The organism is Streptomyces sp. NPDC004629, from assembly GCF_042873595.1.
GTDB lineage: Bacteria > Actinomycetota > Actinomycetes > Streptomycetales > Streptomycetaceae > Streptomyces.
Window position 1 is genome coordinate 1 of record NZ_JBIALO010000016.1, and the last position, 110,233, is coordinate 110,233.

117 protein-coding genes, 3 pseudogenes and 1 riboswitch (1 of these 121 cut by a window edge) are annotated in these 110,233 nt (G+C 72.8%); of the genes and pseudogenes, 55 read left to right on the top strand and 65 right to left on the bottom strand.

Annotation, left to right across the window (positions count from 1 at the left end; genetic code table 11):
* Positions 1-321, top strand: a pseudogene (locus ACFYTE_RS24035) (IS982 family transposase); the annotation flags it as partial.
* A 40-nt stretch (positions 322-361) separates the two neighbouring features.
* Here ACFYTE_RS24035 and ACFYTE_RS24040 read toward each other — a convergent pair.
* On the bottom strand, positions 362-829 hold the full coding sequence (locus ACFYTE_RS24040; RefSeq protein ID WP_388713908.1) for a pyridoxamine 5'-phosphate oxidase family protein: 468 nt from the start codon (positions 827-829) through the stop codon (positions 362-364).
* 74 nt (positions 830-903) lie between these two features.
* Here ACFYTE_RS24040 and ACFYTE_RS24045 point away from each other — a divergent pair, with 74 nt between their 5' ends.
* Positions 904-1,548, top strand: coding sequence for a cysteine hydrolase (locus ACFYTE_RS24045; RefSeq protein ID WP_388713911.1), 645 nt, complete (start codon positions 904-906; stop codon positions 1,546-1,548).
* Positions 1,549-1,551: 3 nt separating this feature from the next.
* Here the strand turns inward: ACFYTE_RS24045 and ACFYTE_RS24050 are convergent, their stop codons facing one another.
* The 12 genes from ACFYTE_RS24050 to ACFYTE_RS24105 form a co-directional block, all read right to left on the bottom strand.
* Positions 1,552-2,064 carry a Rieske (2Fe-2S) protein gene (locus ACFYTE_RS24050; protein WP_388713914.1) on the bottom strand — a complete coding sequence of 171 codons (513 nt, stop codon included), beginning with the start codon at positions 2,062-2,064 and terminating at the stop codon, positions 1,552-1,554.
* Between the two features lie 296 nt (positions 2,065-2,360).
* Positions 2,361-2,822 (bottom strand): hypothetical protein, encoded by a 462-nt coding sequence (locus ACFYTE_RS24055; protein WP_388713917.1) that lies wholly within the window; start codon positions 2,820-2,822, stop codon positions 2,361-2,363.
* A gap of 64 nt (positions 2,823-2,886) precedes the next feature.
* Positions 2,887-3,321: a gas vesicle protein K gene (locus tag ACFYTE_RS24060; RefSeq protein ID WP_388713919.1), complete on the bottom strand. Its 435-nt coding sequence runs from the start codon at positions 3,319-3,321 to the stop codon at positions 2,887-2,889.
* Positions 3,318-3,563 carry a gas vesicle protein gene (locus tag ACFYTE_RS24065; protein ID WP_388713922.1) on the bottom strand — a complete coding sequence of 82 codons (246 nt, stop codon included), beginning with the start codon at positions 3,561-3,563 and terminating at the stop codon, positions 3,318-3,320. The genes ACFYTE_RS24060 and ACFYTE_RS24065 overlap by 4 nt, the downstream gene beginning before the upstream one ends.
* A complete protein-coding gene (locus ACFYTE_RS24070; protein ID WP_388713924.1) occupies positions 3,560-4,405 on the bottom strand; it encodes a GvpL/GvpF family gas vesicle protein in 846 nt (281 codons plus the stop codon). The genes ACFYTE_RS24065 and ACFYTE_RS24070 overlap by 4 nt, the downstream gene beginning before the upstream one ends.
* Positions 4,402-4,884 (bottom strand): gas vesicle protein, encoded by a 483-nt coding sequence (locus ACFYTE_RS24075; RefSeq protein WP_388713927.1) that lies wholly within the window; start codon positions 4,882-4,884, stop codon positions 4,402-4,404. The genes ACFYTE_RS24070 and ACFYTE_RS24075 overlap by 4 nt, the downstream gene beginning before the upstream one ends.
* Position 4,885: 1 nt before the next feature.
* Positions 4,886-5,032, bottom strand: a complete 147-nt coding sequence (locus ACFYTE_RS24080) for a hypothetical protein (protein WP_388713930.1) — start codon at positions 5,030-5,032, stop codon at positions 4,886-4,888.
* Positions 5,025-5,618, bottom strand: a complete 594-nt coding sequence (locus tag ACFYTE_RS24085; protein ID WP_388713933.1) for a hypothetical protein — start codon at positions 5,616-5,618, stop codon at positions 5,025-5,027. The genes ACFYTE_RS24080 and ACFYTE_RS24085 overlap by 8 nt, the downstream gene beginning before the upstream one ends.
* Positions 5,619-5,684: 66 nt before the next feature.
* The gene (locus tag ACFYTE_RS24090) at positions 5,685-5,942 is read right to left on the bottom strand and encodes a gas vesicle protein GvpG (RefSeq protein WP_388713936.1); all 258 of its coding nucleotides are present in this window, start codon (positions 5,940-5,942) and stop codon (positions 5,685-5,687) included.
* Positions 5,942-6,655 (bottom strand): GvpL/GvpF family gas vesicle protein, encoded by a 714-nt coding sequence (locus ACFYTE_RS24095; RefSeq protein WP_388713939.1) that lies wholly within the window; start codon positions 6,653-6,655, stop codon positions 5,942-5,944. The genes ACFYTE_RS24090 and ACFYTE_RS24095 overlap by 1 nt, the downstream gene beginning before the upstream one ends.
* Before the next feature lie 3 nt (positions 6,656-6,658).
* Complete coding sequence (locus ACFYTE_RS24100; protein WP_388713942.1) at positions 6,659-7,090, bottom strand: gas vesicle structural protein GvpA; 432 nt, start codon at positions 7,088-7,090, stop codon at positions 6,659-6,661.
* Between the two features lie 65 nt (positions 7,091-7,155).
* Positions 7,156-7,461 carry a gas vesicle protein gene (locus ACFYTE_RS24105; RefSeq protein WP_388713945.1) on the bottom strand — a complete coding sequence of 102 codons (306 nt, stop codon included), beginning with the start codon at positions 7,459-7,461 and terminating at the stop codon, positions 7,156-7,158.
* Between the two features lie 419 nt (positions 7,462-7,880).
* Here ACFYTE_RS24105 and ACFYTE_RS24110 point away from each other — a divergent pair, with 419 nt between their 5' ends.
* The 7 genes from ACFYTE_RS24110 to ACFYTE_RS24140 all read left to right on the top strand — a co-directional run bounded on the left by ACFYTE_RS24110 (position 7,881) and on the right by ACFYTE_RS24140 (position 14,017).
* On the top strand, positions 7,881-8,645 hold the full coding sequence (locus tag ACFYTE_RS24110; protein WP_388713948.1) for a HipA family kinase: 765 nt from the start codon (positions 7,881-7,883) through the stop codon (positions 8,643-8,645).
* Positions 8,642-9,058, top strand: a complete 417-nt coding sequence (locus tag ACFYTE_RS24115; RefSeq protein WP_388713950.1) for a DUF3037 domain-containing protein — start codon at positions 8,642-8,644, stop codon at positions 9,056-9,058. The genes ACFYTE_RS24110 and ACFYTE_RS24115 overlap by 4 nt, the downstream gene beginning before the upstream one ends.
* A 160-nt stretch (positions 9,059-9,218) precedes the next feature.
* Complete coding sequence (gene fabG, locus ACFYTE_RS24120; protein WP_388713953.1) at positions 9,219-9,980, top strand: 3-oxoacyl-ACP reductase FabG; 762 nt, start codon at positions 9,219-9,221, stop codon at positions 9,978-9,980.
* Between the two features lie 21 nt (positions 9,981-10,001).
* Positions 10,002-10,763 carry an SDR family oxidoreductase gene (locus ACFYTE_RS24125; protein ID WP_388713956.1) on the top strand — a complete coding sequence of 254 codons (762 nt, stop codon included), beginning with the start codon at positions 10,002-10,004 and terminating at the stop codon, positions 10,761-10,763.
* Between the two features lie 255 nt (positions 10,764-11,018).
* Positions 11,019-12,596 carry an ABC transporter substrate-binding protein gene (locus ACFYTE_RS24130; RefSeq protein ID WP_388713959.1) on the top strand — a complete coding sequence of 526 codons (1,578 nt, stop codon included), beginning with the start codon at positions 11,019-11,021 and terminating at the stop codon, positions 12,594-12,596.
* 81 nt (positions 12,597-12,677) lie between these two features.
* On the top strand, positions 12,678-13,361 hold the full coding sequence (locus tag ACFYTE_RS24135; RefSeq protein ID WP_388713962.1) for a uracil-DNA glycosylase: 684 nt from the start codon (positions 12,678-12,680) through the stop codon (positions 13,359-13,361).
* Between the two features lie 140 nt (positions 13,362-13,501).
* Complete coding sequence (locus ACFYTE_RS24140) at positions 13,502-14,017, top strand: hypothetical protein (RefSeq protein WP_388713965.1); 516 nt, start codon at positions 13,502-13,504, stop codon at positions 14,015-14,017.
* A 189-nt stretch (positions 14,018-14,206) separates the two neighbouring features.
* On the opposite strand, the gene ACFYTE_RS24145 is transcribed toward ACFYTE_RS24140, so the two are convergent.
* The 3 genes from ACFYTE_RS24145 to ACFYTE_RS24155 all read right to left on the bottom strand — a co-directional run bounded on the left by ACFYTE_RS24145 (position 14,207) and on the right by ACFYTE_RS24155 (position 15,925).
* Positions 14,207-14,665: a hypothetical protein gene (locus ACFYTE_RS24145; protein ID WP_388713967.1), complete on the bottom strand. Its 459-nt coding sequence runs from the start codon at positions 14,663-14,665 to the stop codon at positions 14,207-14,209.
* Between the two features lie 113 nt (positions 14,666-14,778).
* Positions 14,779-15,291: a DinB family protein gene (locus ACFYTE_RS24150; RefSeq protein ID WP_388713970.1), complete on the bottom strand. Its 513-nt coding sequence runs from the start codon at positions 15,289-15,291 to the stop codon at positions 14,779-14,781.
* The gene (locus ACFYTE_RS24155) at positions 15,281-15,925 is read right to left on the bottom strand and encodes a TetR/AcrR family transcriptional regulator (protein ID WP_388713973.1); all 645 of its coding nucleotides are present in this window, start codon (positions 15,923-15,925) and stop codon (positions 15,281-15,283) included. The genes ACFYTE_RS24150 and ACFYTE_RS24155 overlap by 11 nt, the downstream gene beginning before the upstream one ends.
* 132 nt (positions 15,926-16,057) lie before the next feature.
* Here ACFYTE_RS24155 and ACFYTE_RS24160 point away from each other — a divergent pair, with 132 nt between their 5' ends.
* Both ACFYTE_RS24160 and ACFYTE_RS24165 read left to right on the top strand, forming a co-directional pair.
* Positions 16,058-17,233, top strand: coding sequence for an FAD-dependent monooxygenase (locus tag ACFYTE_RS24160; RefSeq protein ID WP_388713977.1), 1,176 nt, complete (start codon positions 16,058-16,060; stop codon positions 17,231-17,233).
* Between the two features lie 10 nt (positions 17,234-17,243).
* Entirely contained in the window at positions 17,244-18,155 is a 912-nt protein-coding gene (locus ACFYTE_RS24165) for a Gfo/Idh/MocA family protein (RefSeq protein ID WP_388713979.1), read from the top strand.
* Here ACFYTE_RS24165 and lnt read toward each other — a convergent pair.
* The gene (lnt, locus tag ACFYTE_RS24170) at positions 18,073-19,653 is read right to left on the bottom strand and encodes an apolipoprotein N-acyltransferase (RefSeq protein WP_388713982.1); all 1,581 of its coding nucleotides are present in this window, start codon (positions 19,651-19,653) and stop codon (positions 18,073-18,075) included. The two genes, ACFYTE_RS24165 and lnt, sit on opposite strands and share 83 nt — an antisense overlap.
* A 73-nt stretch (positions 19,654-19,726) precedes the next feature.
* Positions 19,727-20,212, bottom strand: coding sequence for a nuclear transport factor 2 family protein (locus ACFYTE_RS24175; protein ID WP_388713984.1), 486 nt, complete (start codon positions 20,210-20,212; stop codon positions 19,727-19,729).
* Positions 20,213-20,372: 160 nt separating this feature from the next.
* Between ACFYTE_RS24175 and ACFYTE_RS24180 the strand changes: the two genes are divergently transcribed.
* Positions 20,373-21,362 (top strand): LLM class flavin-dependent oxidoreductase, encoded by a 990-nt coding sequence (locus ACFYTE_RS24180; RefSeq protein WP_388713986.1) that lies wholly within the window; start codon positions 20,373-20,375, stop codon positions 21,360-21,362.
* Positions 21,363-21,509: 147 nt separating this feature from the next.
* Here the strand turns inward: ACFYTE_RS24180 and ACFYTE_RS24185 are convergent, their stop codons facing one another.
* Positions 21,510-22,064 carry a hypothetical protein gene (locus ACFYTE_RS24185; RefSeq protein WP_388713989.1) on the bottom strand — a complete coding sequence of 185 codons (555 nt, stop codon included), beginning with the start codon at positions 22,062-22,064 and terminating at the stop codon, positions 21,510-21,512.
* 893 nt (positions 22,065-22,957) lie between these two features.
* Here ACFYTE_RS24185 and ACFYTE_RS24190 point away from each other — a divergent pair.
* Positions 22,958-23,698 carry an SDR family oxidoreductase gene (locus tag ACFYTE_RS24190; RefSeq protein WP_388713992.1) on the top strand — a complete coding sequence of 247 codons (741 nt, stop codon included), beginning with the start codon at positions 22,958-22,960 and terminating at the stop codon, positions 23,696-23,698.
* Between the two features lie 91 nt (positions 23,699-23,789).
* Here ACFYTE_RS24190 and ACFYTE_RS24195 read toward each other — a convergent pair whose 3' ends face one another.
* From ACFYTE_RS24195 to ACFYTE_RS24205, 3 genes are all read right to left on the bottom strand, one after another.
* Positions 23,790-23,969 (bottom strand): hypothetical protein, encoded by a 180-nt coding sequence (locus ACFYTE_RS24195; protein WP_388713995.1) that lies wholly within the window; start codon positions 23,967-23,969, stop codon positions 23,790-23,792.
* Positions 23,970-24,066: 97 nt separating this feature from the next.
* A complete protein-coding gene (locus ACFYTE_RS24200) occupies positions 24,067-24,942 on the bottom strand; it encodes an undecaprenyl-diphosphate phosphatase (protein WP_388713997.1) in 876 nt (291 codons plus the stop codon).
* A gap of 502 nt (positions 24,943-25,444) precedes the next feature.
* Positions 25,445-25,909, bottom strand: a complete 465-nt coding sequence (locus tag ACFYTE_RS24205; RefSeq protein ID WP_388714000.1) for a winged helix-turn-helix transcriptional regulator — start codon at positions 25,907-25,909, stop codon at positions 25,445-25,447.
* 116 nt (positions 25,910-26,025) lie between these two features.
* On the opposite strand from ACFYTE_RS24205, the gene ACFYTE_RS24210 reads away from it, so the two are divergent.
* A complete protein-coding gene (locus tag ACFYTE_RS24210; protein WP_388714002.1) occupies positions 26,026-27,195 on the top strand; it encodes a thiolase family protein in 1,170 nt (389 codons plus the stop codon).
* A 4-nt stretch (positions 27,196-27,199) separates the two neighbouring features.
* Here ACFYTE_RS24210 and ACFYTE_RS24215 read toward each other — a convergent pair whose 3' ends face one another.
* Positions 27,200-27,991 carry a TVP38/TMEM64 family protein gene (locus ACFYTE_RS24215; protein WP_388714005.1) on the bottom strand — a complete coding sequence of 264 codons (792 nt, stop codon included), beginning with the start codon at positions 27,989-27,991 and terminating at the stop codon, positions 27,200-27,202.
* Positions 27,992-28,376: 385 nt separating this feature from the next.
* Here ACFYTE_RS24215 and tuf point away from each other — a divergent pair, with 385 nt between their 5' ends.
* Positions 28,377-29,555, top strand: a complete 1,179-nt coding sequence (gene tuf / locus ACFYTE_RS24220; protein ID WP_388714008.1) for an elongation factor Tu — start codon at positions 28,377-28,379, stop codon at positions 29,553-29,555.
* Between the two features lie 551 nt (positions 29,556-30,106).
* Entirely contained in the window at positions 30,107-30,952 is an 846-nt protein-coding gene (locus tag ACFYTE_RS24225; RefSeq protein ID WP_388714011.1) for a spermidine synthase, read from the top strand.
* A gap of 126 nt (positions 30,953-31,078) precedes the next feature.
* Here the strand turns inward: ACFYTE_RS24225 and ACFYTE_RS24230 are convergent, their stop codons facing one another.
* Positions 31,079-32,083, bottom strand: coding sequence for a hypothetical protein (locus tag ACFYTE_RS24230; protein WP_388714014.1), 1,005 nt, complete (start codon positions 32,081-32,083; stop codon positions 31,079-31,081).
* A 102-nt stretch (positions 32,084-32,185) separates the two neighbouring features.
* Positions 32,186-33,229, bottom strand: a complete 1,044-nt coding sequence (locus ACFYTE_RS24235; protein ID WP_388714017.1) for a YbhN family protein — start codon at positions 33,227-33,229, stop codon at positions 32,186-32,188.
* 240 nt (positions 33,230-33,469) lie between these two features.
* On the opposite strand from ACFYTE_RS24235, the gene ACFYTE_RS24240 reads away from it, so the two are divergent.
* Positions 33,470-34,114 carry a DedA family protein gene (locus tag ACFYTE_RS24240; RefSeq protein WP_388714020.1) on the top strand — a complete coding sequence of 215 codons (645 nt, stop codon included), beginning with the start codon at positions 33,470-33,472 and terminating at the stop codon, positions 34,112-34,114.
* A 6-nt stretch (positions 34,115-34,120) separates the two neighbouring features.
* On the opposite strand, the gene ACFYTE_RS24245 is transcribed toward ACFYTE_RS24240, so the two are convergent.
* Positions 34,121-34,648: a gamma carbonic anhydrase family protein gene (locus tag ACFYTE_RS24245; RefSeq protein WP_388714023.1), complete on the bottom strand. Its 528-nt coding sequence runs from the start codon at positions 34,646-34,648 to the stop codon at positions 34,121-34,123.
* 107 nt (positions 34,649-34,755) lie between these two features.
* Here ACFYTE_RS24245 and ACFYTE_RS24250 point away from each other — a divergent pair, with 107 nt between their 5' ends.
* The 3 genes from ACFYTE_RS24250 (at position 34,756) to ACFYTE_RS24260 (ending at position 36,841) form a co-directional block, all read left to right on the top strand.
* On the top strand, positions 34,756-35,553 hold the full coding sequence (locus tag ACFYTE_RS24250) for an acyltransferase (protein ID WP_388714027.1): 798 nt from the start codon (positions 34,756-34,758) through the stop codon (positions 35,551-35,553).
* A gap of 126 nt (positions 35,554-35,679) precedes the next feature.
* Complete coding sequence (locus ACFYTE_RS24255) at positions 35,680-36,252, top strand: XRE family transcriptional regulator (RefSeq protein WP_388714029.1); 573 nt, start codon at positions 35,680-35,682, stop codon at positions 36,250-36,252.
* A gap of 31 nt (positions 36,253-36,283) precedes the next feature.
* Positions 36,284-36,841 (top strand): YbaK/EbsC family protein, encoded by a 558-nt coding sequence (locus ACFYTE_RS24260; protein WP_388714030.1) that lies wholly within the window; start codon positions 36,284-36,286, stop codon positions 36,839-36,841.
* A 2-nt stretch (positions 36,842-36,843) separates the two neighbouring features.
* Here the strand turns inward: ACFYTE_RS24260 and ACFYTE_RS24265 are convergent, their stop codons facing one another.
* Positions 36,844-38,043 (bottom strand): cation diffusion facilitator family transporter, encoded by a 1,200-nt coding sequence (locus ACFYTE_RS24265; protein ID WP_388714033.1) that lies wholly within the window; start codon positions 38,041-38,043, stop codon positions 36,844-36,846.
* A 61-nt stretch (positions 38,044-38,104) separates the two neighbouring features.
* Between ACFYTE_RS24265 and ACFYTE_RS24270 the strand changes: the two genes are divergently transcribed.
* Positions 38,105-38,470 carry an ArsR/SmtB family transcription factor gene (locus tag ACFYTE_RS24270; protein WP_388714036.1) on the top strand — a complete coding sequence of 122 codons (366 nt, stop codon included), beginning with the start codon at positions 38,105-38,107 and terminating at the stop codon, positions 38,468-38,470.
* Positions 38,471-38,534: 64 nt separating this feature from the next.
* On the opposite strand, the gene ACFYTE_RS24275 is transcribed toward ACFYTE_RS24270, so the two are convergent.
* Positions 38,535-39,749 (bottom strand): 4-hydroxybenzoate 3-monooxygenase, encoded by a 1,215-nt coding sequence (locus ACFYTE_RS24275; RefSeq protein ID WP_388714039.1) that lies wholly within the window; start codon positions 39,747-39,749, stop codon positions 38,535-38,537.
* A 34-nt stretch (positions 39,750-39,783) separates the two neighbouring features.
* Positions 39,784-40,203 (bottom strand): CoA-binding protein, encoded by a 420-nt coding sequence (locus ACFYTE_RS24280; RefSeq protein WP_388714442.1) that lies wholly within the window; start codon positions 40,201-40,203, stop codon positions 39,784-39,786.
* Between the two features lie 191 nt (positions 40,204-40,394).
* Between ACFYTE_RS24280 and ACFYTE_RS24285 the strand changes: the two genes are divergently transcribed.
* The 6 genes from ACFYTE_RS24285 (at position 40,395) to ACFYTE_RS24310 (ending at position 47,490) form a co-directional block, all read left to right on the top strand.
* On the top strand, positions 40,395-41,156 hold the full coding sequence (locus ACFYTE_RS24285; RefSeq protein ID WP_388714042.1) for a hypothetical protein: 762 nt from the start codon (positions 40,395-40,397) through the stop codon (positions 41,154-41,156).
* Complete coding sequence (locus ACFYTE_RS24290) at positions 41,153-41,704, top strand: SixA phosphatase family protein (protein WP_388714044.1); 552 nt, start codon at positions 41,153-41,155, stop codon at positions 41,702-41,704. Before ACFYTE_RS24285 ends, ACFYTE_RS24290 begins: the two co-directional genes overlap by 4 nt.
* A 157-nt stretch (positions 41,705-41,861) precedes the next feature.
* Positions 41,862-42,488, top strand: a complete 627-nt coding sequence (locus tag ACFYTE_RS24295; RefSeq protein WP_388714047.1) for a YigZ family protein — start codon at positions 41,862-41,864, stop codon at positions 42,486-42,488.
* Positions 42,489-42,596: 108 nt separating this feature from the next.
* Positions 42,597-43,760, top strand: coding sequence for an exonuclease SbcCD subunit D (locus tag ACFYTE_RS24300; protein ID WP_388714049.1), 1,164 nt, complete (start codon positions 42,597-42,599; stop codon positions 43,758-43,760).
* Positions 43,757-46,744: an AAA family ATPase gene (locus ACFYTE_RS24305; RefSeq protein WP_388714052.1), complete on the top strand. Its 2,988-nt coding sequence runs from the start codon at positions 43,757-43,759 to the stop codon at positions 46,742-46,744. The genes ACFYTE_RS24300 and ACFYTE_RS24305 overlap by 4 nt, the downstream gene beginning before the upstream one ends.
* Before the next feature lie 230 nt (positions 46,745-46,974).
* Positions 46,975-47,490 carry an immunity 21 family protein gene (locus ACFYTE_RS24310; RefSeq protein ID WP_388714055.1) on the top strand — a complete coding sequence of 172 codons (516 nt, stop codon included), beginning with the start codon at positions 46,975-46,977 and terminating at the stop codon, positions 47,488-47,490.
* A gap of 315 nt (positions 47,491-47,805) precedes the next feature.
* On the opposite strand, the gene ACFYTE_RS24315 is transcribed toward ACFYTE_RS24310, so the two are convergent.
* The 9 genes and pseudogenes from ACFYTE_RS24315 to ACFYTE_RS24355 form a co-directional block, all read right to left on the bottom strand.
* Complete coding sequence (locus ACFYTE_RS24315; protein ID WP_388714058.1) at positions 47,806-49,497, bottom strand: DUF885 domain-containing protein; 1,692 nt, start codon at positions 49,495-49,497, stop codon at positions 47,806-47,808.
* A gap of 139 nt (positions 49,498-49,636) precedes the next feature.
* A complete protein-coding gene (locus ACFYTE_RS24320) occupies positions 49,637-51,085 on the bottom strand; it encodes a GNAT family N-acetyltransferase (protein ID WP_388714061.1) in 1,449 nt (482 codons plus the stop codon).
* A 237-nt stretch (positions 51,086-51,322) separates the two neighbouring features.
* The gene (locus ACFYTE_RS24325) at positions 51,323-52,909 is read right to left on the bottom strand and encodes an alkaline phosphatase D family protein (protein ID WP_388714064.1); all 1,587 of its coding nucleotides are present in this window, start codon (positions 52,907-52,909) and stop codon (positions 51,323-51,325) included.
* A 287-nt stretch (positions 52,910-53,196) separates the two neighbouring features.
* Positions 53,197-54,093, bottom strand: coding sequence for a recombinase family protein (locus ACFYTE_RS24330; protein WP_388714067.1), 897 nt, complete (start codon positions 54,091-54,093; stop codon positions 53,197-53,199).
* 259 nt (positions 54,094-54,352) lie between these two features.
* On the bottom strand, positions 54,353-55,144 hold the full coding sequence (locus ACFYTE_RS24335) for a hypothetical protein (protein ID WP_388714069.1): 792 nt from the start codon (positions 55,142-55,144) through the stop codon (positions 54,353-54,355).
* A 124-nt stretch (positions 55,145-55,268) separates the two neighbouring features.
* Complete coding sequence (locus ACFYTE_RS24340; RefSeq protein WP_388714072.1) at positions 55,269-55,856, bottom strand: hypothetical protein; 588 nt, start codon at positions 55,854-55,856, stop codon at positions 55,269-55,271.
* A gap of 308 nt (positions 55,857-56,164) precedes the next feature.
* A pseudogene (locus tag ACFYTE_RS24345) lies at positions 56,165-59,184 on the bottom strand (Tn3 family transposase).
* Positions 59,185-59,326: 142 nt separating this feature from the next.
* On the bottom strand, positions 59,327-59,803 hold the full coding sequence (locus tag ACFYTE_RS24350) for a hypothetical protein (protein WP_388714074.1): 477 nt from the start codon (positions 59,801-59,803) through the stop codon (positions 59,327-59,329).
* A gap of 432 nt (positions 59,804-60,235) precedes the next feature.
* Positions 60,236-61,066 (bottom strand): alpha/beta fold hydrolase, encoded by an 831-nt coding sequence (locus tag ACFYTE_RS24355; RefSeq protein WP_388714077.1) that lies wholly within the window; start codon positions 61,064-61,066, stop codon positions 60,236-60,238.
* A 180-nt stretch (positions 61,067-61,246) separates the two neighbouring features.
* Here ACFYTE_RS24355 and ACFYTE_RS24360 point away from each other — a divergent pair, with 180 nt between their 5' ends.
* Together ACFYTE_RS24360 and ACFYTE_RS24365 are read left to right on the top strand one after the other, a co-directional pair.
* Complete coding sequence (locus ACFYTE_RS24360) at positions 61,247-62,131, top strand: RNA polymerase sigma-70 factor (RefSeq protein WP_388714080.1); 885 nt, start codon at positions 61,247-61,249, stop codon at positions 62,129-62,131.
* A gap of 238 nt (positions 62,132-62,369) precedes the next feature.
* Positions 62,370-63,131, top strand: coding sequence for a GntR family transcriptional regulator (locus ACFYTE_RS24365; protein WP_388714082.1), 762 nt, complete (start codon positions 62,370-62,372; stop codon positions 63,129-63,131).
* An 8-nt stretch (positions 63,132-63,139) separates the two neighbouring features.
* On the opposite strand, the gene ACFYTE_RS24370 is transcribed toward ACFYTE_RS24365, so the two are convergent.
* The 3 genes from ACFYTE_RS24370 to ACFYTE_RS24380 all read right to left on the bottom strand — a co-directional run bounded on the left by ACFYTE_RS24370 (position 63,140) and on the right by ACFYTE_RS24380 (position 66,232).
* The gene (locus ACFYTE_RS24370) at positions 63,140-64,297 is read right to left on the bottom strand and encodes an ROK family transcriptional regulator (protein ID WP_388714085.1); all 1,158 of its coding nucleotides are present in this window, start codon (positions 64,295-64,297) and stop codon (positions 63,140-63,142) included.
* Positions 64,298-64,397: 100 nt separating this feature from the next.
* Entirely contained in the window at positions 64,398-65,063 is a 666-nt protein-coding gene (locus tag ACFYTE_RS24375) for a response regulator (RefSeq protein WP_388714087.1), read from the bottom strand.
* A 14-nt stretch (positions 65,064-65,077) separates the two neighbouring features.
* Entirely contained in the window at positions 65,078-66,232 is a 1,155-nt protein-coding gene (locus tag ACFYTE_RS24380) for a sensor histidine kinase (protein WP_388714090.1), read from the bottom strand.
* A gap of 107 nt (positions 66,233-66,339) precedes the next feature.
* On the opposite strand from ACFYTE_RS24380, the gene ACFYTE_RS24385 reads away from it, so the two are divergent.
* Genes ACFYTE_RS24385 through ACFYTE_RS24395 form a run of 3 tightly spaced genes read left to right on the top strand, consistent with a single transcriptional unit; the run spans position 66,340 to position 68,476 of the window.
* Positions 66,340-67,260: an ABC transporter ATP-binding protein gene (locus ACFYTE_RS24385; protein WP_388714093.1), complete on the top strand. Its 921-nt coding sequence runs from the start codon at positions 66,340-66,342 to the stop codon at positions 67,258-67,260.
* A 2-nt stretch (positions 67,261-67,262) separates the two neighbouring features.
* Positions 67,263-67,991, top strand: a complete 729-nt coding sequence (locus ACFYTE_RS24390) for an ABC transporter permease subunit (protein ID WP_388714095.1) — start codon at positions 67,263-67,265, stop codon at positions 67,989-67,991.
* A gap of 41 nt (positions 67,992-68,032) precedes the next feature.
* Positions 68,033-68,476 carry a hypothetical protein gene (locus ACFYTE_RS24395; RefSeq protein ID WP_388714098.1) on the top strand — a complete coding sequence of 148 codons (444 nt, stop codon included), beginning with the start codon at positions 68,033-68,035 and terminating at the stop codon, positions 68,474-68,476.
* A gap of 121 nt (positions 68,477-68,597) precedes the next feature.
* On the opposite strand, the pseudogene mug reads toward ACFYTE_RS24395, so the two are convergent.
* The 7 genes and pseudogenes from mug to ACFYTE_RS24430 all read right to left on the bottom strand — a co-directional run.
* Positions 68,598-69,086: pseudogene (mug, locus tag ACFYTE_RS24400) on the bottom strand (G/U mismatch-specific DNA glycosylase); the annotation flags it as partial.
* A 44-nt stretch (positions 69,087-69,130) separates the two neighbouring features.
* Positions 69,131-70,573: an adenylosuccinate lyase gene (gene purB / locus ACFYTE_RS24405; RefSeq protein ID WP_388714101.1), complete on the bottom strand. Its 1,443-nt coding sequence runs from the start codon at positions 70,571-70,573 to the stop codon at positions 69,131-69,133.
* 100 nt (positions 70,574-70,673) lie between these two features.
* Positions 70,674-71,039, bottom strand: coding sequence for a DUF4326 domain-containing protein (locus ACFYTE_RS24410; RefSeq protein ID WP_388714104.1), 366 nt, complete (start codon positions 71,037-71,039; stop codon positions 70,674-70,676).
* Between the two features lie 10 nt (positions 71,040-71,049).
* Complete coding sequence (locus ACFYTE_RS24415) at positions 71,050-71,859, bottom strand: SGNH/GDSL hydrolase family protein (protein WP_388714107.1); 810 nt, start codon at positions 71,857-71,859, stop codon at positions 71,050-71,052.
* A 64-nt stretch (positions 71,860-71,923) separates the two neighbouring features.
* Complete coding sequence (locus tag ACFYTE_RS24420; RefSeq protein WP_388714109.1) at positions 71,924-72,937, bottom strand: hemolysin family protein; 1,014 nt, start codon at positions 72,935-72,937, stop codon at positions 71,924-71,926.
* On the bottom strand, positions 72,934-74,274 hold the full coding sequence (locus tag ACFYTE_RS24425; RefSeq protein ID WP_388714110.1) for a hemolysin family protein: 1,341 nt from the start codon (positions 74,272-74,274) through the stop codon (positions 72,934-72,936). The genes ACFYTE_RS24420 and ACFYTE_RS24425 overlap by 4 nt, the downstream gene beginning before the upstream one ends.
* Positions 74,275-74,617: 343 nt before the next feature.
* The gene (locus ACFYTE_RS24430) at positions 74,618-75,037 is read right to left on the bottom strand and encodes a GNAT family N-acetyltransferase (protein WP_388714113.1); all 420 of its coding nucleotides are present in this window, start codon (positions 75,035-75,037) and stop codon (positions 74,618-74,620) included.
* A gap of 228 nt (positions 75,038-75,265) precedes the next feature.
* Here ACFYTE_RS24430 and ACFYTE_RS24435 point away from each other — a divergent pair, with 228 nt between their 5' ends.
* From ACFYTE_RS24435 to ACFYTE_RS24445, 3 genes are all read left to right on the top strand, one after another.
* Positions 75,266-76,444 carry an acyltransferase family protein gene (locus ACFYTE_RS24435; protein ID WP_388714116.1) on the top strand — a complete coding sequence of 393 codons (1,179 nt, stop codon included), beginning with the start codon at positions 75,266-75,268 and terminating at the stop codon, positions 76,442-76,444.
* A 306-nt stretch (positions 76,445-76,750) separates the two neighbouring features.
* Positions 76,751-76,993, top strand: coding sequence for a toxin-antitoxin system HicB family antitoxin (locus tag ACFYTE_RS24440; RefSeq protein ID WP_388714119.1), 243 nt, complete (start codon positions 76,751-76,753; stop codon positions 76,991-76,993).
* 4 nt (positions 76,994-76,997) lie between these two features.
* On the top strand, positions 76,998-77,372 hold the full coding sequence (locus ACFYTE_RS24445; protein WP_388714122.1) for a fic family toxin-antitoxin system, toxin component: 375 nt from the start codon (positions 76,998-77,000) through the stop codon (positions 77,370-77,372).
* Between the two features lie 51 nt (positions 77,373-77,423).
* Here the strand turns inward: ACFYTE_RS24445 and bioD are convergent, their stop codons facing one another.
* Genes bioD through bioB form a run of 3 tightly spaced genes read right to left on the bottom strand, consistent with a single transcriptional unit; the run spans position 77,424 to position 80,629 of the window.
* Entirely contained in the window at positions 77,424-78,158 is a 735-nt protein-coding gene (bioD, locus tag ACFYTE_RS24450; RefSeq protein ID WP_388714125.1) for a dethiobiotin synthase, read from the bottom strand.
* A 1-nt stretch (position 78,159) separates the two neighbouring features.
* Positions 78,160-79,440, bottom strand: a complete 1,281-nt coding sequence (locus tag ACFYTE_RS24455) for an adenosylmethionine--8-amino-7-oxononanoate transaminase (RefSeq protein WP_388714128.1) — start codon at positions 79,438-79,440, stop codon at positions 78,160-78,162.
* Positions 79,433-80,629 carry a biotin synthase BioB gene (gene bioB, locus ACFYTE_RS24460; protein ID WP_388714131.1) on the bottom strand — a complete coding sequence of 399 codons (1,197 nt, stop codon included), beginning with the start codon at positions 80,627-80,629 and terminating at the stop codon, positions 79,433-79,435. Before bioB ends, ACFYTE_RS24455 begins: the two co-directional genes overlap by 8 nt.
* Positions 80,630-80,775: 146 nt before the next feature.
* Between bioB and ACFYTE_RS24465 the strand changes: the two genes are divergently transcribed.
* Positions 80,776-81,903: an 8-amino-7-oxononanoate synthase gene (locus ACFYTE_RS24465; RefSeq protein WP_388714134.1), complete on the top strand. Its 1,128-nt coding sequence runs from the start codon at positions 80,776-80,778 to the stop codon at positions 81,901-81,903.
* Positions 81,904-81,978: 75 nt separating this feature from the next.
* Here ACFYTE_RS24465 and ACFYTE_RS24470 read toward each other — a convergent pair whose 3' ends face one another.
* Entirely contained in the window at positions 81,979-82,203 is a 225-nt protein-coding gene (locus ACFYTE_RS24470; protein WP_388714137.1) for a DUF397 domain-containing protein, read from the bottom strand.
* Positions 82,204-82,212: 9 nt separating this feature from the next.
* Entirely contained in the window at positions 82,213-83,073 is an 861-nt protein-coding gene (locus tag ACFYTE_RS24475) for a helix-turn-helix domain-containing protein (RefSeq protein WP_388714139.1), read from the bottom strand.
* Positions 83,074-83,285: 212 nt separating this feature from the next.
* Between ACFYTE_RS24475 and ACFYTE_RS24480 the strand changes: the two genes are divergently transcribed.
* On the top strand, positions 83,286-83,744 hold the full coding sequence (locus ACFYTE_RS24480) for an ATP-binding protein (RefSeq protein WP_388714142.1): 459 nt from the start codon (positions 83,286-83,288) through the stop codon (positions 83,742-83,744).
* A gap of 106 nt (positions 83,745-83,850) precedes the next feature.
* Here ACFYTE_RS24480 and ACFYTE_RS24485 read toward each other — a convergent pair whose 3' ends face one another.
* The 3 genes from ACFYTE_RS24485 to ACFYTE_RS24495 form a co-directional block, all read right to left on the bottom strand.
* Positions 83,851-84,324: a C40 family peptidase gene (locus ACFYTE_RS24485; protein ID WP_388714145.1), complete on the bottom strand. Its 474-nt coding sequence runs from the start codon at positions 84,322-84,324 to the stop codon at positions 83,851-83,853.
* 3 nt (positions 84,325-84,327) lie between these two features.
* Positions 84,328-84,538, bottom strand: a riboswitch (cyclic di-AMP (ydaO/yuaA leader).
* Positions 84,539-84,877: 339 nt separating this feature from the next.
* Entirely contained in the window at positions 84,878-85,186 is a 309-nt protein-coding gene (locus ACFYTE_RS24490) for a hypothetical protein (RefSeq protein ID WP_388714148.1), read from the bottom strand.
* A 7-nt stretch (positions 85,187-85,193) separates the two neighbouring features.
* Positions 85,194-85,826: an ATP-dependent Clp protease proteolytic subunit gene (locus tag ACFYTE_RS24495; protein ID WP_388714151.1), complete on the bottom strand. Its 633-nt coding sequence runs from the start codon at positions 85,824-85,826 to the stop codon at positions 85,194-85,196.
* A 138-nt stretch (positions 85,827-85,964) separates the two neighbouring features.
* Between ACFYTE_RS24495 and ACFYTE_RS24500 the strand changes: the two genes are divergently transcribed.
* Positions 85,965-86,243, top strand: a complete 279-nt coding sequence (locus tag ACFYTE_RS24500; RefSeq protein ID WP_388714154.1) for a type II toxin-antitoxin system Phd/YefM family antitoxin — start codon at positions 85,965-85,967, stop codon at positions 86,241-86,243.
* Positions 86,244-86,343: 100 nt separating this feature from the next.
* Here ACFYTE_RS24500 and ACFYTE_RS24505 read toward each other — a convergent pair whose 3' ends face one another.
* The gene (locus ACFYTE_RS24505; RefSeq protein WP_388714157.1) at positions 86,344-87,348 is read right to left on the bottom strand and encodes an ABC transporter permease; all 1,005 of its coding nucleotides are present in this window, start codon (positions 87,346-87,348) and stop codon (positions 86,344-86,346) included.
* A gap of 113 nt (positions 87,349-87,461) precedes the next feature.
* Between ACFYTE_RS24505 and ACFYTE_RS24510 the strand changes: the two genes are divergently transcribed.
* From ACFYTE_RS24510 to ACFYTE_RS24545, 8 genes are all read left to right on the top strand, one after another.
* Positions 87,462-88,091 (top strand): TetR/AcrR family transcriptional regulator, encoded by a 630-nt coding sequence (locus ACFYTE_RS24510; RefSeq protein ID WP_388714159.1) that lies wholly within the window; start codon positions 87,462-87,464, stop codon positions 88,089-88,091.
* 189 nt (positions 88,092-88,280) lie between these two features.
* On the top strand, positions 88,281-88,583 hold the full coding sequence (locus tag ACFYTE_RS24515; RefSeq protein WP_388714162.1) for an urease subunit gamma: 303 nt from the start codon (positions 88,281-88,283) through the stop codon (positions 88,581-88,583).
* A 13-nt stretch (positions 88,584-88,596) separates the two neighbouring features.
* Positions 88,597-88,908 carry an urease subunit beta gene (locus ACFYTE_RS24520; protein ID WP_388714165.1) on the top strand — a complete coding sequence of 104 codons (312 nt, stop codon included), beginning with the start codon at positions 88,597-88,599 and terminating at the stop codon, positions 88,906-88,908.
* Complete coding sequence (locus ACFYTE_RS24525) at positions 88,901-90,622, top strand: urease subunit alpha (protein ID WP_388714167.1); 1,722 nt, start codon at positions 88,901-88,903, stop codon at positions 90,620-90,622. Before ACFYTE_RS24520 ends, ACFYTE_RS24525 begins: the two co-directional genes overlap by 8 nt.
* Complete coding sequence (locus ACFYTE_RS24530; RefSeq protein WP_388714170.1) at positions 90,622-91,296, top strand: urease accessory protein UreF; 675 nt, start codon at positions 90,622-90,624, stop codon at positions 91,294-91,296. Before ACFYTE_RS24525 ends, ACFYTE_RS24530 begins: the two co-directional genes overlap by 1 nt.
* 229 nt (positions 91,297-91,525) lie before the next feature.
* Positions 91,526-92,203 (top strand): urease accessory protein UreG, encoded by a 678-nt coding sequence (ureG, locus tag ACFYTE_RS24535; RefSeq protein WP_388714173.1) that lies wholly within the window; start codon positions 91,526-91,528, stop codon positions 92,201-92,203.
* Positions 92,191-92,982, top strand: coding sequence for an urease accessory protein UreD (locus ACFYTE_RS24540; protein ID WP_388714176.1), 792 nt, complete (start codon positions 92,191-92,193; stop codon positions 92,980-92,982). Before ureG ends, ACFYTE_RS24540 begins: the two co-directional genes overlap by 13 nt.
* Positions 92,983-93,101: 119 nt before the next feature.
* Complete coding sequence (locus ACFYTE_RS24545) at positions 93,102-94,697, top strand: alpha/beta hydrolase (protein ID WP_388714179.1); 1,596 nt, start codon at positions 93,102-93,104, stop codon at positions 94,695-94,697.
* Positions 94,698-94,740: 43 nt separating this feature from the next.
* On the opposite strand, the gene ACFYTE_RS24550 is transcribed toward ACFYTE_RS24545, so the two are convergent.
* The 5 genes from ACFYTE_RS24550 to ACFYTE_RS24570 form a co-directional block, all read right to left on the bottom strand.
* A complete protein-coding gene (locus ACFYTE_RS24550; RefSeq protein ID WP_388714182.1) occupies positions 94,741-95,769 on the bottom strand; it encodes an NAD-dependent epimerase/dehydratase family protein in 1,029 nt (342 codons plus the stop codon).
* Between the two features lie 141 nt (positions 95,770-95,910).
* The gene (locus ACFYTE_RS24555) at positions 95,911-96,636 is read right to left on the bottom strand and encodes a lysophospholipid acyltransferase family protein (RefSeq protein ID WP_388714185.1); all 726 of its coding nucleotides are present in this window, start codon (positions 96,634-96,636) and stop codon (positions 95,911-95,913) included.
* Between the two features lie 51 nt (positions 96,637-96,687).
* Entirely contained in the window at positions 96,688-97,233 is a 546-nt protein-coding gene (locus ACFYTE_RS24560) for a hypothetical protein (protein ID WP_388714188.1), read from the bottom strand.
* On the bottom strand, positions 97,230-98,120 hold the full coding sequence (locus ACFYTE_RS24565) for a hypothetical protein (protein WP_388714191.1): 891 nt from the start codon (positions 98,118-98,120) through the stop codon (positions 97,230-97,232). Before ACFYTE_RS24565 ends, ACFYTE_RS24560 begins: the two co-directional genes overlap by 4 nt.
* A complete protein-coding gene (locus ACFYTE_RS24570; protein WP_388714193.1) occupies positions 98,117-98,485 on the bottom strand; it encodes a hypothetical protein in 369 nt (122 codons plus the stop codon). Before ACFYTE_RS24570 ends, ACFYTE_RS24565 begins: the two co-directional genes overlap by 4 nt.
* 23 nt (positions 98,486-98,508) lie before the next feature.
* Here ACFYTE_RS24570 and ACFYTE_RS24575 point away from each other — a divergent pair, with 23 nt between their 5' ends.
* The 7 genes from ACFYTE_RS24575 (at position 98,509) to ACFYTE_RS24605 (ending at position 106,480) form a co-directional block, all read left to right on the top strand.
* Complete coding sequence (locus ACFYTE_RS24575) at positions 98,509-101,385, top strand: CHAT domain-containing protein (RefSeq protein WP_388714196.1); 2,877 nt, start codon at positions 98,509-98,511, stop codon at positions 101,383-101,385.
* A 26-nt stretch (positions 101,386-101,411) separates the two neighbouring features.
* The gene (locus tag ACFYTE_RS24580; RefSeq protein ID WP_388714198.1) at positions 101,412-102,578 is read left to right on the top strand and encodes a tetratricopeptide repeat protein; all 1,167 of its coding nucleotides are present in this window, start codon (positions 101,412-101,414) and stop codon (positions 102,576-102,578) included.
* Between the two features lie 264 nt (positions 102,579-102,842).
* Positions 102,843-103,358, top strand: coding sequence for a hypothetical protein (locus ACFYTE_RS24585; protein WP_388714201.1), 516 nt, complete (start codon positions 102,843-102,845; stop codon positions 103,356-103,358).
* Positions 103,359-103,446: 88 nt separating this feature from the next.
* Complete coding sequence (locus ACFYTE_RS24590) at positions 103,447-104,916, top strand: flotillin family protein (protein ID WP_388714204.1); 1,470 nt, start codon at positions 103,447-103,449, stop codon at positions 104,914-104,916.
* Between the two features lie 32 nt (positions 104,917-104,948).
* Positions 104,949-105,278 carry a hypothetical protein gene (locus ACFYTE_RS24595; protein WP_388714207.1) on the top strand — a complete coding sequence of 110 codons (330 nt, stop codon included), beginning with the start codon at positions 104,949-104,951 and terminating at the stop codon, positions 105,276-105,278.
* An 86-nt stretch (positions 105,279-105,364) separates the two neighbouring features.
* Entirely contained in the window at positions 105,365-105,760 is a 396-nt protein-coding gene (locus ACFYTE_RS24600; RefSeq protein ID WP_388714210.1) for a DUF6153 family protein, read from the top strand.
* An 84-nt stretch (positions 105,761-105,844) separates the two neighbouring features.
* On the top strand, positions 105,845-106,480 hold the full coding sequence (locus tag ACFYTE_RS24605; protein ID WP_388714213.1) for a DUF305 domain-containing protein: 636 nt from the start codon (positions 105,845-105,847) through the stop codon (positions 106,478-106,480).
* 52 nt (positions 106,481-106,532) lie between these two features.
* Here ACFYTE_RS24605 and rocD read toward each other — a convergent pair whose 3' ends face one another.
* From rocD to ACFYTE_RS24620, 3 genes are all read right to left on the bottom strand, one after another.
* On the bottom strand, positions 106,533-107,750 hold the full coding sequence (gene rocD / locus ACFYTE_RS24610; RefSeq protein WP_388714215.1) for an ornithine--oxo-acid transaminase: 1,218 nt from the start codon (positions 107,748-107,750) through the stop codon (positions 106,533-106,535).
* A complete protein-coding gene (gene ddaH / locus ACFYTE_RS24615) occupies positions 107,747-108,559 on the bottom strand; it encodes a dimethylargininase (protein ID WP_388714218.1) in 813 nt (270 codons plus the stop codon). The genes rocD and ddaH overlap by 4 nt, the downstream gene beginning before the upstream one ends.
* 154 nt (positions 108,560-108,713) lie before the next feature.
* The gene (locus ACFYTE_RS24620) at positions 108,714-109,199 is read right to left on the bottom strand and encodes an Lrp/AsnC family transcriptional regulator (RefSeq protein WP_388714220.1); all 486 of its coding nucleotides are present in this window, start codon (positions 109,197-109,199) and stop codon (positions 108,714-108,716) included.
* A 77-nt stretch (positions 109,200-109,276) separates the two neighbouring features.
* Here ACFYTE_RS24620 and ACFYTE_RS24625 point away from each other — a divergent pair, with 77 nt between their 5' ends.
* Together ACFYTE_RS24625 and ACFYTE_RS24630 are read left to right on the top strand one after the other, a co-directional pair.
* Positions 109,277-110,029 (top strand): LytR/AlgR family response regulator transcription factor, encoded by a 753-nt coding sequence (locus ACFYTE_RS24625; protein ID WP_388714223.1) that lies wholly within the window; start codon positions 109,277-109,279, stop codon positions 110,027-110,029.
* An 11-nt stretch (positions 110,030-110,040) separates the two neighbouring features.
* Positions 110,041-110,233: the 5' portion of a hypothetical protein gene (locus tag ACFYTE_RS24630; protein ID WP_388714226.1), read on the top strand. The gene runs 161 nt beyond the window's last position; only the first 193 of its 354 coding nucleotides appear in the window; its start codon is at positions 110,041-110,043; the stop codon falls past the right edge of the window.

Below are 110,233 nucleotides of genomic sequence, written 5' to 3' on the forward strand. Positions count from 1 at the left end.
ACGATCATCGGCGACAAGAACTACTACGGCCGCGAGTTCGAGCATGACCTTGCCGAGCGTCACCTGGAACTGCTGCGGCCGGCCCGCAAGGGCGAACCCGAGCGGGCCGGGGCACACCTGTTCAAGCCGCTGCGGCAGGTCATCGAGTCGGTCAACCAGACCTTCAAAGGCCAGCTCGACCTCGAACGACACGGCGCCAAGAGCCCGGCAGGGGTGGCGGCCCGCGTCTTGTGCCGGATCCTCGCACTCACAGCGGTGATCTGGCACAACGACAAAACCGGACAGCCGATCAAGCGGTCACTGACCGCCTACGATCACTGACTGTAACAACACCCCTTGGACTCATTCATCTAGCCGTGGCCTAGGACAGGCCCAGTTTGCGGAAGTCCCAGGAGACGATCTTCTCCGGGGTCAGCCGCGCCCAGGCGTGCCGGCCGTCGTGCGGCATCTCGTCGAGACCGAAGTTCTTGCGGGCGAACAGGGTCTCCGGAGTGTCGAGTTCGGCGCACAGCTCGCCGGTGCGCGGCACCTCGCCGACGAACTCCACGGTCCCGGACAGCTCCACGCCGCGCAGTTGGTCGTACTCCTCGCCCGAGTCCACCACGACGGCCACCCGCGGATCGCGGCGCAGCTCCGACCAGCGTCTGCTGCGCACCACCGAGTACAGCCAGAGCGAAGTGCCGTCCCAGGCGAACCAGAGCGCGCTGACGTGCGGTGCGCCGTCCGCGGAGACGGTGGCGACCCGGCAGGTGCGCTGGCCGGTGAGGAACTCGTCCAGTTCACCGGCCGTCATCATGATCTTCCGGCCCCGGCGTTGAGCGACGGTCATACGGACCCCTTCTTCCCCTCTCGGGCAATGCTCGTTAGTCTCGCCCGCCCCGCACCTCGGCGAAAGGGGGCGTCGTGCCGTCCTGCGAACGGCTCAGTGAACTCCTCGATCCCACGGTCACCGTGCTGCTCACCGTGGAGTGCCAGCGGGGCGTCGTGGGACCCGACGGGGCGCTGCCCGAACTCGCCGGGGCGGCCCGCTCGTCGGGCGCCCTCGGCAATGTCGCCCGGCTCGTCGCCGCCGCGCACGACAGCGACGTCCAGGTGATCCACGCCATCGCCGAGCGCCGCCCGGACGGCCGGGGCGCCGGCCGCAACGCGCGGCTGTTCCGCGCGGCCGAACGGCTGCCCGTGCAGCAGCTGTCCGGCACCACCGCGGTGCGCGTCGCGCCCCCGATCGAGGTGGCCGAGCAGGACATCGTCGTACGACGCCTGCACGGCCTGTCTCCCATCCAGGGCACCGAAGTCGACGCGCTGCTGCGCAATCTGGGCTGCCGCACGCTGATCGTCACCGGCGTCTCGGCCAACGTGGCGATCCCCAACGCGGTCTTCGACGCCGTGAACCGCGGCTACACCGCGGTCGTGCCCGCCGACGCCATCGCGGGGGTGCCCGCCGACTACACCCTCGCGCTGGTCCGCCACACCCTCGCGCTGGTCGCCACGGTCGCGACCACCGACGAGGTACTGGGCTGCCTCAGGCGGCCACGGCGCGGGGCGTGAGCCTCACGCGAGCGTGATCTGGTCACCGGACACCGTGATGCTCTTGGCGGGCAGCGGCCGGGTGGCCGGGCCGCCCTGCACCGTGCCGTCGGCGGCGGAGAACCTGCTGTTGTGGCAGGGGCAGACGATCGCGCCGTCGGACACGCTGCCCACCGAGCACCCCTGGTGGGTGCACGTCGACGAGAACGCCTCGAACCGGCCCGCCGTCGGCTGTGTGACCACCACGCCCTGGTCCTTGAAGATCTTGCCGCCGCCCTCCGGGATGTCGGAGGTCTTCGCGAGCACGGTGCCGCCGGCCGCGGCGTTCTCGCCACCGCCCGAACCGCCGCCGGTGGACGCGCTGTCGCCTTGCGCGTCGGTGCCTTGCGTGTCGGTGCCGCCGGCCGGGTCGGACGAGCCGGAGCCGCTGTCCGATCCGCAGGCGGCCAGAGCGAGGGTGAGCCCCGTCGCTCCGGCCGCCGCGACGACGGTACGGCGGGCCGGACCCGCCGCGGATTCGAGCGATGCGCTGGTCATGAGGGGATTCCCTTCCGCGGAGCTGTCTCCTGATCCGTTCAGGGGTACGGCCCGTAGGGTCCGCCCGTTCAGACGCGGCCGAGATCCCGGCGTCCTCGGGGCCCACGGGCCGTGAGCGCCGCGCCGGGCGGGTGGCCCGGTGTCCGGATCAACGGCTCCGCAACCGAGACGTCAGAACGGGCCCGTCACGCGACTTCGGCCGCCCCGGGACCGGGGCGGCCGACAACAGGGGCGGTGTCGGGTGTCGCCCGGGGCCCGCGCGGTCGTGGGCGGTCCGACGCTCCCGAGAGAACGTGTCACACGCGTCCGTTCGTCAAACGGGTGAGGAGGCCGCCCTTGGCGGCCGGATGTGCGGTGGCCCTGCCCGCCGCGAACGTCGCGCCCAGCACTCCGACGAGTCCCGCACCGACGCCCATCGCGGCCTTCTTGCGGTTCTTCACGACCGTCCAGGCGGTCGTGGCCCCCGAGGCGACACCAAAAGCGGCGGCGGCCGTGGTCCGTCGAGTCGACTCGACGCCCGCGGCGGCGGCCCGTCCCGCGTGCGAGGCCGCCGCGCCCAACGACGTGGTCCCGGACTCGGCGGTCTTCTTCGCCGCGGCCGCGGACTCCTTGGACTGCCGCGCCGAGTCGGCGCCGCTCCTCTTGGCCTGCCCGGCGGTGGTCTGGGCCTTCTTGCGGACGGTGCCGGCGCCGCCTGCGGTGCGCGTACGCGCGGTCTGCGGACCTTTGCTCGAATCCTTGTTCTTTTCTGTAGCCATGATGTGCGTCTTGCCGCTGAACGGCCCGCAAAACCGGCGGGGACGGCGGGCCGGGACCGTGGCGTCAGCCGCCCTGGCCGTGCGGCAGCAGCGACCCGAGCGGACCGAGGTCCAGGTTCAGGTCGTCCATCGTCAGCCCGTAGCGTTCGCAGAGTTCGGCCATGCGGTCCTCCAGGATCATCAGCGTCATGCCGATGCGCTCCTCCTGGAATTCGTCCAGGTCTCCCTGGTCCACCCGGTGCAGGGCCGTGCGTTCCATCAGCTGGCGCAGCAGCTCGACGATGGTGAGGACCAGCTTGATCAGGTCGCGTTCCACCGTCTCCGGGTCCGTGCGCAGCCGCTGGGCGATGTCCCCGCCGCGCGAGCCGGGTTCCGTGCCCCCGCCTGCCTGCTGAGGGGGCGCGGGCACGAGGCCGAAGGCGCGGGCCGCCGACCGCGCGACTGCGGCGAAGTCGTCCGACCGCGCGACTGCGGCGAAGTCGTCGCTCTCCGCCGTCATGGCTCACGCACCCAGGGCGACGGCGCGTCGCCGGTGATCGACCGGATGACCGCGCGCAGATTGATGTGGACGAGATCGACGTCCGCGACGGACAGCACGAGATCCCCGGTCAGGACGGCGCCGCCGGACAGGAGCCGGTCCAGCAGGTCGATCAGGGCTACTTCACGACCCGACAGCGATTCCTCCGCGAAGCCGTCGAGCCGCGCCCCGGCCGCCGGGATGTACCGGGTCAGGTCCGTCATCGGACGTCCGCCTCCTTCGGGCCGACGTCCGCCGTGAACGAGTACGGAGCCCAGGGGCCCGTCACCTCGACCCGCACCCCCGGCACTCCCTGAGCCAGCGAGGAGACGGCGGCGCGGAATGCCGCGCGGTCCGAACGGGCGACAAGATACGCCTCGTTGGCGATGTTCTCGCCCGGCCGTGGGCCCAGGCCGGCCTGCTGCGGGCGGTGCGCCGCACGTGCCCGCGCAAGCCCGGACACCGTCTGCGGCAGGCGTGCCGCCACCTCGCCCGCGGCGCGGTAGGCCGCCCGGTGGCCGCGCCGCTGCGCCTGGCGGCGGCGGAGATACGCACGCCCCGGAGCGTCGGCGGCGGCCCCCGCGTTCGGCGGCTGCGCGGCAGCGCCGGGAGCCGCGGGCCGCTCCGCAGCAACCGGGGTCGCGTACACCTTCACACCGAGTTCCTCATGGCCGTCCAGCCAGTCGAGGAGTCGCCGGAACCGATCGGCGTCGCAGCGCAGAACGCCGGCCACGCGCGCGTCGTCGAGATACACCGTCGCGAGCCGCATCGGCAGCACGGTGGTACGGCTGTGCACGGCGTCCACCACCGCGTTGTGTGCGCGGGCCAGAGCCTCCAGCCGCTCCAGATCGTTCAGGCGGGCTTCAAGGCCCTCGGCGCCGAACTCCTCGGCGGGCACGGAGGCCACCACAGCCGCCAGCCCGTCGTGCCGGACCAGCCGCAGGCCGGTCCCGCCCGCGGGCGCCGGGGGAGCATCGGGCCCGAACGGCGGGTCGGGGGCGCTCGCGCGGCACACCGCGTACAGGTAGGAGACGGTGCCGGCGTCGGCTCCACGGTCCGTCGTCACCGCTCCTCGCTCCCTTCGGGTACATGCGGCTCCCGCGCGCCGTGGGTGGTCCCGGCCTCGGGGAGGGCCGTGGCCGCGCGCAGCTCCGCGACCTCGGCGCGCAGCCGGGCGATCTCCGCGGCCTGACCGTCGGTGCTCCCGGCCGGCGCGGCCCCCTGGGCACGGCCCCCCGCGTGGCCTGCCGGCATCTGACGGTCCGGCGCATCGTCACCGGCGCGGGAGGAGAGCGAAGGATCGTGTTCCCACCAGTCGATGCCCATCTCCTTCGCCTTGTCCACGGAGGCGACGAGCAGCCGCAGTTTGATGGTCAGCAACTCGATGTCGAGCAGGTTGATCTGGATGTCCCCCGCGATGACCACGCCCTTGTCGAGGACGCGTTCCAGGATGTCCGCGAGATTGGCGGAGTTACCCTGCGACGGCGGCCCGTAGGGGGCTGCGGCGGGGGACCGGCCCGTACGGCCGGACAGTGAGTCGGGCATGTCAGTTCACCCCCGTGCCGATCGTCGTGGCGTCCTCGGATTCCTCGCCGTCACGGAGCTCGCCGCGCCAGGCGTCGGTGGCCTCTTTCCGCATCATGGTGAACGTGCGGTACGGCCTGAGCAGCGCGCCGAACGCCGAGTCAGCCATGGTCGCCACCTCCGCGACCGGTCCTGCGGGCGGTGCCGGAGGCCGCCTTGCGTGCGGACGAGGCGGACTTCCGCGCGCCGGACGATGCCTTGCGGGTGCCGCCGGACGCCGTTTTCTTCGCGGCGCCGGAGGCATGAGCACCTGCGCTCGACGGGCTCCTGCGCGGCGACGCCTTGGCCTTCGCGGAGCCCTTCGCCGCACCCTTCGCGGTGCCCTTTGTGGATGCGCCGCGCGCGTCGGCGTCCTCGCGCCGGGAGTCGGGCGCCGCCGCCTCGTCATGGTGGCCGCGGCCCTCAAGTCGCAGGGTGCGCTCGTGCAAGGAGTCGGCGAAGCCCCCGATCCGCTGAGTGAGCGCGGAGGTGGCGGCGGACCTGGCGGCGTCGAGGAATTCCCTGCGGACCTGGTCGTTCAAGCCGTCCAGGAGTGGGGAGTCGCTGAGCGCGGACCCCAATTGCCTGGGATCGAGATTGAGTTTCTTGCCGGCCAGCAACATCCCCAGTCCGATGGCCGTCTTGGCTTTCTTCGTACGTCCGAGAACGTAGCCCCCTACCAGGGCCGCGCCTATCTTGACGTTGTGGGGCATCATCTGGTGCGCACCTCGTTCTCCGGTATGGGAGGGCCGTTCTCCCGTGGATCCGCGGGCTGTGTGATGTCATGGATCGAGGCCGAGCCGCCATCGCTCGTACTGGATGGACTCCAACGCGTCGAGTAGTTCGTCCTCGCGCCGGTCGAATTCCTCGGCGGAGATCTGCCCCGTGACCAATTCCCTCTCCAGTCCCGCCAGTTGTTCGCGTATCGGGTCGGGGTCGTAATACTCCTGCTCGGCTGCCGTCAGCACGTGTCCGAGCACCCAGGTGAAGCCGCGGACCGGGGCCACCGGCAGGGTGAGGAGCTGAGTGATGAGCCCCATCAGACAAAGCTGTACGGCGGGAGCGGGCCGTTCAGCCGGATCGTGTACGCCGCGCCGTGCAGAGCGGCCTCCTCCTGCACGGCCTGCGAAAAGGCGGCGGCCTTGTCACGCCTCACCAGGAACGACACGTTCAGCAAGGTGTCCCGCGACGCCTCGCCCACCACAGTGTCCAGCGCGGCCGGAAAGAGGCGCTCGGTCATCTCCTTCGCTTCCCGTTCCTGGCGGACCTTGACCTCCTCGGCGATGAGTTCACCGAGGCGCATCTTCTCGTTCCGCGCGTCCGGGTTCGCCCGGGTGAACGCGTTCAGCCGGCGGATCTCGTCGGATGCACGGACGATCTCCTTCAGCAGGTCGTCCGCGTCCCGCGAGACCTTCACATTGAATTCAAGACAGCCGTCGAGCTGCGCGAGCCGTTCCTTGTAGCTTTCCCGGTGGTCGTCGAGGGCCGCTGCCACCTGTGCGTCATCCGGTCCCACGAGCCCGAACCGCATGGGCAGCGCGGCGCCGTCGGCCATCAGGCTCTCCAACACGGCCTGGTGCGCGGCCACATCCCTGCGCTTGGCCCGGAGGCCGTCGGGCGCATCGCTGACGACCGCCGTCAGTTCCCCGGCCCGCACCGTACGCACCGCGGCGGGGGGCTCGCCCACCCCGCTCAAGGCGTCGACGCGGAGCGGATGGTCCGACGCGGTGATCGCGTAGACGTAGGTGGGCATGGCCTACTCCTCCCGGCGGCGGGTCGTACGGCGGCTCGATGACGTCGACTTGCCGGCGTGCTCGCCCTCTCCCTCGCCGTCGGACTTGCCCTGGAGGGATTCGGTGATCGCCTCGACCGCTCCGGTCAGCGCTCCCTTGCTCTTGCCCTTCGCGCCGCTCTCCATGGAGTCCCCGACGAGATCGGTCAGGCCGGAGGGCTTGTTGCGGCCCGACTCCAGATCGAGCCTGTTGCACGCCTCGGCGAAGCGCAGATAGGTGTCCACACTGGCGACGACGACGCGAACGTCGATCTTGAGTATTTCGATGCCGACCAGGGAGACCCGGACGAAGGCGTCTATGACGAGACCGCGGTCGAGAATCAGTTCCAGGACGTCGTAGAGATTCCCTGAACCACTACCGCTCGTCGGAACAGTGGACTGCTGAACTATGCTCACGTTGCTTCTCCCTTTCTTTCTCGTGCCTCATCGGTTTCTTTCTCGTGCCTCATCGGTCGACTTCCTCATCGGTCGACCCGGCCCCGTGCGTAGCGTTGCGCGCGGTCATAGCCGGTCAGTTCACCCTGGTCGTCCATGTCGACGCGATACGACGCCATGACACTCGATGTGTCCGGAACGCGTTCGATCTCCACGACTTCCACGGAGGCGGTCCAACCGTCGTCGGTCCTCTTGATTGCGGACACCGAGTCCGGCTCCCTGCCGAGCAGTCCCGCGAGTTGGGCGGCGGCGCGGCGCATCGCTTCGGGAGCACCGATACGGCCGCATTCGCTTCCGCTGTCGCCCACGTCGTTCCTCTCGGGTTTCGTCATCGTCCGTCCGTAGCCTCATGGAAGGGGGAAAGCGGCCCGAGCCGCGGCGCGCTGCGGGGCGTCGTGGCTGTGCGCACTCCGCGGGGTTCGGCAGCGTCCTCGCGCAGAGGCGTCGGGACCTGTCCGACCGTTTCCGGGGCTTGCTTTGTGTGTAGGGATCGCGTGCCCGTCACTACCGGATCCATGCCCGCAGCACGTCAGCACGCGGGCTGGGGAGGCAACTTGAGCCGCCGTGACCGCAACGGAGACGTGGGCGGGTATTTGCACGGCTGCCGGTCGCTCCGCTGAGGAAACCGCCTTGCGCGCTCCGTACCCCCTGGGCGAGCCGTGCGAGCCGACCGACTCCGACCCCGGGGCCGCCTGGCCGGCTCGCCGATCGTGGCCGATTGGAAGGTCAAGTAGGCGTGTAACCTGGGAAAATGCTGTCTGAGGTCACCGCGATCCGCTATATCACGCCGCTGCGTGAGGGGGGTTCGCTGCCGGGGCTCGTCGAGGGCGACGACCTCAATACCTATGTCATGAAGTTCACCGGGGCGGGCCAGGGCCGCAAGACCCTGGTCGCCGAGGTGGTCTGCGGGGAACTGGCGCGCCGGCTCGGCTTCCGGGTGCCCCCGCTGGTGACGATCGCGCTCGACCCGGTGCTGGGGCTCGGCGAGCCCGACCGGGAGGTGCAGGACCTCCTCAGGTCCAGCGGCGGCACCAACCTCGGGATGGACTTCCTGTCCGGCGCGCTCGGCTTCGACCCGCTGGCCTTCGCCGTGGACCCCCGGGAGGCCGGGCGGATCGTCTGGTTCGACGCGCTGGTGAACAACGTCGACCGATCCTGGCGCAACCCCAACCTGCTGATGCACCGCGGCGACCTGTGGCTCATCGACCACGGCGCCACCCTGATCTGGCACCACAACTGGCCGGGCGCCGACTCCTCAGCCGCCCGCCCGTACGACGCCTCGGACCACGCCCTGGCCCGTTTCGCACCGGACGTCGCGGCGGCCGCCGCCGCGCTGGCCCCCCTGGTCACCGGGGACCTGCTCGCCGAGGTGACCGCCGAGATCCCCGACGCCTGGCTCGCCGACGAGCCCGGCTTCGACTCGCCGGACGACCTCCGGCGCGCCTACGCACGGCCGCTCCTCGCCCGGGCCGCCGTCATCCACCAGCGCATCACCGGCATCGAGGGGGCCAAGTGACCGAGCGGCACATCATCAGGCCGGGCCAGGGCGGCGGCCGTGACGTCTTCGAGTACGCCGTGCTGCGTGTCGTGCCCCGCATCGAGCGCGGTGAGTGCATCAACGCGGGCGTGGTCGTGTACTGCCGGGCCAGGGCGTATGTGGGTGCCCGCATCCAGTTGGACGAGGCCAGGCTGCTGGCGCTCGACCCGGCCGCGGACACGGACGGCGTACGGGCGGCGCTCCGCGCGATCGAAGGGGTGTGCGCCGGCGGCGAGGCCGCCGGGCAGGCGGCCGGGGACGACGCGGGACGGCGCTTCCGCTGGCTGATCGCGCCCCGCTCGACGGTGGTGCAGCCCGGTCCCGTGCACACCGGGCTCACCACGGATCCGGCGGCCGAGGCGGAGCGATTGCTGGACCTCCTGGTGAGGTAATGGATCACATGCGCCGGGTGTGCCGTTGACACCGGGTGCCCGGGCTTCTAGCGTCACGTCCACCGAGGGTACTAAGCGGTCGCTCATCGGTCGGGCGTACGGTGGGAGCCGCAGACCGGCTCTGCCGACCAGGATTTCTCAAGGGCGAGGAGAACCAGCAATGTCCACCACTGAGCAGCGGGTCGCCGTGGTCACCGGAGGCGCCCGCGGTATCGGCGCCGCCACCGCCGTACGACTGGCCGCCGAGGGCCGCGCGGTCGCGGTGATCGACCTTGACGAGGCCGCCTGCAAGGACACCGTGGAGAAGATCACCGCCGGCGGCGGCAGGGCCGTCGCGGTCGGCGCCGACGTCTCGGACGAGGCGCAGGTCGAGGCCGCCGTCGCGCGCGTCGCCGAGGAACTGGGCGCCCCCACGATCCTGGTCAACAACGCCGGCGTGCTCCGGGACAACCTGCTGTTCAAGATGACGACGGCCGACTGGGACACCGTGATGAACGTGCACCTGCGCGGCTCGTTCCTGATGACCAGGGCCCTGCAGAAGCACATGGTGGACGCGGGCTGGGGCCGGATCGTCAACCTCTCCTCGTCCTCGGCGCTGGGCAACCGCGGCCAGGTCAACTACTCCGCCGCCAAGGCCGGCCTGCAGGGCTTCACGAAGACCCTCGCCATCGAACTCGGCAGGTTCGGCATCACCGCCAACGCCGTCGCCCCCGGCTTCATCGCCACCGAGATGACCAAGGCCACCGCCGAGCGCGTCAAGATGGGCTTCGAGGAGTTCAAGGCGGCCGCCGCCACCCAGATCCCGGTGCAGCGCGTCGGCGAGCCCGAGGACATCGCCAACGCCATCGCCTTCTTCACCGGCGAGGCGGCCGGTTTTGTCTCCGGCCAGGTGCTGTACGTGGCCGGCGGACCGCTCGACTAGGCACCGATGGGGAACACGGACATGACTGAACTCCCGGAGCCGACCGGCAAGGTCGCCCTCGTCACGGGCGCCAGCCGAGGCATCGGCTACGGCGTCGCCGCGGCGCTGGTCGCGCGCGGCGACCGCGTCTGCATCACCGGCCGGGGCGAGGACGCCCTCAAGGAGGCCGTCGACAAGCTCGGTGCCGACCGGGCCGTCGCCGTCGCGGGCAAGGCCCATGACCTGGCGCACCAGGCCGAGGCCGTGGAACGCGCCATGGACGCCTTCGGCCGCGTCGACTTCCTGGTCAACAACGCCGGCACCAACCCGGTGTTCGGGCCGATGGCCGACCTCGATCTCGACGTCGCGCGCAAGGTGTTCGAGACGAACGTGATCTCCGCGCTCGGTTTCGCCCAGAAGACCTGGCACGCCTGGCAGAAGGACAACGGCGGCGCGATCGTCAACATCGCCTCGGTGGCGGGCCTCGCGCCCTCCCCGTTCATCGGCGCCTACGGCGTCAGCAAGGCAGCGATGATCAACCTGACCCAGCAGCTGGCGCACGAGTTCGCGCCCCGGGTGCGGGTCAACGCCATCGCCCCGGCCGTCGTCAAGACCAGGTTCGCCAAGGCCCTGTACGAGGGCCGCGAGGCGGAGGCCGCCGCTGCCTACCCGCTCGGGCGGCTCGGCGTGCCCTCCGACATAGGGGGAGCGGCGGCGTTCCTCACCTGCGAGCAGTCCGACTGGATCACCGGGCAGACCCTCGTCGTGGACGGCGGCATCTTCCTCAACGCGGGCGTCGGCTGACCGCCGCGCGATGACGGGCCGCGCCGGCACCCGGGCGCGAAGGGACCGTCGCGCGGGTAACGATCGGGCGCACGAGAGCGTCGTTTCCTTGACGGGGACGGCGCTCTCGTCCGTGCGCGGCGGGTCCACGGCGCGATGACAACGTCGTCATGAACGACCTGACAGAGCCCTGTCCGAAGCGGGTTCGCCCGGCGCGGCGCTGCGGTATGGTCTGCCGACCCGACCCCTTGGTATGGCAGATCGAGGAGCGTGCGCGTGTTCGACCGGAACCGATGCCTGCGTCAGTTGGCGGCGATCGCGTCCATATCTCTGGTGACCGGGTGCGCAGTCTTCTCCGACGGCGATCCGAACAGCGAGGAACCGATCGTCGTCGGGACCACCAGCGCGCCGAGCACGCTGGATCCCGCCGCGGCCTGGGACGGCTCGTGGGAGCTGTTCCGCAACATCTACCAGACCCTCGTCGCCTACCCCAACGGCTCCACCACGCCCCAGCCGGACGCCGCCAAGAGCTGTGCGTTCACCGACCGTTCGAACCGTACCTACCACTGCGCACTGCGCCCGGACCTGCGGTTCGCCGACGGCGACCCGCTGACCGCCGGGGCCGTCAAGCACTCCGTCGACCGGATCCGGGCCATCGATGCGCCGAGCGGCCCCGCCGGGCTCCTCGGCAGCCTCGACCGGGTCGAGACCCGCGGTGACCACGACGTCTTCTTCCATCTGAACCAGGCCGACGCGACCTTCCCGTTCGTGCTCGCCACCCCGGCCATGTCGATCGTCGACCCGCGCGAGTACCCGGCCCGGTCGCTGCGCGAGGACGGCACGGTCCACGGGTCCGGGCCGTACGAGCTGCGATCGTACGAGGAGGGCAAGCAGGCCGAACTGGTCCGCAACGACCGCTACCAGGGCTTCGCCGACCGGCAGAACGAGGCGGTGACGATCCGCTACTTCCAGGACTCCGCCACCATGGTCGAGGCGCTGCGCGCCAAGGACATCGATCTGACCTACCGCGGCCTCGCGGCCGGCGACATCATCGCCCTCCAGGGCCACGAGTCGAAGGACCTGCAACTGGTCGACGGCGCCGGCACGGACATCAGCTACCTGGTCTTCAACCCGAAGGACCCCTGGGCCGACAGACTCGCCGTGCGCAAGGCCGTGGCCCAGGTCGTGGACCGCGCCGCCATCGCGCACAAGGTCTACAAGGACACCGTGGACCCCCTGTACTCCATGGTCCCCAAGGGCCTGACCGGCCACACCACCGGCTTCTTCGACGACTTCGGCGAACCGGACGCCGCGCGGGCGCGCAGGATCCTCACCGAGGCGGGCATCACCGGCCGCGTCCCGCTGACCCTCTGGTACACCACCGACCGGTACGGCTCCGAGACCGCCAAGGAGTTCCAGGAGCTGAAGACCCAGCTGGAGGACTCCGGCCTGTTCACGATCACCTTGAAGAGCCGCCCATGGAAGACCTATGTGGTGGGCTACCAGAAGGGCGAGTACCCGGTGTTCGGCCGCGGCTGGTTCCCCGACTTCCCCGACGCGGACAACTTCATCGCCCCGTTCGTCGGCGAGCAGAACGCCCTCGGCACCCCCTACCGGGCGCCCCGGATCACCAAGGAGCTGCTGCCCGCGTCCCGGCGTGAGAGCGACCGCGCGAACGTGGTGAAGCAGTTCGAGGAGGCGCAGCAGATACTGGTGGACGACGCCCGGCTGCTGCCGCTGTGGCAGGGACGGCAGTACGTGGCGGCCAGCGACGACATCTCGGGCGGCGAGCGCGCGCTCGACCCGTCGACGATCATGATGATGTGGGAGCTGCACCGCAAGACCAACTGGTGACGGCGGTCGCGGCACCGGTTGTCAGTGGTCGCCTGTAGGTTCTGAGACCTGCAAGTGACCGTAGACCGTAAGGACGTTGACGTGACCGACACCGCCATGCTGCCCGAGTCCTGGCGCGGGGTTCTGGGCGACGAACTGCAGCAGACCTACTTCAAGGAGCTGACCGAGTTCGTCGAGGAGGAGCGGGCGAAGGGTCCCGTCTACCCGCCGCGCGAGGAGGTCTTCGCCGCGCTGGAGGCGACGCCGTACGAGAAGGTCAAGGTGCTCGTCCTCGGCCAGGACCCCTATCACGGCGAGGGCCAGGGCCACGGCCTGTGCTTCTCGGTGCGCCCCGGGGTGAAGACCCCGCCCTCCCTGCGGAACATCTACAAGGAGATGAAGGAGGAGCTGGGCACGCCGATCCCGGACAACGGCTATCTGATGCCGTGGGCCGAGCAGGGCGTGCTGCTGCTCAACGCGGTCCTCACGGTGCGCGGGGGCGAGGCGAACTCGCACAAGGGCAAGGGCTGGGAGAAGTTCACCGACGCGGTGATCCGCGCGGTGGCCGAGCGGCCGGACCCGGCCGTCTTCGTCCTGTGGGGCAACTACGCGCAGAAGAAGCTCCCGCTGATCGACGAGACCCGCCATGTGGTGGTCAAGGGCGCGCACCCCTCGCCGCTGTCCGCGAAGAAGTTCTTCGGCTCCCGGCCGTTCACGCAGATCAACGAGGCGATCGCCCGGCAGGGCCACGAGCCGGTCGACTGGACGATCCCGGACCTCGGCTGACCGCGCCGAGGCGCGCCGATGCCCTACGGGGGCGCCTGACCGGGATTGCCGGTGCCCCCGGTTAGCGTCGGGGTGGGACGGGGGCGCGGCGGCCGGCGGGCGGCTTGCGGTGCGTGCGGCCACGAGACGGAGGAGGCGCCGTGGTGGAGCGACAGGAGCAGGCCGCGCCGGACGGCGTACTGACCCGCATCGGGCAGGTCGTCATGCTGCACCACGGCGGGGACCGTGAGGAGGCCCGGCGCCGCCTGCTCGACCTGTGGACGGAGATCGGACAGGACGGGGACCCGCTGCACCGCTGCACGCTGGCGCACTATCTGGCCGACACGCAGGACGATCCCTCGGACGAACTGGCCTGGGACCTGAGGGCGTTGTCGGCGGCGCAGGAGGCGGCGCACGGCGGGCCGGACGGCGCTTCGGGCGCGGTCCGCGGCTTCTACCCGTCGCTGCACCTCAATCTCGCCGCCGACTATGTGAAGCTGGGCCGCACCGAGGCGGCCCGCAGCCATCTGCGCCGGGCCCGCGGCGCGGCCGGGGCCCTCGCCGACGACAGCTACGGCGACGGCGTGCGGGCGGCGATCAGCCGGCTGGCCCTGCACCTGGGCGGCCCACCCCCGGGCGACGAACCCTGGGGCCCGACGCCCAGACCCCGGGCCTGAGCGAGCCCGGCGGGTCCATCTGCGGTTCAACAGCGCCCCTGAAGCGGCGCGGAGACTGCGCAACCGCCCTCGACGGCGGTTCGCGCCCCGAAGGGGCGCGGGGAACTGCGCGACCAGTCACGACGGCGCTACGAACGACCGCGGCGCACCACGGCATGACCAGCGGAGCGCGCCAGGCGGCGGACTCCGTCAACGCCCGTATGTGCGCTCGCAGATGTGGGACTCGGGGCTGTCCGGGTGCCAGCCGCCGTACCGTCGGCCCAGGGCGCACACGTCCGGGGGCGCGGCAGTGGGCCGGGACCGTTCGGGGGCGTCGGCGCGCGGGCGGGGGACCGGTGTGCGGTGCGGGTGGGGGTGCGCGCGGGGCGACGAGGACTGCCGGGGCGACGGCGTGGCCGCCGGAGCGCTCGGCGTGGCCCGCTCCTTCCTCTCGGGACGCCGGGACGGGCCGACCATCTCCAGCGCCTCCCGGGCCGGCGCCTGTACCACCCGGGGCTCGGCGCTGCCGTCCGGCCGGGGCGCCGACTGCTGGGCCCGCGCCGTACCCGGCGGCCCGGCGGTCGGCGGGTGCTGGACGGTGACACAGCCGGAGAGGGCCGAGACGGCCACGGTGACCAGAAGCGCGGCGGCGGTCGTCGTTCGATGCACCCGCGCAACTCTGCTGCTTCAGCCACCCCATCGGGACGACGGGCGAGCGCAGAATGCCCCGCACGGGTGATCTCCCGCCCCGCGCGGGTGAAGCGGCGGCGCGCACGGTGACGTCATTCGCCGGTGGCGCCGTCGATCCGCTCGCGGATCAGGTCCGCGTGGCCGTTGTGCCGGGCGTACTCCTCGATCATGTGGGTGTAGATCCAGCGGAGGCTGAACGGTTCCTCGGACAGCCGGCTCACGCCCCGGGAGAGGTCGTCGAGTCCGAAGCCGGCCGCGTGGCGCCGGGCGGTCTCGATCTCGCCCTGCCAGGTGGCGTACGCCTCCTTCCAGGTGTCCGCCTCGGTGGCGTGGAAGTCGCCGTCCGGGTCCTGCTCGCCGTAGTAGATCGGGCCCGGATCGTCGGCCACCAGCACCTTGCGGAACCAGTGCCGCTCGACCTCGGCCAGATGCCGCACCAGCCCCATGAGGGACAGGTCGGACGGTGCGACCGCGGCGGTTCTCAGCTGTGCGTCGGTCAGGTCCGCGCACTTCAGGGCCAGGGTCTCGCGGTGGTAGTCGAGCCAGCCCTCCAGCATCGTCCGCTCGTCGGCGTTCTGGGCCGGTTCCCGTCGTTCATGCGTCATGGCCGCCATTCTGGTCCGCCCGGCCCGCTGCCGGTACGGATTTTCCGCCGCCCAGCATCCCGTCGAGCAGTTCCCGCACCCCCGCCCGTACCTCGTCCAGGCTCGGCACCCGCCGGCTGAACGATCCGGCCGCACACGAGAACATCAGCCCGTCCGCCCAGGCGACCAGGGACAGCGCGTGCCGCTCCGGTTCGGTCGAGCCGAGCGCGGCGGCCATGGCGGCCAGCTGGTCCCGGAAGACGGCGCCCGTCGTGTCGTAGAAGGCCCGCAGGGCGGGGCGGCGCGTGGCCTCCAGGGCCAGCTCGTAACGGGAGATCAGCAGCTCGCGGTGGCGGGTGACGGACCGGTGCGTCGCCAGGGTCAGGGCGTCCACCAGCGCGTCGCTGCCGCCGCGTGGATCGGGCATCTCGTCCAGGGCGAGCACCCGCGCCTCCCGGACGGCATGCCGCCGCACCACCAGCTCCAGCAGGGCCTGACGGGTGCGGGCGACGTTCGAGGTCGAGCCCTGCGGCAGGCCGGCCGCCTCGTCGACCGCGCGATGCGTCAGGCCGCGCATGCCGCGCTCGGCGAGCAGCGCGATGGCGGTGTCGGCGACGAGGTCCGCACGGGAGGCGGCCGGGGTGTGGACGGACATGGGACGACCCTACCCGCCGCACTACGCCTGTAGTACAGTCGAGGCGTCGCCTTACTACACTTGTAGTGCGACCGGCGGTGAAGACCGGTCACCCGAGTCAGCGGTGGACCGCCGCGCATTCTTGGAGGAGCCATGGCACAGTCGTCCCGCGCCGTCGTCATCGGTGGCGGTATCGGAGGTCTGACCGCCGCGGCGGCCCTGCACCGGCACGGCTGGCAGGTCACCGTCCTGGAACGGGCCGGCTCCCTGGCCCCCGTCGGCGCGGCCATCTCGCTCGCCCCGAACGCGCTGCGCGCCCTGGACGTCATCGGCATCGGCGACCAGATCCGCGACCTGGCCGCCTGGCAGGGGGACGGCGGACTGCGCACCCCGAGCGGTCGCTGGCTCTCCCGTTCCAGCGCCGAGGCCGCCGCCGCCCGGTTCGGCGGCCCCCTCGTCCTGCTGCACCGCTCCACCCTCATCGACAGCATCGCCGCCCTGCTCCCGCCGGACGCCGTCCGCACGGCCGCCGACGCCGTCCTCGCGGACCCCGGCGACACCGGCCGGCCGGCCAGGGTGACCGCCGCGGGCGACGAGTGGGAGGCCGACCTGGTGGTCGGCGCGGACGGCATCCGCTCCGCCGTGCGCACGACGCTCTTCCCCGACCATCCCGGACCGGTGTACGCCGGGTTCACCACCTGGCGGATCGTGATCCCGGTGCCCGGAGCCGAGTTCGCCTCGCACGAGACATGGGGCCGGGGCCGCATCTGGGGCACGCACCCGCTCAAGGACGGCCGGGTGTACGCGTACGCCGCCGCCACGCTCCCGGCCGGCGGGCGCGCCCCCGACGACGAGAAGGCCGAACTCCTGCGCCGGTTCGGCGACTGGCACGACCCGATCCCCGCCGTCATCGCAGCGGCCCGCCCCGAGGACGTCCTGCGGCACGACGTCCACCACATCGCCGAGCCGCTGCCCGCCCACCACCGCGGCCGGGTCGCGCTCCTCGGCGACGCCGCGCACGCGATGCCGCCCACCCTCGGCCAGGGCGGCAACCAGGCCGTCGAGGACGCCGTCGTCCTCGCGCACCACGCCGGCGACCTCGCCGCCTACACCGCGGCCCGGCTGCCGCGCACCACCGCCATCGCCCGGCAGGCCGTCCGGGTGAGCCGCCTCAACCTGACCGCGAACCGAGCCGCCATCGCCGTGCGCAACACCGCTGTCGCCGCGCTCTCCCAGGCCGGACCCGCCCTGCTCCTGCGCGGATTCGACGGCATCGCCGACTGGCGTCCCCCGTATGCTTCCGAGCAGGCACCGCTGGGCAAGGGCTAGGGGAGAGCACGTGAAGGTCGGTTGCATCGGACTCGGCGACATCGCGCAGAAGGCGTATCTGCCGGTGCTCGGCGCGCTGCCGGGGCTCGAACTGCATCTGCAGACCCGGACGCCCGCGACCCTCGACCGGGTGGCCGACGCCCTGCGCGTCCCGGCCGCCCAGCGGCACCCCACCCTGGACTCGCTGCTCGACCGGGGACTCGACGCCGCCTTCGTGCACGCGCCCACCGCGGCCCACCCCGAGATCGTCACCCGCCTCCTGGACGCGGGCGTACCGACCTACGTCGACAAGCCGCTCGCCTACGAACTCGCCGACTCCCGGCGGCTGGTGGCGCTCGCCGAGCAGCGGGACGTCTCCCTCGCCGTCGGCTTCAACCGGCGCCACGCCCCCGGGTATGTGCAGTGCGCCGACCACCCGCGCGAGCTGATCCTGATGCAGAAGAACCGCATCGGGCTGCCGGAGGAGCCGCGCACGATGATCCTCGACGACTTCATCCACGTGGTCGACACCCTGCGCTTCCTGGCCCCCGGCCCCGTCGAGGACGTGACCGTGCGGGCCCGCCTGCAAGACGGACTGCTGCACCACGTCGTGCTGCAACTCGCCGGGGACGGCTTCACCGCGCTCGGCGTGATGAACCGGCTCAGCGGCTCCGCGGAGGAGATCCTCGAAGTCTCCGGGCAGGACACCAAGCGTCAGGTGGTCAATCTCGCCGAGGTGATCGACCACAAGGGCCAGCCGACGGTGCGGCGGCGCGGGGACTGGGTGCCGGTGGCCCGGCAGCGCGGCATCGAGCAGGCGGTGCTCGCCTTCCTGGACGCCGTGCGCGCGGGCAGGGTGCTCAGCGCCCGTGACGCACTGGCGACTCACGAACTGTGCGAGCGTGTGGTGCGTGCGGTGCGGGAGCGCCCCGCCGCAGCCTGACCGCGCGTGCGCCCTCCGCCACGCTCAGGGCGGCCAGCACCAGCAGCGCCCCCTGCACCGGCCAGTCGCCGTAGCGGACGTACGGCGTGATCCCGTGCGCGAGCGGCACCTCGTAGACGCGGGCGGTGCTCGCGTCGGTGCCGAGCCACGGGCCGAGCCGCCGCCCGTCCGGGCCGTACACGGCGGAGATCCCGGTCAGCGTCGAGTGCACCATCGGACGGCCGGTCTCCGCGGCGCGCAGCGCGGCCAGCGAGGCGTGCTGCGCGGGGGCCCAACTGCGCTGGAACGTCGACGTGGAGGACTGGCCCAGCAGCACGTCCGCGCCGTCCTGGGCGAGATGCCGGCTCATGTCGGGGAACGCGGTCTCGAAGCAGATCATCGGGCCGAGACGCAGCCCGTGCCCGACGTCCATCACCACCTGCTCGGTGCCCCGCCTGCGGTCCTCGCCCGCCGCCTTGCCGACCGACGTCGCCCAGCCGAGCAGCGAGCGGGCCGGTATGTACTCGCCGAAGGGGACCAGCCGCATCTTGTCGTAGCGGGCGCCGGTCGGGCCCTTCGGGCCGATCAGGACCGAACTCTTGTAGATGCCCGGCCGGTCCGAGCGCCGCGCGTCCACGTTGACCAGCACGTCCGCGCCCGTCTCGCGGGACAGCGCGGCGATCCGACGGGACAGGTCGGGGCGGTCGGCCAGGTCGAAACCGACGCTGCTCTCGCCCCACACGACCAGGTCCGGGCGCTGACCCACCAGCTGCCGGGTGAGCCGCTCTTCACGGTCGAAGCGCCGGTCGCCGCTGTCGCCGCCGCCGACGACGCCCGGCTGGACGACCGCGATCCGGACCCGGCCGTCCTCGGACGGGCGCGGCGACCACACCCAGGCCGCCGAGGTCGCCGCCGCCGTGGCGACCAGCGAGGCGAGCGCCGGTACCCGGGACTCGCGCACCGACACCGGCACCGCCACCGCGACATTCACGGCCACCACCAGGAAACTGAGCAGCCACACCCCGCCCACCGAGGCGAGCCGCAGCGCCGGCTCCACCTGCCACTGGCTCGACCCGAGCATGCCCCAGGGGCCGCCGAGCCCCTGCCAGGACCGGACCAGCTCCACGGCCAGCCACGCCGAGGGCAGCACCAGCAGCGCGGCGGCGCCCCGGCCCGGCGAGGGCACCCCGCCCAGGAACCGGCGCACCAGCCAGCCCCAGGGCAACCACAACGCGCCCAGCAGCGCCGCGATCAGGAACAGGAAGACATGCAGGCTCGGCAGCAGCCAGTGGTGCACCGCCACCATGAAGCCGATACCGCCCCACCAGCCGTCGAGCGCGGCGCGCCGCCCGGTGGGGGCCGAGCGGGCGAGCAGGATCCACGGGACCAGGGCGATGTACGCGAACCACCACAGGGAGGGCGCCGGGAAGGACAGCACCGGCAGGGCGCCCGCGAGGACGGCGGCGGCTGAGCGGCGCCACGCGGAGGCGAGCCGGCAGTCGAGCGTCCGCGTCCTCATGCCTGGCCTCCCTGCGCAGCGGCTGTCTCCAGTGTGCGCGCCGGGCGGCAGTCGCCGACAGGGGGCCTCGGACTCAGTCGATCAGCGGCGCGGGACGCGGATCGGGCAGGCGACGCCACTTCTCCTCGACGACCACCTCGCGCAGCCGCCAGCCGTCCGGCGTGCGCAGCAGCCCGAAGCCGTAGCGGCCGCCGCACACGAAGTCGGGTGCCGTCGAGCCGCCGTCGCCGCCGGCCAGCCGCATCGGGTTGAGGTAGTCGGCCCGCACCTCGGCGGTGTCCCCGGTGTCCCGTTGCAGGATCCCGAACCGCACCCGGCGGTTGACGATCAGATGCTGGCGCATCACGAACCGGCCGAGGCTCCCGGCCAGCCAGTCGGCGACCCGGGCCGCCTCACCCTCGATCCCGCCGGCGGACCGGTAGTCCGCCCGCCCGTCGTCGGTGAACAGGGCCCGGTACGCGGCCCAGTCCCCGTCGTCCACGGTCGTCGCGTACTCGGTGACGAGCCCGTCCACGGTCAGTCGGTCCATCACGGTAGCGAGGTCCACACGCTGCGTCATCGCCTCAGTGTTGGCCACGGGGCGCGCGGAGCCAAGGGGGTGTGCGACGACATTCGGGCGAAACTTCGGACAACGCACCCCCGCGGCGGGTCCGGCCCTCCGCGCGGCGCGCATCCTGTCCGTCCGGTCGTATCGTCAACTCCCTTTCTATACTGGGCGGATGATCAGCGTTCCGGTTGGCGCACTCGAAGTGGCCATGGTGCAGGCGGGCGTCCGGGCCGTGGACACATTGCGGGACACCGGCGCGTTCGCCCGCCGCCTCGACGACCTCGGTTACCGGCGCCTCTGGTACGCCGAGCATCACCACTCCCCGGCCATCGGGGCGTTCCCGCCGGTCGTCCTGATCGCCCACGCGGCCGCGTCGACGTCGTCCGTCCGTCTCGGATCAGGCGGCGTCCTCGCGCCGAACCACGCCCCGATCATGCTGGCGGAGCAGTTCGGCACACTGGCCGCACTGCACCCGGGACGGATCGACCTGGGCATCGGCCGCGGCCCGGGCACCTTCGACGAGGCGACGGCGCGGGCCCTGCGGCGCGGCGCCGGACCGGCGACGGACGACGAGTACCGCGACGACGTGTCGGCGACCCTGCGTCTCCTGGTGGACGAGATGGCGCTCGGCCCGCTGCCGGAGCCCTGGCTGCTCGGCTCCAGCACGGCCGGCGCCGCGCTCGCCGCGGAACTCGGCCTGCCGATCGCCTTCGCCCACCACATCCGCCCCGACAACACGCTCGCCGCGCTGCACCACTACCGCGAGCACTTCGCCCCGTCCCGCTGGTGCCCGCGCCCCCGCGTCCTCCTCTGCGTGGAAACGGTGTGCGCCGAGACCCCGCAGGAGGCGGCCCGGCTCGCGGGACCCATGGACGTCGTCAAGGCCGGACTCCTCCAAGGGCGGGGCGACATCCCTTTCCCGACGCCCGAAGAGGCGGGCGTCCACGCGTTCACCGCGGACGAGACACGGGCGTTGGCGGCCTTCCGCGCCCACCAGGCGCACGGCTCACCCGAGACGGTCGCACGGCGCCTGAGCGACCTGGTGGCCGCGACCCACGCGGACGAACTCATGCTGGCGACGCCTGTCCATGCGGTGGCCGACCGGCTGAGGTCGTACGAACTCCTCAAGGAGCACATCGCACCGGCGGCTTCCGGCCGCTAGGGGAGAGCCGGGCAGGGGCGCATGGGGTCCGTGCCAGGGCGAGTGGGGCGGTGTGCCGTCGCTCGCGGACCCGGTGCGCGAGGGCGGCCCGTGGGGTCTGCCGCCGCGGACCGGGTCCTGACCGGTGCGCCCGCATCGGAGCGGGCTTCAGCTCTTGAGATATGCGCGGTCTCCCATCACCACGACGGGATGGCGGGCCGGATCGAGGGCGCGCAGCAGGGCCTTCATCCCGGACTCGGGAACGGTCACGCAGGCCGACGTACCGTCACCGTGATCCAGGTGCAGCCATATGCCGCCGCCCTTCTCCACCCCTTCGGGCCGGTTCCAGTCGTACGGCGGTGCGCCCTTGAGCCGGTTGTAGTTGATGGCTATGACGTAGTCGAAGTCGTGGGCGTGGGCTTCGTCATCGCTGATCGTGGGGGCGAAAGCGTTGTCGTCGTGCCAGTACTCAAGGCGGCTGCCCGGATCCGCCAGCGCGCCGCCCGCGTCGGTCAGCGTGAACACACCGACGGGGCTGCGCTCGTCGTCCATGCGATGCTCCGTCGTCCAGCCCAGCCGGCCGTTGTGCCCGCGCCAACTGCCCATGGCGTCCCAGGTCGTGCCCCGCTTCTCGTAGAGCACGACGAGACTGTCGGGCGAATCCCGGCGGTCGCCGTAGACCACCACGAGTTGACGGGTGCCGGCCGGCACCTGCTTCCACATCCGGTCTCCGAGGCCCGGGGGGCGTGCGCCGACCGCCGGGCGCGGGGAGCCGGACGACGCCGGGTTGTTGATACCCGGGGCACCGCCCGGGCTGCTCCGGTCGGCGGTGTCACCGCAGGCCGTGGTAGTCGCCAGCAGAACGCCGCAGGCAAGGGCCGCGGGTATGGCGTGGCGCGCACCGCCGCGTCGTATCGGCCGCAAGAAGGGCCGGGTAACAGTTGATGTCCGCATGATCAGGATCTTGTGGCGGAACGAACGTCCTACGCATCCGCACGCGGGCATCTGGCCTAAGCGCATCGGCCGGCCGGACTGCCGTCCGTTCGGTGGGGTCGCCGCGGCCGGACCGCCGTCCAGAGGCGGCCCTCAGGGTCGGTGGTGAGCCCTGCCGGGGACGCGTTTGCGCTGGGCTTCGAGGACGCCGACGAACTCCACCGGCTCGCGACGCGTCCGGCGGACGCAGGCGGCTGCTCGACCGCCCGACGCCCGTCGGCCCGGCCGCTCACCGCGGTGGCGATCATGCCGCCGAGGGTGAACGGCTGTGGAGAGAGCGCCTTGGGGCCGTCCGCGGCTTCCGGGCCCCGTCGGCGCCCGGCGCGTCGCCGCCCGCCGACGGGGCCGTGCCGGGTCGGGCATAGCACGTCATCAGGAGCAGGGCGACCAGCGCGAGCACGACGACCATGACCAGGAACACGCACGCTCCGGTCACCGGCCCCTGGGCGAGGCCCCCAGCAGTTGCCGCCTGTTGCCCGGTGGGGCGGCAGCCGGGCCACGCCGCGCCGCGTGCCCGCCGCCCGTCGTCGGTGCCTCGCGGTCACCGGCCGGGGCGCGAGGCGCGGTCCCGGCCGGCCGTAGAGTGAGTGATCTTCGAGCGCACGCATCACCAGGAGGTCCTCATGACACGCCCCGTCACGGTCGTCACCGGCGGCAGCCGGGGGATCGGCGCCGCGACCTGTCTGCGGCTCGCCGCGGACGGTCACGACCTGGTCGTCGGCTACGTCCGGGACGCCGCGGCGGCCGAGTCGGTCGCGGACGGGGTGCGCGCGGCGGGGGGCCGCTGCGCGACCGTGCGCGTGGACACGGCCGTGGAGGCCGACGTGGAGCGGCTGTTCGACACGGCGGAGGAGCGGCTCGGACCCGTCACCGGTCTGGTGAACAACGCCGGGGTGAGCGGTCCCCTCGGACGGCTGGCCGACACGGACACCGCCGATCTGCGCCGGGTCGTCGAGGTCAATCTCCTCGGCACGCTGCTGTGCTCGCGTCGGGCCGCCCGTCTCATGGCGGCCCGGGGCGACGGCGTGATCGTGAACGTCTCGTCCGGGGCCGCAACGCTGGGCAGCCCCGGGGAGTACGTCCACTACGCGGCGACCAAGGCCGCCGTCGACACCCTCACCCTCGGGCTGGCGAAGGAACTCGGCCCGGACGGCGTCCGCGTCAACGCGGTCGCCCCCGGCGCGATCGACACGGAGATGCACGCGGCGATGGGCGATCCGGACCGCGCGCACCGTATGGCCGCCACGATCCCGCTGCGCCGGCCCGGCCGGGCGGAGGAGATCGCCGCCGCGATCGCCTGGCTGATGTCCGCGGAGGCCTCGTACACCACCGGCGCGGTGCTGCGGGTGGCGGGCGGCCGGTAGGGACCGACCGACGGGCTCGTCGACTTCCCGGCGGGCGCGGCACACCAGGGCGGGCGGAGCACGCCTGCGGGTCCCCGGGCCGCGCGGAAGCTCAGGCCGCCTCGATGATCTCCCCGCGGATCGCCTCGGCCCACTCGACCACCAGCAACTCGTACTCCGCGCGCTCCTGGGCCGACAGGGATCCGCCCGCACGCAGCCACAGGGCCCGGATCTGTTCGTTCACCTCGGCGGCAGGCCGCAGGGAACCAGGGGGTACGGAATCGGGGGACATGCGGACAAGCCTAGGGGTAAGCACTGACACTGCGCTACCGCGCCGCTACGGAGCCTGTACGGAGTCGGTCACGGGCGCGGCCGGTGGCCGCGGACGGTCAGCCCGCCGACTCGGCCGCGTGCGGGCTGAGCACTCCCGCCGTCACCAGGGCGATGATGACGATGCCGAGCGCGACCCGGTAGTAGACGAACGGCATGAAGCTCTTCGACGAGATGAACTTCATGAACCAGGCGATCACCGCGTAGCCGGAGGCGAAGGCGATCACCGTCGCGAAGAGCGTCGGGCCCCAGGCGACGTGGCCGCTGCTCATCGCGTCCTTCACCTCGAACATCCCGGAGGCGAGGACGGCCGGAATGGCGAGCAGGAAGGAGTAGCGGGCCGCCGCCTCGCGCCGGTAGCCCATGAACAGGCCGCCGCTGATCGTGGCGCCGGAGCGGGAGACTCCCGGGATGAGGGCGCAGGCCTGGCACAGGCCGTAGATCAGGCCGTCCCGGACGCCCAGGTTCTCCAGGGTCTTGCGTTGTTTGGGGGCGCGGTGCCGGCCGCTCTTCTCGTCGCGGGCCGCGAGCCGGTCCGCGAAGCCTATGACGAGGCCGACGACGATCAGCATGGTCGCCGTGATCCGCAGATCACGGAACGGCCCCTCGATCTGGTCCTTGAGCGTCACGCCCAGCACGCCGATCGGGATCGAGCCGATGATCACCAGCCAGCCCATCTGGGCGTCGTGGTCCTGCCGCATCGCCTTGTCGAACAGCGACCGGAACCAGGCCACGATGATCCGGCCGATGTCCTTGCGGAAGTAGATCAGAACCGCGGCCTCGGTGCCGATCTGGGTGATGGCCGTGAAGGCCGCGCCCGGGTCCTTCCAGCCGGAGAAGGCGGCGGTCAGCCGCAGGTGCGCGCTGGAAGAGACCGGAAGGAACTCGGTCAGCCCCTGGACGAGTCCGAGGACGAGGGATTCAAACCAAGACATGGAGGTGAGAGGTCCAAGTGCTGATCGGTAAAGCCGCGGAATATGGCGATCATGTGCCGAGAGGCAGCGTAGCGCCCTGGGGCGACGCGCCCGACACAGGGGTGAGTGGACCAGCGCCCCGAAGGGGCGCGGGGAACTGCGCGCCCAGCCGCGACGCACCCGCAGACGAACGACGGCACACCGCGGTAACCCCACACGGCCCGCAGCGGACCAACGCCCCGAAGGGGCGCGGGGAACGGCGCGCCCAGCCACGACGCACCCGCAGACGAACGACGGCGCACCGCGGTAACCCCGCACGGCCCGCAGTGGACCAGCGCCCCGAAGGTGCGCGGGGAACTGCGCGCCCAGCCACGACGCACCCGCAGACGAACGACGGCACACCGCGGTAACCCCGCACGGCCCGCAGCGGACCAACGCCCCGAAGGTGCGCGGGGAACTGCGCGCCCAGCCACGACGCACCCGCAGACGAACGACGACCCAACTCCGCCCACCCACCGCAACGCTACGCAGGACCCCGCACAGTCCACCCCGGCGTCTGCGGATACGCCGTAAGGCCCTCGTGCCGGACCCCGTCCCCGCAGGCCGCGCAGGTGACGACCGGCACCAGTTCATGGCCGCACGCGTGCTCGATCACCATGGGACGGTCGGTGCCCTCGCGCAGATGGCGGTCGCCCCAGGCCATCAGGGTCAGCAGGACCGGCTCCAGTTCGAGCCCCGCCCGGGTCGGCCGGTACTCGAAGCGCTGCGGGCGCTCGCTGTACGCGTGCTTGGTCAGGATCCCCGCGTCGACGAGCCGCCGCAGCCGGGTGGAGAGGATGTCGCGCGGGGCCCCGATGTTGCGGACCAGTTGGTCGAAGCGGCCGTTGCCGAGGCACGCCTCCCGGAGCACCAGCAGGGAGTACTTCTCGCCGACGAGCGCGAGCGCATCGGCGATGGAGCAGGGGCGCGGGTCTTTCGTGGCGGCCATGGCGCCCAGTCTAGGTGAGGGTTTGATTTTCCAACCGGCTGGGTTATGGTGAGTTCGGATTTCCTACTCACCGGTAGTCGCCCAGCTCACGGCCCGGCGGCCAAGGAGGCCCGACCATGCGTGACGCAGTCATTGTCGAAGCCGTACGCACCCCGATCGGCAAGGGCAAGCCGAACGGCTCCCTCGCGCACGTCCACCCCGTGGAACTCCTCGCCCACACCCTGCGCACCCTCGTGGCGCGCTCCGGCGTCGACCCGGCCCTGATCGACGACGTCATCGGCGGCACCGTCGACCAGGTCGGCGAGCAGGCCATGAACACCACCCGGTACGCCGTGCTGTCGGCCGGTTTCCCGGAGACGGTCCCTGCGACCACGGTGGACCGCCAGTGCGGCTCGTCCCAGCAGGCCGTGCACTTCGCCGCCCAGGGCGTGCTGTCCGGCGCCTACGACCTCGTCGTCGCCTGCGGCGTCGAGTCGATGAGCCGGGTGCCGATGTGGTCGAACGTGCCCGCGGGCAAGGACCCGTTCGGACCGGGAGTCGCCGCACGCTACCCGGAGGGACTCGTTCCGCAGGGCATCAGCGCCGAACTCATCGCCGCCAAATGGTCCCTTACGCGCGCGCGGATGGACGAGTTCGCCGTCTCCTCCCACCAAAGGGCCGCCGCGGCGTGGCGGGCCGGGCTGTTCGACGCCGAGGTCGCGCCGCTGGACGGCGTCGCCCGCGACGAGTGCGTACGACCGGACAGCACGCCAGAAATCCTCGCCGGACTCAGGCCCGCCTACCACGACCCCGGCTTCGCCGAGCGCTTCCCGCAGATCGAGTGGAACGTCACCGCGGGCAACGCCAGCCCCGTCAACGACGGCGCCTCCGCCGTCCTGATCGCCTCCGCCGACACCGCCGCCCGGCTCGGCCTGCGCCCGCTCGCCCGGCTGCACAGCTTCGCCGTCACCGGCTCCGACCCGCTGCTGATGCTCACGGGTGTCATCCCGGCCACGGAGAAGGTGCTGCGCAGGGCCGGGCTCACCCTTCGCGACATCGACCTGTTCGAGGTCAACGAGGCGTTCGCGAGCGTCGTCCTGGCCTGGCAGCAGGAGACCGGCGCCGACCCCGCCAGGGTCAACGTGCACGGTGGCGCGATCGCCCTCGGCCACCCGCTCGGCGCCAGCGGCACCCGGCTGACCACGACCCTCGTACACGCGATGCGCGCCCGCGGCGCCCGCTACGGACTGCAGACCATGTGCGAGGCGGGCGGACTCGCCAACGCCATGGTCCTGGAGGCCGTCTGACGGCTCATCGCGGACGCAGGTGGTGGCGCTTGCGCCAGGCCACCACGGCACCCGCGAGGGCCGGTACGGCGATGCACGCCAACGCGATCAGGAAAGCGGGCGACGTCGGCGCCGAGGCACGCGCGCCGGCCACGACGTACGCGGCGGTGTTCGGGATCGAACCGAGCGCCGTCGCGAGCAGGAACGGCAGCCAGCCCATGCGGGAGACGGCGGCACAGTAGTTCGCCGCCCAGAACGGCACGCCGGGGAACAGCCGCGCCGCCATCATCGAGCGGAAGCCGTGCCGGCTGAGCTGACCGTCGGCGGCCCGCAGCCAGCGCCCGCGCAGCAGCGGACGGAGCGCGTCCTGGCCCAGCACCCGGCCGAGCCCGAACGCGAGGGCGGCGCCCAGCACGGTGCCGACCAGCGCCGTGCCGAGCCCCAGTGAGGAGCCGAACAGGGCGCCTGCCGCCAGGTTCAGCAGGGGTCGCGGCACGAACGGCACCGTGCACAGCCCGTACGCGACGGCGAACACGGCCGCCGCGGCGTACCCGCCGAGCTGTGGCGGCCAGCCGTGGGTGAGCAGTCTTTGTGGCTCGAACAGCAGCATGGCCGCGGCGGCCGCCGCGAGCAGCGTCACCAGCAGCGACAGGCGCGACCAGGGCGACAGCAACGCGCGCGTGCAGCGCGCCGCGAAGCCCGCGCGCGTGAGGTGCGGATCGGCCGCCGTCGTGGGGACGGCGACGGCCAACTCCGTGGCGGCGGCCCGGGGAGAGGCCGTGGCGGTGCCCCCAGAGCGGTTGGTGGCATCGAGCATGCCGGTGACAGTAACCGACGAAGATGTCCGATCGACGTACGGACCGACGTATGCCGGTCACCTCGTGGCCCCCATGCCGCCGCCCGGACGCCCCGGGGAACCGCCGGTGGCGCCCGCGCCGGGGAACCTCGATTGCGTGCGTCGGCGCCGGAAAACCATTCGACGCGGCACGCCGCTTCGGCGATGATCGACGCCATGTTCCGGCTCGCCTTCGTCCTCGCAGCATCCGCAGTCGCGGATGCCCCGAAGGCTGCCGTCCCGATCGTCGTGGCCGTCGACGGCGCCCGAAGCTGACCCTCTCCGGATCGTCCGGCGGACCCCGCAGGGGGAGGGTCGGTGCCTCTCCGGGGTCCCCACACCATTCACGAGGCTTCGAGGTACAGCCATGCCCAAGACGGCGTACGTGCGCACCAAGCCGCATCTGAACATCGGCACGATGGGTCACGTCGACCACGGCAAGACCACCCTGACCGCCGCCATCACCAAGGTCCTGGCCGAGCGCGGCACCGGCGGCGGCACCCGGTACGTGCCGTTCGACCGCATCGACCGGGCCCCGGAGGAGGCGGCGCGCGGCATCACCATCAACATCGCGCACGTCGAGTACGAGACCGACACCCGGCACTACGCGCACGTCGACATGCCGGGCCATGCCGACTACATCAAGAACATGGTCACCGGCGCCGCGCAGCTCGACGGGGCGATCCTCGTCGTCTCCGCGGTCGACGGGATCATGCCGCAGACCGCCGAGCATGTGCTGCTCGCCCGGCAGGTGGGTGTCGACCACATCGTCGTCGCCCTCAACAAGGCCGACGCGGGCGACGAGGAGCTGACCGACCTGGTGGAGCTTGAGGTCCGCGAACTGCTCACCGCGCAGGGCTATCCCGGCGACTCCGTACCCGTCGTACGTGTCTCCGGGCTCAAGGCCCTGGACGGGGACCCGCGCTGGACCGGTGCCGTCGAGGCGCTGCTGGACGCGGTGGACACCTATGTGCCGGTCCCGGAGCGCTACCTCGACGCGCCGTTCCTGCTGCCCGTGGAGAACGTGCTGACCATCACCGGCCGGGGCACCGTGGTCACCGGCGCGGTGGAGCGCGGCACCCTTCATGTCGGCGACCGGGTCGAGGTGCCCGGCGCCGGGCTGGAGACGGTGGTCACCGGCCTGGAGACCTTCGGCAAGCCGATGCAGGAGGCGCAGGCCGGGGACAATGTGGCGCTGCTGCTGCGCGGGGTGCCGCGGGACGCGGTGCGGCGCGGGCACGTCGTGGCGGCGCCCGGCAGCGTCGCGCCGAGCCGTCGCTTCTCCGCGCGGGTGTACGTCCTTTCCGCACGTGAGGGCGGCCGGACGACCCCGGTGTCGACGGGCTACCGGCCGCAGTTCTACATCCGCACCGCGGACGTGGTCGGGGACGTCGACCTCGGCGCGGCGGCGGTCGCGCGTCCCGGGGACACCGTCACCATGACGGTGGAGCTGGGTCGCGCGGTCCCCCTGGAGCCGGGGCTCGGGTTCGCCATCCGCGAGGGCGGCCGGACGGTCGGCGCAGGCACGATGACCTCGGTCGACTGACGGCCCGGCGCCGGGTGCGGTCCGCCGTGGACGGCGCGGGCCCCTCCGTGGTGAAGGTGGCGCGGCCTTGCGTCGGGTGGGCCTTGCGTCGGTGCGGGTCAGGTGGTTGCGGGGCGCGGTGGTCAGGGCTCGCGCGGGCGGTGACGCGGACGGGTGTGGCACGAACTCGTGGGCCCGGCGCCGGGTGCGGTCCGCCGCGGACGGCGCGGGCCCCTCCGTGGTGAAGGCGGCGCGGGCTTGCGTCGGGCGGGTCTCGGGTCGGTGCGCGGGTGCGAGTCACGCGGCCACCGAGTGCGGCGTTACGTGCGGCGCCGCTGGGCGCCAGGCGGCCCCGGCCCGGCCGGCAGCACGCCGTCGCCCCGGCCGGCATGGGCCCGCGCGCGAGCTGTGACCCGCGGGCGTGCCCGGTGCGGGGGGCCAGGCCCAAGGCCCGTGCGGGAGGTGGGGTTTGAGGGTTCGGGCCGGACGCCGGGGGCGGAGGTCTGGACCGGGCGCCGGGCTGGCGGGATGGGGTCGGTTCGGGGCGTGGTCGGTACCGGCACAATGGGGGAGTGAGCGAACCCATACCCGTCGTCCGCGCCACCGACCACGGCACCGCGAAGCTGATGCCGGACGTCGACCGGGCGCGGGCCTGGCTGCTCACGGTCGACGGGGCGCCGCAGTCGTACGTCGACCTGGACGAGCCGACGCATCTGGAGTTCGAATACGCCCGGCGGCTCGGGTACGTGCTGGGCGTCGTGGCGGAGCCGGGCCGGCCGCTGGACCTGGTGCATCTCGGTGGAGGCGCCCTCACCCTGCCCCGCTATGTGGCGGCGACCCGGCCGGGCTCGCGGCAGGACGTCGTGGAGGCCGACCGGGCGCTGCTGGCCCTGGTCACCGAGCGGCTGCCGGTCCCGGACGGCGCCGGCATCGCCCTGCACCCCGCCGACGCCCGAGCCTGGCTGGAATCGGCCGCCGACGACACGGCGGACGTGCTGATCGCCGACGTCTTCGGCGGCTCCCGGGTCCCCGCGCACCTCACCTCGCTCGGCTACGCCCGCGAGGCCGAGCGCGTGCTGCGGACGGGCGGCGTCTATCTGGCCAATCTCGCCGACGCCGCGCCCTTCGCCTTCCTGCGCTCCCAACTCGCCACGTTCGCGGCCGTGTTCGAGGAGCTGGTGCTGATCGCCGAGCCGGGGGTGCTGCGTGGCCGACGGTTCGGCAACGCGGTGCTCGTCGCCGCGCGCCGGCCCCTGGACACGGCGGCACTGGCCCGCCGCACCGCCTCCGACGTCTTCCCGGCCCGGGTCGAACACGGCCCCGGGCTACGGGAGTTCATCGGCGCGGCCCGACCGGTCCCGGACGCGGAGGCCGTGCCGTCGCCCGAGCCGCCCGAGGGGGCGTTCGGCATCGGCTGAGGCGCGGAGCGGTCCGGACACGACGGCCGCGGCCCCGCCCGCTCCGAACCGTCCCGCTCCGAATCGCCCAGGACCGCCCCGCTCCGAACCGCCCCGCCCAGGACCGCCCTGCTCAGAGCCGTCCGCTCAGGACCCCGTCGGCTCGCCGTGCACCCGCACCGTGCTGAGGATCTTCATGATGGTCTCCGTGTCCAGCTCCCCGTCCACGCCCTTGGCGGCGTAGAGGTTGAAGGACACGATGTCGTCCGCCGAGTTCCGGAAGGCGAACGTGATCGCCTTGCCGTCGCTGGCGCACTTGCCGGTGCGGGGGGTGTTGGTCGAACGCGCCCAGGCGTAGGCGCCCTTGACACCCGTCTTGGTGGTGTAGTCCGTGGCCTTCTTGTCGTAGGTGATGCTCTTCTTGTCCGGCTGTGTGTAGCCGCCGTAGACCCACCAGGGCACGCCCCGGATCGCCGCGTCGCCGGGGCTCTTGGCGCCGCTCTCGCCCTTGGTGCCCGCCACGGCCAGCGGAGTGTCGTCGGTCTTGCCGTCCATGTCGTCGTCGGAGGTGCACCACTTCGACTTGTACTCGGCCGGCGCCGACATCATGATCAGCGGCTTGGCGTCGGGGGACTTGCGGTCCTCGAAGCCGATCGAGGTGCCCGGGGAGTCGAGCTGCCAGTCCGGGGGCACGTCGAAGGCCGTTCCCCGCTTGGGGTTGACGACCACCTTCCAGCCGGCCACGAGCGGCTTCTCGGTCTCGTTGGTGCGCGGATTCTCGTCCGTGCCGGACGACTCGCTCGCCGCCGGGTCCGCCGAGGGCGACTGGCCGGACTTCTTGTCCTTGCCGCCGTCCGCCTTGTCGTCCTTGTCACCGCCCAGCACGAGGAATCCGGTCACACCGGCCGCGACGACCACCGCAGTCGCCGCCACGATCGCGACGAGCTTCGTCCGGTTCCCGCCGCCCCCGCCCTGCGGCGGCTGGGGCGCTCCGACGGGTGCGGGCGTGCCCCACTGCGACTGCTGCGGGTACGGGTTGGGCTGTTGGTAGCCGGGCTGCTGGTACGGGTTGGGTTGCTGGTAACCCGGCTGCTGGTACGGGTTGTTCTGCGGATTCTGCTCGCCCCCTGGCGGCTGCTGTCCTGGCCACATGGGCAGTAACCCTAGTGCCGCCCCGGACACGATTCGGTCACCGGACCTCGTCAGGGCCGTACCGAACCGGGACGCCGGCCGCGCGGTGTTCCCGGGCCGCGTTCACAGCACCTTGGCGCGGATCAGCGCCGACAGCACCAGGGCGCCGGGCAGCAGCGGGAGCCAGTCCATGAGCACGCGGAACCCGATGACGGTCGCCGTGGCCACGGCCAGCGGGGCATCGAAGGCCACCAGCGTGAAGACCACCGCGGCGTCCACCGCGACGCCGCCCGGCGCGGGCACCGCCCCCACGGCGGTGCCCGCGGCCAGGTACGCCACGACCACGTGCGTCCACGGCACCGGCAGCCCGAGCGCGGCACCCACCGACGCGAGCACGCACGCCTGCAACAGCGGCATCGCCGCGGCCCCGCCCCACAGCGCGAGGACCCGGCAGGGCCGGGTGTGCAGCACCCGCGCGTCGGCGAGGGCGGTGCGCAGCAGGCCGGTCACCGGGCGGCGCAGCGGGCGTACGACCGTGACGAGCAGGACCGCGACGGCGGCGCAGGTGCCCGCGACGGCGATCACCGCGACCAGGGTGCGGCCGTCCGGCACCAGGTCGCCGAGCCTGCGTCCGGCGGGCGAGGTCAGCAGCAACGTCAGCAGCACCAGTGTCTTGGCGACGGGCTTCACCAGCGAGTACAGGGCGAGCGAGGCCGTGGCCCGGTCCAGCGGAATGCCGCGGCCCCGCAGGAAGCGCAGGGTGACGGCGTGCGCGCCGAGGCCCGCGGGCAGCGCGTGGTTCGCGGCACCGGCGGCGAACTGCGAGGCCAGCAGCAGTCCCGGCGGCAACCGGTCGGGGAGGGCGCCCTGGCGGACGCAGGAGGCCGCCACCCAGCCCAGGCAGGTGAAGCCGAGCCCGGCCAGCAGCCACCCCGGGTCGGCCGCGGCCAGCCGGGCGGCACCCTCGTACAGGAGGGGCCGATTGGTCAGCCCCCAGATCCCGGCCAGCAGGAGGGGGCTCAGACACAGCACCAGCCGGATCGGGCGGGCCGCCATGAACGGCACCGGCCGCCCGGGCGCGTCGGGCGTGGGCGGTTCGGGCGTGAGCGAGGCTGCTTCCGGCCGGAGGGGGGAGGCCCCGGACGGGAGCGTGGGGACTGAGGACACGGGGTACGTCGTCCTTCCGCATCGGGCCGCGCGGCGGCGGCCTGAGGGTGCGAGGCGGGGAAACCGCGGGGAGCCTTCCCGTTCCGTGTGACACGCAAATGTCCGAGAGCCGAAGGGCCGTCGGCGGGACGGTGCCGCGGGCCGGTCCGTGCGCCCGCGCCCCGGTGAACCGGTAGCCTGCACGGGGGCGTGCCGTCGCAGCCGCCCGGTGGAGCAGGACCGACAGGGAAGGAACCGGCGTTGCACGTCCAGGAATGGCTCGACACCGTGCCCGCGGTGGCCGTCTACGCCGTGGTGGCCTTGATCATCGGCCTGGAGAGCCTGGGCATCCCGCTGCCGGGCGAGATCGTCCTGGTGTCGGCGGCGCTGCTCTCCTCGCAGCACTCGGACATCAACCCGGTGGTCCTCGGCACCTGTGCGACCCTCGGCGCCGTCGTCGGCGACTCCATCGGCTACGCCATCGGCCGCAAGGGCGGGCGTCCGCTGCTGGCCTGGCTCGGCAAGAAGTTCCCCAGGCACTTCAGCGAGGGGCACATCGCCACCGCGGAGCGGTCCTTCGAGAAGTGGGGCATGTGGGCGGTGTTCTTCGGCCGCTTCGTCGCCCTGCTGCGCATCTTCGCCGGTCCGCTCGCCGGCGTCCTGCACATGCCGTACTGGAAGTTCCTGATCGCCAACGTCCTCGGCGGCATCTGCTGGGCGGGCGGCACCACCGCGGTCATCTACTACGTCGGCGTGGTCGCCGAGGACTGGTTGAAGAGGTTCTCCTGGCTGGGCCTGGTGGCGGCGGTCCTGATCGGCCTGACCTCGATGCTGGTGCTCCGGCGCAAGGCGAAGAAGACGCAGGAGTCCCGGACCGAGTCGGAGCCGGTGCCCGTCCGCGACTGACCCGGGCTACTCGTGCACCTCGCGGTGCGTCCTGGCCAGCTCCGCGTACAGGGTGCCGTTCAGCGTCAGGCCCCGCCGCTCCTCGTCGGTGAGTTCCCGCTTCACCTTCGCGGGCACACCGGCGACCAGCGAACCCGGCGGTACCGTCATCCCCTGCGGCACCAGCGCCTGGGCCGCGACCAGCGAGCCGGCCCCGATCACCGCCCCGTTCAGCACGGTCGCGCCCATGCCGATCAGGCAGTCGTCCCGCACCGTCGCCCCGTGCACCACGGCGTTGTGGCCGATGGAGACCCGCTCCCCGACACTGACCGGGAAGCCGGGGTCGGCGTGCAGGGTGACGTTGTCCTGGACGTTCGCGCTCGCCCCGACGGTGATCCGCTCTACGTCGCCGCGCAGCACCGCGCCGTACCAGACGCTCGCGCCCGCGTGCAGCGTCACATCGCCGATCACCGAGGCGGTCGGGGCCACGAACGCCCCCTCGTCGATCCGGGGCTCCCTGCCGCCGATGCCCACGATCAGCGCCTTGTGCGTCATCTGCGTCCACCGTTCCGTCCGCCGGGGCGAGCACACCGGCCTGCCGAGGGAAATACACCGGCACCGTACGCCATCCGGTGGGGCGAAGATCACAGCGGTACGGTCTCATGGCCGCGGCGCCCGCTGAGTACCGTGAGCGGGTGCCGAAGCCCAAGAACACGTTCTCGTCCTGGCGGCGCCGCCTCGCCCAGCGAGTCGTCCACGCGGGCTGGGCCTGGGCGCAGCGCGCGGGGTCCGTGACCGCCGAGCACCCGGGCCGGCTGCGCTTCGGCGCGATGGGAACGGGTACCAGGCTCGCCTTTCCGCTCGGCACGGTCTTCGGTGAACCCTGGATCCGTCTCGGCGCCCACTGCATCATCGGCGAGCAGGTCACCCTGACCGCGGGCCTGATGCCGGACCTGGACCTCGGTCCCGAACCGATCCTGTGCATCGGCGACGGGGTCGTCCTCGGCCGCGGCAGCCACGTCATCGCCGACACGACGGTCACCATCGGCAGCGACTGCTACTTCGGACCGTATGTGTACGTCACGTCCACCAACCACTCGTACGACGACCCGCACCAGCCCATCGGGCGGCAGTGGCCGCGGATGGAGCCGGTGCGGATCGGACCCGGATGCTGGATCGGCACCGGAGCGGTGGTCCTGCCGGGCGCACGGATCGGCCGGAACGTGGTCGTGGCGGCCGGCGCGGTGGTCCGCGGCACGGTGCCCGACCACGCGGTGGTCGCCGGCGCGCCCGCACGGGTGGTGCGGCGCTGGACGTCCGACGACGGCTGGCAGCCCCCGCTGCGCACCCCCGCCCCGGTGCCGATCCCGGACGGCATCACACCGGAGCAACTGCTCGCGCTGGCCGACCTCGACGAGGAGGCCGTGACCCGGCTCGCCGAACTGGAGGCCGACGGCTGACCCGCCCTGGGCGAGCACGCGGGCGGGCGCGCAGTACAGTTCGGTGAACACTCGGGTGCACCGCGCCGTAGTTCAGTCAAGTAAACTGTGACATTTGGAATATTGGACCGTAGTAGTGGACGTATCGTGTCGGACCTCGATCTGCTGACCCAGTCCCTCGCGCGCAACGTCAAGCGCTGGCGCACCGAGCGCGGCTTCACCCTGGACGCGCTGGCCGCCCGGGCGGGAGTCAGCCGCGGCATGCTCATCCAGATCGAGCAGGCCCGCACCAATCCCAGCCTCGGCACGGTCGTCAAGATCGGCGACGCTCTCGGCGTCAGCATCACCACCCTGCTCGACTACGCGCAGGGCCCCACGGTCCGGATCGTCCCCGCCGAGCGGGCCGTACGGCTCTGGCACACCGACGCCGGCAGCTACAACCGGCTGCTCGCGGGCGCCGAGGCCCCCGGCCCGCTGGAGATGTGGGACTGGCGGCTGATGCCGGGGGAGAGCAGCCCCTCCGACCCGCATCCCGCCGGCACGGTGGAACTCCTCCACGTCACGGTGGGGGAACTGACGCTCACCGTGGACGGCGTCGAGCACCGCGTCCCGGCCGGCGCGAGCGCCTCCTTCGACGCCGGCACGGCGCACACGTACGGCAACACCGGCGACGTCCCGATGGAGATGGTGATGACCGTCTCCGTCCCGCCCGTACGCTGAGGCCCCGGAGACCGCCTGTTAGCGTGCGGACATGCGCGCACCCATCGGAGACTTCGACACCGCCGCCCCCGCTCCGGACCGCCTCGACGAACTGATCGCCCCGGTCGCCGACGCCGTGCGCCACTGGCGCGGCAGCGTCCCCGCCGACCGGATCGTCCACGTCGACACCGAGCCCGAGTGGGCGGACACCGCCGTCTTCGTCGAGCACTACGGCCGCGAGCTGCTGGAGCGGTCCGCGAACTGTGTGGTCGTCGCGGGCAAGCGGGCCGGTGAGACGACCCTCGCGGCATGCGTCGTGCTGTCCACCACCCGGGTCGACGTCAACGGGGTGGTCCGCCGCCAACTGGGCGCGCGCAAGGCCTCGTTCGCCTCGATGGACACGGCCACCGGGGAGACCGGCATGGAGTACGGCGGCATCACCCCGCTCGGACTGCCCGCCGGCTGGCCGGTGCTGGTGGACTCCGCCGTCGTCGACCTGCCCTACGTCCTGGTCGGCAGCGGACGCCGACGCGGCAAACTGCTGGTACCGGGCAAGGCGTTCGCCGAACTGCCGGGCGCGGTGGTCCTGGAGGGCCTGGGCGTCGCCTGACCTCAGGCGGTCACATGGTGCGCCAGCGCCCGGTGCGGGTCCGCCTCGCCGGGCGCGGGCGCCGGATCGGCGTGCACCAGGGCCGCGGTCAGCCGCGGCACGGCGTGCAGCAGGGCGTGCTCGGCGTCGACCGCGATCGCGTGCGCCCGTCGTACCGTCGCGTCGCCGTCCACCACGATCGCCACCTCCGCCCGCAGCCGATGGCCGATCCAGCGCAGCCGCAACTCACCCACTCCGCGCACGCCCGGCACCGCACACAACGCCCGCTCGGCCCGGTCCACCAGCGCCGGGTCGACGGCGTCCAGCACCCGCCGGAACACCTCGCGCGCGGCGTCCCGCAGGACCAGCGCGATGGCGGCCGTGATCGCCAGCCCCACCAGCGGGTCGGCCAGTTGCCAGCCCAGTGCGGACCCGGCGGTGCCCACCAGCACGGCCAGTGAGGTGAAGCCGTCGGTACGGGCGTGCAGGCCGTCGGCGACGAGCGCGGCGGAGCCGATCGCCCGCCCCACCCGGATCCGGTAGCGGGCCACCCACTCGTTGCCCGCGCAGCCGACCAGCGCGGCCACGGCCACCGCCGGCAGATGCTGCACCGGCCGCGGGTCGAGGAGCCGGTCCACCGCCGTCCATGCCGCGAAGACCGCGGACGCGGTGATGGTCAGCACGATGGCGATCCCCGCCAGGTCCTCGGCGCGGCCGTAGCCGTAGGTGAAGCGCCGGTTCGCCGCGCGGCGGCCGAGCAGGAACGCGATGCCGAGCGGCACGGCCGTCAGCGCGTCCGCCGCGTTGTGCGCCGTGTCGCCGAGCAGCGCCACCGATCCGGACGCGACCACCACCACGGCCTGCGCGAGCGCGGTCACGCCGAGCACCGCCAGGGAGACCCACAGCGCCCGCATGCCACGGGCCGAGGCCTCCAGGGCGGTGTCGAGCTTGTCGGCGCTGTCGTGGGAGTGCGGGGTGAGGAGATGGCCGAGGCGGTGCCGCAGACCGGAAACCGTCCGGGACGGCCCGTGGCCGTGCCCGTGGCTGTCGCCGTGCCCGTGGTCGTGCCCGTGCCCGTGCTGGCGTTCCTGGCCGGATTCATGGCCTGGAACGTGTTCGTGCGCAGGGCCGTGCCGGTGCGCGTGCGCGTGGCCGCGCCCCGGCTCGTCGCCGTGCGCAAGCCCGTGGTCGTGGCCGTGCTCGTGCCGGTGCCGGTCGCTCACGTGGATCCCCTTCCGGTGCGCGGGAGTGGACGCACGACGCCCACGCCGCCATTATGTGCGTATGAGCGCACGCATGCACCTATCACCTGCGCACCATCCGCACCCGCGCACCCCCGGCGAGGAGCAGTTCGCGGTCGCGGCCGACCTGCTCGCCCTGCTCGGTGACCGCACCCGCCTCGCCCTGCTGCACGCGCTCACGGCCGGTGAGGCCGATGTCGGCACGCTCACCGAGGCGTGCGGCGCGGCCCGGCCCGCCGTCAGCCAGCACCTGGCCCGGCTGCGGCTCGCCGGCCTGGTGAACACGCGCAAGGAGGGCCGCCGGGTGGTCTACTCGCTGCGCCACGACCATCTGCGCCGGCTGGTGGCCGAGGCGCTGGACGTGGCGGACCACCGGCTCACCGAAACCCGCCCCGGACAGGGGAGGTGAGCCGGACCGGCCGACGCCGGGCGCCCACCGGCCGGGCCCGCCCGGTCCCGGTCCGCGCACGCGGTCAGTACGCCTCGGCCGCGCCCAGGTACTGCTCCGCGAACGCCCTCGCGGCGGCCGGGGAGGTGAACAGCCGGCGCAGCCGGGCCAGGCTGGTGGCCGCGCGGTACGGGTCGCCCGACGCCGCGCCGTGGTACACGCCGGACAGCCACTGCGAGAACTCCTGGTAGTCCCACGCCCGCCGCAGGCACGCCGCCGAATAGCCGGCCAGGCCGGCAGCGTCGCCCCCGAGGACGCGCGCGACGAGCGCGTCGCCCAGCAGGAAGGCGTCGTGCAGCGCCAGGTTCATGCCCTTCGCCGCGATCGGCGCGGTGAGATGGGCCGCGTCGCCCGCGAGGAACAGCCGCCCGAACTCCATGGACGACACCACGTAGTTGTGCATGTCCAGCACGCGCTTCTCGATCAGCCGGCCCTCCGCGAGCGCGGGCGCCCCCGCCGCACCGAGCCGTACCCGCAACTCGGCCCAGACCCGTTCGTGCGGCCAGTTCCCCGGGTCGTCGCCGGGCGGGCACTGGAGGTAGTAGCGGGTGACCTCGGGGCTGCGGGCCATGTGCCCGGCGAACCCGCGCGGATGGACACCGAACACCACGCAGTCGGCGGACGGCGGCGCCTCGGCCAGCAGCGCCAGCCAGCCGATGCCGTAGTCGTGCCGCGCGAGCGTCGCCCGGGACGCGGGCACCGCGTCCCGGGACACCCCGCGCGCGCCGTCGCACCCCGCGACGAAGTCGCACCGGATCACCCGGCGTTCACCGGTCCTCGGGCACAGGTACGACACCGAGGGACGATCCGTCTCCAGGTCGTGCAGCCGTACCTCCCGGACGCCGAAGCGGATGTCGCCGCCGCGGCCGGTGTACTCGCGCACCAGGTCCGTCACCAGCAACGGCTGCGGATACACGAAGTGGTGACGGCCCGTCAGCTCGTGGTAGCGGAACCGGTACCGCTCGCCGTCGAAGCGGAACTCGCACGCGGCGTGCGCCTGCGCCCGCGCCGGCAGACCGGCCGCGAGCCCGCGCCGATCGAGTTCGCGCACCGCCCACTCCTCTATGACGCCGGCGCGCGGCCGCGTCTCGATGAACTCCCTGCTCTCGGTCTCCAGGACCACGCAGTCGACGGCGGCGGCCCGCAGGATGCCGCCGACGGTGAGCCCGGCGGGCCCGGCGCCCACGACGACGACCGGCCGCCGTTCCACGGACGCGGAGTGGGGGGAGGGGAACGTCACCGGGCCATTATGACGGTGTCCGGTCAGACAGAGGTCACCCCGCCCGCCGGCCCAGGGCGGGGATCTCGATGGCCGGGCAGCGGTCCATGACCATGTCGAGACCGGCGGCCCGGGTCCGCTCGTAGGCGGCCTCGTCGATCACCCCGAGCTGGAACCAGACGGCCCGCGCGCCCTTGGCGACCGCCTCGTCGGCGACCTGCCCGGCGAGATCGCTGTTCACGAACACATCCACGACATCCACCTCGAAGGGGATGTCCGCGAGGGAGGCGTACCCGCGCTCGCCGTGGACCGTCTCCGCCTTGGGGTGCACCGGGACCACGCGCTTGCCGAACCGCCGCAGCACCTCGGCCACCCCGTAGGCGGCGCGCCGCCGGTTCGAGGACAGGCCCACCACGGCCCAGGTGTCGCCCGGCTCGGTCAGGATCCTGCGGATCGTCGCTTCGTCGCCGTACACGGTCGTGGCCTCCTCGGGCGTGGCGCGGAACTGTCCCTCGGCCAACAGTGCCCGCCGGGCGGTGATTCCCGCGCCGGCCCGGCACGGCCCCGGGGCGGGCGGCCGGGCGCCGCCTACCGCATCCGCCGCCGCGGTGTCCGGTTTCGGCGCCAAGTCCTGCGTACGGGCTTCCGTCCGCCTACGCTCGCTGCGTGCTGCGCATCATCGACGCCCGAACCGGCCGACCCGTCGACGCCGCTCCCGCCCGCCGAGGCCTGACCCGGGTCGAGGCCCACGCGTCGGGCTCGGACATCTCGGCCCTGCGTGTGCTGCTCGTCGCCGACGTGCTGCTCCGCGCCCTGGAGCTCGGCGGCACGCCCGTGTGGTGCCTGCTCACCGGCGGGCGGCGGCAGGCCGAGCTGCGTGCGGCGGCCACGGCCCTGGGCATCCGGCCCTTCGAGGAGGGGCGCGACCTCGCCGCCGGCCTCGGCGAGGCGCAGATCGTGCACGTGGTCGGGGACGACGGCGCGATGCCCGAGGGCGGGGTCGTCGTCGGCGTCGCCCCCGCGATCCGCGCGGACCCTGCCCGGGAGGCGCCCGGGGTGGCCGGCGCCGCCTCCGCGGACCCGCCCGCCGATCCCGCCGTACTGCGCCTCGCCCTGCTCGCCACCCGCCGGGACACGCCCGTGCGCATCGACCCGGACGCGCTGGACCGGGCCGGGCGGATGCTGGCGCGCCGGCGCCGGGCGGTCGCCCACTGGGCACGGCAGCCGTCCCGCCCGATCCCCGACGAGGTGCGCGGGCGGTTGCGCGCCGCATGGGAGGACAATCTGGATGTGACCGAGGTACTGAAGGTCCTGGACCAGGTCGCGGAGGCAGCCGACCTGCCCGACGGCGCCCGCTTCGAGACGTACGCCCACGCCGACCGGCTGCTCGGCCTCGACCTCGTCCGCGACCTCGGGAGCCCCGCATGATCGCCCGCGCGGGCGCGGGCCCGCTGCGCCGCCTCGTCGTGCTGCGGCACGCCAAGTCCGCCTGGCCCGAAGGCGTCGCCGACCACGAACGCCCGCTCGCCCCGCGCGGCCGGCGCGACGCCCCGGCCGCGGGCCGCGCCCTCGCCGAGGCCGACTGCCTGCCCGACCTCGCCCTGTGCTCCACCGCGCTGCGCGCCCGGAGCACCTGGGAACTCGCCTCGGCCCAGTGGGGCACCCCGCCGCCCGCCCGGTTCGACCCGCGGCTGTACGCGGCCGGCGTGCCGGACCTGCTGCGGGTCGTGCACGAGGTGTTGCCCGAGGTCGAGACGCTGCTCCTGCTCGGACACAACCCGGGCCTTGCGGAACTGGTCCTCGATCTGGCCCGGGACGGCCTGGACGACACCCTGGAAGTGGTCCGGCGGAAGTTCCCGACGTCGGCCATCGCGATCCTGTCCTGGCACGGCACCGGCTGGCAGGCCCTCACCCCCGGCACCGCGCTCCTCACGTCGGTCACGGTCCCCCGCGGGAAACGGCGCGGGAAGGCGTAGGAGGCGGCCGGACGTCCCCGACTGAGGGTGACCGCGAACCGGTGGCGCGGTCGACGAGGGTGCGCCGGCCGCGGGCATCACGGGATCCGTGCCCGCACAGCACGTCGGGGGTGCCACCGCTTCGGTCGGGGAAACGGGTACGGATTAGGCTGGCCGGATGCAGGACGAGTACCGCACCGTCGCCCGTGCGGGTGTGCACGAGACCGAGGTCAATCGCTCACGCTTCCGGTGCGCGCTCGCCCCGGCCGCCACCGAACGGGAGGCCCAGGAGTTCGTCGCCGCGGTCCGCAAGGAGCACGCCGACGCCACCCACAACTGCTGGGCGTACGTCATCGGCGCCGACGCGGCCGTCCAGAAGGCCAGTGACGACGGGGAACCCGGCGGCACCGCGGGCGTCCCGATGCTCCAGATGCTGCTGCGGCGCGACATGCGGTACGTCGTCGCCGTCGTCACCCGCTACTACGGCGGCGTCAAGCTCGGCGCGGGCGGACTCATCCGGGCGTACGGCGGCGCCGTCGGCGAGGCCCTGGACCAGCTCGGCACCCGCACCCGGCGCCGCTTCCGGCTGGCCACGGTGACCGTCGACCACCAGCGCGCGGGCAAGGTGCACAACGACCTGCGCGCGACCGGCCGCACGGTGCGCGACGTCCGGTACGGCGAGACGGTCGCCATCGAGATCGCCCTGCCGGACGCCGACGTGGACGCCTTCCGCGCCTGGCTGGCCGACGCCACCGCCGGGACGGCCCGCTTCGAGGCGGGCGGAGAGGCGTACGGGGACGCATGACCTTCGCAGCCGTACGGACCCAACGGGCCCATGGGACGCGGCCGGTGCCGGGGCCGATACGGGAGTAACCGCCCGTGATGTCAGACCCGGCCGTTAGTCTCGGGGATCATGAGACTCCTGCACACCTCCGACTGGCATCTGGGCCGGGCGTTCCACCGGGTGAACCTGCTCGACGCCCAGGCCGAGTTCATCGGACACCTCGTCACGACCGTGCGCGAGCACGACGTGGACGCGGTGGTCGTGTCGGGAGACGTCTACGACCGGGCGGTGCCCCCGCTCGCCGCGGTCGAGCTGTTCGACGACGCGCTGCACCGGCTCGCCGACCTCGGCGTGCCCACGCTGATGATCTCCGGCAACCACGACTCGGCCCGCCGCCTCGGGGTCGGCGCCGGGCTCCTGGACCGCGCGGGCATCCATCTGCGGACCGACCCCGCCGGCTGCGGCACCCCGGTCGTGCTGGCCGACGCCCACGGGGACGTGGCCTTCTACGGCCTGCCCTACCTCGAACCCGCCCTGGTGAAGGACGCGTTCGGGGTCGACAGGGCGGGCCACGAGAGCGTCCTCGCCGCCGCCATGGACCGGGTACGCGCCGACCTCGCCGCCCGCGCCCCCGGCACCCGCTCCGTCGTCCTCGCGCACGCCTTCGTCACCGGCGGCCGGACCAGCGACAGCGAACGGGACATCACCGTGGGCGGGGTGGCCGCCGTCCCGGCCGCGGTCTTCGACGGCGTCGACTATGTGGCGCTCGGGCATCTGCACGGCTGCCAGACCCTCTCCCCGCGCGTGCGCTACTCGGGCTCCCCGCTGGCCTACTCCTTCTCCGAGGCCGGCCACCGCAAGAGCATGTGGCTCGTCGACCTCGGCGCCGACGGAGCGGTCGCCGCCGAGCGCGTCGACTGCCCGGTGCCGCGCCCGCTGGCCCGGATCCGGGGCACACTGGAGGACCTGCTCGCCGACCCCGCGCTCGCCCGGCACACGACGGCCTGGGTCGAGGCCACGCTCACCGACCAGGTGAGGCCCGCCGACCCCATGGCCCGGCTCACCGTCCGCTTCCCGCACACCCTCAGTCTCGTCTTCGCCCCCGAGCGGGCCCCGGACGACCCCGATGTGTCGTACGCCAGGCGCCTCGCCGGCCGCGCCGACCAGCAGATCGCCCAGGACTTCGTGGCCCATGTGCGCGGCGCGGGCCCCGACGAGCGGGAACTGGCCGTGCTGCGGGAGGCGTTCGACGCCGTGCGCGCCGACGACGCGCTGCGCGAGGTGGCGCGATGAGGCTGCACCGGCTGGACGTGACCGCCTTCGGACCCTTCGGCGACTCCCAGAGCGTCGACTTCGACGCGCTGTCCGCCGCGGGCCTGTTCCTGCTGCACGGACCTACCGGCGCGGGCAAGACCTCCGTCCTGGACGCGGTGTGCTACGCGCTGTACGGCTCCGTGCCGGGCGCCCGGCACAGCGGCCAGGGCCAGTCCCTGCGCAGCGACCACGCCGACCCCGCCACCCGCACCGAGGTCCGCCTCGAACTGACCGTCGCCGGACGGCGGTTGGAGATCACCCGGCAGCCGCCCTGGGAACGGCCCAAGAAGCGCGGTGCGGGCACGACCCTCGACAAGGCCCAGACGTGGCTGCGCGCCTACGACCCGGCCGCCGGCGGCTGGCGGGACCTCAGCCGCTCGCACCAGGAGATCGGTGAGGAGATCACCCAGCTGCTCGGCATGAGCCGGGAACAGTTCTGCCAGGTGGTGCTGTTGCCCCAGGGCGACTTCGCGCGTTTCCTGCGCGCCGACGCCGAGGCGCGGGCCAAGCTGCTCGGCCGCCTCTTCGACACCCGGCGCTTCGCCGACGTCGAAAAAGGCCTCGCCGAACGGCGCCGCGCCACCGAGGCCCGGGTCCGCGAGGGCGACGCCGCGCTCCTCGCCGACGCGCACCGCATGCAGCAGGAAGCGGGCGACGCCATGGAACTGCCGGAAGTCGCCCCCGGCGAGCCCGGCCTGGCCGAGGCCGTGCTGGGCGCCGCCGCCGTCGCCCGCAGCACCGCCCGGGAACGGCTCACCGTCGCCCACTGCCGGCTCACCGCCGCCGAGTCCGCCCAGGCCACCGCCGACCGGGCCCTCGCCGGCGTACGCGAACTCGCCCGGCTCCAGGACCGGTTCGCCGAGGCGCGGCGGCGGGCCGCGCTCCTGGAGGAACAGGCCGGCGCCCACCGGGAGGCGCAGGCCCGCATGGAGCGGGGCCGCAAGGCGGAGACCGTGGCGCCCGCCCTGGAGCTGCGGGAGGCCGCCGAGGCCGAGCACCGGCGCACCGCCGCCGCCGAAACACACGCGCGCGGGCTGCTGCCGCAGGACTTCGCGGACGCCGGTGCCGCCGGGCTCGCCGCCGCCGCCCGCCGGGCCGCCGAGGAACTGGGCGGCCTGGAGTCCGCGCGCCGCGCCGAGCAGCGGCTCGCCGAACTCGTCGCCGAACGGGCCGGCCTGGACCGTCAGGAGCGCGCCGACGAGGAGGTGCTGCGGGAGGCCGGGACCTGGCTGGCCGGCTGGGACGCCACCCGCGCCGGCCTGCAGAGCCGGCTGGAATCCGCCCAGGAGGCGGCCACCCGCGCCGAACAGCTCGCCGTGCAGCGCGAACCGGCCCGGCGCCGGCTCGCCGCGGCCCGGCTGCGGGACCAGCTGGCCGGGGACACGGAAACCGCGCGGCAGCGGGCACTCGGCTCCGAACGGGACGCCCTGGCGGCCCGCGCCCACTGGCTCGACCTCAAGGAACAGCGGCTGAACGGCATCGCCGCGGAACTCGCCGCGAACCTCACCGACGGCGAACCGTGCGCCGTCTGCGGCGCCACCGAACACCCCGCGCCCGCCCGCAGGGTCGCCGGACACGTGGACCGCGAGGCGGAGGAGCGGGCACAGGCGGCCCACCAGCGCGCCGACGAACGGCGCGCCGAGTCCGAGCGCCGACTGGGTGTCGTACGGGAGGCGCTGGCCGCCGCGACCGCCGAGGCGGGCGACACCCCCACGGAGCAACTGGCCGCACAGACCGACGAGTTGGAGCGGGAGTACACGCGGGCGCGGCGGACGGCGTCCGGGCTGCACGCCGCACGCGAGGAGCTGCGGCGGACCGAGCAGGAGCGCGAGCGACGCCTCACCGACCGTCAGCAGGCCGAGGTCAGGGCCGCCTCCCGGCTCACCCTGCGGGACGCCCTCGACCAGGAACGCGCTTTTTTGGAAGAGGAGTTGGCGCAGGCGCGCGGCGACGCCGGCAGCGTGGCGGCCCGCGCCACGCAACTGGAGCGGCAGACGGCCCTGCTCACCGACGCCGCCGATGCCACGCGCGCCGCCGAGGACAGCGCCCGGCGGCTCAAGGACGCCGACGCCCGGCTGGCCGACGCCGCCTACCGCGCGGGCTTCGCCACCCCGCGGGATGCGGCGGCCGCCCTGCTCGACGACGCGGCCCACCGCGAACTCCAGCACCTCCTCGACGCACGGCAGTCCGAGGAGGCCGCCGTACGCGCGGTCCTCGCCGAGGCCGACACGGCCGCCGCCGCACGGAGACCGCCCGCCGACCTCCAAGCGGCCGAGCGCGCCGCGGCCTCGGCGGCCGGACGGCTGCGCGAGGCCGCGTCCGCACGCGACGCCGCCGCCCGCTGCTGCGCCGAACTCGACCGGCTCTCCGCCCGCGCCGCCGACGGCGTGCGCAGGCTGGCGCCGCTGCGCGAGGAGTACGATCGGGTGGCCCGGCTCGCCGCCCTCACTGCGGGCACCTCGGCCGACAACGAACGCCGGATGCGCCTGGAGTCGTACGTGCTGGCGGCCCGCCTGGAACAGGTCGCCGCCGCCGCGACGGTACGACTGCGCAGCATGTCCGCGGGCCGCTACACCCTGGTGCACTCGGACGACCGCACCGGACGGGGCCGCAGCGGGCTCGGACTGCACGTGGTCGACGCCTGGACCGGCCGGGAGCGCGACACGGCGACGCTGTCGGGCGGCGAGACGTTCTTCGCCTCCCTCGCGCTGGCCCTCGGCCTCGCCGACGTCGTCACCGACGAGGCGGGCGGGGTCCGGCTGGACACCCTCTTCATCGACGAGGGCTTCGGCAGCCTCGACGACCAGACCCTGGACGAGGTCCTGGACGTCCTCGACTCGCTGCGCGAACGCGACCGCAGCGTCGGCATCGTCAGCCATGTCGCCGATCTGCGGCGCCGCATCCACGCCCAACTGGAGGTGGTGAAGGGCAGATCGGGCTCCATGCTACGGGGTCTCGGCTGAGGGCTCGGCGGAAGGGGGCCGTGGCACGCCGTCGCCGGCTGCGGCTTCGTCGTGGCTGGTCGCGCCCGCGCGGCGGAGCCGCACATCGATACAGCCTCGCGACCCTTGGGGGCGCTGCCGGACTGTGGCGGAGCCGCATATCGATACAGACCCGTGCCAGTTCGGGGGCGTAGCGGGCGGGGGGCAGGTCGGTGGAACCGGGCGGTCGCTGTCCGTGTAGGTTCTGCCCCATGGCGCGATACGCGGATCCAGGCGCGGTGGAGTGGGTGGAGTCGGGCGGGGGCCCGCTGATCGTGGTCCCGGAGGCGGTGCTGCCGTTCTGGGCCGGGGCCGACGGCGAAGACCTCGCCACGGACTACGACCGGGCCTGCGAGGTCGACGGATATGTCGGCCTGCTCCCGGTCGGGGACAGCGCGGCCCTCGTACTGGGCGACGAACCGGCATCCACCTCCTTCCTGCCGGACCACGGCACCTTCGTACGGTGGAGCGCGGCCGGCTCCGAGGACGAACTGCTGGCGGGCGTCCCCGCGGCCCTCGATGCGGCCGAGTGGCAGAACGAGGTCAGCTGGCAGGTGCCCGGACCGGTCGTCCTGTTCGACTCGGCCTGGCCCGGCACCGCGACCGACCGCACCGAGCACCTGCGGGTGGCGCTGGAACCGGGCCGGTACACGGTGCGCGCGGCCCACGCCCAGCCGGGACCTGAGACCTGGCTCGGCCTGGTCCAGCTGCGCCGGCTGCCGGACTGAATCCGCCGGCCGGCTGCCGGTGGTGCCGCTGGCCGAGCCGCCGGCGGCGGCCCGGTTGTGGGCGCGGGCGACCGAGGCGTACGACCGGACGGTGGCCGTCGGCGCCCGGGCCCGACTGGAGTCGACCGTCGGCCTGCTCAGGAACCTGGCGGTCACCGGCGGCGGCGGTCTCGCCGAGTCCCGCGAGCACCGGCTCGCGGCCGTGACCGCGGCGGAGGAGACCGGCGACGTGGCCACGACGCACGCGTGCGCACCACCGGCGGTTCCGCACCGCGCGGCCGGCACCGGCCGTCGGGTGCGGGCCCGTGCCGTCGGTCAGAGCGCGGACAGTTCGTCCACCAGGTCGTCCAGGCCCAGCGACCCCTGGGACAGGGCCGCCATGTGCCAGGCCTTGAGGTCGAAGGCGTCGCCGTGCCGCCTGCGCGCGTTCTCGCGGCCCAGCAGCCAGGCCCGCTCGCCGAGCTTGTAGCCGATCGCCTGACCCGGGATCGTCAGATAACGGGTCAGCTCGCTCTCCACGAAGTCGGCGGGCCGGCTGGTGTGCGCGGCGAAGAACTCCTCGGCCAGTTCCGGCGTCCAGCGCTCACCGGGGTGGAACGGCGAGTCCGCCGGGATCTCCAGCTCCAGGTGCATGCCGATGTCGACGATCACCCGGGCCGCGCGCATCATCTGTGCGTCGAGGTAGCCGAGCCGGTGCTCCGGATCGGTCAGATAGCCCAGCTCGTCCATGAGGCGCTCGGCGTACAGCGCCCAGCCCTCCGCGTTGGCGCTGACCCCGCCGACGGTCGCCTGGTAGCGGGAGAGGTTCTCGGCCACGTGTGCCCACTGCGCGAGCTGGAGGTGGTGCCCGGGCACGCCCTCGTGGTACCAGGTCGACACCAGGTCGTACTCCGGGAACCGGGTCTGCCCCATGGTCGGCAGCCAGGTGCGTCCGGGGCGCGAGAAGTCCTCCGACGGGGCCGTGTAGTACGGGGCCGCGGCGCCGCCGGGCGGGGCGATGCGCGCCTCCACCTTCCGTACCCGCTCGGCGAGTTCGAAGTGCGTGCCGTCCAGTTCCTCGATCGCCCGGTCCATCAGGCCCTGTAGCCAGACCCGGACCTCCTCCACGCCCTCGATGTGCGCGCCGTGCTCGTCGAGGTGGGCGAGCGCCACCCAGGGCGTCTCGGCACCGGGCAGGATCTTCTGAGCCTCCTGGCGCATCTCGCCGAGGATGCGGTGGTACTCGGCCCAGCCGTACGCGTACGCCTCGTCCAGATCCAGGTCCGTGCCGTTGAAGTAACGCGACCAGCGCGCGTACCGCTCGCGGCCCACGGTGTTCGGGGCGCCCCCGACGGCCGGCGCGTACACGTCCCGCATCCAGTCCCGCAGCTCGACGACCGCCGCGGTCGCCGCACCGGCCGCCTCGTCCAGCTCGGCGCGCAGCGCCTCGGGACCGGCCGAGGCGAAGTCCTCGAACCAGCCGCGCCCCGTGCCGTCCGTGTCCGCCCACTCGGTGAGCTGGTCGACGAAGGTGGCGGTCGGGCGCGGAGCCGCGTACAGCTTGCGTTCCAGGCCGAGGGCCAGCGACGCGCGGTAGCCCGCGAGCGCGGCCGGAACCGCGCGCAGTCGCTCGGCGACCGCCGCCCAGTCCTCCTCCGTCTGGGTGGGTGTCACGGTGAACACGTCGCGCACGGCGTGCCCGGGGGTGTGCAGATTGCCGACCGCGCGCAGGCCCTCGTCGGCCTCGTGCACGGCGAGTTCGGCGGTGAGCCGTTCGCGCAGCAGACGCGCGCAGCGCCGCTCCACGTCACTGTCCGCCCCGGGCCGGCGCTCGGCCTCGGCGAGCGCGGCAAGGGTGTTCCGCGCCAGTTCCGCCAGGGCCTGTTGGCCCGCCGGTGAGAAGTCCGGCAGCCGACTCGAACTCTCCTTCACTCCGAGGTAGGTACCGGTGACCGGGTCCAGGGCGACGAGTGCGTCGACGTAGGCGTCGGCCACCTCGCGGGGCAGCGGGCTCTTGGTTTCAGACATGCGGTCCATCCTCATACGGCGATGATGTTCTCGTCACCCCGTCAGAGCCGCTGCGTGCCCCGGGCCGGCGCGGGCATGGCCGCCGGCGGCGGTCCGGGGGACCGCCGCCGGACGGGCACCGGTCGCTCCCGGCCCGCGGTCAGTCGCGGCCGGCCGGGCCGCCGGAGCGCCGCTGCGCGCAGTCGTACGGCGGTCGTGAGACGACCGGGGTGGCGTCCAGCCGGGCCGTGATGACGAGCGTGCCCTCCTCGATCTGGTAGTCGAGTGGCAGACCGAGGCCGCGCATCGCGGCGACCATGCCGGTGTTGGACGCCTGCGTCACGGCGTACACGCTCTCGCAGCCGGCCTCGACGGCCATCGACACCAGGCGGCCGAGGAGTTCGCGGCCGATGCCGCGCCGCTGCCACTCGTCCTCGACGAGCAGGGCGACCTCCGTCTCGTCGCCGTCCCACAGCAGATGGCCGAGGCCGACGATGCGGCCCGACGCGGTCTGCACGGCCAGGGTCCGCCCGAAGCCCGGGCTGAGCAGATGGTTGAGGTAGCGGTCGGCGTCCCGGACCGGCCCGTGGTACCGCAGCCCGAGGGTCCGCGACGAGCACCGGGCGTGCATCGCCTTCGCCGCCTCCAGGTCGCTCGGGTCGGCCCGCCGCACAGTGATCGGGTCGCCCTCGGCCAGCGTCAGCACGTCCTGGCTGCGCGGGATCCGCGGGCCGAGCCGCGTGTCCAGTTCCACCAGGGCCCGCGCGCGGGCGAACTCGGTCGGTGTGAACGGCAGATACGGCCGTTCCACGGTGATCACTCCGCCTTCCGGCGCGCGCAGCCGCAGCACGGTGTCCTCCAGCGCCCCCTCGGCCGGTACCGCCTCCGGTTCCCGCGCGTCGTCGGCCGGTGCGGCGGGCAGCGAGCGTATGGTGCAGTGGCCCAGCAACTGCCGTAGTGCCAGCGGGAGTTCCGCGGCATCCAGCGCGGTCCGCGCGGCGAGGCCCAGGACCCGGGTGGGCGTGTCCACCAGATCGTGCGCGTCGGCCCGCTCGATCCAGGTGTGCGCGCCGCCGGCCAGCGAGACCACCCGGGTGATCTCGGCGGCGGTGAGGTCCGCCGGGGAACGCAGCAGGAACTCGTCCACCGTGCCCTCGGCCAGCGGATGCGTCTGCAGGCTCAGGATGTCGACCTCGCGGCCCGCGAGGGCCGTGCACAGCGCGGCCAGCGAGCCGGGCCGGTCTCGCACCGTCGTCCGCATCCGCCACAGCACGCTCGCCCCGCTCACGGCGCCGGGCGTCGCCTCCGGCCGGTCGGAGGGCCCGGTCCGCCGCGGCTCGGCGGCCGGCCGGGCGCCGGTATGGCTCGGGGGAGGGGCGTGACCGTGGCGCCGTGCCCACCAGGTGTGGAACCCCGCCGTGGCGATCAGCGCCGCCGCGGCGATCACCAGCAGCGCCGGGCCGTCGGGCCCGTGCCCGATCAGGTTGGCCACCACGTCCGCCACCGCGACGGCCGTGAAGAGGGCGGCGAGTTCCACGACGTCCCGCCGCCAGTGGTGCACGGGACGCCCGTGCCTCGCTCGTGTCACATCCGACATGTCTCCAGTCATGCAGCCACTGTGAAGGAACGGTGTTGCGTGATCACGAACACTCTGTGACTGATGGGTAAAGCATGCTTCTGTCCCTTTTGTCGCCTTTTTACCTGAAGGGGCGTCAGGAGGCGAAGAAGCGCTGCTCGGCGGGGTCGGCAGGCGTTGCCGCTCGCGCCGCGCACCGGGGGATGACGCCGGTGCGCGGCATGCCTTCGAGGGTACGGGAGCCGGCCGCCGGGCGGGCTCCCGCCGCGCCTACTGGCCGACCCGGCCCGGCTGCAGCCGCTGGGTGAACAGCACCGTGCCGTCCTGCTCGCGCAGCCGCACCGTCAGCTCACCGCTGTGGCCGTCGATGTCGACCTCGCCGAAGAACTGGTAGCCGCCGGCGGGGGAGACGTTCGACGCGGTCGGCGCCTTCACGAACACCCGCTCCGGCCCGAAGGTGCCGTCGAGTGCGCTGGCCGGGAAGGCACCCGCGTTGAGCGGTCCGGAGACGAACTCCCAGAACGGCTCGAAGTCGGTGAACGCGGCCCGCGACGGCTGGTAGTGCTGCGCCGAGGTGTGGTGCACGTCGGCGGTCAGCCACACCGTGCCGGTGATCCGCCGGTGCTTGATGTACCGCAGCAGCTCGGCGATCTGCAGCTCACGGCCCAGCGGAGCGCCGGGGTCGCCCTGCGCCACCGCCTCGATGTTCGGCCTGCCCTCGGTGGCGTCCGGCACGACGAGGCCGAGCGGCATGTCGGCGGCGAGCACCTTCCACACCGCGCGCGACCGGGACAGCTCCCGCTTGAGCCACTCCAGCTGCTCGCGGCCGAGGATGCCCTGTGGGTCCACGGTCTGGTCGTCGGGCGAGTTGGCGTTGCGGTAGGTCCGCATGTCCAGGACGAACACGTCGAGCAGCGGGCCGTAGCGCACCACGCGGTTGACGCGGCCCTGCTTCGCGCCCGGCCGCAGCGTCGGGATCGGGAAGTACTCGCTGAAGGCCCGCCGGGCGCGCGCCGCCAGCACGTCGACGCTCTTCTCGGTGTACCGGGCGTCCGAGTCCGCGATCACCTGGCCCGGGTACCAGTTGTTGCGCACCTCGTGGTCGTCCCACTGGATGATCGACGGGACCTGCGCGTTGAACCGCTTGAGGTTCTCGTCCAGCAGGTTGTAGCGGAAGTTGCCGCGGAACTCCGCCAGCGTCTCGGCGACCTTGGACTTCTCCTCGGTGGTGATGTTCCGCCAGGTCCGGCCGTCGGGCAGGGCCTGGGTGGCGCTGATCGGGCCGTCGGCGTAGATGTTGTCGCCGCTGCACAGGAAGAAGTCCGGGTCCAGCTTCGCCATGGCGTCGTAGATCCGGTAGCCCCCGAGATCGGGGTTGATGCCCCAGCCCTGGCCGGCCAGGTCGCCGGACCACAGGAACCGCACGCCGTCGCGGCGGCGCGCCGACACGGTGCGGAACGTGCCGGTCACCGGCTCGCCGGTGCGCCGCGGGTCGTCCGGGTCGGCGAGCAGTACGCGGTAGTGGATCTGTTCGCCGGACGGCAGGCCGCGCAGCTGGGCGGTGCCGGTGAAGTCGGTGCCCCGGCCCAGCAGCGGGCCGTGCCATCTGCGCGGGTTGCGGAACGACTCGGTGGCCGAGGTCTCCACGATCATCCGGGCCGGCCGGTCCGAGCGCACCCACACCAGACCGGAGTCGGAGGTCACATCGCCGACCTGCACGCCCCAGCCCGCCCTCGGGCGCCCCGACAGGGCGAACGCGGGTGCGGCGCCGGCGGCGGCCGGCAGGGTCAGGGCCGCGGACGCGGCGAGGGAGCCGCGCAGGACGCTGCGGCGGCCAGGGAAGGGACGGTGTGACATGACTGCGCCTCCGGGGTCGGGAACCGGACCGTGTGCAGTGCCACAACTACTGGTGTGCCGCAGCGGGCACGGAAACCACAAGTGAACAACTGGCCCGGCAGCCACGGAAACCGGAGGACACCTCCCTGGCCCCGCGGGCCCCCGCACCGCAGAGCAACGCTCCGCGGGGCAAGCGCTCCGCGAGGCAAGCGCTCCGCGGGGCGCGCCGGCCGACGGGCGACTGCGGCGGCGTCGTGGGGTCCCAGTAGTTCTCGCCGAAAAAACAACGCTAAGGACTGAGTCGCAGGTCAGGCCGTGGGCTCCAGAGGGGCCGCGGCTGTCTGCTCGTCGTGCTCGCGCAGCATGCGCATGACGGTGGCCGGGGCTGGGTGCTGGCCGCGCTTCTTGCCGGTGCGGATGACGAGTCGGGAGGCGATCTCGCGCAGGGAGAGGCGTTCGTCGTCGCGCAGGCGCAGGGCGGTGGCGAGCATGTCCTCGTCGGAGACCTTGACCCCGCCGATCGCCTTGCCCTTCGTACGGGCGGTCTCCTGGCCTTCGAGGGTCTTGTCGCGGATGTAGTCGCGCTCGGACTCAGCCATGGCGGCGAAGAAGGCGAACAGGGCGGCCCCGTGGCCGGCCGGATCATGCTTCCCGGCCAGCGGGCCGGTGAGGAACTCCAACTCGATCTCTGCGTCCCGCAGTTCTTCGGCGACCTTCAGCAGTTCCAGGGCGCCGCGTCCCAGGCGCTTCATCTCGTGCACCACGAGGGTGACCTTCGCGCCCAGCGAGCGGTACTCGCGGGCCGCCGCGAGGGCGGCCTTCATCTCGGGGCGTTCCCTGACCCGGGTGCTGACCTGTTCCTGGAACAGCCGGTGCACGCCAGAGGCTTCGAGGGCGTCGACCTGCGACTGGATCTCCTGCGTCCGGCTGGAGACGCGGGCGTACGCGAGGCGGACCTCCATGGGCACGGCCGGCGCCGTGAGCTTCTGTACTGGCAGGGCGGTCCAGGCGGAGCCGGGATGGCGTACGGCGGGGGTGGCAACGTGGAGTTCGGAGCGGAGCGCGGGGATGAGCTGGAAGCGGGCGGTGTGGTACTTGAGTGCGACCTTGCCGGCGGTGGTGCGGCAGGGCGAGCCGGCCGGGGCCTGACAGGTGGACATCGGGCAGGCGTGCGATTCCACTAGCTTGTACGCGTCGTTGATCACGCCGGGATCGTTTCAGAAGTACGTTTCACCGGCCAAGAGGAAGGAAACGACCGGTGAAACAAAATCACCTGCGGCGATGCCGTCGGCGCGCGGTGTTGAAACGGGGGTCACCTATGAAACAACCCCCGTGTCCCGCCTTGTCGCGTCTCTTTCGAGTCGACGGACCTACCCGCCAGCGCCTACGACACCGATTCGCGCCTGCGACCTACCCGCTGTCCAGTACTCACAGAGATCGAAGGACATCTGACCGTAGTTCCAGTCAGCCAGCGGAGTGAGTTCGGGTGACGGTGAACAGCAGCGGTGTATGGACGCTGAGCGAGGCAGCGGTGTCGGCGATGACCTCGGCCAGCCAGCCGATCGCATCGCACGACCACTCGGTGAGTTCCCCGCGCAACACCATCCCATGGAGAGGCGGGCCGCACCAGAAACTGTCGTCGAACCGCGGGGCGAGGACGGCGTCCTGGCCGACGACGTCGTGCGAGCTGTAGACGAAAACCGGCTGGTCCAGATGGCGGAGGTGGTCTGTGAGCCGTTCCGCGATATCAGGGACGGACGTGTACCTGCCGCTGTTGATGTTGACCTCCACGGGTGTCCTCGACCGTGGGTCCCGCCCGGCGAACCAGTCGGCCGTCAGCATCGACGGGAGGGGCGCGTACGCGGGACGGGCCGCGGTGTCGAGCCCCTGGACCGGTAGGAGGAGTTGTACGGCCGCCAGGCGCAGTGTGCCGAGCCGTGTGGTCGCGCTCTCGGCACACTGCAGGAACGGCCGGACGGGCAGCGGCCGGTCATCGGCGACAGCACTGGTCTCGACCTGGAACCACGAGACTAGGTCGGCCCCGGAAGCGATGGAGCGGTCGTTGCATCCGGCGTCGTTCATGGCCCACAAGCCGGGGGCCCGCCGCATACGATCTTCGGCACCGCCCCCGGCCGACCGGTCATCGAGCCATCCCATGGCGAGCGACCGCTGGTGGAAGAGCGAGTAGACGTCGTACTCGAAGTCGGGATCGCCCCAGGCCTGCGCGGTGAGTTCACCGTGCAGGCTTGCGAACATGGTGCCTGCGGTCCGACGGACCGCAGGCACCATGCCGGGTCGTTCTGTGGCGCGGTGCTCTGGCACGCCTGGTCCTCTCTGGTTGCTGTACCTCGCAGCCACGCCGTTGTGCATGTGCTCGTTCTCAGTACACCGTGCAGGCGACATCGGCCTGGCGGTACGGCCGCTCGCCTGTGTCACCCTGACCGTTCACATCGACGTCCACGTGGTTGCGCCACGATGCCGAGCTGGTGTTGGTGCAGTTGTGACGTGCTGCCGTGCGGTAGCTACTCCCACCGGTGCCAGGCTTGAGCGTTTCGGTTTCCGAACACGCTTTCCTGCGCCAGGTGTTGTCCGTGTACCACTCGTAGAGGCAGTTGTACACCTTGGCACGGTCTTCGGTGCAGGTTCCCTTTCCCCACCATCCGTGGCCGGACACCGCCACTCCGGTGCCGGACCGGTGCGGATTGTCCCTCCCGCTCACAGGTGTGCAGGCCGCTGCCGGCGCCACCTCGGAATCTACGTCTGTCGGGTTCTCGATGGGGAGAACCTGTCCGTTTTCGTCAAGGTACACCGCGGAGTCGTCGGTGTCCTGTGGCGCGATTCCCGGTACGGCGTCCGCCTCTGCCACAACCTGGGGATGGATACGCTCCGGCGCGCTCCCAACTGGTGTGGACAAGGCCATCGCGGGCGTCGCCGCGCCTCCGATCGTCAGAGTCATGAAGACGGCCATGGCACCGCGCCGTAAGTTCACGTTCAACAAGGTATTCCCCCATCATGCAGACAGATCTGATCTAGGTCGCCACATGATTGCCTGCTCTTCAGCGGCGGGACTACCTAATATCCGGCCAAGCAGCACGGATGCAGCGGGGCATCGTCCGGACGACACCCCTTCCGCTCCGTCAGCGGATCAAGCGTGACCCGATCAGCAGCACCCGATGAGTGGACTGGACAACCGCCGGGCGGATCGTCTCCAAGGCCGCCGCGTACGGCCCCGGCGACGCCTCTCCCCCCGTGGGGCGTCGCCGGGGCCGATGCTTCCTACAGCCCGGCTCCGGGAACGTCCGTGCCTGCGGTCCTCAGTGGCCGGTGGCCCTTCTCGTCGAGCTGGGCCAGTTCGTGCTCGTAGTCGACGGTGATGGAGCCGTAGTAGTTGACCACCGAGCTGCGGGCCGGGGAGATGTGCGCCAGGACCTCGGCATCCACCTCGCGGCCCGCTTCGCGCAGTTCGCCGACGGCCAGGCCCATATACTCGGTGTGCCAGCAGACGACCGCGTTCGTCACCACGGTCAGGCACCACGCCTGCTCGTTCTGCCGCTCGGGCTGACGGCGGGTGACCTTGCCCTCGCGGGCGTAGTGGAGCTGGCGGCGCAGGGCGTGCAGCGACTCGCCCTTGTTCAGCTGCCGGGCGATCTTGCGTCGGTATCCCTCGTCCGACAGGTACTTCGCCGCGTAGATCGTCCTCCTGATCGCCCCGTACTCTTTGAGCGCGGCGGCCAGCGCGTTCTGCCGGGAGGACGCGGAGAGCTTGCCGACGATCAGGGCAGCGGTGGCGTGCCCGTACTTCAACGACCCTGCGAGACGGAGCAGGTCGTCCCAGTGGTCGGCGACCAGGTCGAGGTTGGCCTTCTTCGTCAGCAGCGGTCCCGCCTTCGGGAACCGCTCCTCGTAGTCGCTCTTGGCGCCCATCCGGTACAGCGTGATCTTGCCCAGGTCGCGGATGCGCGGGGAGAGCTGTTTGCCGACCAGGTCGAACAGGCCGAAGTTGACCAGGGTGACGCCATGCGTGTCCGTGGCGTGCTCGGTGATCGGCAGGTCGGTGGCGTTGCCGAGGAGCTCGTCCAGCACGTAGTGGGCCTCGCGGTCGTGGCCACGATGGCCTTCGTGCCGAAGGTGGAGTGCTGGTCGGAGACGTGGGTGTAGGTGGAGATGCCCTCCGAGACGAAGTACTTGTTCAGGTGTCGGGCCGTGATCGACTTGCCCCGGGTGGGGAACCGCTGCCCGTCCGAGGAAGACAGGGTGCCGGAACCGAACATCGCCGTCACCGGCAGCTGGTGGTGGTAGTTGACCAGGCAGATGTTCGCCTCGCGCAGCGTCTCCTCACGGATGTACCACTCCGCCGTCCACGCCAGCACGTCGTAGGGGATGCCGCAGGACACGGCCATCCCGTGCAGACCCAGATTCGTGGAAAGCCCGATCAGGCAGGCGATCAGGTTCCTTTTGAGCTGCGGGGAACGGGCCTGCTTGCCGCCGGCGTGGACGAAGCAGTCCAGGAAACCGGTGTGCCGGTCCATCTCCACCAGCAGCGAGGCGATCGGCACGTTCGGCAGCATCCGCTCCAGCTCGGCATGCAGGTCCTCCGCCTCGGTGGGGATGTCCTCCGCGGTCAGCGGGGAGATGACCAGCTCCCCGTCATCGTTCAGCCGGACCGGCCCGTCACCGCGCCCCAGGACCTCCTCCAGGTCGGTGAGAGCCTCATCCAGCTCGTCCATCACCAGCGGCAGCGCCTCCGAGGCGTCGGGGCTCTTGCCGACCAGGCGGCAGAACTCGGCCCGGTGCGTCTCCCACTGGGCGGGCCTGAACAGGTAGGCGGCCGGGTTGTCGTAGCGGCGCGAGCCCGGCACGAACACGTCGCCCGAGCGCAGGCCGTCGCGCAGCGCAAGCAGGGTGCACAGCTCCCAGTAGTGCCGGTACGCGGTCGCGTCCCCCTTGGCCGCGGCCTCGTCGAGGTAGCCCTGCCACCGGGTCGGGACGAACAGGGTCGGCGCATTATTGGGCACGTTGCGGGCGCCGGTGGCGTTCAGCTCCCGCAGGATCTCCAGTGCCTCAATCAGCGGCTTCGCCTCGGTGGCGCCCTTGAACCGCACTGTCTCCAGCACCTTCGGCGCGAACTGCCGTATGTAGGTGTAGGAGCCTTCCAGGAGCGCCAGGTGCCCGTGGTCCTTCGGCAGCCGCACGGTGGCCCCGGCGTGCGCGGCCCGCAGCCGGGACATGCCGATCTTCCCGCGCAGCAGCGTCCCCACCGCCTCGTCCGGGATACCGGCATCGGCCAGCACCGGCAGGATCTCGTCCAGCAGGGCGAGCCGGTCCTCCGAGAGCTCGGCTCGCTCGGCAAGCACCTCGCGCAGCTTGATCCGGGCGCGGGACTCCGAGCCGGACAGAGTCTGGTCAAAGAGCTGCACCACGGAGTCGAGGACGTCGACCGAGGACTGCGCGAGTAGCGTCAGCAGAATCGGATGGCGCCGGTTGGGCTCGCGCCGCACCAGGGCCTGCGCGGTCAGCCGGCGCCCGATCTGGGCCAGGTAGCGGCGCCGTTCGGCGGGCAGGGACGACAGGTCCAGGCTGTCCGCGCCAAGCCCGCGCAGGAACCTCAGTTTCTCGACCTCGCCGCCCACGCTCGTCGGCGACGCCTGCACCGGCCCGGTCACCAGCCAGTGCAGCCGGGAGGACTTGAGCTCCGGATCGACGACCAGAAGCCCGTCCAGGCCGCGGGCACGCCCGGGATACAGCAGGTGGGCCACGCGGGCGTGGGTCTCCCGCTCGGCGGCCTCGCGGGCGGTGGCGACCATCTCCAGCAGCGAGACCACACCCGGCCGAATCACCTTCGCCGAGCGCAGATACTCACAGCCCAGCCTGAACAGCAGACTCGGAGAGTCGTGCTCCATCGCGCGAGCCAGCAGGAACTCATCCAGCTCCTTGAGCTCGATGGCCTTGGCCGGCTTCCACCCCAGATACTCGGCGATCTCTCGCAGATGGTCGGTACGCGTCTGCTCACGCTTGCCGTAGCCTGCCAGATCAGCGACCGCGAGCCTGAGCTGGCGGGCCAAACGGCCGACCGCCGCGGGCGGAGCGGCGGGCACCTCGTCGGGAACGAAGCCCAGCCAGGGCAGGGCGGACAGCTGTACTGCGGCGCCGAGCACGTTCTGAGACCGGCGGAACTTCCGCAGAAACACCTCGTCAGCCGGGGTGAGGGTGAAATACCGGATCAGCTCGTCCTTGCCGATCGCTGGAAAAGACCGTAAGCCCTCCAGCTCCTCATCGGAGAACACCCGCGTGGCCATCGGCCCCTCCTACCCCACTCGATCAACACCGACGGCACCACCGGTACCCGGACGGCTTGTGCGGGCAGATGGAAACCCCCGAACTGGCTTCAGCAGAAAGGTGGTTGCACTACTCTGCTGCGTCCGCGAGGCGGGCTGGTCCCTAATCGCGTAGGTTCGCCATGGTCGGGTCGGCCTTGATCCGCTTCGAGTTGCGCACCGCGCCGAGCACTGCGGCCGGCAGCTCGTCCGGCCACTCCTCGGGCTCGACCATCATCTGCTGCCCGACGGTGAGCACGGACATCAGCAGCCCCTTGGCGACCTGCTGCTGAAGCGCCTCGCGCATCCCGCCCTCCCGTGGCGTGATGCCCGCGGCTTCCCGCACGGCCAGCTCGCAGTCCCTGGCCAGATACGGGTGAGCCGGAGCGGACAGCGCCATCATCAGGTTCATCGCCTCGTGCGCGAGCCCGTCGCAGATCCGGTTCCACGTCTCCCGGTCGTAGCCGCCCTCTTTGTAGTAGTCGATCGCGAGGGTGACCCCCTCCATCAGCTCCTTCACCTTCGGGGCGACCTCGCCCAGGAGCTTCTGGATCTGCTCGTCACTCAGGTCGTTCAGCGGAGATTCGTCGGCACTCAGCATGGCCGCGACGCTACCGAGCCGCCCATGGTCGCCGCGTCGTTTCCCCGAGATCAGCCCAGATCAGAGGCTGCCGCAGGGCTTAGCGTTGTTTTTTCGGCGAGAACTACTGGGACCCCGTCGTGGCCGGTCGCTCCCCCAAGCTCTCGACTCCGCGGGACATCCCCACCGCAGCCACTGCCCCCGCCCGGCCCCCGGTTGCCGTCCGCGACGGTGTACGCGCCGGCGGCTGGGGAGGCGGCGGTGGCCGGCTTCGTGTGCTTGGTGCATAGGCGTGCAGCGGATCGGCACGGAGCGGGCCACGCTCTTTTCCGGGCTCGTCCCGGGTCGCGCCGGCCGGCGGGCGACCGCCCCGTTCGTCGGGTCCTGCTCCTACGGCCTTGCCCCGGAGTCGCCCTGGGCTTGGGCGCTGACGAGCACGCTGTACGGCGCTGGTCAGCGGCTGGCGTCGAGGATGACGCGTGCGACGAGCGCCGGGTCGTCGTTCATCGGGCAGTGCCCGCAGCCGGGCAGGCGCACCAGCCGGGCCCGGGGGATGATCTGCTTGGCGCGGACGCCCTGACGGCGCATGAGCACCAGGTCGCGGGTGCCCCAGGCGACCGTGACGGGGAGGGTGGGGATGTCGTCGGTGAACCGGACGGTGGTGCCGGCCCGCAGGGTCGCGTCGAAGCCGGTGGCGCGGGCCAGCGCGAGCGTCTCGGCGACGACCGCCTGAGGTGAACGGCGGGCGGGCCGGGCGTAGATCGTGCTCGTCAGGGCGGTGCGGCCGGCCGCCGTCCGGGCCAGCCGCTCGACCAGGGGCTGCGGCAGCTGCCGGGAGGCCCGCCGCATCGCCGTCAACACACCGAAGGCGTACCGCCGTTCGCTCGGCGACCAGAATCCGGCGGGGGACAGGGCGGTGACGGACCGTACGAGCTTGTCGCGGCCCAGTTCGAGGGCGAGCAGCCCGCCGAGCGAGTTCCCGGCCACGTGCGGGCGGTCCAGCTCCAGGGCCTCGAACAGCGTGCCCAGGACGACGTTGGTCGTCGGCAGGTCGTAGGCGAGGCCGTCCGGCAGGCCCGGGGACGCGCCGAACCCGGGCAGGTCCACGGCGATCACGTCGCGTTCCACGGCGAGGATGTCCACCAACGGGTCCCAGGCCTGCCGGTGGTGGCCGATGCCGTGCAGCAGGACCAGCGGTTCGCCGCGCCCCACGCGCGCGTAGGAGACGGTGACGCCCCGTGGGCCGTGCGCGGTGGGGACCTCGAAGGAGACGGTCGCGGACATGGGGTGCTCCTCGTCTGGGACGGGCCTGCGGGACGTGGTAGACAGCTTGTCAGCAATCACTACCGACAGGTAGCCCCCGGGGCCCGCGTGTCCCGCCGCAACCCGGGCGCAACGCGCCGCGCCCGCCCCGACGTCCGCGCTCTCCTGGACATCGCGGGGCGCATTGGATGGGATGGGACCGTGAGCGCCGACACCCCGACCGACGTCTTCGAAGCGCACCGACCCGTCCTCATGGGAGTCGCCTACCGCATGCTCGGACGCGTGGCCGACGCGGAGGACGTCGTCCAGGACGCCTGGCTGCGCTGGTCCGGCGTGGACCACGGCCGGGTGCGCGAGCCGCGCGGGTACCTGGTGCGCATCACCACCCGGCTGGCCATCGACCGGCTGCGCGAGATCCGCGCGCGCGGCGAGGCGTACGTCGGCCCGTGGCTCCCGGAGCCGTACGTCACCGACTTCGCGGACAGCGCCCCGGACAGCGCCGAACGCGCGGTGCTCGCCGACTCCGTCTCCTTCGCCGTACTCGTCGTCCTGGAGTCCCTGTCGCCCCTGGAACGCGCCGTGTTCGTCCTCCGGGAGGCCTTCGGCTATCCGTACGCCGAGATCGCGGCCGTGCTCGACCGGGGCGAGGCGGCGGTGCGCCAGCTCGCCACGCGGGCCCGCCGGCACGTCGACGAGCGACGGCCGCGCTACCCGGTCGACCCGGCCGAGCGCCGGGATCTGACCAAGCGGTTCCTCGCCGCCGCGGCCGACGGTGACCTCGCGTCGCTGATGTCCCTGCTCGCCCCGGATGTGCGCCTGGTGGGCGACAGCGGCGGCAAGGCGAAGGCGCCGGTACGGGTCCTGGAGACGGCGGACAAGGTGGGCCGCTTCCTCGTCGCGGTCACCGCCGCGGAGGCGCCCAGGCTGTCCGTCCGCCTCCTGGAGGTCAACGGCGGCGTCGCGGTGCTCGCCCTCAGCGACGGCAGGCCCGACACCGTCATGCAACTGGATGTGGCCGACGGCGTCGTCCACACGGTGTACCTCGTCCGCAACCCCGACAAGCTGAGGTCTCTGGCCGCGCGCTGATCCGTTCCGCCCCGAAGCCTGCGTCCTGCGACGGGGGCTTTGCCGTCACGTCACGGCAGCGGCCGAGTGAGAACGGTCCATGAACGCTCCGCTGCGGACGGCCCCGTGCCGCCCGAGGGATCGAGGATTGGTCTTGACCAAGGGTGAGCGCCGCCCTATCGTCGCAGATAAGTGCAACAACCTTTAATAAACAAGGGCGCTAAAACGCCGCCGGACCACGGCGATTGCGGAGGACAGGGTGGGGACCACGCAGCTGGAATCGGTGCCGGAACCGAAGTACTGGCATCTCAGGACCGTGCTCAGTGAGGCTTTGGACTCCGAGTTCTCGGTCGGTGAGATCCTGCCCAACGAGCGGGACCTCGCCGCCCGCTTCGGCGTGGCCCGCGCCACGCTCCGCCAGGCCCTCGAACAGCTCGAACTGGAAGGCCGGCTACAGCGCCGCCGCGGTGTCGGCACGACCGTCGCCCCGCCGCGCGTGGGCGTCGCCGTCGGCACCGAACAGCACGCCTGGCCGGGCGCCGCCGGAGACGCCTGGCAGGGCGCCGACTGCACGCAGGCGGTGCCGCCCGCGGCCGTCGTCACGGCCCTGGAGACCGGCGCCGACGAGCCCGTGCACACCGTGCGCCGCACCCGGGTCTCGCACGGCCGGCCGGTGGCGGCCGAACTGCTCTACGTCCCCGCGTCCTCGGTGCCCGGCCTGTCGGCGATCGACGCCGCCGCCGGCCCGGCACGCGCGCGTGCCGTGCTGCGCGAGCTGCAGCGCCTGGAGCTGGAGGGCGAGGACCGCGCCGTGGAACTCGGCTCGGCCGGAGCGGACGACGCCAAGGAACTGGACCGGCTCCCCGGGGCGCCCGTGCTGGTCGTCACGACGCGCTTCTTCGCCGAGGGCCGCACGGCGGCGCTCTCCGTCGCCCTGTACCGCGCGGACACCTGCCGCCTCACCTTCGGTGACTTCGGCAAGGTGGAGATCCACCACGGACCCGAACGGCAGGCCTCGTAACCGACGGATCACCGCCGGGCCGTCGCCGTGCCCTCCACCGCGAACAGTTGCTCCTCCACATGGTCGAGGGCGAGCCGCAGGGCGCCCATGGGCACGGCAGCCTCACCGAGCAGGGAAAGGGTGACCTTCGGCGGGCGCAGACAGTAGCGGGCGAGTTCATGGCGCAGCGGTTCCAGGACGCCGTCCAGGCCGGCCGCCCAGCCACCGATCACGACCAGCTCCGGATCGAGCGCCAGGACCAGCGCCGCCACATCGTGCACGAGCCGCTGGATGAACCGGTCCACGGCGGCCCGCGCCCGCCGGTCGCCCTTGCGCGCGAGCGCGAACACCTCGGCGACCGCCTGTTCGTCCAGCGGATGCAGCGGCTGGTCCGTGGTGGACAGCAGCGTCTCCGGGGTCACCTCCCGGCCCAGCAGATGCAGCGCGCCGATCTCCCCGGCCGCCCCGCCGTACCCACGGTGCAGCCGCCCGCCGATCAGCGCACCGGCGCCCGGGCTCAGCCCGGCCAGCACGAACACCACGTCGTCCGAGTCGGTCGCCGCGCCCTTCCAGTGCTCGGCGACGGCGGCCGCGTTGGCGTCGTTCTCCACCAGCACCGGGCACTTGAAGGAGCGGCTCAGCCGCTCGCCGAGCCGCAGGCCCGTCCACTGCGGCAGCGCCGTGCCCAGCCGCACGGTGCCGTCGGCCTCCACGATCCCCGGCGTGCCGACCCCGACGGCCCGCAGGGAGCTGCGCGGGACCCCGGCCCGCCGCAACAGCTCCGCCACGGCGGTCCTCAGCCGCTCCAGCCGCTCGTCCGCCTCGGCCCGTTCGTCGACGTCCTTGGCCTGCGCGCCCAGCACCCGGCCGTCCAGGTCGGACAGGAGCGCCGCGACGCGGTGCGCGCCGATCTCCAGGCCCAGCAGATGACCGGCCTCGGCCCGGAACCGGAACCGCCGCGCGGGGCGGCCCTGACGCCGTGCGGCGCCCTCCTCGGCCGCCGTCTCCACCACGAGGCCGGCTTCGATGAGTCCTTCGACGACCCCTTCGACGGTCGGCCGGGACAGCCCGGTCACCCGGGTGATCTCCGTGAGCGTCGCGCAGTCCGTGGCACGCATCGCGTGCAGCACCACCGCGGAATTGATCTTTCGCAGCAGCGAGGGATCGCCGCCGGTCAGCCGCCCCACCGTCCGTCCTCCCAGCTTGTGCGCGTGTTGGGCGGATCGTACTCGGCGCCGCGGGGCCCGGCGAGTGCCGGGCGCCGACTGCCGTGCGCCCAGCGGATGTTCAGCCCGGGGCGACGAAGCCCGACTCGAACGCCGCGATCACCGCCTGGGTGCGGTCCCGCGCCCCGAGCTTCGCCAGGACGGCGCTCACATGCGACTTGACCGTCTCCGCCCCGACGACCAGCCGGGAGGCGATCTCCGCGTTGGACAGCCCCCGGGCCATCAACCGCAGTACCTCCGCCTCCCGTTCGGTCAGCCGGGCCCGCTCCAGCGCGGCCCGCGCCGCCCGGTTGCCGTGCCCGTCGTCGCCGTAGCGCGCGGCGAGCTGCCGCACCGACGCCGGGAACAGCAGCGACTCGCCCTCGGCGACCAGCCGCACGGCGTGCACGATCTCCGCGGGCCTAGCCCGCTTCAGCAAGAACCCGTCGGCACCGGCACGCAGCGCCTCGTACACGTACTCGTCGTTCTCGAATGTGGTCACCACCAGGATCTTCGGGGGATCGGCCACGGTGCGCAGCACCGCGCGCGTGGCCTCGATCCCGTCCAGGAGCGGCATCCTGACGTCCATGGCGACCACGTCGGGCCGCAGCCGCCGCACCAACGGGATCACCGCCGCGCCGTCGGCCGCCTCCCCGACCACCTCGATGTCGGGCTGCGCGGCGAGGACCGCGCGCAGCCCCGCGCGGACCAGGGGTTCGTCGTCGACGATCAGAACGGTGACCGGCATCCGGCCAGCGTAGATCAGTGCACCGGCAGCTCCACGCGCACCTGCCAGTCGCCCGCGTCCGGACCCGTGTGCGCGCAACCCCCGAGCAGGGCCGCGCGCTCGCGTATGCCGCGCAGGCCGCTGCCCCGGCCGGCACCGCCCGCCGCGGCCGTCAGCGGATTGCGTACCTCCAGGGCGAGCGTGCCGTCCGCCACCGCGACGCGGACCAGGACCGGCACACCCCCCGCGTGCCGCAGCACATTGGTCAGCGCCTCCTGGAGGATGCGGTAGCCCTCCCGGGACACCGGACCCGGGACCGTCTCCAGGGGGCCGGTCATCTCCGCGTCGACCTTGGCACCCGAGGCGCGCGCCGACTCCAGGAGCCGGTCGGCGTCGGCCAGCGTGGGACGGCTGCTCACCGGCCGCTGCGTCTCGCGGAGCACGCCCAGCACCCGCTCCAGGTCCTCCAGGGCGGCCCGGCCCGTCTCCTCGATGGCGCCGAGGGCCCGGTCGGTGAACTCCGGGTCGCCCGCCGCCCGCGCCGCTCCGGCCTGCACCACCGCCACCGTCAGGGCGTGCCCGATGGAGTCGTGCAGTTCGCGCGCGATACGGGTGCGTTCCAGGAGTTGTTCGGTCTGCTCCTCCAGAGCGGCCAGGCGTTCCGCCGCGGACGGGCCGAGCAGCCGGCGCGCGAGAGCGGTGGCCAGCGCGCCGAGGCCCACCACCACGCCGTACAGGACGATCAGGGGGAGCGGGGCGAGCAGTCCGTAGGCCCAGTGCGGCTGCGCCCGGTCCAGGACCGGCACCTCGGGCACGGTGTGCCCCGAGGCGAGCCGGATCAGCAGATAGGTCAGGGCCGGCAGCCACACGGTGGCGACGGACGCCGGCAGCGTGAGGGCCATCCGGACCTCCAGCCACAGCACGGTGCGCAGCCGGTCCCGCCATGTCGCCGACGGCGCCACCGAGATGCCCGGCTCCTCCTCGCCGGGTGTCAGCAGCAGCCGCGCCTGCACCCCCTCGCCGGTCCGCACCGCCCCGATGAGCCCCACCGGGATCAGGACGGCCGCCGGCACCCACGGCGTCGACGGGGACACGAACAGCCACACGCTGACGATCAGCGCGGGCACCCACAGGTGCAGGAAGCGCGTGTATGTCGTCCCCCGCAGCAGCGGGCGCAGGAAGCGGGCCATCCGGACATCGTGGCAGGCGCCACCGACAGCGGGCCTCCCCCGGGCGGGGGAGGCGGACCGCACCGGCGGGGGAGGAACGGACGCCCGCGAGCGGCCAGGGTGGTGCCGTGACCTGCATCGACGTACGAGATCTCAGCAAGGAGTACGGCACCCGGCGGGCCGTGGACCATGTCACCTTCAGCGTCCGCCCCGGCCTGGTGACCGGTTTCCTCGGCCCCAACGGCGCCGGGAAGTCCACCACCATGCGGCTGATCCTCGGCCTGGACCGGCCGACCACCGGGACCGCGACGGTCGGCGGCCGTGCCTACGCCGAACTCCATGAGCCCCTGCGTCATGTGGGCGCGCTGCTCGACGCGCAGGCCGCGCACGGTTCCCGCACCGGGCGCGATCATCTGCGCGCCCTTGCGGCGAGCAACCGCATCCCCGTGCGCCGGGTCGACGCCGTGCTGGAGGAGACGGGACTCGCGGCCGTGGCGCGGCACCGGGTCAAATCGTACTCCCTGGGGATGCGGCAGCGGCTCGGGATCGCCGCCGCGCTGCTCGGCGATCCCGAGGTCGTCCTCCTCGACGAGCCGTCGAACGGCCTCGACCCCGAAGGCATCGTCTGGATCCGCGCGTTGCTGCGCCGGCTGGCCGCCCAGGGCCGCACCGTCCTCGTCTCCAGCCACCTCATGAACGAGACCGCGGCCTTCGCCGACCACCTCGTCGTCCTCGGCCGCGGCCGTCTCCTGGCGGACACCCCGCTGAAGGACTTCATCCACGCGCGCGTACGGCCCGCAGTGCGGGTCCGCACGACCGACGGGACGGCGCTCGCCGGTCTGCTCGCCCGCCACGGCTACGACGCCGCCTCGACCGACGCCGGCCGGTGGACCGTGCGGAACGCGCGCGTGGAGGACATCGGGCGCCTCATGGCCGACGCGGGCGTCCCCGCCCTCGAACTCACCGCCGAGGAGGCCACCTTGGAGCAGGCCTATCTCGATCTGACATCGGCCGAGGCCGAGTTCACCGCCCAGCCCCAGGAGGCCTGACCATGCCGTACCGGTCGACGTTCCCGCCCGCCCTGCACGCCGAGTGGATCAAGATCCGTACGCTGCGCTCGCTCGTCGGCAGCCTGGGCGCGGTGCTGCTTTTGACCGTCGCCTTCGGCGCGCTCACCGCGGCCGACGAAGCGGACACCGATCCGCTGTTCGCCATGTTCTTCGGTGTCTCCTTCGGGCAGATCGCGGCGATCGCGTTCGGCGCGACGGCCGTCTCGTCCGAGTTCCAGGGCGGCGCGCTGCGCCTGACGCTCGCCGCGGTTCCCGACCGGCGGCGGTGGTTCGCGGCGAAGGCCACCGCGATCGCGGTGCCCGTCCTCGCCGTGGGCCTGGTCACCGGAGCGGCGACCCTGCTTGTCGGCCGCGCCGCGCTCGGGGCCGGAACGGACCGGCCGGCCTGGGCAGAGGGACTGCGGGCCGCGGTGGGCTGCGGCCTCTACCTGACGCTGATGGCGCTGTTCGCGGCCGGGCTCGCGGCCGTGCTGCGCAGCGGAGCGGCCACGCTGGGCCTGCTGATCCCGCTGCTCCTGATCGTCTCCTTCGTCGTCGGCGACCTGTCCGGCAACGCCGCCGACTACCTGCCCGACCGGGCCGGTCAAGTGGTCCTGCACGGCGACTGGGACGGCGGCCTCGGCCCGTGGACCGGACTGGCGGTGACCGCGCTGTGGACGGCGGGAGCGCTGCTCGCGGGAGCGTGGTGCGTGCACCGGCGGGACGCCTGACACAGCGCCAATTGTCAGTGGTGCCCGCTTTACTGGCTCCCATGGACATCGCGCGGCACCTGGCCCTCATCGACCTGCTGTGCACCCGGGGATTCCCCGCGGAGCACGGCAGGACGGAGCACGGCGAGAGCGGGCCCGGCTACCACATAGCGGAATTACAGACCAGCGACGGCTTCTGGGAGGACGGCGGCGTGCAGCGGGAGGAGACCGAGACACAGTTCGAGGCCGACCGGGACGGGCTAGGCGCGCGGCTCACCGAGCGGTGGGGGCCGCCGGAGCACATCAGCCTGTACAGCGCGCTCGAACGGACCACGCAGGGCGAGGACACCGGGCAGCCGTGGGCCGCGCTCAGCGGGCATGTGCCCGACCTCGACCTGTGGCGGGCGCCCGGCTCGGACCGCTGGGTCGCCCTCGGCGTCTCCCAGTGGGGCAGGGAACTGCCCTTCCAGCTCCTGGCCGTCGTCACGAACCTGGACCCGCCGTGACCCGCTCCTCCACCACGGCATCGGCCGCCGTGACCCGCTCCGGATCGACCACGGCACCGGCCGCCGTGACCCGCTCCGGATCGACCACGGCATCGGCCGCCGTGACCCGGTCCCGGTCGTGCGCGGCCTCCCGCAGCCGCCCGAACTCCTCGGCCATCGTCGCCGCCGTCCAATGCGCGTTCAGCCCGCTGGGGTTGGGCAGCACCCACACGCGGGTGTCCCCGAGGCTCCGTTCCTGCGGCCCCACCTGCGCCCGCCGGTCGCCGAACGCCGCACGGTACGCGGTCACTCCGACCACGGCCAGCCAGCTCGGCCGCAGTCGCGCCATCTTCGCGGCGAGCAGCCGCCCGCCCTCGACGTACTCCGCGGCGGACAACTCGTCGGCCCGCGCCGTCGCCCGTGCCACCACATTGGTGATGCCCAGCCCGTACGACAGCAGCTCCCGCTGCTCCGACGGCTTCAGCAGCCGCGGCGTGAAACCGGACAGATGCAGGACCGGCCAGAACCGGTTGCCGGGACGTGCGAAGTGGTGGCCGGTCGCGGCCGTCATCAGACCGGGGTTGATGCCGCAGAACAGCACGCGAAGGCCGTCCGCGACCACGTCCGGCACCAGGCGGTCGCGGGCGGCCTCCAGCTCCGCCCGGGTCAAGCGGGTCAGAGGATCGCTCCGGGGACGTAGCCCGCGGCCTGCGGGTGCTGCTTGACGATGTCCTCGATCCGGCCGACGACCACGCCGACCTGGTCGGCCGCCGCACCGGTGAAGGACAGCTTGTCGGCCATGAGCGCCCGCAACCCCTCCCGGTCCAGCGGCAGCCGCTCGTCCGCGGCCAGCTTGTCGAGCAGGTCGTTGCGCTCGGCGCCCTGCTCACGCATGGCCAGTGCCGTGGCGACCGCGTTCTCCTTGATGGCCTCGTGGGCCACCTCGCGGCCGACACCGGCCCGCACGGCGCCCATCAAGACCTTGGTCGTGGCGAGGAACGGAAGATAGCGGTCCAGCTCGCGGGCGATGACAGCGGGGAAGGCACCGAACTCGTCGAGCACCGTCAGGAAGGTCTCCAGCAGGCCGTCCAGCGCGAAGAAGGCGTCGGGCAGCGCGACGCGGCGCACCACCGAGCAGGACACGTCGCCCTCGTTCCACTGGTCGCCCGCGAGTTCCCCGGTCATCGAGGCGTAGCCGCGCAGGACCACCATCAGGCCGTTGACGCGCTCGCAGGAGCGGGTGTTCATCTTGTGCGGCATCGCGGAGGAGCCGACCTGGCCCGGCTTGAAACCCTCGGTGACCAGCTCGTGCCCGGCCATCAGCCGGATCGTCCTGGCCAGCGACGACGGCGCCGCCGCCAGCTGCACCAGCGCGGTCACCACCTCGTAGTCCAGCGAACGCGGATAGACCTGGCCGACGGAGGTGAAGGCATGCGCGAAACCGAGGTGCCGGGCGATCCGGTCCTCCAGCTCGGCGAGCTTCGACGCGTCGCCGCCCAGCAGGTCCAGCATGTCCTGCGCCGTGCCGACCGGGCCCTTGATGCCGCGCAGCGGATAGCGGCGGAGCAGCTCCTCGACCCGGCCGTGGGCGACGAGCAGTTCGTCGGCGGTGGTCGCGAAGCGCTTGCCGAGCGTGGTGGCCTGCGCGGCGACGTTGTGGGAGCGGCCCGCCATGACCAGCTCGGCGTACTCGCCGGCCAGCCTGCCCAGGCGTGCGAGGACGGCCACGGTGCGGTCGCGCATCAGCTCAAGGGAGAGCCGGATCTGCAGCTGCTCGACGTTCTCCGTCAGGTCGCGGGAGGTCATGCCCTTGTGCACGTGCTCGTGCCCGGCGAGGGAGTTGAACTCCTCGATCCGTGCCTTCACATCGTGCCGCGTGACCTTCTCGCGCTCCGCGATCGAGGCCAGGTCGACGGTGTCGAGGACCCGCTCGTAGTCGGCGATCGCCTCGTCCGGCACCTCGATCCCGAGGTCCTTCTGGGCCCGCAGCACGGCGAGCCAGAGCTGCCGCTCCAGCCTCACCTTCTGCTCGGGCGACCAGAGCGTGGCCAGTTCGGCGGAGGCGTAGCGTCCGGCGAGGACGTTCGGGATGCGGGGCTTGGCGGGAGCGGAAGTCACGTGTACGGAGCATACCGGCTGTCCAGAGCCGCTCCGGACTGCGCATACGCCCACGGACCGGGTGGGGCGGGGCCGCGCCGGGCGACACCGGGACCGGCGGTCATGTGGCCTCGTCCGCCTCGCCGGTCTCCTCCGTGTCGGCCAGCTTCGCCAGCACCTGTGCGTGGCACAGCTCGGGCACGCACCAGCAGGCGAGGGTCCGGTCGCGCAGCCCCGGCAGCAGCTCCAGCAGCTCGGGTCGCTCCAGCAGATACGCGCGGTACATCGCCATGACCTCGGCCCGGGTGCCGTCCCGCCGTTTCGCCGCGGTGTGGTAGGCGAACGGGTTGTAGAGCGGATGCCGGGGCAGGTTCCAGCCGCCCAGGGTCCAGCGGCGGCCCACGTACACGACGTCCGCGGGGGCGTTCTCCAGCCGGGGGCCGAAGTCGTGGATCCGGCCCCTGATGTTGATCACCCGGGTGGTCATGGCAGCGACGCTACGCCGTGGGGCCCTCGTACGGGAGCAGCTCGGGGCGCTTGGCCGGGCGGCCGTCGCCGGAGGAACGGCCGGTCAGCCTGCGCCCGATCCAGGGCAGCAGGTGCTGCCGGGCGAACCGTACGTCCGCCGTGCGCCGGGTGACCCAGCCCGGTGGCACCTCTGCGGGCAGCGGGAGGTGCCACTCGGCGTCCTCGGCGGCGTAGCCGAGTCTCTGCCAGACGGCCTCGGCGACCCGGCGGTGCCCCTCCGTCGTCAGGTGCAGCCGGTCCGTGTGCCACATCCGCGGGTCGGCCAGCGACGGCGCCCCGTACAGGTCCACGACCAGGGCGCCGTGGCGTTCGGCGAGTTCGTCGACGCAGGCGTACAGCTCCTCCATGCGCGGCCGGAACCGCTCCAGGACGGGTCCGCGGCGGCCCGGACTGCGCATCAGCACGAGCTGCTTGCAGGAGGGTGCCAGCCGTTCCACCGCCTCCGTCAGCAGCCCCCGCACCCGCCCCATGTCGCACCCCGGCCGCAGCGTGTCGTTCAGCCCGCCGACCAGCGTGACCACGTCGGCGTTCATGCCGGCCGCCACCTCGATCTGCTCGTCGACGATCTGCCCGATCAGCTTGCCGCGCACCGCGAGATTGGCGTACCGGAACCCGGGGCTCCGGGCGGCCATCCGTGCCGCGAGCAGGTCGGCCCAGCCCCGGTAGGAGCCGTCCGGCAGCAGGTCCGACATGCCTTCCGTGAAGGAGTCGCCGACCGCGACCAGGCTGGAGTGCGAGGGATGCGGGGCGGGCGAGGGATGCGCGGGGATCGTCTGCATGGCGTCAGCGATGGTAGCCCGCGCACATACCCGCCGGTCGGTCGGGCCCGGTCCCCGCCGGGCCTCAGGCGCGCTGGCCGAACAGCTCCCGCAGCACGTCCTCCATCGTCACCAGACCGGCCAGCCGCCCGTCGGCCCCGATGACGGCCGCCAGATGCGTACGGCTGCCCCGCATCGCGGTGAGCACGTCGTCCAGCGGTGTGCTCTCCCGCACGCGTGCGACGGGCCGCATGTCCCGCAGCCGCAGCGGCATGTCCTGCGGCGAGGCGTCCAACGCGTCCTTGACGTGCAGATAGCCGACGATGCGGCGCCCCTCGTCCACCACCGGGAAGCGGGAGAAGCCCGACTGCGCGGACAACTGCTCCAGTTGTTCGGGGGTGACGCCCACGCGCGCGTAGACCACGTCGGCCAGCGGGACCACCACGTCGCGCACCGGACGCCGGCCCAGCTCCAGGGCGTCGTGCAGCCGCTCCTGCGCCCGGTCGTCGATCAGGCCCGCCGCGCCGGCGTCCTTCACGATCTGGGCCAGTTCCGCGTCCGAGAACGTCGCCGTGACCTCGTCCTTCGCCTCGACTCTGAGCAGCTTGAGCAGCGCGTTCGCGAAGGCGTTGACCGTGAAGATCACCGGGCGCAGCGCCCGGGACAGCGCGACCAGGGGTGGGCCGAGCAGCAGCGCGCTGCGCACGGGTTCGGCGAGGGCGATGTTCTTGGGCACCATCTCGCCGAGCAGCATGTGCAGATACGTCGCCAGCGCCAGCGCGATCACGAAGGACACGGCGTGGCCCGCGCCCTTGGGCACACCCACCGCGTGGAAGACCGGCTCCAGCAGGTGGGCGATGGCGGGCTCCGCGACCACGCCCAGGACCAGCGTGCACAGGGTGATGCCCAGCTGGGCGGCGGCCATCAGCACGGACACGTGCTCCAGGCCCCACAGCACGATCTTCGCGCGCCGTTCGCCCGACTCGGCGTGCGGTTCGATCTGCGAGCGCCGCACGGAGATCAGGGCGAACTCGGCACCCACGAAGAAGGCGTTGACGACGAGGGTCGCAAGACCGATCAGCAGCTGTACGGCGGTCACTTCTCGTCCTCCGCGCTCGGGGCGGTCACGGTGTCGAGCGGCGCGTGCAGCCGCACCCGGGCGGCCCGGTGCCCGGCGGCGTCGACCACGTCGAGCCGCCACCCGGCGACCTCGACGCGGTCACCGACCGCGGGAATCCGGCCCAGCTCGGTGGCGACCAGACCGGCCAGGGTCTCGTACGGACCCTCGGGCGCCCGCAGGCCCACGCGGGCGAGCTGGTCGGTGCGGGTGGCGCCGTCGGCCGAGTAGACGGCCCTGCCCTCCTCGTCGGCCCCGGCGGGGGCGAGGTCGGGTGTCTCGTGCGGGTCGTGCTCGTCCCGGACATCGCCGACGACCTCCTCGACGATGTCCTCCAGGGTCGCCACGCCCGCCGTACCGCCGTACTCGTCGATGACGACCGCCATCGTGCGCTTGCCGGACAACCGGTACAGCAGCCGGTCGACGGTCAGCGACTCGGGCACGAGCAGCGGCTCGCGCATCACCTGCGCGACCCCGCAACGGGCCCGCTCCTGGCCGGGCACCGCCAGCACGTCCTTGATGTGTGCGACCCCGACCACCGTGTCCAGGCCGCCGCGGTAGACCGGGAACCGCGACAGCCCGGTCGCCCGGGTCGCGTTGGCCACGTCCTCGCAGGTCGCCTGGACGTCGAGGGCGACGACCTGGACCCGCGGGGTCATCACGTTCTCCGCGGTGAGGTCGGCGAGGTTCAGGGTCCGTACGAACAGTTCGGCGGTGTCCGCCTCCAGGGCGCCCTCCTTGGCGGAGTGGCGGGCCAGCGCCGCCAGCTCCTGCGGTCCGCGCGCGGAGGCCAGTTCCTCGGCCGGCTCCACGCCGAAGCGGCGCACCACGCGGTTGGCGGTGTTGTTCAGGTGCGTGATGAAGGGGCGGAAGGCGGCGCTGAACCAACGCTGCGGACTGCCCACCCGCCTGGCCACGGCCAACGGCGAGGAGATCGCCCAGTTCTTGGGCACCAGCTCGCCGACGACCATCAGGAACACGGTGGACAGCGCGGTGCCGATGACCAGCGCGATCGAGCCGGACGCGGAGGACGGGACGCCGAGGGCCCGGAGCGGGCCCGCGATCAGCCGGGCGATGGACGGTTCGGAGAGCATGCCGACCACCAGGTTGGTGACCGTGATGCCGAGCTGCGCGCCGGAGAGCTGGAACGTCAGGTTCCGTACGGCCTTGAGGGCGCCGGCCGCGCCGCGCTCGCCGCGCTCGGCGGCGCGCTCCAGTTCGCCGCGTTCCACCGTGGTCAGCGAGAACTCGGCGGCGACGAAGGCACCGCAGGCGAGCGAGAGCAGGACCGCCACCAGCAGGAGGAGCACTTCGGTCATCGGTTCACCCCCGTCCCATGATCGGCCAGGGCGGGGTGGATCGCGCGACGTCGCGGACTGGGAGGCTCGTCCATGGGTGGACGCTCACACCTTTCGTCACCGGGGCACGGGGGCCGGTCGGCCCCATGATCCTTCAATAGTAAAGGAGGGGCAAAAGATGTGGCGGCGCGGGAAGCCCCGGCCGCCGCCCGCGCCCTCGGCTTTCCGCTGGGTACCCGGCGGCCTGACGTGCATGCGCGTGGACCGGGGCCGATCGTGCATGCCGCGCGGACCGGGGTCGGTCGTGCATGCCGCGTGGACCGGGGCGGCCGGGTCCGTCCTCACCCGGGCCCGAGACGCGTACTCACAGGGGTTTGACCCAGCGCCGCCAGTGGTCCTCGCGGTGGTAGCCGGCCGCGCCCCAGGCGTGGTGGGCCCGCTCGTTGGCCTCCAGGACCATGGCGTCGACCCGCCGTCCGCCGAGGGCGGCGAAGCGCTGTTCGGCCGCTTCGAGCAGGGCGGTGGCGATGCCCTGCCGACGGTGCGCCGGGTGCACGGCAAGCCGGTACGCGGAGCACCGCCATCCGTCGAAGCCGGCTATCACCGTGCCGGCGAGGACCCCGAGGCGCTCCGCGAGGAGCAGCGCCTCGGGGTCCCGTGCGATGAGGCGGCCGACTCCGTCGTGGTCGTCGCTGATGCTGGTGCCTTCCGCGGCCTCGCGCCAGAACCGCAGCACGCCGTCGATGTCGGCGGGGACGGCACAGCGGATGTGGAGATCACTCATGCGGCGAGCCAAGCAGAGCGCCCGCCCGACTGGCGAACGGTTTCCGCGGGCGCGCTGCCCGCGCAGTGAGATGAGATGAAGCAAAGGAGAACGTTGTGCGTCCGACAGATGAGAGATGTGGTAACTCTCTGTCACGGCGTGCGTGATTTATTCTTTCCTGCCCCGATGGCGCGGAAGGCGTGGACGTAGCGTGAGCCGTCCGTGGGTCACAAGGCCCGAGGTTGTCTCATGAGGGATGGCTTAGCCCTGATGCACGCTGTGCACGGCAGCTCGTCGACATCCACCGGCGGCGTCGCACTCGCCGAGCGTTCTCCCCGGCCGGCCTCCGCGTCGAAGCACGCGGCCGCCGGGCGTGGCCGCCCTCGGCTCTACGTCGTCGACGGCATCCGCCTGGTCGCCGCCCTGATGGTGGTCGTGCACCACTACGCCGGCACCAAGCGGGCCGACCAGCCGGGCAACGCGATCTGGGACCGGCCGGTGTCCGATCTGATGCCCACGGTGTTCCGGTTCGCCTCCTTCGGCTGGATCGGCGTCGAGATCTTCTTCGTGATCAGCGGCTTCGTCATCTGCATGTCCTGCTGGGGCCGCACCCCGCGGCAGTTCTTCGTCTCGCGGGTGATCCGCCTGTACCCCGCCTACTGGTTCGGCGTCGTCTTCACCACGGGCGTGCTGGTGGCGCTGCCCGGCGTGTGGGACCGGCTCGCGATGCGCGACGTCCTGTTCAACCTCACGATGCTGCAGGCCGGTTCGGGCGTGCCGAACGTCGATCCCGTCTACTGGACGCTCTGGTCGGAGCTGCGCTTCTACCTCCTCTTCCTGGTCGTCGTCGCCATGGGACTCACCTACCGCAGGGTCGTGGTGTTCTGCTGTGTGTGGGGCGCGGCGGCGATGCTCGCACCGGTCGCCAAGCTCCCGCTGCTGAATCTGGTGGCCGACCCGAGCGGCGCCTGGTACTTCATCGCCGGCCTCGCCCTCTACCTCATGCACCGCTTCGGCCAGGACCTGATGCTGTGGGGCATCCTGGCCATGGCGTGGCTGATGGGCCAGCGGGAGCTGGGGATGCGGGTGGAGTACGAGGGTGTCTCCAGCTGGCGCGGAGCCGTACTGATCTTCACCGTGTTCATGCTGGTCATGGTGGCCGTCGCACTCGGCCTCACCGACCGCATCCGCTGGAAGTGGCTGGTCACCGCCGGCTTCCTGACCTACCCGCTCTATCTGATGCACTACGTGGCCGGTACGACGCTGATCCACCGCCTGCGCGACACGATGGACGTCCGGCTGGTCGTCGCCGTCGTGATCGCGGCCTTCCTGGCGCTGAGCTGGCTGGTGCACCGGTTCGTCGAGCGCCCGGTCGCCCGGACCCTGAAGAGCGGACTCGACGCCTCGTTCGCAAGGGCCGCCCGCTAGGCGCATCGCGCACGAGCGTCGCCGACGGCCCCGGGACGCCGGCGGCTCGGCCCGTGGGCGGGCGGAACACGCTCATCTGCCTGCCCGAGGGGACCGGTAGCCGGACGGCCCGAGGGGACCGGTAGCCGGACGGCGATCGAAAAGGCCGCCGCGGCGCTCGGCCCGAAGCCGCCACCGCCCTGGAGGCGAGCGCCCCGGCGGCGGTGATGTCTCCGTCCCGGGTCGGGCCCCCGATACCGGTGTAACGGCCAATCTCCGGGGCGGCCCGCTTGCCGCCGCTAGCAGTCCGGCGCTAGCGTCAGGGGTATGGCCAAGACCCAGCTGAACGTGCGGGTGGACGAGGGCACCGCCCGGGCCGCCCGCGAGCGCGCCCAGGCCCGCGGCATGAGCGTCAACCGCTACATCGAAGAGCTGGTCCGGCAGGACACCGGGGAGACCGGCCGCACCTTCGTGGAGGCCGCCGCCGACTTCATGAAGCAGTACGAGGGCGTGTTCGCGGAGGAGTTCGGCGAGGACCGCGGCACCGGCCGGAGCGAAGGCCGGCGCTGATCCTTTGAACGACCTGAGCATCGATCTCGCCTGGCTCCTGATGCTCGCGGAGCAGAAGACACCGGGCGACCCCCAGGTCACCGACTGGGGCGCGCTGGTCGCCGCGGTCGCCCGGCACCGGGCGGAGATATTCGACGTCCCCGTCTACGAGGGCCCGCACGCCCGCGCCGCCGCCCTGCTCCAACTGCTGATCCACGTGCCCGCGCTGGAGCGCTCCAACGCCCTGTTCGCCTCCGCCGTCGCCTACGCCTATCTCGTCGCCAGCGGCCTCAAGGTCACCACCTCGCCGGAACAGGTCCGCGATCTGGCCCGGCTGGTCAAGGACGGGGAGGCGTCGGTGTCCGACATCGCACGTCAGCTGCACCAGTGGACCCTGTGACCCTCCCCGGCCGACGCCCGCCCTTGCCCGCCGTACGCGAGCGCCGCTCCGTCACCGTGGTGGGCCCGCGGGGGGAGCCTCCCGGGTCTGGAAGGACATCGCGTTCCATGTGCCCTCAAGGCGGGGGGACAGCCACGTCGGGGCCGCCCTGCGGAACTCGGGCGGGGGCAGGGCGCCGGCCCCGGCCGGCAGGGCACCGAGCAGCGGAGCGCCGGCCACCTCCGGCAGGTCTGCGAGATTGCACCGCGCGGCAAGATCGGCGGACCGGGGCCAGCTGCCGATCACCACCCCCAGCAACTCGATGGCCCGCAAGCGCAGTTCACGCGCCGTCAGCTCGGTCGTGTTCAGCGTGCCCAGACCGGCCGACGCGACCAGCAGCACCGGCGCCGCCAGCAGCCGGGCCACGTCCGCCAGGGTGCCGCCCGCCGCGTCGAACCGCACGAGCAGCCCGCCCGCGCCCTCGACCAGCACCAGATCGTGCTCGGTGGCCAGCTTGGCCGCGGCGTCGGCGACCTCGTACGGACGCACGGGGGCGAGGCCGGCCCGTCTGGCCGCCGTCCACGGCGCCAACGGCTCCGGATAGCGGGCCAGTTCGGCCGCCGTCACCGGGCCCGCGAGCCGCGCCACCTCGTCCGCGTCCCCGCGCTCGCCCGGCCCCACCCCCGTCTGCGCCGCCTTGAGCACGGCCACCGACCGGCCGGCCGCCAGCGCGGCGGCGGCCACCGCCGCGGTCGTGACCGTCTTGCCGACCTCCGTGCCCGTGCCCGTGATCACCAGAACCGGCATCTCATCCCTCCCGAGCCGCCGCGCACACCGCACCGGCGATCCGTGCCACGTCCTCGTCACCGGTGACATACGGCGGCATCGTGTACACCAGATCGCGGAACGGCCGCAGCCACACGCCCGCGCGCACGGCCGCCGCGGTGGCCGCCGCCAGGTCCACCTCGTGGTCGAGCTGCACCACGCCGATGGCGCCCTGGACCCGTACGTCACGCACCCCGGGCAGGTCCGAGGCCGGGGCGAGACCGGCCCGCAGGCCCGTCTCGATCCGCTTGACCTCCGCGCGCCAGTCCTGCCCCAGCAGCAGCTCGATCGATGCGCAGGCGACGGCCGCGGCCAGCGGATTGCCCATGAACGTCGGGCCGTGCGCGAGGACCGGGACCTCGCCCCGGGAGATCCCCTGTGCCACCCGTGCGGTGCACAACGTCGCCGCCATCGTCAGATACCCGCCGGTCAGCGCCTTGCCCACGCACATCACATCCGGCGTCACCGCCGCGTGCTCCGCGGCGAACAACGTGCCCGTCCGGCCGAATCCGGTCGCGATCTCGTCGAACACCAGCAGCACGTCATGCGCGTCGCACGCCTCGCGCAGCACCCGCAGATAGCCGGGCGAGTGGAACCGCATCCCGCCCGCGCCCTGTACCACCGGCTCCACGATCACGGCGGCCAGCTCGTCCGCGTGCCGCCCGATCAGCTCGCGCAACTGCTCGGCGTACGCCTCCTCGTACCCGGCCGGCGGCGGGTCCGCGAAGACCTGGCGCGGCAGCACCCCGGCCCACAGCCCGTGCATCCCGCCCTCGGGGTCGCACACGGACATCGGCTGCCAGGTGTCGCCGTGGTAGCCACCCCCCCAGGTCAGCAGCCGGCGCTTCAGGGGGCGGCCGAGCGAGCGCCAGTACTGCAGGCACATCTTGACCGCGACCTCGACCGAGACCGAGCCGGAGTCGGCGAGGAAGACATGCTCAAGCCCGTTGGGCGACATATCGACAAGGAGCTTCGCGAGCCGGACGGCGGGCTCGTGCGTGAGCCCGCCGAACATCACATGGCTCATCCGCTCCAACTGGCCCCGCGCGGCCTCGTTGAGCACCGGGTGGTTGTAGCCGTGGATCGCCGACCACCAGGACGCCATGCCGTCGACCAACTCGCCCGAGCCACCGGCCAGTCGCAGCCGGACCCCGCTCGCCGACGCCACGACGAGCGGTTCGGCGCGCCCGGGCATCGGGCCGTACGGATGCCACACATGCCGCCGGTCCAGTTCCAGCAGCGCGGGGACGTCGAGATCAGGCATTGGGCGCGAGGTCCGTTCCGGGGCCCCGGCGGCGGACGGCGACCAGATCGGTGCGCGCCTCGCCCTCCCTCGGCGCGGAGACGGCCGCACCGCACGCGTCCCCGCCCTCGTGCGCCCGGCAGCCCTGCTCGGTGTCCGGCCCGCAGCCCGGCTCGGCGTGCGACCCGCAGCCGCCCGCTCCCGCCGCCCGGTGCTCCGGCAGCGTCACCTCCTCGGCGCCCTCCACCACGAACCCGGCGTCCGCGATCATCTCCAGGTCGGCCTTGCCCGCCTGCCCCTCGCTGGTGAGGTAGTCGCCGAGGAAGACGGAGTTGGCCAGGTGCAGCGCGAGCGGTTGCAGGCTCCGCAGATGCACCTCGCGACCGCCGGCGACGCGGACCTCGACGTCGGGGCAGACGAACCGGACCATCGCGAGGATGCGCAGACAGTGCTGCGGCGTCAGATGCCACTCCTTCGCCAGCGGGGTGCCCTCGAAGGGGATCAGGAAGTTCACCGGCACCGAGTCCGGGTCCAGCTCGCGCAGCGCGAGGACCACGTCGACCAGGTCCGCGTCGCTCTCGCCCATGCCCGCGATCAGCCCGGAGCACGGGGACAGCCCCGCCGCGTGCGCCTTGTGCACCGTGTCCACCCGATCGGCGTACGTGTGCGTCGTCGTGATGTCCGCGTACGTTGCCTCGGAGGTGTTGAGGTTGTGGTTGTAGGCGTCGGCGCCGGCCGTGCGCAGCCGCTCGGCCTGGCCGTCGGAGAGCAGACCGAGACACGCGCAGACCTCGACGCCCTCGTTGCGTTCCTTGATGGTCCTGATCGTCTCGGAGACCCGGTCCACGTCCCGGTCCGTCGGGCCCCGGCCGCTGGCCACCAGGCACACCCGCTTGGCACCGCCGGCCAGGCCCGCGGCGGCGGCCTCGGACGCCTCGTCGGGCTTGAGCCAGGTGTACTTGAGGATGCCGGCCGTCGAACCCAACCGCTGCGAGCAGTAGGAGCAGTCCTCGGGACACAGGCCGGACTTGAGATTGACCAGGTAGTTGAGTTTCACGCGCCGGCCGAACCAGTGCCGGCGCACCCGGCCGGCCGCGGCCACCACGTCGAGCAGGTCGTCGTCGGAGGTGGCCAGCACGGCGAGTGCCTCGTCGCGGGTCGGCGGCTCGCGCCGCAGGCCCTTGTCCACGAGCGTGTTCAGGAGGTCCATGGGGTCCGATCCTGCCCTGCGGGAGCGGTCCGGGCCAAGGAGGCTTCATACAACGCGGACGGTTCGACGTGTGGGTATCGCCACACAATGGACGGCAGACAGCGCGGCTAGGGTCTGTTCACTGCCTACAAATCCCCGGAGGAGCCATGGCGTTCGGCTGGATCGACGAGCAGGCGGAGCTGCGCCGCCGGGCCGGACTCGTACGCGTGCTGCGCCCCCGTGCCGCCGACTCGCCGCTCCTCGACCTCGCGAGCAACGACTACCTGGGCCTGGCCCGGCACCCCGAGGTCGCCGCGGGCGCCGCCGACGCCGCGCGCACCTGGGGCGGCGGCGCCACCGGCTCGCGACTGGTCACCGGCACCACGGAGCTGCACGGCGAACTGGAGCGCGAGCTGGCCGCCTTCTGCGGCTTCGAGGCGGCCCTGGTCTTCTCCTCCGGATACGCCGCGAATCTCGCCGCGGTCACCGCACTGGGACCGCACGGCTGCCTGATCGTCTCCGACGCGGGCAACCACGCGTCCCTCATCGACGGCTGCCGGCTGGCCCGCGGCGTCACCCAGGTGGTCGGGCACGCCCACCCGGACGCGGTGCGCAAGGCGCTGGGCCCGCACCGGGGGCCCGCGGTCGTCGTCTCCGACACGGTCTTCTCGGTCGACGGGGACGCCGCGCCGCTCGCGGCCCTCGCCGAGGCGTGCCGGGAGCACGGTGCGGGCCTGCTGGTGGACGACGCCCACGGGCTGGGCGTGCTGGGGGACGGCGGCCGGGGAGCCCCGCACGCGGCCGGTCTCGCGGGCGCCGACGACGTCATCGTCACGGCCACGCTGTCCAAGTCGCTCGGCAGTCAGGGCGGCGCCGTGCTCGGCCCCGCGCGGGTGATCGACCACCTGGTCAACGCGGCCCGCACCTTCATCTTCGACACCGGCCTCGCGCCCGCGGCGGCGGGCGCGGCGCTCGCGGCCCTGCGCCTGCTGCGCCGCGAACCGCAGCGGGCGGCACGCGCGCGTGCGGTCGCCGCCGAACTGCACGCACGGCTGACCGCGGCGGGCCTCCAGGCGGTGCGCCCGGACGCCGCGGTCGTCTCCGTGCGCGCGCCGTCCCCGGAGGAGGCCGTCCGCTGGGCGGCGGGCTGCCGTGCGGACGGCCTCGCCGTGGGCTGTTTCCGTCCGCCTTCCGTGCCCGACGGTGTCTCACGGCTCAGGCTCACCGCCCGTGCGGACCTCTCCGGGGCGGAGATCGAACGCGCTGTACGGGTGATCGGCGGGGCGCGACCATGAGTCGGCGTGACACGGCCGTGCGCCGCCCGTGCGGAATCGGTCAGTAGCGGTCGGTCGGACGGGGCGGTACGGGGATCAACGCAGCGCGGCGACGAAGTCCGCCCAGCTCTCTGGGGAGAAGAGCAGCGCGGGCCCGGTCGGGTCCTTGGAGTCGCGTACGGCGAGCAGTCCGGTCCGTGGACCGGAGCGCGGCCGTGCCGTCTCCACGCAGTTGTTTGCTCCCGTGCTGTAACTGCTGCGCAGCCAGCGCACAGCGAGCAGTTCGGCAGTGGAAGGTACGTTCCGAGGCAGTGCGGTCATGGTGCCTCCTTACGCGCCGTCACCTATCCCGGCGATGTAATCCAACGAGTCCTCGGGCGAAAGGGCGTGGATCTGAAGGGTGTTGAAGGCCTCTGTGTAGGCCTGGAGGTCTTCTTTCCGTTCGAGGTAGAGGCTACTCGTCAACTGGTCAAGAACAACGACATCCAGATCAGAAGTGTTCCGAAATGAGAAGATAACGAAAGGCCCGGTGATGCCGATGTGCGCTCCGGCGGTGAAAGGCAGCACCTGGAGCCTCACCTGCGGCAGCCGCGCCGCCTCGATCAGCCGTTCCAACTGCCGTGCCATGACGCCCGGTCCGCCGACCTCCCGGCGCAGCACCGCCTCGTCCAGCACGGCGCTCAGCTCCAGCGGCGGCTGCGAGCGCAGCACGTCCTGCCGGGCGAGCCGCACCGCCACCAGCGCGTCCAGCCGGTCCTCGTCGAGGGCGTCCACCGCGGCCCGGGTCACCGCGCGGGCGTACTCGGGCGTCTGCAGCAGCCCGGGCACCACCGACGTCTCCAGCGTGCGCATCCCGCTGGCCTGCGACTCCAGGCTGATGAAATCCCGGTAGGTGGGCGGCAGCACCCCGCGGTAGGCGTGCCACCAGCGGTGTCGGTCGCCGACGTCCTCGGACCCCGCCAACACCAGCAGTAACTCCCGCAGTTGGGCGTCCCGCACGTCGTACGCGTCGAGCAGCAACCGCACATCGGTCGGTTTCACGCCACTCGCGCCCGTCTCGACGCGGCTCACCTTCGACTGGTGCCAGCCCACCAACCGGGCCGCCTCACCGCTCGTGAGACCGACGCCGGTGCGCAGGGCACGCAGTTCGGCGCCCAATTTCCGGCGGCGTACCGCGGGACCGTGCTGCATGGGCAACTCCTTACTCCTTACGAGCCGCCCAAATACGGTCTGCCGTCGCAGAGTTCACCGCTTCGAGCGACAGATATATGCATATCTTGGTGGATGCCCCGCGTGACCGGCGCGCTGATGGCAGGCTGGCGACGAAGCACCAGTCCGGGACCGTACTCGAACCATCCGCTCCGTGTCGGACTGCGGTCCCGTGGGAAAGGGACGACATCGCCATGGCAGACCATCTGGAAGCATCCATCACTCTGCCGAGCGATCCCGCCTCGGTCTCCGCGGCCCGCGCGCACGTGCTGAGCACCCTCGTGGAGTGGGGCCTGCCGTCGGACACGGACGCCGCCGAGACGATCCGCCTCATCGTCTCCGAGCTGGCCACCAACGCCGTGCAGCACACCTTCGGCCAGTCACCGACCTTCACGGTCGCCCTCGTACTCGATCGTGACGCACAGCTGCGCATCGGCGTCACCGACAGTCATCCGCGCTTCCCGAAGAGACTCCCCGCGGCCGTCCAGCAGGACAACGGCCGCGGCATGGTCATCATCCGCTGGCTCACCGCCGAATGCGGCGGCAAGCTGCGCGTCCGGCCCACCCGTGAGGGCGGCAAGACCGTCACCGTGGAACTGCCCTGGACGGTGCCGGCCCACCCGGTGACGGCGGTGGGCCGGCAGGAGCCGTAGTCCCTCGGGCATGGCGCGGGCCGTGGCCCGCCTGACGTCCGGTCAGCCCCGGCCGGGTATGCGGGGGCGGCGGCGCGGCAGGGGCGGCGGCACCCGCTCCGCCGGGTCAGCCGACCCGGCCGTACCAGACGCTCCTCGTCCAGATCTTCTGAAGCCGCACCACGTCCCCGGTCTTCGGAGCGTGCCAGATCTTCCCATGACCCGCGTAGATGCCCACGTGGTAGACGCTGGAGCCCGAATGGAAGAACACCAGGTCTCCGGCCTTGCGGCTCTTGGCCGAGATGTGGCGCGTCTTGTTGTACTGCTGGGCGGCCGTGCGCGGCAGAGCCTTGCCGGCCTTCTTGAACGAGTACAGCGTGAGCCCGGAGCAGTCGAACCTGCGCGGCCCGGTGGCCCCCCACTTGTACGGGGACCCCTTCTTGGACGCCGCGATCCGCAGCGCCTTCGTCGCCGTGGTCGCGGCCTCCGCGTCGGGCGCGAGGCCAGGGGCCACGATCGAGCCGCCCACGGCGGCGATGGTCAGCGCCGAGGCCGTTCCGGCTCGGGCCATCAGCGACGGGACACGATTGAGCGCAGTCATGCGCAACCCTTCGTCAGCCGCCTGTGAAGGATGACCTGTCGGATTCGGGCTGGCGAAGTTGCCCGGCCGTGTCGCCACGGCTTCACCCCAAGGGCTGCTCGGAGCGGACCAGCGTCCGCTCCGGCGACCCGTCGTGCTCGGGTCCTCCACTCCTGCCGATCCACTCCTGTCGACCGGTCATCCGGGCGGCGGCAGGACTCGGCGTCCGCCCGGACCGCCCCGCCGTTGTGGCGGGGGCTTGTCGTCAGACAGGGATCTTCACTCACAACTGTCCGAAAATCCCAATGGAACCGGGGATGTGTGGCGTTCTTCACCACTCACCCGTTCGGCTGGACAGGGCTCCGTTCGATACCCGGCCGAGGGGGCTGCGCACCCCCGGACCAGCGCCGAAGCACCTCGACGCGACTGCCGACCATGCGCCGTACCCAACCGTCCCGGGCCCGAAAAAGGAAGCCGGGCTACGCCGAACAGGGGTAGACCATTTGGACCGTTTCGGCCCGGTCCGTGATGGATCGTCGGACACGGCGGCGCACGGGGAGCGGACGCGCCCGCGTCAGCCCACGCCGTCGGGCGGCACGGCGACCCGGGCGGTGCGCCGCTCGCCGTCCAGCACCCGCAGCGCCCGCGCCAGGGTGGCCGTGTGCACCTCGGTCTCGCCCCTCGTGTGCATCAGCGCCAGCGCGTCCCGCAACTCCCTCGCGGTGCGCACCAGCGCCTGGGCGGCCCGCAGCCCGTGGTAGGTGTGCTCGGCCCGCGCCGGATTGATCCGGCCGAGCAGGTCGACCGCCTCCAGGTAACGGTCGATCAACTCGCTCTCGGCCCGGGTCAGCGCGGGCAGCGGCGGCAGTTCCGGCGGCAGCATCCGCGGCTCACCCCGCGTCAGCCGGGCGGGCGGCCCTGCGGCTCGGGATGACCGCGTCCACCAGCCCGTACTCCAGCGCGCCGAAGGCGTCCAGGACCAGGTCCCGCTCCAGGTCCTCGTGGACCTGCTCCGGGGTGCGGCCCGTGTGGCGCGCCAGCATCTCCTCCTGGAGCGCGCGCACGCGCGCCAATTCCTCGGCCTCGATGACCAGATCGCTCGGCTGGCCGTGCACCGGCCGTGACAGCGACGGCTGCTGGAGCAGCAGCCGCGCGCCCGGCAGCGTGAACCGCTTGCCCGCGGTGCCGGCCGCGATCAGCACCGCCGCCGAGGAGCCGGCCTGCCCCAGGCAGATCGTCTCCACGTCACAGGTGATGTACCGCATCGTGTCGTAGATGGCCGTCATCGCGCTGAACGAGCCGCCGGGGGAGTTGACGTACAGCGAGATGTCCTGGTCCGGAGCGCGGTGTTCCAGGTGCATGAACTGCGCCATGACGTCGTTCGCCGCGGTGTCGTCGATCGGTGTGCCCAGGAAGACGATCCGCTCCTCGAACAGCTTCGCGTACGGATCGAGCGTGCGCACTCCCGCGCTCGTGCGTTCGGTGAACTCGGGCAGGACGTGGCGGGCGGACGGTCCGGTCATGGCATACCCCTCCTCGCGGCGAAGCCGCTTGCGGCGACGCTCTCTGTGGAAAATGTACAGGATGTACAGACCGGGGAAGGTGGGGTGCGGCGTCCTCAAGCCGGGAGGGCGTCCGGGGGAGCCCCGTAAGCTGGGGTCATGGCCTACGAGATTCCGGTGACGCAAGCCAGGGCTGAACTCGCCGACCTGATCAACCGGGTGGTGTACGGCGGTGAACGCGTCGTCGTGACGCGCCACGGCAAGCCTCTCGTCGCCCTCGTCTCCGCCGCCGACCTGGAGCGGCTCGAAGAACTCCCGGACCCCGCGGACGACCAGGTCGTCAGCTCGGTCTCCAGCGTCCGCGAGGTCGCGGGCACGCACCGTGAGCAGCGCCGCTTCGGCATCGCGGCCGAGCACCGGGGGGCCGGCGGCTCCTGACCGCGCGCCCGGCCGGGGCCGGGCACCGCACGACGACGGGGCCGTGCACCCCCCGTCCGCTACAGCGGGGATGCACGGCCGTCCGGGTGCGCCGCCGAGATCAGCCTGCGGGCGTGAGTCCGGGCTCCGGTGCGGACCGCCCGATCGGCAGGCGCGAGCGCAGCGCGGCGCCGAGCAGGACCGCGCCCAGGCCGAGCGCCGCCCACCAGGTCAGAGTGAGGACGGGGCCGGTCGCCGCCGCGCCGTCGAAGAAGGACACCGAGCGCAGCAGCGTCGCCCCCGCCCCGGGCGGCAGCCACTGACCGAGGGTGCCGACCGGCTCCGGCAGCAGTTGCGGGGCGGAGGCGGCGCCGGAGAACGGATTGCCGAGCAGCATCACCACGCCCGCACCGACCCCGAGGCCCGCGGGCCCGAGCAGCGCCGCAAGACCGGCCACGCAAGCGCTCACGGCCAGCGTGGCCAGCCCGAGCGCCCCTGCCTGCGCCCACCAGTTCCCCGTGATCACCCCGAGCCAGCTGTCCGCGATCCCGGCCGCCGCCAGGCCCACCAGCGCGGCGACGGCCAGGAGCGCGGCCACCGCACGACTCGCGCGCAGGCCCGCAAGGGTCACCGCGGAACCCGCCGCGATCCCGGCCAGGGCGAGCGGCAGCACGCTCGCCGTCAGGGCGGCCCCGCGCGGATCGTGCTCCGGAGCCGGGACGACATCGACGGTCCTGACCGGTGTGCCCGCGGCGGATCCCTGACCGGCCACCGCCTGCTGGAGCAGTTGGGCGACGACCGGACTCGCGGCCGACGCGGTCAGGAGCCGAAGGCCCCGGTCGGCGACGACCACGGCGCCGTATACGGTCCGGTCCTCGACGGCGCGCCGGGCGGCGGCCTCGTCGGCGTACCGATGGACCTCGAACGCGCCCTCGTGCCGCGCCAGTTGCCGCTCGACGCCGGCCGTGGCCGACGCCGGGCCCGCCACGCCGAGCGGAAGATCGTGCGGTGCGGTGCGGGCGGCCGGCCAGGCGAAGGCCCACAGGGCCAGGGCCGCGAGCAGGGGGACGAGCAGGACGGCCGCGAGTCGGCGGCGGGTGTGCGGCGCGGCGGACGCGGTGGGCATGGGAATCCCCTCGGATCGCGGTAAAAAGAAGGATCGTTCGTTTTGCTTTCGGCCCACCGTGCTCCGGATGGCGTGCGATTGTCAAGAAGGAACGTTCGTTTTAGAGTGATCGCATGGCCCGCGTATCCCAGGCACACCTCGACGCCCGCCGCCGGCAGATCCTCGACGGCGCCGCGCTCTGTTTCGCCCGCAACGGCTTCCATGCCACCTCCATGCAGGACGTGCTCAAGGAGGTCGACCTGTCCGCGGGGGCCGTCTACCGCTACTTCACCGGCAAGGAGGAGTTGATCGGCGCCATCGTGACCGAGGTGCTGGCGGTGCTGCGCGAGACCTATGAACAGGCGGCCGTGGAGACCCCGCCGCCGCTGCCGGACGTCCTGGTGCCCCGGGCCCTGGAACGGCTGCGGCAGACCCGGCCGGGGGTGATGGTCGACGGCACGTGGGTCTTCCCGCGGCTGATGATCCAGGTCTGGGCCGAGATCCTGCGCAACGACGAACTGAAGGCCGTGGTCCGCACCGGGTACGAGGGGGTGGTGAGCGCCTGGCGCAGGGTGGTCGAGAGCTACCGGTCCGCCGGTCTGATCTCCGCCGACGCCGACGCCGACGCCATGGCCCGGGTGATGATCGCGCTCGCCCAGGGCTTCGCCGCCCAGTTGGCGGTGATCGGCGAGGTGTCCGAGGAAATGCTGGGGGACGGAGTGCGCGCGCTCATGGGCATGGTGGACCCCAGGACGCGGTCATGATGTGGCTATGGTCCGGTTAACGTCGCCGAAACTCCGGCGAACTAGCCTGCCGATCCACGCCACCAGAGGTTCTTGTGTCCCGATTGGGTAAGATCGCCCCCAATCTGACGCCGTGTGAGACACATCACTCTCGCGGTGGCTGCGGCAACCGGACCCGCACGGTCCGGAGCGAGGACTGTGAGGTGGGACGTGCAACTGACCCCGCACGAGCAAGAGAGGCTGCTGATCCACGTGGCGGCCGACGTGGCCGAGAGGCGCCGGGCCCGCGGGCTGAAGCTCAACCATCCCGAGGCGGTCGCGCTCATCACCTCGCACATCCTCGAAGGCGCGCGCGACGGACGCGGTGTCGCCGAACTGATGGCCTCCGGCCGCAAGGTGCTCACCCGGGACGACGTCATGGAGGGCGTGCCCGAGATGATCCACGACGTCCAGGTGGAGGCCACCTTCCCGGACGGCACCAAGCTGGTCACCGTCCACGAGCCGATCGGCTGAGCGGGGGACGGCCATGATTCCCGGAGAGATCCTGTTCGCCGAGGACCCCGTCGTCTGCAACGAGGGCCGCGAGGTCACCCGGCTCACCGTTCTCAACGCCGCCGACCGGCCCGTCCAGGTCGGCTCCCACTACCACTTCGCCGAGGCCAACCCCGGCCTGGAGTTCGACCGCGGCGCCGCACACGGAAAGCGGCTGAACGTCGCCGCCGGCACCGCCGTGCGCTTCGAACCCGGAATCCCCGTCGGCGTCGAACTCGTCCCGCTCACCGGCGCCCGCGTCGTGCCGGGGCTGCGCGGGGAGACCGGAGGTGCCCTCGATGCCTGAGATCTCGCGTGCCGCGTACGCCGACCTGTTCGGCCCGACCACCGGCGACCGGATCCGGCTCGCCGACACCGACCTGCTGATCGAGATCGAGGAGGACCGTTCGGGCGGGCCGGGACTCGCCGGTGACGAGGCGGTCTTCGGCGGCGGCAAGGTGATCCGCGAATCCATGGGCCAGTCGCGTGCCACCCGCGCGGACGGCACCCCCGACACCGTGATCACCGGCGCCGTCGTCGTCGACCACTGGGGGATCGTCAAGGCCGACATCGGCATCCGCGACGGCCGGATCACCGGGATCGGCAAGGCCGGCAACCCGGACACGATGGACGGCGTGCACCCCGATCTGGTCATCGGCCCGGAGACCGAGGTGATCGCGGGCAACGGCCGCATCGTGACGGCCGGCGGGATCGACGCGCACGTCCACTTCATCTGTCCGCAGACCGCCGACGAGGCGCTGGCCGCCGGCATCACCACGCTGGTCGGCGGCGGCACCGGACCGGCCGAGGGCTCCAAGGCGACCACCGTGACGCCCGGCCCTTGGCACCTCGCCCGGATGTTCCAGGCGATGGAGCACTACCCGGTCAACGTCGGCCTGCTCGGCAAGGGCAACACCGTCTCCGAGGAGGCGATGCTGTCGCAGATCCGCGGCGGCGCGCTGGGCCTGAAGCTGCACGAGGACTGGGGCTCCACCCCGGCCGTGATCGACGCCTCGCTCACCGTCGCCGACCGGACCGGCATCCAGGTCGCCATCCACACGGACACCCTCAACGAGGCCGGCTTCGTCGGTGACACGCTCGCCGCGATCGCCGGGCGCGGCATCCACGCGTACCACACCGAGGGGGCGGGCGGCGGGCACGCGCCCGACATCATGACCGTGGTCCGCGAGCCGCATGTGCTGCCCAGCTCGACCAATCCGACCCGGCCGTTCACCGTCAACACCGCCGAGGAACACCTCGACATGCTGATGGTGTGCCACCACCTCAACCCCGCGGTCCCGGAGGACCTGGCGTTCGCCGAGTCCCGGATCAGGCCGTCGACGATCGGCGCCGAGGACATCCTGCACGACCTGGGCGCCATCTCGATCATCTCCTCCGACGCCCAGGCCATGGGGCGCATCGGCGAGGTCGTGCTGCGGACCTGGCAGACGGCACACGTGATGAAGCGCCGCCGGGGCGCGCTGCCCGGTGACGGCCGCGCGGACAACCGGCGGGTACGGCGCTATGTCGCCAAATACACCATCAACCCGGCGCTTGCCCAGGGCCTCGCCCGGGACATCGGGTCCGTGGAACGCGGAAAGCTCGCCGACCTGGTGCTCTGGGAGCCCGCGTTCTTCGGTGTGAAACCGCACCTGGTCATCAAGGGCGGGCAGATCGCGTACGCGCAGATGGGCGACGCCAACGCCTCCATCCCCACCCCGCAGCCGATCCTTCCGCGCCCCATGTACGGCGCGATCGGACGGGCACCCGGCGCGAACTCGGTCAACTTCGTCGCCCTGGCGGCTGTCGAGGACGGGCTGCCCGAACGGCTTGAGCTGGGCAAGCGTTTCGTGGCCATCGAGTCGACGCGCGGTGTGACGAAGGCGGACATGAGGGAGAACGACGCACGGCCCCTGGTCCTGATCGACCCCGACAGCTTCGCCGTGCACATCGACGGCGAACTGGTCGAGGCCACCCCGGCCGCCGAACTGCCCATGGCCCAGCGTTACTTCCTGTTCTGATGTGCCGGGCAGCGCTCCTCGTCCTGGCCGACGGCCGTTTTCCCGCCGGAGGGCACGCGCACTCCGGCGGGGCGGAGGCCGCTGTCACGGCCGGGCGGATCACCGATGCCGCGAGCCTGGCGGACTTCTGCCGGGGGCGGTTGCACACGGTGGGGCTCGTGGCCGCCGCGCTCGCCGCGGCGGCGGTGCTCGGCGCGGACCTCGCCGCCCTGGACGCGGCGGCGGACGCGCGCACGCCGTCGCCCGCACTGCGCGGCGCTGCGCGCAGGCTCGGCCGGCAACTGCTGCGGGCCGCCCGTGCGACCTGGCCGTCCGACGAACTCGACGCCCTGGCCGGGCGGTTCCCCAAGGGCGTACACCAGCCGGTGGTGCTCGGCCTCGTGGCGCGGGCGGCCGGTCTGGAGGCGGTGGACGCGGCGTACTGCGCGGCGTACGAGAGCGTGAGCGGGCCGGCGACGGCCACCGTGCGGCTGCTGAGCCTGGATCCGTTCGAGGCGACCGGGGTGCTGGCCCGGCTGGCGCCGGAGCTGGACCGGGTGGCCGGGCGGGCGGTGGACGCGGCCCGGCGCGCCGTCGCCGACGGCGTCGACGCCCTTCCGGCGGCGTCCGCGCCGCTGCTGGAGATCGGGGCCGAGGCACACGCCGCCCGAGCGGTACGGCTGTTCGCGTCCTGACCCGGCGACCGCCCCCACCCACCCGCCGTGCCCGCCCCGCCCACCTCACCGCGATCCGCACCCCACCCGACCGCAGCGCCCCCGCTCCCCTCTCGTCGCCCACCCCGCCCCCCGTCCGGCCGCAGCGTCGCTGGTCCGGTCTTGTCGCCCACCCCGTTGCCGCAGCGTTTCGCCTCGGGCTTGCGCTGGGATCCGGCATCGCGAAGGCAGTTCCGAAGGAGAGTCGTCCATGCATCTCGATCACATCCACCACGGCCCGGCCGCCGTCGGCGCCGATGCCCGGCGGCCGGACGGCTCGCGGCGGGCGCTGCGGATCGGTCTCGGCGGGCCCGTCGGTTCGGGCAAGACCGCCACCGTCGCCGCCCTGTGCCGGACCATGCGGGACGACGTGTCGCTCGCCGTCGTCACGAACGACATCTACACCCGGGAGGACGCCGAGTTCCTGCTGCGCGAGGCCGTACTGCCGCCCGAGCGGATCACCGCCGTGGAGACGGGAGCCTGCCCGCACACGGCGATCAGGGACGACATCTCCGCCAACCTCGAAGCGGTCGAGGAACTGGAGGACGAGGTGGGGCCGCTGGACCTCGTCCTCGTCGAGTCGGGCGGCGACAACCTCACCGCGACCTTCTCCAAGGGGCTCGTCGACGCGCAGGTCTTCGTCATCGACGTGGCCGGCGGGGACGACATCCCGCGCAAGGGAGGCCCCGGCGTCACCACCGCCGATCTGCTCGTGGTCAACAAGACCGACCTCGCCCCGTACGTCGGCTCCGACCTCGCGCGGATGGCCGCCGACGCCAAGGCGCAGCGGGCCGGACTGCCCGTCGTCTTCCAGTCGTTGCGTTCCGAGGAGGGCGTCGCCGGGGTCGCCGCCTGGGTGCGGGAACGGCTCGCCGCGTGGACGGTGTGACCGTGAGCGGGGTGCGGGCCGCCGCGCGGATCGTCGCCCGCCCGGACGGCCGCGGCGGCACGGCGCTGCCCGTGCTGGAGGGGCGGGGCCCGCTGGCGCCGCGGCGCACCCGGGGCAGCGGCACGCAGGCCCGGGTCGTGCTCGTCGGGGCGATGAGCGGGCCGCTCGGCGGCGACCGGTTCACCGTCGGGACGCGGGTGGCCCGGGGCGCCCGGCTGCATGTCGGGTCGGCCGCCGCGACCATCGCGCTGCCGGGCCAGACGAAGGGCGAGGCACACTACGACGTGCGGATAACGGTCGACGGCGGGGGCGAACTGCGCTGGCTGCCCGAGCCGTTGATCTCCGCGGTCGGCAGCGAGCTGTATGTCACCACCCGGGTCGACCTCGCCGCCGGGGCCCGTCTCGTGCTGCGCGAGGAGCAGGTGCTCGGCCGGTCCGGCGAGGAACCCGGGCGGCTCGGCAGCCGGCTGACGGTGCTGCTCGACGGGCGCGGCGTGCTCGACCAGGAGCTGTCCTGCGGGCCCGGCGCGCCGGGCGGCTGGGACGGTCCCGCCGTTCTCGCGGGACATCGCGCCGTGGGGCAACTCGTTGTCGTACGGCCGGAGTTCGCCGACGACATGCCGGCGGCCCGGCTGCTGGGGGAGGGGGCGGCGGTCACCCCGCTCGCCGGGCCCGCCGTGCTGGTGAGCGCCGTGGCCGCCGACGGACTGCGGCTGCGGCGGGTGCTGGACGAGGCGTTGGCGCTGCTCGACCGGGGCTCTCCGCTCAGCGGGACCTGATCGTCCGGCTATCGGATTGGCAAAGAAGGTCAACGACCCCTGTTCTCAAGCTCCTCACAGGGACGAGGATCCCTCTGACATTCGCATGACATTCACAACGATGCAGGGGGAGAGCCCAGTTGAGGGAGAACAGAGGGAAGAACCGCGTGCTCGCGCTCGGTTCGGCCGGAGCACTCGTCACCGCGACCCTGATAGCCGGCGCCGTATCGGCGCCCACGGCCGCCGCCACCTCGGGACACGGCCAGGACCGCGAGGCCCGGGGCGCCGCGATCGCCGCCGAGCGGGCCGCGAAGGCGGGCATCGACTGGCGTGACTGCCCCGCCGACTGGGGGCTCGCCAAGCCCATCCAGTGCGGCTGGGTCACCGTGCCGCTCGACTACGCCAAGCCGAACGGCAAGCAGATCAAGCTCGCCGTCGACCGCATCGGCAACACGGGCACCCCGCAGGAGCGCCAGGGCGCGCTCGTCTACAACCCCGGCGGACCGGGCGGCTCCGGGCTGCGCTTCCCGACCCGCGTCACCAACAAGAACGCCGTGTGGGCGAAGACGGCCAAGGCGTACGACTTCGTGGGCTTCGACCCGCGCGGTGTCGGCCACTCCGCGCCCATCTCCTGCATCGACCCGCAGGAGTTCGTCAAGGCGCCCAAGGCCGACCCGGTGCCCGACTCCGAGGCCGACAAGCTCGCCCAGCGCAAGCTGGCCCGCGAGTACGCGGACGGCTGCTACGAACGCAGCGGCACCATGCTGCCGCACATGACCACGCCGAACACCGCTCGTGACCTGGACGTCATCCGTGCCGCGCTCGGCGAGCGGAAGATCAACTACCTCGGTGTCTCCTACGGCACCTACCTGGGCGCCGTCTACGGCACGCTGTTCCCCGGGCACGTCCGCCGCATGGTCGTCGACAGCGTGGTCGACCCGGCCCGGGACAACATCTGGTACCAGGCCAACCTCAACCAGGACATCGCCTTCGAGGGCCGCTGGAAGGACTGGCAGGACTGGGTCGCCGCCAACGACGCCGCCTTCCACCTCGGCACCACCCGCGCCGCCGTCCAGGCCAAGTGGCTCCAACTGCGCGCCACCGCCAAGAAGAACCCCATCGGCGGTGTCGTCGGCCCGGCCGAACTGCTGTCCCTCTTCCAGAGCGCCCCCTACTACGACTCCTCGTGGGTGCCGGTCGCCACGGTGTTCAGCAAGTACGTCGCCGGTGACACCCAGGCGCTGGTGGACGCCGCCGCCCCGGACCTGTCCGACACCGCGGGGAACATCGCCTCGGAGAACGGCAACGCCGTCTACACGGCCGTCGAGTGCACCGACGCCAAGTGGCCCACCAGCTGGCGGCGGTGGGACCGGGACAACACCCGGCTGCACCGCGACTACCCGTTCCTGACCTGGTCCAACGCCTGGATGAACCTGCCGTGCGCGACCTGGCCGGTCAAGCAGCAGACCCCCGTGGACGTGAAGACCGGCAAGGGGCTGCCGCCGGTGCTCATCGTGCAGTCCACCAGGGACGCCGCCACCCCGTACCCGGGCGCCGTCGAACTGCACAAGCGCTTCAAGGGCTCCCGCCTGATCACCGAGCGGGACGCCGGCTCGCACGGCGTGACCGGGCTGGTCAACCCGTGCGTCAACGACCGGGTGGACGGCTACCTGCTCACCGGCAAGGTCGACGCGGCCGACGTGACCTGCGCACCGCACGCCACGCCCAAGCCGTGACCGGCTGAGGGGCGGCCGGGACGTCCTCCCGGCCGCCCCCTGCTCACCGTGCGCGCAGCCAGGCGTCCTCGGCCGGGTAGTCGAACAGGTCGGGATACGCCTCGCCCAGCTTCGGAAAGGCCTCGGCCCAGTCGCGCCCGGCCAGTTCCGCCCGGAGCCGGTCGACCGTCTCCGGCAGGCTGCCGGCGTATGTGACGACCGGACGGTAGTCCAGCTCCCGTGCCGCGGCGGTCATGTCGCAGACCACCGGCCGCGGCACCGACCACGGTGTGCGTCCCACGGAGCCCTCGGGCGGCGGCCCGTCCACCAGGACGGTCCGCGTCTCGACGCCCATCACCTCGTCCACCGCCGCGCCGATCTCCGCCACCGTCGGCGCCTGTGGGTCGCAGGCGTTGAGCACACGCGACCCCGGTCGCGCCGCCGCCAGCCTGACGAGTTCGGCGACGGTGCGGGCGCTCGCCGGGTGGAACCGGCTCCGGCCGCCGTGGGCGAGCACCCGGATGCCGCGTCCGTCGAGGTTCCGCTTGACGAAGTACAGCTCGCGGGGCAGCGGGCTGTGCGCGCCGTGGACGGCCCCCGGCCGCAGCAGCGTCGCCGGCAACGCGTCGCCGGCGGCGAGGAGTTCACGCTCAAGCGCCGCCTTCCGGGTGCTGTACGAGGACTCGCCCGGGGTCACCGTGCGCTGGGTCTCCGCCATGGGCACCGGGTACGCGGGGAAGCCGTCCGGCTCGCCCTGGGTGTCGAAGCCCCGTCCCTCGGCGTCCTCGTACACCGACACCGTGGAGATCACCACCGCGGAGCCGACCCGGCCGGCCAGCGCGGTCAACTGCCGGGCGTGCTCGGGCCCGTAGGCGACCATGTCGACCACGAGGTCGCAGCCCTCGCCCACCGCCGCCGCCAGCGCCGTGTCGTCGGCGCGGTCCAGCCGCACCGCCCGTACCTCCTGCGGCCAGCGTTCGTCCCGGCCGCCGCTGCGGGAGGCGGCCGTCACCTCCCAGCCGTCCCGTACCAGCGCGTCCACCGTGGGGCGGCCGATCTGTCCCGTCGCCCCGATCACCACAGCCCGTCTCATACGCCGACCGTACGGCCCCGACCCCACCACCCCACCCCCGTTCTGCCGACGGCAGAGACCTACGGCAGATGCCGGGGCAGGGGGCTGATCGTGCAGTTCCCGTGTGCCTTCGGGGCGCTGGAGCACGACATGGTCATCGGCTCAGCTCAGGGGGGCGCGGGGGAATCTCCGGGGCTTCGTGCTCTCCGCCGCGGCCTGCTCCGCCTTGACCACGGCCGCGTACCGGTCGACGTACTCCTGCTCGGACAGCATCAGGATCGCGTACATGATCTCGTCGGTGACCGCGCGCAGCACCGCCTTCTCGTTCTCCATGCCGGCGTACCGGGAGAAGTCGAGCGGCTTGCCGAAGCGGATGACGACGGGATGGACGTTCGGGACGACCTTGCCCGGCGGCTGGGCCTCGAACGTGCCGATCATCGCGCACGGGACGACCGGGACACCCGCCTTCAGCGCCATCACGGCGACGCCCACCTTGCCCTTGTACAGGCGGCCGTCGTGCGAGCGGGTGCCCTCCGGGTAGATGCCGAGCAGTTCGCCCCGGCGCAGCACGCCAAGGCCCTCGCGGATCGCGGCCCGGCCGGCGTCCTTGCCGGAGCGCTCGACCGGGATCTGGCCCGCGCTGCGGAAGAAGAACGCGGTCAGCCGGCCCTTGACGCCCGGACCGGTGAAGTACTCGGCCTTGGCGAGGAACGTGATGCGCCGTTTGAGGATCGCGGGCATCAGGAAGTGGTCCGAGAACGAGAGGTGGTTGCCGGCGACGATGGCCGGCCCCGACGCGGGTACGTTTTCCAGCCCTTCCGTGCTGGGCCGGAAGACCAGCCTGAGCAGCGGCCCCAGCAGCAGGTACTTCAGCAGGTAGTAGAACACGGCTCGCCCCTAACGTCGCGTGCACCTGTAGTCATCTGTAACCGTCTTCGGTCACGAGCCCGCCGGGTGCACCCGCATCACGCGGACGCGCCGCCGCTGGAGCCCCGCGACGGTGTAGTCCTCGCGCCGCCACCTGCCGAGGGTGCCGCCCACCAGATCCTCGGCCTCGTCCCGCCGCAGGTCCCGGTACCTGAGCTTGACCAGCGGCGGCTCGTAGCCGGGCAGCACGTCGAAGTCGTACACCTCGCAGAACCTCTCGCCGATGGCGCCGTCGGCGGCGTAGTAGGTGAGCCACCGGGCGTGGTCCTCCAGCCGGGTGGGGTGCACGCCCGGGTGGCCCAGCACCAGGCCGGCGACGACGGCCGTGACCTCGGGGCACTTGTTGGTGATGGAGGCGACGGGGTCGTTGTCCAGGTCGCCCATGACGACGACCGGCTTCGGCGCGGCCTTGGGCCGAAAGACCCGCACATGGTAGTTCGCGTGGCCGTACCAGTGCGGTGACCGGTAGGGCAGCGCGTACTGGTCGATCACGAGGACCGCCTCGTCGCCCGGGGGCGGCGCGTCGGCGGACCCGCGGCGGCGCGAGAAGAGGCTCATGTCCGTTTCCTCAGCAACGTGGTGATCTCGGCGCCGACATCCTCGGTGAGCGGGCCCGCGCACGGAATGCCGAGGCCCTCCGCGAGCCCTCGGCCGTGCAGGTCGACGGCCGACTCGGCGAGTTCCGCGAACGCCACGCCCGCCGCCCGCGCCCGCCACCAGGCCGTCACGGCGGTGACGACGCCGACGATCGCCGCCGGCCACCACACGACGCCCACGGCGAGATAGCCGAGCGCCCACGCCACCAGCCGGGACGCCGCGGCCAGGCGCCCACGGGCCGTGCCGATCTCGGCGCGCACGTCCTCGGGCAGCGTCAGCCACAGCCGTGGCCAGGCCGAGGTGAGGTCGAGCCGGTAGGCCGCCCAGACGCGGGTGTCCACCGCCGCGATCCGGTCGCCCAGCCAGAACGGATGGGCGGGCGGCGCGAGGCCGATCCGGTTGCGCCAGGCGTTCAGCTCACGGGCCCGCGCCGCGGTCGCTGCCGCCTCGGGGGTGCGCTCCGCCCTGGCCGCCGCGACCAGGGCGTGCTCGAAACGCTGCTGCGCGGTGTCCCAGCGCCGGCGGCGCCGGGCGGCGAGCCGGCGGGGCCGGGTGGCGAGCCACGCCCGTTCCACCACGGCGCCCAGCGCGGTGACCGCCAGCCCGAGGCCCGTGGAGAGGGCGAGCAGCCCCGCGAGGACGAGGACCAGTGTGCCGGTGTTCCGCAGCGCGGGCTGTGCCGCCAGCCGGTCGAGCCGGTCCAGCAGCAGGCCGGTGTCGTACCACTGCCGGTGCCCGAGCGTCACCCCGGCCGCGGTCACGCTCATCAGCAGCACACTGGGGCCGAGCAGCAGGGTGAGCCAGCGTTCCGCCAGCTTGCCGCTCAGGGCCGCCAGGAACCCCGTCACGATCTGAGCCTCGTGACCGTCATCGGCCGCCGGTGCACCAGGCAGTCCACCGGTGCCGCACCCGGCGCCTCGACGCGGGAGCAGGTGCCGCCCGGGCAGGCGAGGACTTCGAGGACGGGACGGCCGTCGCCGGCGCCGGGCAGCCGCTCGTAGCCACGCACCGGGCTGAGGCCCGCCCCGTGCCCGGCCCGCAGCAGCAGATCCTCCAACGCGTCGAATTCGTCGACGAGTTCCGTGGGCGTGGCGCCGCCGCGCACCCGGTCGGCGATGGCCTGCGCATGCGCCCGGATCTCCGGCGAGGTCCGCACCGCGTCGGCGGCGTCGGCCAAACGCTCGCACAGTACGGCGAGTTGGTCAGCGGTCACCGTAGTGAGGATAGCCTCGCGTGATGACCCCGACACCCTTCGACGACGAGATCGAGCGGAACCGGCACCGGGCCGCGGAGGGCTCGGTGAACGCCATGCTCGACCTGGCCATGGGGCTGCGCGACCGTCACCGGCACACGGGAGATCCGGCGGATCTGCTGGAGGGGATCACCCATCTGCGCACCGCCCTCGGACACGTCCTCGACCATCCGGTCGGCCATGTGCTGCGGGTCAATCTCGGCGCCCTGCTGCTGGACCACTTCGAGTACTTCGGTGAGGTGCCGGCGCTGCACGAGGCGATCGCCGCCTGCGACGAGGCCATCCCGCACCTAGGCGAGCAGGACCGGCGCGTGGCGGCCACGATGCGGGCCGAGGCGCTGCTCGTGCTGGCCGAGCACACCCGCGACGTCGCGTACGTCGACGAGGCACTCGCGTCGGCGGCACGACTGCCGCGCGTACCGGAGGTGCTGTTCGTGCTGGGCAGGGCCCAGTACCAGCGGTACGCCCTGACCGAAGACCCCACTGCTCTGGTCGACGCGGCCCGCCTGCTCGACCAGAGCGTCCGGACGTCGACGGCCGGCGACCTCAACCACCTGCTGCGGCTCAACCTCCTCGGTGATGTGCTGCAGACCACCGCCGAACACACCGGTGACGAATCGGTGCGGGAGAGGGCCGTTCGGCATCTGCGGGCCGCGGTGGCGGGCGCCCCGAGCACATCGGGCCTGCTGCTGGACTTCAAGGTCGACCTCGCCGCCGCGCTGCGGGACCGCGGCCGGTACACCGGTGACCTCGCGGCACTGCGGGAAGGCGTGAGCCTCCTGCGCGACGTGCTCGCCGCCACCCCGTCCGGCACCCGCCCGTGGGGCAACCGATGCGAGAACTACCTGATCGCCGTGCACGACCTGATCGAACAGACCGATGACATCGAACTGCTGGACCAAGCCGTGGAGATCGGCCGGTCCGCGCGCGGCCGGGGCAGCAAGGACGCCACGATCCCGCTGCTGCTGGGACTGCTGCACCACGACCGCTTCCTGCACACCCGGCTGCGATCCGACCTGGCAGCGGCGGTCACCGCCTTCACCGAGGTCGTCGAGTCGGCCCCGTACGGCGGTTCGGACCACATGGCGGCGCTGGGCAACCTGGGCCGGGTGTGGCTGTCCGAGTACCGCTTCAGCGGCGATCCGGCGGCGCTGGGCCGGTCCGTGACGGCGCTGGGCAGCGCCGTCCGGGCGAGCGCTCCCGGCACCCCCCAGCGCGGCGCGGCCCAGATCAACCACGGTGACGCGCTGTACGCCCAGTACCAGCTGAGCCTGGACCCCGGCGTGCGCGCCGCGGCGGGACACGCCTTCCGCGAGGCGGCGCGCACCGAGGAGTCGCAGCCGATCGTCCGGATCAGGGCAGCACGCGCATGGGCCCGCACCGAGGCGGAGGCAGGACACTGGAGCCGGGCGCGGGACGCCTACGCGTTCGCGGTCGGCCTGCTGCCCCTCGTGGTGCCGCGGCGTCTTGCCCGCCTCGACCAGCAGCGGCTGCTGGAAGAGCTCAACGGTCTCGCCGCCGACGCGGCCGCCGGCGCCCTCGGCGCGGACGACCCGGAGACGGCGGTACGGCTGCTGGAACTCGGCCGTGGCGTGCTCGGCGGGCAGGTGCTGCAGAGCCGCACCGACCTGTCCCGGCTGCGGGCCGTCGCACCCGAACTCGCCGAACGGCTGCGCGACGCGTTCGCCCGGCTGGCACCCTCCGACCCCCTCACGGGCGCCGCGGCGGACGAGCGGCACGGCCTGGACATCCGGCTGGGGCGGCTGCTCGACGAGGCCCGCGCACTGCCCGGGTTCGGCGACTTCCTCGCCCCGCCCGAACTGGCCGACCTCCTCGCGTCCACACGGAGCGGACCGGTTGTGCTCATCAACGTGAGCGGGCTGCGCAGCGACGCCCTCATCGTCGAACCCTCGGGCGTCACGGTGGTCGAACTGCCGGGCGTGACACCGGACTCCGTGGCGGAACGGGCCGCCGAGTTCGGCGCCGCGCTGCGGGCCGCGACCCGCCCCGGAGCGGGCGAGACCGAGGCCCAGAACACCGTCACGCAGGTGCTCGGCTGGCTGTGGGACGTCATCGCCGAACCGGTGCTGGAACGACTCGGACTCACCGCGGCGCCGTCCGGCACCTGGCCACGGATCTGGTGGTCGCCGGTGGGACAGCTCGCCCTGCTCCCCCTGCACGCGGCCGGCCGCTTCCCGGGCGACGCCACAGTCCTCGACCGGGCGGTCTCCGCCTACACCCCCACCCTGCGCGCCCTTGAACACGCCCGCGCCCGGTACGCCCGCGCACAGCAGGGCATGGTCGTCGTGGCGATCGGCGACGCGCCCGGGGCGAAGGCGCTGCGCAGCGCGGAGCGGGAGGCCGGCGAGATCGCCGCCCTGACCCCGGCCACCCGGCTGACCGGCCCGCAGGCGACGACCGGCGCGGTACGCGCCGCGCTCGCCTCGCACGCGTCGGCGCACTTCGCCTGTCATGCGACGAGCGATCCCGACGACCCGTCAGCCGGGCATCTGCTGCTGCACGACGGCCCGCTGTCCGTGCTCGACGTGTCCGCACTGGACCTCGCCCATGTCCGGCTCGCGGTGCTGTCGGCGTGCGAGACGTACCTCGGCACGCACCGGATCCCGGACGAGGGCCTGCACCTGGTGTCGGCGTTCCAACTCGCCGGTTACCCGCAGGTCGTGGGAACCCTGTGGCAGGTCAACGATCGCGTCGCCCGGCTGGTCGCCGTGGACCTGCACCAGGGGATCGCGCGGGGCGAGGACGTCGCGACGGCCCTGCACCACGCGGTGCGCCGCTGCCGTGAGCGCTACCCGAGGACCCCGACGCTGTGGGCGGCGTACCTGTATTCCGGTCAATGATGTGCGTCTGACGGCCGAACGGTCACATGAATGTCACACCCATGGGCAACCGCCGGTTCTGCGAGCAAGCTGGTGGGGTGGCGTTCTGGGGCAGGAAGAAGACGAAGCGTGACCGGCCGGAGGTCACCGACCATTTCGTCGGTGATTTCGGCAGTGCCGAGATCACGACGACCGAGCGGCCCGGCGACGTGCCGCTGATCGACGTCAAGCTGAAGGTGACGGAGGAGTTCGCCCGCGGCGCGGAGTTCGAGCGCAAACGCGAGGAGCTGGGTCCGAGGCACCCGGAGACACTGCACGCGCTCCACGGGTACGCGGTGGCCCTGGGGCGCAAGCCCGACCGGCGCAACGATGCCGTCGAACTGCTGGACTGGCTGGTCTCCGCCCGCGCGGACGACGAGGAGAACCGGCTGCTGACGCTGAACGACCTCACCCGGCTCCTTCAGGAGGGAGGTCATCCGGCGCTCGCCGAGCAGCGGTTGCGGGAGGCGCTGGCCGGCTGGGAGCGGCTGCGCGGCCAGGACGACGCCCAGACCCTGACGATCGCGACGAACCTCGGGAACGTCCTGCTCAGCCTCGGCCGCCGGGAAGAGGCCGAAGGACTGATGCGGGACACCGTGGCCCGCCGCACCCGCACCCTCGGCGCCACCCACCCGGACACGCTGAGCAGCAGGAACACCCTGGCGGGTACGTTACGCGACTCGCCCGAGCGGCTTGCCGAGGCGGAGCGCATGTACCGGGCGATGCTCGCTGACGTCAACGGCGGCAGCGATCTGGCCCTGACCGTACGGCACAACCTCGCCGCCGTGCTCATCCACCAGGGCAGGCACGACGAGGCGCTGGAGATGTACCGGGAACTGGTCGACGTCCGGTCGCGGTTGAAGGGCGACCGGCACCCGGACACCCTGGTCGCCCGGCACAACTACGCGGTCGTCCTGAACCGGCTCGGCCGCGCCGGCGAAGCGGAGACCCTGATCGCCGAGGTGCTGGACGGCTACCGGCGGGCCTACGGCCACCGGCACGCCAGGACCCTCGGGGTCCAGGTCGACCTGGCGGCGATGAAGGCCAACCAGGGCCGCGCAGCGGAGGCGGTGCCGCTGCTGCGCGACGCGATCGACGGCTACCGGAGCACACACGGCGCCGACCACCCGAGGGTCCGTGAACTCACCGGCATCCTCGCGCAGCTCGGCGGATGATCACCGCCCCGACGGCGGCCTGGCGGCTGGGGGCGCCGGCGACTTCGTACCGGCGCCGCCGCCGCGACGCCCAGGCCGGGGCACCGCCGCGGGCGGCGGACATGACGGTCCCGGTCCGGCCACACGGTTGCGGCACCGTGGGGGCGATATACGGCATGGAAGGGGCCGGAAGATTGCCGAGGGCGGGCAATGCCCGGGACCGTGCAGCCATGTGAACATGCGTTCACCGGCGTGGTCGCCGCGTGGAAAAGGGGGCGGGAGCGGATGGCCTGGTTTCTCGGTCTCGGCATCGCGGGAGTCGTACTGCTCGCGCTGTCCCTTCTTTTCGACGGCATCCTCGAAGGGCTCTTCGGCGGCGCCGACGCCCTCGACGGTCTCCTCGACGGCTGGCTGTCGCTCCCGGTGATCGCCGGCTTCGTGGCGATGTTCGGCTTCTCGGGGGCGATCGTCATGGGCGCCACCGGGCTGGGCGCGGCCGTCGCCACCGCGGTCGGCGTGCCCGCCGGAGTGGGCACGGGCTGGCTCGCCTACCGCCTCGGCCGCGTCCTGCTCGACGACCGGTCCGGCGCCGCGCCGCGCGAGGACGACCTGATCGGCGCCGCGGGCTCCGTGGTGACGGCCATTCCGGCGGACGGCTACGGCGAGGTGCTGATCCACCGGGCCGGCCAGCCGGTGAAGCTCGCGGCGAAGAGTCCGGCGCCGGTGCCGCGGGGCACCGAGGTCTGGGTCGCCGAGGCGCTGTCCCGGACGGCGGTGTCCGTGCTCCCGGTGGAACGCTGACCGGCCCCACCGCCGCCCGCGCCCATCCGCTCGACCGAACCACCCGTAACGACCTGCCGTCCCCTGGGAGGGCTGAGGGGAATCCATCATGAGTCCAGTCGTCATCGCCGTCATAGGAGTCGTCGTACTCCTCGTCCTGCTCGGCCTGGTGGTCGTCACCCGCTACAAGGTGGCCGGCCCGAGCGAGGCGTTCATCGTCACCGGGCGGCGCGGCAAGAAGGCCACCGACCCGGAGACCGGCCGGGTCTTCACCGACAACAGCGGCCAGAAGGTCGTCGTCGGCGGTGGTGTGTTCGTCGTGCCGTTCGTGCAGCAGAAGTTCAGCCTCGACCTGTCCTCGCGGCACATCCCGGTCGCGGTGCGCGGCGCGGTCACGCTGCGCGGCGTCAAGGCCAACCTGGACGGTGTCGCCATTGTGAAGGTGGGCGGCACCGAGGACTCGATCCGCGCCGCCGCCCAGCGTTTCCTCATGCAGCAGGACGGCATCGTCGGGTTCACCCAGGAGGTGCTGTCCGGCGCGCTGCGCGCCATCGTCGGCCGGATGTCCGTCGAGGACGTGATCCGGGACCGGGCCGCGTTCGCCGGACAGGTCGCCGAGGAGGCGGAGGCCAGCCTGTCCGGTCAGGGGCTGGTGCTGGACGCCTTCCAGATCCAGGACATCACCACCGAGGGCTCCTATCTGGAGGACCTCGGCCGGCCCGAGGCCGCCCGCGCCCGGCAGGAGGCCGACATCGCCGAGGCGGAGGCCCGGCGGGCCGCCGAACAGGCCCGGCTGAAGGCGGAGGAGGAGATCGCCGTCGCCCAGCGGACGTTCGCGCTGCGGCAGGCGGAGATCAAGGCCGAGACGGACGAGGCCGCCGCCCGCGCGGCCGCCGCCGGACCGCTCGCCGAGGCCGCCCGCCGGCAGGAGATCCTCACCCAGCAGGAGAAGGTCGCCGAGCGGCAGGCCGCGCTCACCGACCGCCAGCTCGACACCGAGGTCCGCAAGCCGGCCGACGCCCAGCGGTACGCCGCCGAGCAGGACGCCGAGGCCAAGCGTGTGGCCCGGGTGAAGCAGGCCGAGGCGGAGCGGCTGGCCGGGATCGCCGCCGCCCAGGCGGAGGCCGAGCGGGCACGGCTGACCGGTGAGGGCGAGAAGCAGCGCCGCAGCGCGCTGGCGGAGGCCGTCCGGCTGGAGGGCGCGGCGCAGGCGGCGGCCATCGGCGCGACCGGCGAGGCCGAGGCCGAGGCGATGCGGAAGAAGGCCGACGCGTTCGCCCAGTACGGTGACGCGGCCGTGCTGCAGATGCTCGTCGAGGTGCTTCCGCACGTCGTCGCCAAGGCCGCCGAACCGCTGGGCGCCATCGACAAGATGACGGTCATCTCCACGGACGGGGCGAGCCGGTTGACCCGTACCGTCGCCGACAACGTGGCCCAGGGCGTCGAACTGCTCGGCTCCACCACCGGAGTGGACCTCGCCGAACTGCTGAAGGGCATCACCGGACGGGTCGCGGGCGAGGCCCGCCCCACGGCCGCCGCACGCTCCGACGCCAACGGCAAGATCGAGATCGCCGACTGACCCGGCTCCACCGAGCCGATCGAGCAGCCCGGGTGGCCCCGCCACCCGGGCTGCGCCGCGTCCGGCCCCAAAGACGCACGTGTGCCCCTGGCATCGGGGGCACCGCACAGGCCGCCGACGCCGCCGAGACCCTGGACCGGATGGACCGGATGGACCGGATGGACCGGATGGACCGGATGGACCGGATGGACCGGATGGACCGGGCGGACCGGGCGGACCGGGCGGCGCAGGACGTCGCGACTCCGCCGCGTGCACCGCGGCCCGGCCACCAGGGGCTCCGGCTCGACCACGCACGGAACCCGCAGATTCAGCCCTGCACCCTCGCGGTCCGGAACGTCGTCGACGTCCTGACAGGAGGCTGATCGCCCCGTGTGGCGGACGAGCGTCCGGGTGGGTGGGAAGTGTGCCGCTTTCGGTCCGCCGGGGCGGCGGCCCTAGGATGGGCGCGATGATCGCAAACGAGCGGCACCCGTTCCCGCCCCCGCGGCGGTGGCGGGTGCTGCTCGTGCTCGGGGTGCTGGCCGGCCTGCTCGGCATGCACGCGCTGGCCCCCGGCGGCGCCGCCGCGAGCCCCCACCATGCCCCCGCCCCGAGGGTGACGGCCGTGGTCGCCGCCGACCCGGACTGCCCGGACGACGGGCACTGCGGCGGACACCACGCGCGGCACGCCGACCCGACCTGTGCGTCGGCCGCCGTGAGCTGGGGACCGGGCCTGCCCGCGCTCGTCCCGCACCCCGTCACCGCCGCCGCGCCCGCCGACCGGGCCGGCTCGTGCCCGGCCGCGGCCCCCGACGGAGCCCGCGCGCCGCCGTCCCTGGCGGAACTCCAACTCCTGCGGATCTAGAGGCCGCCCCCACCGCTCCGGGACCGTCCGGCCGATGCGGTGTTCGGCATGCCCACGATCCGTTCGTACAGCAGGAGTTCACGCATGACCATCCGCAGCACGACCCCCCGTACCCCGGTGCGCCGCGCGGCCCTCGTCCTGGCCGCGGCGGGTGCCGCCCTCGTCCTCGCCGCCTGCGGCAGCGACGGCGGCGGCGACAGCGGCCACTCGGGCAACGGCGCCACGCCGTCCGCGAGCGCGGACGCCACCGCCGCATCCCACAACGCCCAGGACGTCGCCTTCGCGCAGGGAATGATCCCGCACCACGAGCAGGCCCTCGACATGGCCCGGCTCGCCGCCGACCGTGCCTCCTCCGCCCGGGTCAAGGACCTCGCCACCCGCATCGAGAAGGCGCAGGACCCGGAGATCACCACGATGACCGGCTGGCTCCGGGCCTGGGGCGAGCAGGTGCCCGCGCCGGGCATGGACCACACCGGTCACTCCGGTATGGCCGGGATGATGGACGACAAGGACATGACCGCGCTGAAGAAGGCCACCGGACAGGACTTCGACACGAAGTTCCTGAACATGATGGTCGAACACCACAAGGGCGCCGTCGAGATGGCCACGACCGAGAAGTCCAAGGGCGCCTACGGTCCGGCGAAGGGCCTGGCCGACGCCGTCGTGACCGCGCAGAACGCCGAGATCGAGGAGATGCGGCAGCTGCTCGGCCAGGGCTGACAGCCGGCCGTGCCCTCCCGGCCCCGCACGGCCGGGAGGGCACGGGCACGCCTCAGACCAGCACCTTCTCCAACGCCCCGAGCGCGGACCGCAGCTCGTCGGCGGTGATCGTCAGCGGCGGCGCCAGCCGGATCGTGGACCCGTGGGTGTCCTTGACCAGGACCCCCTCCCGCATCAGCCGCTCACCGACCTCGCGGCCGGTGCCGATCGCCGGGTCGATGTCCACCCCCGCCCACAGCCCGCGCGAGCGGAAACCGACCACGCCGCGGCCCACCAGCGCGGTCAGCCCGTCCCGCAGGACCGCGCCCAGATCGGCCGCCCGGCGCTGGAACTCGCCGGTCTCCAGCAGCTCGACCACCGCCGTGCCGACCGCCGCCGCCAGCGGATTCCCGCCGAACGTCGAACCGTGCTCACCGGGCCGCAGCACCCCCAGCACCTCCCGGCCGGCCACCACCGCGGAGGCCGGCACGATGCCGCCGCCGAGCGCCTTGCCGAGCAGCACCACGTCGGGCACGACGGACTCGTGTTCCACGGCGAGGGTGCGGCCCGTGCGGCCGAGCCCCGACTGGATCTCGTCCGCGACGAACAGACAGCCCGCGCTCCGGGTCAGCTCGCGCACCCCGGTGAGATAGCCGTCGTCCGGGATGACGACCCCGGCCTCGCCCTGGATCGGCTCGATCAGCACCGCGGCCGTCGTCTCGTCGACCGCCGCCTCCAGCGCGGCCAGGTCGTTGTACGGGACGATCCGGAAGCCCGGGGTGAACGGGCCGAAGCCGCTCCGCGCCGACTCGTCCGTCGAGAAGCCGACGATCGTGGTGGTACGGCCGTGGAAGTTCTCCGCCGCGACCACGATCGTGGCCCGGTCGGCGGGCACACCCTTGACCTCGTACGCCCATTTGCGGGCGACCTTGATGCCGCTCTCCACCGCCTCGGCGCCGGTGTTCATCGGCAGCACCATGTCCTGCCCGGTCAGGCCGGCCAGCCGCGCCGCGAACCCGGCCAGCCGGTCGTGGTGGAAGGCGCGCGAGGTGAGGGTCAGCCGGTCGAGCTGGCGGTGGGCGGCCTCGATCAGCGCCGGGTGGCGGTGGCCGAAGTTGAGGGCCGAGTAGCCGGCCAGCATGTCGAGGTAGCGGCGGCCCTCGACGTCCTCCACCCAGACGCCCTCGGCACGGGCGACGACCACGGGCAGCGGATGATAGTTGTGCGCGAGGACCGGCTCCTCCGCGCGGATGAGGTCGGCGGACGTACGCGTGCGTGCGGGTGCTGTCATGAACGGATCTCCTGGGTGCAGCACTTGATGCCACCGCCGGCCTTGTGGAACTCCGACAGGTCGACGGGGACGGGGACATAGCCGTGGTCGGCGAGCCGCGCGGCAAGGGCCTCGGCCCGCGGCGCGATGAAGACGTGGCGCCCGTCGGAGACGGAGTTCAGCCCGAACGCCATCGCGTCGTCGCGGGTGGCGAGCACCGCGTCGGGGTACAGCCGCGCGAGCACCTCGCGGCTGCCCGGGGAGAAGGCCCCGGGGAAATAGGCGATGTTGTGGTCGTCCAGGACGAACAGCGCCGTGTCCAGGTGGTAGAAGTACGGGTCCACCAGGGTCAGGCCGATCACCGGCACGCCGAAGAACTCCTGCGCCTCGCGGTGGGCGTCCCGGGTCGTGCGGAAGCCGGTGCCGGCGAGCAGAAACCGGCCCGTCGGGACCAGGTCGCCCTCGCCCTCGCACACCGACTGGGGGCGGTACACCTCGTAGCCCGCCGTCTTGAACCACAGGTCGTAGTGGGTCGACTCGGGGCGGCGCTGAGGCGCGTGGAAGAGGGAGCCGAAGACACGGCCGCCGACGACGACCGCCGAGTTCGCGGCGAAGACCATGTCCGGCAGGCCGGGCACGCAGGGCACGGTCTCGACGGTGTGCCCATGGGCCAGGTAGGCGCGGATCAGCGACTGCCACTGCTCCTGCGCCAGATCGACGTCGACGCTGGTGTCGGGATGCATCCAGGGGTTGATCGCGTACTGCACGGCGAAGTGCCGGGGTGCGCAGACGAGGAAGCGCCGGGGGCGCGGCACACGGCTGTCGGGCACAGAGGTGTTCCTCCGCTTTCCTGCGGTGTCGACTGAGGGTGGCACCAAGGTAGGAAACGGGGGAGATGGCGGACAAGAAATGAGAGCTGCGCGGGTGCGCAGGAATGCTGCGTTGTGGGCGGAGAATACGCAGCACCGCTGCGTTGCGCCGGGTTTATTCGGGCGCTGCCTGGGTCGCGGCGGCCTCCGGGCTCTCCGGCAGCAGATGGGACAGCACCATCACACTGATCGTCTTCCGGATGAACGGCTCGACCCGGATCCGCTCCAGCACCTCCTCGAAGTGCCCGACGTCCCGGGCCCGCACGTGCAGCAGCGCGTCCGCGCCGCCCGTCACCGTCATCGCGGCCGTGATCTCCGGATGGTTGCGCACCACCTCGGCCAGCCGCCGCGGCGGTGCCGCACCCTCGCAGTACACCTCGACATACGCCTCCGTGCGCCAGCCCAGCGCCGACGGCTTCACGGTGGCCGTGAACCCGGTGATCACACCCGTCTCGCGCAGCCGGTCCACGCGCCGCTTGACCGCGGTGGCCGACAGCCCGATCGCCGAGCCGATCTCCGCGAAGCTGCTCCTGGCGTTCGCCACGAGCGCGGTGACGATCTTCCGGTCCAGTTCGTCGAACGGGGCGGTCCTGCTGTTCATGCGGGCACTGTATCCAGCGGGAACGTCCACGCCCGGCACATGTCCACCCGTACGGATTCCACCTACACTCCACCTTCATGCTGCGCGCCCTCGCCGTCGACGACGAACGCCCCTCGCTGGAGGAACTTCTCTACCTCCTGCACGCCGATCCACGCATCGGCAGCGTCGAGGGAGCCGGTGACGCCACCGAGGCGCTGCGCCGCATCACCCGAGCACTGGAGTCCGGCCCTGACGGGCCCGACGCCATCGACGTCGTCTTCCTCGACGTGCAGATGCCCGGCCTCGACGGCCTGGAGCTGGCCCGGCTGCTCACCGGCTTCGCGCATCCGCCGCTCGTCGTGTTCGTCACCGCGCACGAGGACTTCGCGGTGCGCGCCTTCGACCTGAAGGCCGTCGACTACCTCCTCAAACCGGTCCGCAAGGAACGGCTCGCGGAGGCCGCGCGCCGGGTCGCCGAGGTGCGCGGCGCCCCCCGCATCCCCGTGCACGAACCCGACCCGGACCAGTTGCCCGTCGAACTCGGCGGGGTGACCCGCTTCGTCGCCGTCGACGACATCACCCATGTCGAGGCCCAGGGCGACTACGCCCGGCTGCACACCGACCGTGGCAGCCACCTCGTCCGCATTCCGCTGTCCACCCTGGAGGACCGCTGGCGCTCCCGGGGCTTCGTCCGCATCCACCGCCGCCACCTCGTCGCGCTCCGCCACATCGGCGAACTCCGGCTGGACGCGGGCACCGTGAGCGTCCTGGTCGGCGGCGAGGAACTTCAGGTCAGCCGGCGCCACGCCCGTGAGCTGCGGGACCTGCTGATGCGCCGCACCACCGGATAGAGGAGGCCGCGATGGAGCCCACCGAACGCCGGGTCGTGGTCACCGGACCGCCCCGCCGCGCCCGCCGTACCCCCGGCCACCACCGGCCGCGCACCGAGATCGATGAGCAGACCACCCTCGGCCACACCTATGTCCGCTCCCTGATGCGCACCCAACTGCGGGCCGCGCTGGCCGTGTTCGCGGTCCTGGTACTGCTGGTCGGCC

Coding starts and splice junctions, on each gene's coding strand:
- ACFYTE_RS24040 (WP_388713908.1), bottom strand. CDS start 829: ATGACCGTCGCTCAACGCCGGGGCCGGAAGATCATGATGACGGCCGGT.
- ACFYTE_RS24050 (WP_388713914.1), bottom strand. CDS start 2,064: ATGACCAGCGCATCGCTCGAATCCGCGGCGGGTCCGGCCCGCCGTACC.
- ACFYTE_RS24055 (WP_388713917.1), bottom strand. CDS start 2,822: ATGGCTACAGAAAAGAACAAGGATTCGAGCAAAGGTCCGCAGACCGCG.
- ACFYTE_RS24060 (WP_388713919.1), bottom strand. CDS start 3,321: ATGACGGCGGAGAGCGACGACTTCGCCGCAGTCGCGCGGTCGGACGAC.
- ACFYTE_RS24065 (WP_388713922.1), bottom strand. CDS start 3,563: ATGACGGACCTGACCCGGTACATCCCGGCGGCCGGGGCGCGGCTCGAC.
- ACFYTE_RS24075 (WP_388713927.1), bottom strand. CDS start 4,884: ATGCCCGACTCACTGTCCGGCCGTACGGGCCGGTCCCCCGCCGCAGCC.
- ACFYTE_RS24080 (WP_388713930.1), bottom strand. CDS start 5,032: ATGGCTGACTCGGCGTTCGGCGCGCTGCTCAGGCCGTACCGCACGTTC.
- ACFYTE_RS24085 (WP_388713933.1), bottom strand. CDS start 5,618: ATGATGCCCCACAACGTCAAGATAGGCGCGGCCCTGGTAGGGGGCTAC.
- ACFYTE_RS24090 (WP_388713936.1), bottom strand. CDS start 5,942: ATGGGGCTCATCACTCAGCTCCTCACCCTGCCGGTGGCCCCGGTCCGC.
- ACFYTE_RS24095 (WP_388713939.1), bottom strand. CDS start 6,655: ATGCCCACCTACGTCTACGCGATCACCGCGTCGGACCATCCGCTCCGC.
- ACFYTE_RS24105 (WP_388713945.1), bottom strand. CDS start 7,461: ATGACGAAACCCGAGAGGAACGACGTGGGCGACAGCGGAAGCGAATGC.
- ACFYTE_RS24110 (WP_388713948.1), top strand. CDS start 7,881: ATGCTGTCTGAGGTCACCGCGATCCGCTATATCACGCCGCTGCGTGAG.
- fabG (WP_388713953.1), top strand. CDS start 9,219: ATGTCCACCACTGAGCAGCGGGTCGCCGTGGTCACCGGAGGCGCCCGC.
- ACFYTE_RS24125 (WP_388713956.1), top strand. CDS start 10,002: ATGACTGAACTCCCGGAGCCGACCGGCAAGGTCGCCCTCGTCACGGGC.
- ACFYTE_RS24150 (WP_388713970.1), bottom strand. CDS start 15,291: ATGACGCATGAACGACGGGAACCGGCCCAGAACGCCGACGAGCGGACG.
- ACFYTE_RS24155 (WP_388713973.1), bottom strand. CDS start 15,925: ATGTCCGTCCACACCCCGGCCGCCTCCCGTGCGGACCTCGTCGCCGAC.
- ACFYTE_RS24160 (WP_388713977.1), top strand. CDS start 16,058: ATGGCACAGTCGTCCCGCGCCGTCGTCATCGGTGGCGGTATCGGAGGT.
- lnt (WP_388713982.1), bottom strand. CDS start 19,653: ATGAGGACGCGGACGCTCGACTGCCGGCTCGCCTCCGCGTGGCGCCGC.
- ACFYTE_RS24175 (WP_388713984.1), bottom strand. CDS start 20,212: ATGACGCAGCGTGTGGACCTCGCTACCGTGATGGACCGACTGACCGTG.
- ACFYTE_RS24180 (WP_388713986.1), top strand. CDS start 20,373: ATGATCAGCGTTCCGGTTGGCGCACTCGAAGTGGCCATGGTGCAGGCG.
- ACFYTE_RS24185 (WP_388713989.1), bottom strand. CDS start 22,064: ATGTGGAAGCAGGTGCCGGCCGGCACCCGTCAACTCGTGGTGGTCTAC.
- ACFYTE_RS24190 (WP_388713992.1), top strand. CDS start 22,958: ATGACACGCCCCGTCACGGTCGTCACCGGCGGCAGCCGGGGGATCGGC.
- ACFYTE_RS24195 (WP_388713995.1), bottom strand. CDS start 23,969: ATGTCCCCCGATTCCGTACCCCCTGGTTCCCTGCGGCCTGCCGCCGAG.
- ACFYTE_RS24200 (WP_388713997.1), bottom strand. CDS start 24,942: ATGTCTTGGTTTGAATCCCTCGTCCTCGGACTCGTCCAGGGGCTGACC.
- ACFYTE_RS24205 (WP_388714000.1), bottom strand. CDS start 25,909: ATGGCCGCCACGAAAGACCCGCGCCCCTGCTCCATCGCCGATGCGCTC.
- ACFYTE_RS24210 (WP_388714002.1), top strand. CDS start 26,026: ATGCGTGACGCAGTCATTGTCGAAGCCGTACGCACCCCGATCGGCAAG.
- ACFYTE_RS24215 (WP_388714005.1), bottom strand. CDS start 27,991: ATGCTCGATGCCACCAACCGCTCTGGGGGCACCGCCACGGCCTCTCCC.
- tuf (WP_388714008.1), top strand. CDS start 28,377: ATGCCCAAGACGGCGTACGTGCGCACCAAGCCGCATCTGAACATCGGC.
- ACFYTE_RS24230 (WP_388714014.1), bottom strand. CDS start 32,083: ATGTGGCCAGGACAGCAGCCGCCAGGGGGCGAGCAGAATCCGCAGAAC.
- ACFYTE_RS24245 (WP_388714023.1), bottom strand. CDS start 34,648: ATGACGCACAAGGCGCTGATCGTGGGCATCGGCGGCAGGGAGCCCCGG.
- ACFYTE_RS24250 (WP_388714027.1), top strand. CDS start 34,756: ATGGCCGCGGCGCCCGCTGAGTACCGTGAGCGGGTGCCGAAGCCCAAG.
- ACFYTE_RS24260 (WP_388714030.1), top strand. CDS start 36,284: ATGCGCGCACCCATCGGAGACTTCGACACCGCCGCCCCCGCTCCGGAC.
- ACFYTE_RS24270 (WP_388714036.1), top strand. CDS start 38,105: ATGAGCGCACGCATGCACCTATCACCTGCGCACCATCCGCACCCGCGC.
- ACFYTE_RS24290 (WP_388714044.1), top strand. CDS start 41,153: ATGATCGCCCGCGCGGGCGCGGGCCCGCTGCGCCGCCTCGTCGTGCTG.
- ACFYTE_RS24295 (WP_388714047.1), top strand. CDS start 41,862: ATGCAGGACGAGTACCGCACCGTCGCCCGTGCGGGTGTGCACGAGACC.
- ACFYTE_RS24300 (WP_388714049.1), top strand. CDS start 42,597: ATGAGACTCCTGCACACCTCCGACTGGCATCTGGGCCGGGCGTTCCAC.
- ACFYTE_RS24305 (WP_388714052.1), top strand. CDS start 43,757: ATGAGGCTGCACCGGCTGGACGTGACCGCCTTCGGACCCTTCGGCGAC.
- ACFYTE_RS24310 (WP_388714055.1), top strand. CDS start 46,975: ATGGCGCGATACGCGGATCCAGGCGCGGTGGAGTGGGTGGAGTCGGGC.
- ACFYTE_RS24315 (WP_388714058.1), bottom strand. CDS start 49,497: ATGTCTGAAACCAAGAGCCCGCTGCCCCGCGAGGTGGCCGACGCCTAC.
- ACFYTE_RS24320 (WP_388714061.1), bottom strand. CDS start 51,085: ATGACTGGAGACATGTCGGATGTGACACGAGCGAGGCACGGGCGTCCC.
- ACFYTE_RS24325 (WP_388714064.1), bottom strand. CDS start 52,909: ATGTCACACCGTCCCTTCCCTGGCCGCCGCAGCGTCCTGCGCGGCTCC.
- ACFYTE_RS24335 (WP_388714069.1), bottom strand. CDS start 55,144: ATGTTCGCAAGCCTGCACGGTGAACTCACCGCGCAGGCCTGGGGCGAT.
- ACFYTE_RS24340 (WP_388714072.1), bottom strand. CDS start 55,856: ATGGCCGTCTTCATGACTCTGACGATCGGAGGCGCGGCGACGCCCGCG.
- ACFYTE_RS24350 (WP_388714074.1), bottom strand. CDS start 59,803: ATGCTGAGTGCCGACGAATCTCCGCTGAACGACCTGAGTGACGAGCAG.
- ACFYTE_RS24355 (WP_388714077.1), bottom strand. CDS start 61,066: ATGTCCGCGACCGTCTCCTTCGAGGTCCCCACCGCGCACGGCCCACGG.
- ACFYTE_RS24375 (WP_388714087.1), bottom strand. CDS start 65,063: ATGCCGGTCACCGTTCTGATCGTCGACGACGAACCCCTGGTCCGCGCG.
- ACFYTE_RS24380 (WP_388714090.1), bottom strand. CDS start 66,232: ATGGCCCGCTTCCTGCGCCCGCTGCTGCGGGGGACGACATACACGCGC.
- ACFYTE_RS24390 (WP_388714095.1), top strand. CDS start 67,263: ATGCCGTACCGGTCGACGTTCCCGCCCGCCCTGCACGCCGAGTGGATC.
- ACFYTE_RS24395 (WP_388714098.1), top strand. CDS start 68,033: ATGGACATCGCGCGGCACCTGGCCCTCATCGACCTGCTGTGCACCCGG.
- ACFYTE_RS24410 (WP_388714104.1), bottom strand. CDS start 71,039: ATGACCACCCGGGTGATCAACATCAGGGGCCGGATCCACGACTTCGGC.
- ACFYTE_RS24415 (WP_388714107.1), bottom strand. CDS start 71,859: ATGCAGACGATCCCCGCGCATCCCTCGCCCGCCCCGCATCCCTCGCAC.
- ACFYTE_RS24425 (WP_388714110.1), bottom strand. CDS start 74,274: ATGACCGAAGTGCTCCTCCTGCTGGTGGCGGTCCTGCTCTCGCTCGCC.
- ACFYTE_RS24430 (WP_388714113.1), bottom strand. CDS start 75,037: ATGAGTGATCTCCACATCCGCTGTGCCGTCCCCGCCGACATCGACGGC.
- ACFYTE_RS24435 (WP_388714116.1), top strand. CDS start 75,266: ATGAGGGATGGCTTAGCCCTGATGCACGCTGTGCACGGCAGCTCGTCG.
- ACFYTE_RS24440 (WP_388714119.1), top strand. CDS start 76,751: ATGGCCAAGACCCAGCTGAACGTGCGGGTGGACGAGGGCACCGCCCGG.
- bioD (WP_388714125.1), bottom strand. CDS start 78,158: ATGCCGGTTCTGGTGATCACGGGCACGGGCACGGAGGTCGGCAAGACG.
- ACFYTE_RS24455 (WP_388714128.1), bottom strand. CDS start 79,440: ATGCCTGATCTCGACGTCCCCGCGCTGCTGGAACTGGACCGGCGGCAT.
- bioB (WP_388714131.1), bottom strand. CDS start 80,629: ATGGACCTCCTGAACACGCTCGTGGACAAGGGCCTGCGGCGCGAGCCG.
- ACFYTE_RS24465 (WP_388714134.1), top strand. CDS start 80,776: ATGGCGTTCGGCTGGATCGACGAGCAGGCGGAGCTGCGCCGCCGGGCC.
- ACFYTE_RS24470 (WP_388714137.1), bottom strand. CDS start 82,203: ATGACCGCACTGCCTCGGAACGTACCTTCCACTGCCGAACTGCTCGCT.
- ACFYTE_RS24475 (WP_388714139.1), bottom strand. CDS start 83,073: ATGCAGCACGGTCCCGCGGTACGCCGCCGGAAATTGGGCGCCGAACTG.
- ACFYTE_RS24480 (WP_388714142.1), top strand. CDS start 83,286: ATGGCAGACCATCTGGAAGCATCCATCACTCTGCCGAGCGATCCCGCC.
- ACFYTE_RS24485 (WP_388714145.1), bottom strand. CDS start 84,324: ATGACTGCGCTCAATCGTGTCCCGTCGCTGATGGCCCGAGCCGGAACG.
- ACFYTE_RS24490 (WP_388714148.1), bottom strand. CDS start 85,186: ATGCTGCCGCCGGAACTGCCGCCGCTGCCCGCGCTGACCCGGGCCGAG.
- ACFYTE_RS24495 (WP_388714151.1), bottom strand. CDS start 85,826: ATGACCGGACCGTCCGCCCGCCACGTCCTGCCCGAGTTCACCGAACGC.
- ACFYTE_RS24500 (WP_388714154.1), top strand. CDS start 85,965: ATGGCCTACGAGATTCCGGTGACGCAAGCCAGGGCTGAACTCGCCGAC.
- ACFYTE_RS24505 (WP_388714157.1), bottom strand. CDS start 87,348: ATGCCCACCGCGTCCGCCGCGCCGCACACCCGCCGCCGACTCGCGGCC.
- ACFYTE_RS24510 (WP_388714159.1), top strand. CDS start 87,462: ATGGCCCGCGTATCCCAGGCACACCTCGACGCCCGCCGCCGGCAGATC.
- ACFYTE_RS24520 (WP_388714165.1), top strand. CDS start 88,597: ATGATTCCCGGAGAGATCCTGTTCGCCGAGGACCCCGTCGTCTGCAAC.
- ACFYTE_RS24525 (WP_388714167.1), top strand. CDS start 88,901: ATGCCTGAGATCTCGCGTGCCGCGTACGCCGACCTGTTCGGCCCGACC.
- ACFYTE_RS24530 (WP_388714170.1), top strand. CDS start 90,622: ATGTGCCGGGCAGCGCTCCTCGTCCTGGCCGACGGCCGTTTTCCCGCC.
- ureG (WP_388714173.1), top strand. CDS start 91,526: ATGCATCTCGATCACATCCACCACGGCCCGGCCGCCGTCGGCGCCGAT.
- ACFYTE_RS24550 (WP_388714182.1), bottom strand. CDS start 95,769: ATGAGACGGGCTGTGGTGATCGGGGCGACGGGACAGATCGGCCGCCCC.
- ACFYTE_RS24560 (WP_388714188.1), bottom strand. CDS start 97,233: ATGAGCCTCTTCTCGCGCCGCCGCGGGTCCGCCGACGCGCCGCCCCCG.
- ACFYTE_RS24575 (WP_388714196.1), top strand. CDS start 98,509: ATGACCCCGACACCCTTCGACGACGAGATCGAGCGGAACCGGCACCGG.
- ACFYTE_RS24580 (WP_388714198.1), top strand. CDS start 101,412: ATGAATGTCACACCCATGGGCAACCGCCGGTTCTGCGAGCAAGCTGGT.
- ACFYTE_RS24585 (WP_388714201.1), top strand. CDS start 102,843: ATGGCCTGGTTTCTCGGTCTCGGCATCGCGGGAGTCGTACTGCTCGCG.
- ACFYTE_RS24590 (WP_388714204.1), top strand. CDS start 103,447: ATGAGTCCAGTCGTCATCGCCGTCATAGGAGTCGTCGTACTCCTCGTC.
- ACFYTE_RS24600 (WP_388714210.1), top strand. CDS start 105,365: ATGATCGCAAACGAGCGGCACCCGTTCCCGCCCCCGCGGCGGTGGCGG.
- ACFYTE_RS24605 (WP_388714213.1), top strand. CDS start 105,845: ATGACCATCCGCAGCACGACCCCCCGTACCCCGGTGCGCCGCGCGGCC.
- rocD (WP_388714215.1), bottom strand. CDS start 107,750: ATGACAGCACCCGCACGCACGCGTACGTCCGCCGACCTCATCCGCGCG.
- ACFYTE_RS24620 (WP_388714220.1), bottom strand. CDS start 109,199: ATGAACAGCAGGACCGCCCCGTTCGACGAACTGGACCGGAAGATCGTC.
- ACFYTE_RS24625 (WP_388714223.1), top strand. CDS start 109,277: ATGCTGCGCGCCCTCGCCGTCGACGACGAACGCCCCTCGCTGGAGGAA.